88 protein-coding genes (2 of these 88 running past the window's edge) are annotated in these 115,343 nt (G+C 71.6%); 35 read left to right on the forward strand and 53 right to left on the reverse strand.

All coding sequences use genetic code 11. From position 1 onward, the window contains the following. The 3 genes from selB to OV207_RS33030 form a co-directional block, all read right to left on the reverse strand. Positions 1-663, reverse strand: partial view of a selenocysteine-specific translation elongation factor gene (selB, locus tag OV207_RS33020; protein ID WP_267559071.1) — the beginning only. Its footprint begins 1,266 nt before the window's first position; 663 of the gene's 1,929 nt are visible here — the first part of the coding sequence; it begins with the start codon at positions 661-663; its stop codon lies beyond the left edge, outside the window. 65 nt (positions 664-728) lie between these two features. Then, complete coding sequence (locus OV207_RS33025; RefSeq protein WP_267559073.1) at positions 729-1,430, reverse strand: phosphoribosyltransferase; 702 nt, start codon at positions 1,428-1,430, stop codon at positions 729-731. Positions 1,431-1,614: 184 nt separating this feature from the next. After that, complete coding sequence (locus OV207_RS33030; protein WP_193346806.1) at positions 1,615-2,508, reverse strand: Hsp33 family molecular chaperone HslO; 894 nt, start codon at positions 2,506-2,508, stop codon at positions 1,615-1,617. Between the two features lie 285 nt (positions 2,509-2,793). Between OV207_RS33030 and OV207_RS33035 the strand changes: the two genes are divergently transcribed. Beyond that, positions 2,794-3,480 carry a succinate dehydrogenase gene (locus OV207_RS33035; protein ID WP_193346805.1) on the forward strand — a complete coding sequence of 229 codons (687 nt, stop codon included), beginning with the start codon at positions 2,794-2,796 and terminating at the stop codon, positions 3,478-3,480. A 94-nt stretch (positions 3,481-3,574) separates the two neighbouring features. On the opposite strand, the gene OV207_RS33040 is transcribed toward OV207_RS33035, so the two are convergent. Together OV207_RS33040 and dacB are read right to left on the reverse strand one after the other, a co-directional pair. After that, entirely contained in the window at positions 3,575-4,093 is a 519-nt protein-coding gene (locus OV207_RS33040; RefSeq protein ID WP_193346804.1) for a single-stranded DNA-binding protein, read from the reverse strand. 221 nt (positions 4,094-4,314) lie between these two features. Beyond that, entirely contained in the window at positions 4,315-6,549 is a 2,235-nt protein-coding gene (gene dacB / locus OV207_RS33045; RefSeq protein ID WP_267559078.1) for a D-alanyl-D-alanine carboxypeptidase/D-alanyl-D-alanine-endopeptidase, read from the reverse strand. A 156-nt stretch (positions 6,550-6,705) separates the two neighbouring features. Here dacB and OV207_RS33050 point away from each other — a divergent pair, with 156 nt between their 5' ends. From OV207_RS33050 to dtd, 4 genes are all read left to right on the forward strand, one after another. Beyond that, positions 6,706-8,328 (forward strand): ABC transporter substrate-binding protein, encoded by a 1,623-nt coding sequence (locus tag OV207_RS33050; RefSeq protein ID WP_267559080.1) that lies wholly within the window; start codon positions 6,706-6,708, stop codon positions 8,326-8,328. Next, positions 8,325-9,239 carry an ABC transporter permease gene (locus tag OV207_RS33055; protein ID WP_193346801.1) on the forward strand — a complete coding sequence of 305 codons (915 nt, stop codon included), beginning with the start codon at positions 8,325-8,327 and terminating at the stop codon, positions 9,237-9,239. The genes OV207_RS33050 and OV207_RS33055 overlap by 4 nt, the downstream gene beginning before the upstream one ends. Next, positions 9,236-10,069, forward strand: coding sequence for an ABC transporter permease (locus OV207_RS33060; RefSeq protein ID WP_267559083.1), 834 nt, complete (start codon positions 9,236-9,238; stop codon positions 10,067-10,069). Before OV207_RS33055 ends, OV207_RS33060 begins: the two co-directional genes overlap by 4 nt. A 67-nt stretch (positions 10,070-10,136) precedes the next feature. Next, positions 10,137-10,598: a D-aminoacyl-tRNA deacylase gene (dtd, locus tag OV207_RS33065; RefSeq protein ID WP_267559085.1), complete on the forward strand. Its 462-nt coding sequence runs from the start codon at positions 10,137-10,139 to the stop codon at positions 10,596-10,598. Here the strand turns inward: dtd and OV207_RS33070 are convergent. The 13 genes from OV207_RS33070 to OV207_RS33130 all read right to left on the reverse strand — a co-directional run bounded on the left by OV207_RS33070 (position 10,595) and on the right by OV207_RS33130 (position 22,814). Then, positions 10,595-11,743 carry an alpha/beta hydrolase family protein gene (locus OV207_RS33070; RefSeq protein WP_267559088.1) on the reverse strand — a complete coding sequence of 383 codons (1,149 nt, stop codon included), beginning with the start codon at positions 11,741-11,743 and terminating at the stop codon, positions 10,595-10,597. The genes dtd and OV207_RS33070 overlap by 4 nt on opposite strands. Positions 11,744-11,918: 175 nt before the next feature. Then, positions 11,919-13,052, reverse strand: a complete 1,134-nt coding sequence (locus tag OV207_RS33075; protein ID WP_267559091.1) for an alpha/beta hydrolase family protein — start codon at positions 13,050-13,052, stop codon at positions 11,919-11,921. Between the two features lie 121 nt (positions 13,053-13,173). Continuing rightward, a complete protein-coding gene (locus OV207_RS33080) occupies positions 13,174-14,019 on the reverse strand; it encodes a hypothetical protein (protein WP_267559092.1) in 846 nt (281 codons plus the stop codon). A 24-nt stretch (positions 14,020-14,043) separates the two neighbouring features. Further along, positions 14,044-14,520, reverse strand: coding sequence for a PTS sugar transporter subunit IIA (locus OV207_RS33085; protein WP_193346797.1), 477 nt, complete (start codon positions 14,518-14,520; stop codon positions 14,044-14,046). A gap of 241 nt (positions 14,521-14,761) precedes the next feature. After that, a complete protein-coding gene (hpf, locus tag OV207_RS33090; RefSeq protein WP_193346796.1) occupies positions 14,762-15,427 on the reverse strand; it encodes a ribosome hibernation-promoting factor, HPF/YfiA family in 666 nt (221 codons plus the stop codon). Positions 15,428-15,645: 218 nt separating this feature from the next. Further along, on the reverse strand, positions 15,646-16,527 hold the full coding sequence (locus OV207_RS33095) for an SDR family oxidoreductase (protein WP_267559108.1): 882 nt from the start codon (positions 16,525-16,527) through the stop codon (positions 15,646-15,648). Between the two features lie 90 nt (positions 16,528-16,617). After that, positions 16,618-17,415, reverse strand: coding sequence for a hypothetical protein (locus tag OV207_RS33100; protein ID WP_267559109.1), 798 nt, complete (start codon positions 17,413-17,415; stop codon positions 16,618-16,620). Positions 17,416-17,431: 16 nt separating this feature from the next. Then, on the reverse strand, positions 17,432-18,082 hold the full coding sequence (locus OV207_RS33105; RefSeq protein WP_267559110.1) for a GNAT family N-acetyltransferase: 651 nt from the start codon (positions 18,080-18,082) through the stop codon (positions 17,432-17,434). A gap of 48 nt (positions 18,083-18,130) precedes the next feature. Then, positions 18,131-19,651 carry an RNA polymerase factor sigma-54 gene (rpoN, locus tag OV207_RS33110; protein WP_193346792.1) on the reverse strand — a complete coding sequence of 507 codons (1,521 nt, stop codon included), beginning with the start codon at positions 19,649-19,651 and terminating at the stop codon, positions 18,131-18,133. 252 nt (positions 19,652-19,903) lie between these two features. Beyond that, positions 19,904-20,650, reverse strand: a complete 747-nt coding sequence (gene lptB, locus OV207_RS33115) for an LPS export ABC transporter ATP-binding protein (protein WP_267559111.1) — start codon at positions 20,648-20,650, stop codon at positions 19,904-19,906. Next, positions 20,647-21,288, reverse strand: coding sequence for an LptA/OstA family protein (locus tag OV207_RS33120; RefSeq protein ID WP_267559112.1), 642 nt, complete (start codon positions 21,286-21,288; stop codon positions 20,647-20,649). The genes lptB and OV207_RS33120 overlap by 4 nt, the downstream gene beginning before the upstream one ends. After that, positions 21,285-21,836 carry a hypothetical protein gene (locus tag OV207_RS33125; RefSeq protein ID WP_267559113.1) on the reverse strand — a complete coding sequence of 184 codons (552 nt, stop codon included), beginning with the start codon at positions 21,834-21,836 and terminating at the stop codon, positions 21,285-21,287. The genes OV207_RS33120 and OV207_RS33125 overlap by 4 nt, the downstream gene beginning before the upstream one ends. Positions 21,837-21,848: 12 nt before the next feature. After that, complete coding sequence (locus OV207_RS33130; RefSeq protein ID WP_267559114.1) at positions 21,849-22,814, reverse strand: lysophospholipid acyltransferase family protein; 966 nt, start codon at positions 22,812-22,814, stop codon at positions 21,849-21,851. 18 nt (positions 22,815-22,832) lie between these two features. Here OV207_RS33130 and astB point away from each other — a divergent pair, with 18 nt between their 5' ends. After that, positions 22,833-24,155 carry an N-succinylarginine dihydrolase gene (gene astB, locus OV207_RS33135; RefSeq protein ID WP_267559115.1) on the forward strand — a complete coding sequence of 441 codons (1,323 nt, stop codon included), beginning with the start codon at positions 22,833-22,835 and terminating at the stop codon, positions 24,153-24,155. Between the two features lie 134 nt (positions 24,156-24,289). Next, a complete protein-coding gene (locus tag OV207_RS33140) occupies positions 24,290-24,820 on the forward strand; it encodes an aminoacyl-tRNA deacylase (RefSeq protein WP_267559116.1) in 531 nt (176 codons plus the stop codon). Positions 24,821-24,836: 16 nt separating this feature from the next. Here OV207_RS33140 and OV207_RS33145 read toward each other — a convergent pair whose 3' ends face one another. Beyond that, the gene (locus OV207_RS33145; RefSeq protein WP_267559117.1) at positions 24,837-27,467 is read right to left on the reverse strand and encodes an O-antigen ligase family protein; all 2,631 of its coding nucleotides are present in this window, start codon (positions 27,465-27,467) and stop codon (positions 24,837-24,839) included. Positions 27,468-27,651: 184 nt separating this feature from the next. Between OV207_RS33145 and OV207_RS33150 the strand changes: the two genes are divergently transcribed. Continuing rightward, positions 27,652-27,927 carry a hypothetical protein gene (locus OV207_RS33150; protein ID WP_193346784.1) on the forward strand — a complete coding sequence of 92 codons (276 nt, stop codon included), beginning with the start codon at positions 27,652-27,654 and terminating at the stop codon, positions 27,925-27,927. 56 nt (positions 27,928-27,983) lie between these two features. Here the strand turns inward: OV207_RS33150 and OV207_RS33155 are convergent, their stop codons facing one another. The 7 genes from OV207_RS33155 to OV207_RS33185 all read right to left on the reverse strand — a co-directional run bounded on the left by OV207_RS33155 (position 27,984) and on the right by OV207_RS33185 (position 36,548). After that, positions 27,984-29,171 (reverse strand): acyltransferase family protein, encoded by a 1,188-nt coding sequence (locus OV207_RS33155; RefSeq protein WP_267559118.1) that lies wholly within the window; start codon positions 29,169-29,171, stop codon positions 27,984-27,986. A gap of 2 nt (positions 29,172-29,173) precedes the next feature. Beyond that, entirely contained in the window at positions 29,174-30,472 is a 1,299-nt protein-coding gene (locus tag OV207_RS33160; protein WP_193346782.1) for a UDP-glucose dehydrogenase family protein, read from the reverse strand. Positions 30,473-30,578: 106 nt separating this feature from the next. Further along, complete coding sequence (locus OV207_RS33165) at positions 30,579-31,550, reverse strand: nucleotidyltransferase family protein (protein ID WP_267559119.1); 972 nt, start codon at positions 31,548-31,550, stop codon at positions 30,579-30,581. 71 nt (positions 31,551-31,621) lie between these two features. Continuing rightward, positions 31,622-32,653, reverse strand: coding sequence for a nucleotidyltransferase family protein (locus OV207_RS33170; RefSeq protein ID WP_267559121.1), 1,032 nt, complete (start codon positions 32,651-32,653; stop codon positions 31,622-31,624). After that, a complete protein-coding gene (locus OV207_RS33175; RefSeq protein ID WP_267559122.1) occupies positions 32,650-34,137 on the reverse strand; it encodes an MraY family glycosyltransferase in 1,488 nt (495 codons plus the stop codon). The genes OV207_RS33170 and OV207_RS33175 overlap by 4 nt, the downstream gene beginning before the upstream one ends. Positions 34,138-34,221: 84 nt before the next feature. After that, positions 34,222-35,370 carry a glycosyltransferase family 4 protein gene (locus OV207_RS33180; RefSeq protein WP_267559123.1) on the reverse strand — a complete coding sequence of 383 codons (1,149 nt, stop codon included), beginning with the start codon at positions 35,368-35,370 and terminating at the stop codon, positions 34,222-34,224. An 8-nt stretch (positions 35,371-35,378) separates the two neighbouring features. After that, complete coding sequence (locus OV207_RS33185) at positions 35,379-36,548, reverse strand: acyltransferase family protein (RefSeq protein ID WP_267559124.1); 1,170 nt, start codon at positions 36,546-36,548, stop codon at positions 35,379-35,381. Between the two features lie 153 nt (positions 36,549-36,701). Here OV207_RS33185 and OV207_RS33190 point away from each other — a divergent pair, with 153 nt between their 5' ends. Further along, on the forward strand, positions 36,702-37,853 hold the full coding sequence (locus tag OV207_RS33190) for an acyltransferase family protein (protein ID WP_267559125.1): 1,152 nt from the start codon (positions 36,702-36,704) through the stop codon (positions 37,851-37,853). Between the two features lie 26 nt (positions 37,854-37,879). Here OV207_RS33190 and OV207_RS33195 read toward each other — a convergent pair whose 3' ends face one another. Further along, positions 37,880-38,905: an ROK family protein gene (locus OV207_RS33195; protein WP_267559126.1), complete on the reverse strand. Its 1,026-nt coding sequence runs from the start codon at positions 38,903-38,905 to the stop codon at positions 37,880-37,882. A gap of 216 nt (positions 38,906-39,121) precedes the next feature. On the opposite strand from OV207_RS33195, the gene OV207_RS33200 reads away from it, so the two are divergent. Both OV207_RS33200 and OV207_RS33205 read left to right on the forward strand, forming a co-directional pair. Then, the gene (locus tag OV207_RS33200; protein ID WP_267559127.1) at positions 39,122-40,624 is read left to right on the forward strand and encodes an oligosaccharide flippase family protein; all 1,503 of its coding nucleotides are present in this window, start codon (positions 39,122-39,124) and stop codon (positions 40,622-40,624) included. Further along, positions 40,621-41,805 (forward strand): acyltransferase family protein, encoded by a 1,185-nt coding sequence (locus OV207_RS33205; RefSeq protein ID WP_267559128.1) that lies wholly within the window; start codon positions 40,621-40,623, stop codon positions 41,803-41,805. Before OV207_RS33200 ends, OV207_RS33205 begins: the two co-directional genes overlap by 4 nt. Before the next feature lie 17 nt (positions 41,806-41,822). Here the strand turns inward: OV207_RS33205 and OV207_RS33210 are convergent, their stop codons facing one another. Further along, the gene (locus tag OV207_RS33210; RefSeq protein WP_267559129.1) at positions 41,823-42,731 is read right to left on the reverse strand and encodes a glycosyltransferase family 2 protein; all 909 of its coding nucleotides are present in this window, start codon (positions 42,729-42,731) and stop codon (positions 41,823-41,825) included. Positions 42,732-42,879: 148 nt separating this feature from the next. Between OV207_RS33210 and OV207_RS33215 the strand changes: the two genes are divergently transcribed. Genes OV207_RS33215 through OV207_RS33230 form a run of 4 tightly spaced genes read left to right on the forward strand, consistent with a single transcriptional unit; the run spans position 42,880 to position 47,586 of the window. Continuing rightward, the gene (locus tag OV207_RS33215) at positions 42,880-44,031 is read left to right on the forward strand and encodes a glycosyltransferase family 4 protein (RefSeq protein ID WP_324291586.1); all 1,152 of its coding nucleotides are present in this window, start codon (positions 42,880-42,882) and stop codon (positions 44,029-44,031) included. A gap of 35 nt (positions 44,032-44,066) precedes the next feature. Further along, on the forward strand, positions 44,067-45,191 hold the full coding sequence (locus OV207_RS33220) for a glycosyltransferase (RefSeq protein ID WP_267559384.1): 1,125 nt from the start codon (positions 44,067-44,069) through the stop codon (positions 45,189-45,191). A gap of 14 nt (positions 45,192-45,205) precedes the next feature. Then, positions 45,206-46,438, forward strand: a complete 1,233-nt coding sequence (locus OV207_RS33225; RefSeq protein ID WP_267559130.1) for a glycosyltransferase family 4 protein — start codon at positions 45,206-45,208, stop codon at positions 46,436-46,438. Further along, positions 46,435-47,586 carry a glycosyltransferase family 4 protein gene (locus OV207_RS33230; RefSeq protein ID WP_267559131.1) on the forward strand — a complete coding sequence of 384 codons (1,152 nt, stop codon included), beginning with the start codon at positions 46,435-46,437 and terminating at the stop codon, positions 47,584-47,586. Before OV207_RS33225 ends, OV207_RS33230 begins: the two co-directional genes overlap by 4 nt. Before the next feature lie 10 nt (positions 47,587-47,596). On the opposite strand, the gene OV207_RS33235 is transcribed toward OV207_RS33230, so the two are convergent. The 5 genes from OV207_RS33235 to OV207_RS33255 are packed head-to-tail and all read right to left on the reverse strand — an operon-like array spanning position 47,597 to position 54,722. After that, positions 47,597-48,730, reverse strand: a complete 1,134-nt coding sequence (locus tag OV207_RS33235) for a glycosyltransferase family 4 protein (RefSeq protein ID WP_267559132.1) — start codon at positions 48,728-48,730, stop codon at positions 47,597-47,599. Then, a complete protein-coding gene (locus tag OV207_RS33240; RefSeq protein ID WP_267559133.1) occupies positions 48,702-50,156 on the reverse strand; it encodes an O-antigen ligase family protein in 1,455 nt (484 codons plus the stop codon). The genes OV207_RS33235 and OV207_RS33240 overlap by 29 nt, the downstream gene beginning before the upstream one ends. Next, positions 50,153-51,271, reverse strand: coding sequence for a glycosyltransferase family 4 protein (locus OV207_RS33245; protein WP_267559134.1), 1,119 nt, complete (start codon positions 51,269-51,271; stop codon positions 50,153-50,155). Before OV207_RS33245 ends, OV207_RS33240 begins: the two co-directional genes overlap by 4 nt. An 11-nt stretch (positions 51,272-51,282) precedes the next feature. Continuing rightward, entirely contained in the window at positions 51,283-52,461 is a 1,179-nt protein-coding gene (locus OV207_RS33250) for a glycosyltransferase (RefSeq protein ID WP_324291591.1), read from the reverse strand. Positions 52,462-52,520: 59 nt separating this feature from the next. Beyond that, positions 52,521-54,722 carry a GumC family protein gene (locus OV207_RS33255; protein ID WP_267559136.1) on the reverse strand — a complete coding sequence of 734 codons (2,202 nt, stop codon included), beginning with the start codon at positions 54,720-54,722 and terminating at the stop codon, positions 52,521-52,523. A gap of 218 nt (positions 54,723-54,940) precedes the next feature. On the opposite strand from OV207_RS33255, the gene OV207_RS33260 reads away from it, so the two are divergent. The 11 genes from OV207_RS33260 (at position 54,941) to mfd (ending at position 70,628) form a co-directional block, all read left to right on the forward strand. Beyond that, positions 54,941-56,272 (forward strand): bifunctional glycosyltransferase/class I SAM-dependent methyltransferase, encoded by a 1,332-nt coding sequence (locus OV207_RS33260; RefSeq protein ID WP_267559137.1) that lies wholly within the window; start codon positions 54,941-54,943, stop codon positions 56,270-56,272. A 7-nt stretch (positions 56,273-56,279) separates the two neighbouring features. Further along, entirely contained in the window at positions 56,280-57,977 is a 1,698-nt protein-coding gene (locus OV207_RS33265; protein ID WP_420715280.1) for a hypothetical protein, read from the forward strand. Positions 57,978-58,020: 43 nt separating this feature from the next. Then, positions 58,021-58,347 (forward strand): c-type cytochrome, encoded by a 327-nt coding sequence (locus OV207_RS33270; protein WP_267559138.1) that lies wholly within the window; start codon positions 58,021-58,023, stop codon positions 58,345-58,347. A gap of 62 nt (positions 58,348-58,409) precedes the next feature. Beyond that, positions 58,410-58,724 (forward strand): hypothetical protein, encoded by a 315-nt coding sequence (locus tag OV207_RS33275; RefSeq protein ID WP_267559139.1) that lies wholly within the window; start codon positions 58,410-58,412, stop codon positions 58,722-58,724. 207 nt (positions 58,725-58,931) lie between these two features. Beyond that, on the forward strand, positions 58,932-59,630 hold the full coding sequence (locus OV207_RS33280) for a hypothetical protein (RefSeq protein ID WP_267559140.1): 699 nt from the start codon (positions 58,932-58,934) through the stop codon (positions 59,628-59,630). Positions 59,631-59,653: 23 nt separating this feature from the next. Then, positions 59,654-60,106 carry a c-type cytochrome gene (locus OV207_RS33285; RefSeq protein WP_267559141.1) on the forward strand — a complete coding sequence of 151 codons (453 nt, stop codon included), beginning with the start codon at positions 59,654-59,656 and terminating at the stop codon, positions 60,104-60,106. Next, entirely contained in the window at positions 60,106-64,401 is a 4,296-nt protein-coding gene (locus OV207_RS33290) for a DUF4114 domain-containing protein (protein WP_267559142.1), read from the forward strand. The genes OV207_RS33285 and OV207_RS33290 overlap by 1 nt, the downstream gene beginning before the upstream one ends. Next, on the forward strand, positions 64,401-64,907 hold the full coding sequence (locus OV207_RS33295) for a type IV pilus modification PilV family protein (protein ID WP_267559386.1): 507 nt from the start codon (positions 64,401-64,403) through the stop codon (positions 64,905-64,907). Before OV207_RS33290 ends, OV207_RS33295 begins: the two co-directional genes overlap by 1 nt. Further along, on the forward strand, positions 64,904-66,166 hold the full coding sequence (locus OV207_RS33300; protein ID WP_267559143.1) for a PilW family protein: 1,263 nt from the start codon (positions 64,904-64,906) through the stop codon (positions 66,164-66,166). Before OV207_RS33295 ends, OV207_RS33300 begins: the two co-directional genes overlap by 4 nt. Beyond that, complete coding sequence (locus OV207_RS33305; protein WP_267559144.1) at positions 66,163-66,870, forward strand: pilus assembly FimT family protein; 708 nt, start codon at positions 66,163-66,165, stop codon at positions 66,868-66,870. Before OV207_RS33300 ends, OV207_RS33305 begins: the two co-directional genes overlap by 4 nt. A gap of 176 nt (positions 66,871-67,046) precedes the next feature. Then, a complete protein-coding gene (gene mfd, locus OV207_RS33310) occupies positions 67,047-70,628 on the forward strand; it encodes a transcription-repair coupling factor (protein WP_267559145.1) in 3,582 nt (1,193 codons plus the stop codon). 4 nt (positions 70,629-70,632) lie between these two features. On the opposite strand, the gene argE is transcribed toward mfd, so the two are convergent. The 4 genes from argE to OV207_RS33330 form a co-directional block, all read right to left on the reverse strand. Further along, positions 70,633-71,775, reverse strand: coding sequence for an acetylornithine deacetylase (gene argE, locus OV207_RS33315; RefSeq protein ID WP_267559146.1), 1,143 nt, complete (start codon positions 71,773-71,775; stop codon positions 70,633-70,635). A 67-nt stretch (positions 71,776-71,842) separates the two neighbouring features. After that, positions 71,843-73,318, reverse strand: a complete 1,476-nt coding sequence (locus OV207_RS33320; protein WP_267559148.1) for a hypothetical protein — start codon at positions 73,316-73,318, stop codon at positions 71,843-71,845. 77 nt (positions 73,319-73,395) lie between these two features. Beyond that, a complete protein-coding gene (gene hutF / locus OV207_RS33325) occupies positions 73,396-74,778 on the reverse strand; it encodes a formimidoylglutamate deiminase (protein ID WP_267559149.1) in 1,383 nt (460 codons plus the stop codon). A 46-nt stretch (positions 74,779-74,824) separates the two neighbouring features. Further along, positions 74,825-75,310, reverse strand: coding sequence for a ferritin-like domain-containing protein (locus tag OV207_RS33330; protein WP_267559150.1), 486 nt, complete (start codon positions 75,308-75,310; stop codon positions 74,825-74,827). 223 nt (positions 75,311-75,533) lie between these two features. On the opposite strand from OV207_RS33330, the gene ligD reads away from it, so the two are divergent. Together ligD and OV207_RS33340 are read left to right on the forward strand one after the other, a co-directional pair. Further along, positions 75,534-78,119, forward strand: a complete 2,586-nt coding sequence (gene ligD / locus OV207_RS33335; RefSeq protein ID WP_267559151.1) for a DNA ligase D — start codon at positions 75,534-75,536, stop codon at positions 78,117-78,119. 76 nt (positions 78,120-78,195) lie between these two features. Beyond that, the gene (locus OV207_RS33340; RefSeq protein WP_193346752.1) at positions 78,196-79,143 is read left to right on the forward strand and encodes a DMT family transporter; all 948 of its coding nucleotides are present in this window, start codon (positions 78,196-78,198) and stop codon (positions 79,141-79,143) included. A 10-nt stretch (positions 79,144-79,153) separates the two neighbouring features. Here the strand turns inward: OV207_RS33340 and OV207_RS33345 are convergent, their stop codons facing one another. The 5 genes from OV207_RS33345 to OV207_RS33365 form a co-directional block, all read right to left on the reverse strand. Beyond that, positions 79,154-82,858 carry a VCBS repeat-containing protein gene (locus OV207_RS33345; RefSeq protein WP_267559152.1) on the reverse strand — a complete coding sequence of 1,235 codons (3,705 nt, stop codon included), beginning with the start codon at positions 82,856-82,858 and terminating at the stop codon, positions 79,154-79,156. Between the two features lie 89 nt (positions 82,859-82,947). Beyond that, entirely contained in the window at positions 82,948-84,465 is a 1,518-nt protein-coding gene (locus tag OV207_RS33350; RefSeq protein ID WP_267559153.1) for a hypothetical protein, read from the reverse strand. 54 nt (positions 84,466-84,519) lie between these two features. Then, positions 84,520-85,941 carry a DUF1501 domain-containing protein gene (locus tag OV207_RS33355; RefSeq protein WP_193346749.1) on the reverse strand — a complete coding sequence of 474 codons (1,422 nt, stop codon included), beginning with the start codon at positions 85,939-85,941 and terminating at the stop codon, positions 84,520-84,522. A gap of 16 nt (positions 85,942-85,957) precedes the next feature. Further along, complete coding sequence (locus OV207_RS33360; protein ID WP_267559154.1) at positions 85,958-86,629, reverse strand: hypothetical protein; 672 nt, start codon at positions 86,627-86,629, stop codon at positions 85,958-85,960. Then, complete coding sequence (locus tag OV207_RS33365) at positions 86,629-88,599, reverse strand: DUF1585 domain-containing protein (protein ID WP_267559156.1); 1,971 nt, start codon at positions 88,597-88,599, stop codon at positions 86,629-86,631. Before OV207_RS33365 ends, OV207_RS33360 begins: the two co-directional genes overlap by 1 nt. Before the next feature lie 169 nt (positions 88,600-88,768). On the opposite strand from OV207_RS33365, the gene OV207_RS33370 reads away from it, so the two are divergent. After that, the gene (locus OV207_RS33370) at positions 88,769-89,338 is read left to right on the forward strand and encodes a DUF420 domain-containing protein (protein ID WP_267559157.1); all 570 of its coding nucleotides are present in this window, start codon (positions 88,769-88,771) and stop codon (positions 89,336-89,338) included. A 15-nt stretch (positions 89,339-89,353) separates the two neighbouring features. On the opposite strand, the gene OV207_RS33375 is transcribed toward OV207_RS33370, so the two are convergent. Genes OV207_RS33375 through OV207_RS33390 form a run of 4 tightly spaced genes read right to left on the reverse strand, consistent with a single transcriptional unit; the run spans position 89,354 to position 93,870 of the window. Next, positions 89,354-90,571 (reverse strand): hybrid sensor histidine kinase/response regulator, encoded by a 1,218-nt coding sequence (locus tag OV207_RS33375; RefSeq protein WP_267559158.1) that lies wholly within the window; start codon positions 90,569-90,571, stop codon positions 89,354-89,356. Further along, on the reverse strand, positions 90,568-91,005 hold the full coding sequence (locus OV207_RS33380) for a response regulator (protein ID WP_267559159.1): 438 nt from the start codon (positions 91,003-91,005) through the stop codon (positions 90,568-90,570). Before OV207_RS33380 ends, OV207_RS33375 begins: the two co-directional genes overlap by 4 nt. Then, complete coding sequence (locus tag OV207_RS33385) at positions 91,002-93,281, reverse strand: ATP-binding protein (protein ID WP_267559160.1); 2,280 nt, start codon at positions 93,279-93,281, stop codon at positions 91,002-91,004. The genes OV207_RS33380 and OV207_RS33385 overlap by 4 nt, the downstream gene beginning before the upstream one ends. Then, the gene (locus OV207_RS33390; RefSeq protein ID WP_267559161.1) at positions 93,262-93,870 is read right to left on the reverse strand and encodes a biliverdin-producing heme oxygenase; all 609 of its coding nucleotides are present in this window, start codon (positions 93,868-93,870) and stop codon (positions 93,262-93,264) included. The genes OV207_RS33385 and OV207_RS33390 overlap by 20 nt, the downstream gene beginning before the upstream one ends. Before the next feature lie 260 nt (positions 93,871-94,130). Between OV207_RS33390 and gltB the strand changes: the two genes are divergently transcribed. Beyond that, positions 94,131-98,702 (forward strand): glutamate synthase large subunit, encoded by a 4,572-nt coding sequence (gltB, locus tag OV207_RS33395; RefSeq protein WP_267559162.1) that lies wholly within the window; start codon positions 94,131-94,133, stop codon positions 98,700-98,702. A gap of 3 nt (positions 98,703-98,705) precedes the next feature. Continuing rightward, positions 98,706-100,166, forward strand: a complete 1,461-nt coding sequence (locus OV207_RS33400) for a glutamate synthase subunit beta (protein ID WP_267559163.1) — start codon at positions 98,706-98,708, stop codon at positions 100,164-100,166. Positions 100,167-100,229: 63 nt separating this feature from the next. Here OV207_RS33400 and OV207_RS33405 read toward each other — a convergent pair whose 3' ends face one another. From OV207_RS33405 to OV207_RS33425, 5 genes are all read right to left on the reverse strand, one after another. Continuing rightward, positions 100,230-102,431, reverse strand: a complete 2,202-nt coding sequence (locus OV207_RS33405) for a hypothetical protein (RefSeq protein WP_267559164.1) — start codon at positions 102,429-102,431, stop codon at positions 100,230-100,232. A gap of 281 nt (positions 102,432-102,712) precedes the next feature. Next, entirely contained in the window at positions 102,713-104,080 is a 1,368-nt protein-coding gene (locus OV207_RS33410) for an ammonium transporter (RefSeq protein WP_193346739.1), read from the reverse strand. A gap of 161 nt (positions 104,081-104,241) precedes the next feature. Beyond that, on the reverse strand, positions 104,242-104,634 hold the full coding sequence (locus OV207_RS33415; protein WP_267559165.1) for a hypothetical protein: 393 nt from the start codon (positions 104,632-104,634) through the stop codon (positions 104,242-104,244). A 10-nt stretch (positions 104,635-104,644) separates the two neighbouring features. Beyond that, the gene (locus tag OV207_RS33420; protein WP_267559166.1) at positions 104,645-105,151 is read right to left on the reverse strand and encodes a hypothetical protein; all 507 of its coding nucleotides are present in this window, start codon (positions 105,149-105,151) and stop codon (positions 104,645-104,647) included. A gap of 65 nt (positions 105,152-105,216) precedes the next feature. Beyond that, positions 105,217-109,563: a DEAD/DEAH box helicase gene (locus OV207_RS33425; protein WP_267559167.1), complete on the reverse strand. Its 4,347-nt coding sequence runs from the start codon at positions 109,561-109,563 to the stop codon at positions 105,217-105,219. Positions 109,564-109,685: 122 nt separating this feature from the next. Between OV207_RS33425 and OV207_RS33430 the strand changes: the two genes are divergently transcribed. The 3 genes from OV207_RS33430 to OV207_RS33440 all read left to right on the forward strand — a co-directional run bounded on the left by OV207_RS33430 (position 109,686) and on the right by OV207_RS33440 (position 112,236). Continuing rightward, on the forward strand, positions 109,686-110,435 hold the full coding sequence (locus tag OV207_RS33430) for a TIGR02269 family lipoprotein (protein WP_267559168.1): 750 nt from the start codon (positions 109,686-109,688) through the stop codon (positions 110,433-110,435). Then, positions 110,435-111,178: a double-CXXCG motif protein gene (locus OV207_RS33435; protein WP_193346736.1), complete on the forward strand. Its 744-nt coding sequence runs from the start codon at positions 110,435-110,437 to the stop codon at positions 111,176-111,178. The genes OV207_RS33430 and OV207_RS33435 overlap by 1 nt, the downstream gene beginning before the upstream one ends. A gap of 122 nt (positions 111,179-111,300) precedes the next feature. Beyond that, a complete protein-coding gene (locus OV207_RS33440) occupies positions 111,301-112,236 on the forward strand; it encodes a pirin family protein (protein ID WP_193346735.1) in 936 nt (311 codons plus the stop codon). Positions 112,237-112,240: 4 nt separating this feature from the next. Here OV207_RS33440 and OV207_RS33445 read toward each other — a convergent pair whose 3' ends face one another. Continuing rightward, on the reverse strand, positions 112,241-112,849 hold the full coding sequence (locus OV207_RS33445; RefSeq protein WP_193346734.1) for a DUF2378 family protein: 609 nt from the start codon (positions 112,847-112,849) through the stop codon (positions 112,241-112,243). 104 nt (positions 112,850-112,953) lie between these two features. Further along, positions 112,954-114,417 carry a sensor histidine kinase gene (locus tag OV207_RS33450; RefSeq protein ID WP_267559169.1) on the reverse strand — a complete coding sequence of 488 codons (1,464 nt, stop codon included), beginning with the start codon at positions 114,415-114,417 and terminating at the stop codon, positions 112,954-112,956. 171 nt (positions 114,418-114,588) lie between these two features. Between OV207_RS33450 and OV207_RS33455 the strand changes: the two genes are divergently transcribed. After that, a protein-coding gene (locus OV207_RS33455; RefSeq protein WP_267559170.1) for a PLP-dependent cysteine synthase family protein crosses the window boundary here: on the forward strand, positions 114,589-115,343 show its 5' portion. It continues 202 nt past the right edge of the window; the window shows 755 of its 957 coding nt (coding positions 1-755); its start codon is at positions 114,589-114,591; the stop codon falls past the right edge of the window.

Raw genomic sequence — 115,343 nt, forward strand, 5'->3', positions numbered from 1 at the left:
GGCTCCGGGACCGGCGGGCAGCAGCGACACCGCGTCGTCCACCGTGAGAGCACCGGACAGGAGCGTGCCCGTCACCACCGTGCCGAAGCCCTTGATGCTGAAGGCCCGGTCCACCGGCAGGAACGCGGGGCCCTCCGAAGGACGCGCCGGCAGCGAGCCTCCCGCGCGGCCGAGCGCCGCCTTCAAGTCCGCGAGGCCCGCGCCCGTCCTGGAGGACACCGGCACCACGGAGGCGGACTCCAGGAAGGTGCCCGCGGTGAGCGCGGCGAGGTCCGCCTCCACCAGGGCGCGCCAGTCGTCCCCCAGCCCCTCCAGCAGGTCCGCCTTGGTGAGCGCGACGACGCCCGCCTTCACGCCGAGCAGCCGGCAGATGTCCAGGTGTTCGCGCGTCTGGGGCATGACGCCCTCGTCGGCGGCCACCACCAGCACCGCCAGGTCCACGCCGCCAGCGCCGGCGGCCATGGCCTTCACGAAGCGCTCGTGGCCGGGCACGTCCACCACGCCCGCCACCTGCCCGTCCGGCAGGGGCAGGTGCGCGAAGCCCAGCTCCAGGGTGATGCCCCGCCGCTTCTCCTCCGGGAGCCGGTCGGTGTCGATGCCGGTCAGCGCCTTCACCAGGGACGTCTTGCCGTGGTCGATGTGCCCCGCCGTCCCGATGATCATCGCCGCGTCAGCGCCCTTCCGTCATCGCCGGGGCCCCTGGCCGACCAGGGCCCCCGGCCGGCCGACTAGGCCCCGGCCTTGTCGGGGTCGTCGTCGAAGTGCGCCTCGGCCATCACGGGCTCGTAGTCCCAGGGGAAGACGAAGAGCGAGTCGGTGGACATGCCCACGTGGTCCGGCGTGAAGCCCTCCGGCCGCGCCACGAGGCACGCCGTCTTCACTTCCTTCGCGCCCACCTTGCGCGCGAGCGCCGTCGCCAGCTCCAGCGTGTCCCCGCTGGACGCGATGTCGTCCACGATGAGCACGCGGCAGCCCTTGAGCTCCAGGGGCATCTCGTCGCTCACCTGGGGCTGCTGGGCGCGGTTCTTCGCGCGGTCCGCCTTGTCACGGCTGCGGCGGCTGATGCGCACGGGGAAGAACTTGACGCCGAGCGCCCCCGCGAGCGCTCCGCCCACGAACACGCCGCCGTGGGCCACGCCCACCACCAGCTGCGGCTCCCAGGCCTGGCGGATGGTGCGCGCCAGCTTCTGCACGGAGCGGTCGAACTCCGCCCACGTCAGCTCCACCACGCCGTTGGACTTCTGGCGGGACTGGTCGCGGCCGGTGGGCTGGCGCGGGGCTTCGACCTGGGGCGCGAGCACCATGTCATTGGGAATGGATACAATCCGCTCCGCCCCCTGCTTCTGGGAGTCGGACGGCGTCGGGGACTTCAGGGAAGGGTTGCGCTGGTCCTGGGACTTCGGCCCAGGCGCTGCCCGCTTGGTGGCCACGGCGAAAGCTCCGGGTGAGGTGCGGCGACCTCTGTCATATCCCGGGCACCGCGCACCCGCCACAACCGCCGCGCCTGCTCCCCCAACGGGGGTGGGGCGCTGAAACATCCTCCGGTGCCGGAGGATGTTTGTCTTCAAGACACCGGGCTTCCCCGGCGCCCGGGGAGCGCCGGGGCGCGCGGGCTCAGACGCTGCCTTCGGCCAGCATCTGCGAAATCTCCGCGCCCGGGATGACATAGCGCGTCGTGCAGAACTGGCAGGTGGCCTCCGCCTGGCCTTCCTTCTCCAGCAGGTCCTGCAGCTCCTCCTTGCCCATGGCGAGCAGGGCGAGCTTCACGCGGTCGCGGCTGCACGAACAGGTGAAGCGCAGGGGGTAGCGCGACATCACCTCCAGGTCCGCCTCCGGCACCAGCGAGCGCAGGAGCGTCGTCGCGCTGTCCTCCGCGTGGGCCTGGACCGCCGTCTGGAATTGCGCCCGCAGGCGGGTGCCCAGCGCCTGGAAGGCGTCCCTGTCCCCATTGGGCAGGGGCTGCACGAGCAGGCCCACCACCGTCCCCAGGGGGTCCTCCTTGCCGTCCACCACCCCCGGCAGCTGCGCCATGAGCAGGTGCGAGGGCACCTGATCCGACTGGTGGAAGTAGCGCTCCAGGTCCGCCACCAGGTCGAAGTGCTCCAGCTCCACGGACGAGCGGTAGTACTCGCCGCCCCCCTGGTCGCGCAGCACGGACAGGAAGCCGTGGTTCCCCAGCACGGGGCGCCAGTGGTACTTCCCTTCAGTCCCCACGTACTCCACCAGCGTGTTCTTCACGTAGCCGCGCACGACGCCGTTCGCGTCGCCGTCCACGAAGAGGCCGCGCAGGGGGCCGTCGCACTCCAGTTGCAGGTTGATCCGGGAGTCCGTGCCCTTGCGGAGGGCGCCCATCAGGGCGGCGGCGGTGAGGCCCTGGGACAGCAGGGCGGCGGAGGCCGGCATGCTCTGGTGCGCGGCGCGGGCCTCGCGGGACAGGACGCTGGTGGTGGCCAGCATCAGCCGCAGGTCCGAAGCCTTCAACAATCCACTGACGAGCTCATCGGGCATGAGGAGGCTTGTTAGCGCGCCCCACCCGTCCGTGCCCACCTGTGAAAGTGGGGCGGGGGCGGGCCGCCCGCGCGCCTGCCAGCAGCCGGGCCAGGGGGATGGCATCGGCGGGGCTTATGAGTCGGTGTGCCCCGGCTGGCACGCCCGGGCATGCCCGGATGCGGAAGAAATCCAGCCAGCGCTACGGAACAGCTATAAACCGCCTCCTGGCCGTCGCACTGGCCCTGACTTGGGCGCGCGGGGGTTCCTCCACCCCACCATCCGCGCGCCCGCGCTGGAGACTCGATGAGCACCCAAGCCACCGCCGAAGCCATCACCGACCGGACGCCCCTGTTGAAGTCGCGGCTGGGCTCGTTCCTCGCCGTGGTGCCCCTGAGCATCTGGGTCATCAACCATCTGTGGGACAACCTGGCCGCCTTCCGCGGCGCGGCGGCCTGGCAGGAGTCGGTGACGGAGTACGCGAACCCGTTCGCCCAGGCGTTCACGTTCATCATCGTCATGCTGCCCCTGCTCATCCACACGGCGTGGGGCCTGGTGCGCATGTTCAGCTTCAAGCCCAACAACCTGCAGTACAACTACTACGGCAACCTGAAGTACCTGGTGCAGCGCGTGGCCGGCCTGGGCGTGCTCGCGTTCCTGGGCGCCCACATCTGGCTGGCCTTCCTGCAGCCGCGGTTGATGGAGGGGCACGCGGAGCCGTTCTCCGACATCGCGCGGGAGATGCACCACCACGGCCCCACGCTGATGGTCTACCTGCTGGGCACGCTGGGCACCGCGTACCACCTGGCCAACGGCCTGCAGACCTTCGCCATGAGCTGGGGCATCGTCGCCAGCGACCGCTCCATGCGCCGCCTGGAGCCCGTCACCATCATCCTCTTCCTCGTCCTGCTGGCCATGGCCTGGGGCAGCATCTACGCCCTCTACACCGCTGGCGCGGCCTACAGCCCCGCGGGCCTGGACGTCGGCGGCTGAGCAGGACGCCGCCGTCGGACCCCGGAAACACGACCGGCCGCCCCTGACTTCCAGGAGCGGCCGGTTCGCTTTTCAGGGGGTGTCGCCCAGGGCGTCAGAACGGGATGTCTTCGTCCGCGCCGCCGCCGTGGCTGCCACCGCCCATGCCGCCGTCGTCCATGCCCATGGGGGGCTGGCCGTAGTCGTCCCCGCCGCGAGCGGGGGCGCCGTTGCCCTGCGAGCGGCGCCCGCCACCGGAGCCGCCGGAGCTGGCCCCGCCGCTGTAGCCCTCGCCGGCGTCACGTCCGCCGAGGAAGGTCACGGAGGTGGCGACGACCTCGGTGGTGTAGTTCTTCTTGTTCTCCTTATCCATCCACTCCCGCGTCTGCAGCCGGCCCTCGACGAAGCACTGCCGTCCCTTCTTGAGGTACTCGCCGCACAGCTCCGCGAGCTTTCCCCAGACGACGATGCGGTGCCACTCGGTGCGCTCCTGCTTCTGGCCGTTCTTGTCGTTCCAGCTCTCGCTCGTGGCGATGCGGAAGTTCGCCACGGCCTGACCGCCCGGGGTGAAGCGCACCTCGGGGTCCGCGCCGAGATTGCCGATGAGAATGACCTTGTTCACGCCTCCAGCCATGGTTCCTCCCTACCGAGACCTGGCCCACCAAGGGCCAGGTACAACCCGCGAGGACACACGCCCCGACAGGTCCTTCAGGCCATAGCATCCACCACTGACATTCCCCCGGCCAGAAACCGGCCACGGAACGCGCGGACGCACGCCCGCCCGTCCCCCAGGCGGGAAGCCCCGGGATTCCGGGGGGTTGGACGGGCGGTGGGCGGCGGGAGGAGAAGGTGCTGCTACCCGCCGGGGCGGGACTCCGCGGTGGTGGGCGCGCCGGGGGTGGCGGACGCGGGGGCGATGACCTCCACGGGCTGGGCCTTCATCGCGCGGGCTTCCGCGGACTTGGTGGTGAGGGTGGTGTCCAGGCCCTTGGCGAAGCTGGCGACCTGGGGGTCCGTGCCCGTCGCGCCCAGCTTGCGCAGCGACTTCCAGAACGGGTGCTCCGTGTCGCCGTTGCGCACCAGGCCCCGGGCCAGCAGCGTGGTGGCGGCGTCGCGCTCCGCGGGGCTGGAGGCGCGCAGGGTGGCCACCAGCTCCTGGGGCGCCGTGCGGGCGACCTCGCCCATGCCGCTGGCCATCTCCCCCTGGGCCTCCACGTCGCCGGAGAGGGCGGAGGCGCGGCACAGCTCCATCACCCGGGCCAGGGCCTCCGTGTTGCCGCCCGCGGCCAGCTCCACCATGGAGCTGACGCCGGGCACGCCGACCTCCAGCGTGTGCGCCACCTGCCGCAGCCGGCCGTAGACGTCGTCGCCCGCGGAGTAGCTGTCCAGCAGCGTGCGCGTGCCCAGGTAGTCGTGCGGGTTGGACTGGTAGAGGCTCTCCGCCAGCACCGCGCGCACGGCGGGGTCGCGCTCGCTGCGCCACGCGGTGCGCAGGAAGCCGATGTTGCGTTGGTCGCGCTGCTTGCCCAGCTCCAGGTACGTCTTGATGCGGTTGGCGACGTCCGCCGTGGCGCCCGCGACGACCTTGGGCCCTTCACCGAGCGCGGCCACCGCGGTGCCCGGCCCCAGCGAGGAGCCGGTGGCGGCCACCGCCGCGCCCAGCGCGTCCATGCCCGCGACGACGGGGCCCGCGCGGCCCGCGTAGTCGTTGACCATGATGGAGAAGGAGAACTTCTCCCCGCCCGCGGACTGCACGTAGCCGCTGAGCGCGGACACGCCTTCCAGGGTGCCCGTCTTGGCGCGCAGCCGGCCCACGGCGTCCGTGCCGTCGAAGCGGTACTTGAGCGTGCCGTCCTTGCCGGCGATGCCCAGCGAGGACAGGTACTCCGGGGCCAGCGGGAAGCGCTCGTACATGTGGCGCAGGAGCCGGTTCATCTGCGCGGCGGAGAAGCGGTTGGCGTCGTTGAGGCCGCTGCCGTTCTTCATCACGTAGGTGCCGCGCGGCAGGCCCACGTCGCGCTCCAGGAACTCCTCCACCACGTCGACGCCCTTGGCGAACGAGCCCGGCGCGCCGCGCAGCTCCGCGCCCATCGTCTTGAGGAGCATCTCCGCGACGAAGTTGCTGGACAGCTTGTTGAGGCGCTTGAGGACGATGTCGAACGTGTCCGACTGGGCCACGTACACCACGCGGGCGCGCGAGGGCGTCAGGCCCTGCTTCACCTTGCCCTTCACCTTCACGCCGCGCGAGATGAGCAGCTGCTTGAGCGTGCCGCCGAAGTACAGGGGCGGGCTGTCGATCTTCTTCCAGACGCTCACGGCGCCGCGCTCGTCGGGCACCTGTCCCTTCACGATGATCTTCTGCCGGTCCCCGAGCGCGTCGGACTTCACGGACACGCGCCGCGCGCGGCCGGGGCCGCTGGTGACGGAGCTGTCCACGACGAAGAAGTCGCTGGGCGGCTCCATGTCCACCACGGCCTTGCCGCCAGTCCCGGCGCGCACGTAGACGGCCACCGCGTTCCAGTTGAGGCTCACCGCGCCGGTGGGCGCCATGTACGCGCGGTCGGAGTCCTCCTGGTCATAGCCGGGCGGGGTGCGCTCGGGGTCGAACCAGGAGTCGTCCACGACGATCTCCTGCACCTCGCGCAGGCCGGCGTGGAGCAGCTCGGAGGTGATGCCGTAGAGGCGCTCGGTGGTGATGGTGGGGTCGCCCTTGCCACGCACGTAGAGCGTCTTGACCTTGCCGTCCGCGGGCAGCTCCGGCTCGACGAGGAACTCCGTCTCGTAGCGGAACTCAGGCCCCAGGGCCACGAGCGCGGCGGAGGACGTGACGAGCTTCACGTTGGAGGCGGGGTTGAGCAGCTCGTCCGCGTTGTGGCTGAACACCACGGAGCCGTCGTCCAGGCTCTGCATGTGCACGCCGACGCGGCTGCTCTTGAGCGCGGTGCGCTGCATCACCTGGACGAGGGCGTTCTTCAGCGCCTCGCGCTCCGCCTTTTTGGGGGTGGACGGCGACGCCGCGAGGGTGGCGGACGGCAGCCACAAGGCAATGGCGGTCGCTGCCCAGAAGGGTCTGGCTCGAAAAACCTGCACGCACGCTCCGGGGAAGTCGCGTTCCATTATGAAGAAGGGATGAAAGGGGCGGCAAGGGTGGGGACCCGGCGATCTGCACGCCTGGGCGCTCGCTCCTCCAAAAGAAGGCATGCCCGCCTGCCTGCTTCCTGGAAACCAAGAGGATGCTGTCGCAGCATGGGCGCCTCCCCTGACATCCGCTGCGTGACAGAAGCCATGCCTCCCCTGCCCTTCCGCGCCGCCCGGTGGCCCATCGCCCTGCTGGCCCTGATGCTTTACGCCGGCTGCCGCGAAAAAGCGCCCCCGGCTGGAATCACGGTGCTGCTGGAGGCGCCACCGGACAGTCTGGATGACCGCTTCGCCCTCACGGCCCATGGACAACGGCTGGCGCAGCTCATCAGCCCGGGGCTGCTCACCTTCGACGACGCCAGCGCTCCGGTGCCCCAACTGGCGGAGTCCTTCCGCGACGTGTCCCCCACGGTGGTGGAGTTCGTCCTGCGGCCCGGCCTCACCTTCCACGACGGCACCGCGCTCACCGCCGAGGACGTGAAGGCCACCTATGACCGCCTGCGCGACCCGACCCTGGGCAGCCCCAAGCGCGAGCGGTACGAGCCGCTGGACCGGGTGGAGGTGGTGGACGCGCGCACGGTGCGCTTCCACCTGAAGCGCCCCTATGCGCCCCTGCTGGCGGAGCTCTCCGCGGCCATCCTCCCGGCGGAGCGGGCCGGCCCTGGCGGCATCGAGGCCCAGGCCGAGCACCCGGTGGGCGCGGGCCCGTTCCGCTTCGAGTCCTGGCCGGACGAGGAGCACCTGACGCTCACGCCCTTCGCCGGCTGGCACGGGGGGACGCCCGCCGTGTCGCGGCTGACGTTCCGGGTGGTGCGGGATGAGACGACGCGGGTGCTGGAGCTGCTCAAGGGCCGGGCGGACCTGGTGGTCAACGCGGTGTCCCCGGCGGTGCTGCCCACGCTGCGCAAGGCGCCCCACCTGCGCGTGGTGACGAAGCCGGGCACGGGCCTCACCTACGTGGGCCTCAACCTGCGCGAGGGGCCGCTCGCGGACGAGCGCGTGCGCCAGGCGCTGTGCCACCTCATCGACGTGCGCCCGCTGGTGGAGCACAAGCTGCACGGGCTGGCGGAGCCCGCCTCCAGCATGCTGCCCCGCGCGCACTGGGCGTTCACGGCCACGCCCGCGTGCGGGTACTCGCCGGAGGAGGCCGCGCGGCTGCTGGACGCGGCGGGGTATCCGGATCCGGACGGGCCCGGGGGCAAGCCCCGGCTGACGTTCACGTTCAAGACGAGCACGGACCGGTTCCGGCGCGCGGTGGCGCTGGTGCTCAAGGAGCAGCTCGCGCGGGGCGGCGTGGCCATCGAGGTGCGGGCGCTGGAGTTCGGCACCTTCTTCGAGGACGTGCGCAAGGGCCGCTTCGAGCTGTTCACGTTGAAGTGGGCCGCGGTGATGGAGCCGGACCTGCTGCGGGGTGCGTTCCATTCCGGGAACATCCCCGGGCCGGAGAACCACTGGGGCGGGTTCAACCGGGGGGCGCTGAGGGCTCCAGCGCTGGACCGCTTGCTGGACGCGGCGACGCAGGCCTCGCGTGAGGAGCGGCGGGCGCTGTACGCGCAGGCGCAGCAGGAGCTGGACGGGCTCCTGCCCATCATCCCCCTGTGGCACGAGGCCAGCGTGGCGGTGGTGTCCTCGCGGCTCGCGGACTTCGTGCCCAGCGCGCACGGCCTGCTCACGCCGCTGGCGAGGGCTCGGGAAGTGATGCCCACGGCCGACATGGGGAGCGCTCCGTGAGGAACCGCCTGGTGTCGGCGGCCATCGCGCTCGTGGGCGCGCTGCTGCTGGTGTCGCTGTTCCTGTACCTCGTGCCCGGCGACCCGGTGGACGTGATGCTGGGCGAACAGGCGACGCAGGTGGACCGCGCGGCGCTGCGGCGGGCGGTGGGGCTGGACCTGCCGTGGTACGCGCAGCTCTGGACGTTCACGCGCGACCTGATCACAGGGGAGCTGCGCACGTCGCTGCCTCCGTTCCAGCGCAAGGTGCTGCCGGCCCTGGGCGCGGCGCTGCCGTACACCCTGCTGCTCACGGTGGCGGCGATGGCGGTGTCGCTGGTCATCGCGCTGCCGCTGGGCGTGATGGCGGCGGCGCGCCGGGGCACCCCGGTGGACGCGGCGGCGATGGGCGTGTCGGTGGCGGGGGTCGCCCTGCCCCGCTTCTGGCTGGGCCCGGTGCTCATCATCCTCTTCGCGCTGAAGCTGGACTGGCTGCCCGTGTCGGGCGCGGAGTCGTGGCGGCACCTCATCCTGCCGGCGTTCACCCTGGGCACCGCGCTGGCCGCGTTCCTCGCGCGGATGACCCGCGCGACGATGCTGGAGGCGCTGCGGGAGGACTACGTCACCGTGGCGCGGGCGAAGGGACTGTCGCCTCGCGCGGTGCTGTGGAGGCACGCGTTCCGCAACGCGCTGCTGCCGCTCGTCACGGTGCTGGGCCTGGAGTTCGGCGCGCTGCTGGGCGGGGCCATCGTGACGGAGAAGGTGTTCGCGTGGCCGGGCATGGGCACGCTGCTGCTCACCGCCATCGAGAAGCGCGACTACAACACCGTGCGCGCCACGGTGCTGCTCTTCACCTTCTGCTACGTGCTGGTGAACACGCTCACCGACGCGGCCTATGCGTGGGTGGACCCTCGCGTGCGGAGGCGCTCATGAGCGGGCATCGACGTTTCCGCCTGCGGTCGTGGGGCGCCCGGTTCGGGCTCGCCGTGGCGTGCGTCTGGGTGTTCACCGCGCTGTTCGCCCCGTGGCTCAGTCCCCACCCGCCGGACGCCATCGACCTCACGAACGAGCTGGCGCGGCCGGGGCCAGGGCACCTGCTGGGCACGGGAGAGAACGGCATCGACGTGCTCACCCACGTGCTGCACGGGGCTCGCGTGTCGCTGGAGGTGTCCTTCTTCGCGGTCCTGCTGTCGGGCGTGCTGGGCATCACGCTGGGCGGCATCGCGGGGTACGCGGGCGGGCTCGTGGACGAGGGGCTGATGCGGCTGGTGGACGTGCTGCTCGCCTTCCCCGGCATCCTGCTGGCGCTGTTCATCACGTCCGTGCTGGGCCCCAGCCTCACCAACGTCGTCTTCGCCCTCTCGTTCACCGGGTGGACGGGCTACGCGCGGCTCACGCGCGGTCAGGTGCTCACCCTGCGCGAACGCGACTACGTGCAGGCCGCTCGCGCCCTGGGCAGTGGCCCGGGCCGCATCCTCGTGCGGCACGTCTTGCCGAACGCGGCGGGGCCGCTGCTCGTGCAGGCGACGTTCGCGCTGCCGGGGGCCATCGTCGCGGAGGCGTCCCTGAGCTTCCTGGGCCTGGGCGTCCCACCGGGCACGCCGTCGTGGGGTGCGCTGGTGGACCAGGGGACGCAGTACCTGCTGGTGGCGCCACACGTGGCCCTCTTCCCCGGCATCGCGCTGGCCGTCACCGTGCTGGGCTTCAACCTGCTGGGGGACGCGCTGCGCGACGCGATGGATCCGCGCCACCAGGGGTCGTGAGTCGCGCTTGAAGCCCCGGGTCCGCCCTGGCAGGAAGCACGGGCGGGACCTCCGGAGGTGATGCGCGATGAAGGCCGTGGTGCAGCGGGTGCTGGAAGCGTCGGTGACGGTGGACGGCCAGCGCGTGAGCGAGATGGGCCCCGGGCTGCTCGTGCTCCTGGGCGTGGGCAAGGGCGACACCGACGCGGACCTCGCGTGGATGGTGGAGAAGCTGGCCCTGCTGCGCATCTTCGAGGACGCCGACGGGAAGATGAACCTGTCGCTGGAGGACACCTCCAAGCAGCTCATCGTCGTGAGCCAGTTCACCCTCTACGGGGATGCGCGCAAGGGCCGCCGGCCCAGCTTCATCGACGCGATGGAGCCGGTCGCGGCCAAGGCCCTCTACGAGCGCGCGTGTGAAGCCCTGCGCAAGCGCGGCCTCACCGTGGGCACCGGCATCTTCGGCGCGGACATGAAGGTCGCGCTGGTGAACGACGGGCCCGTCACCATCCTGCTGGAGAGCCCGCCGAAGGCAGCGCCCCCGATCTAACGCACGTCCAGCGTGCGCCGGAAGAACGCCAGGCCCTCCGCCTTCGTGCGCGCCTGTGACGCCGCGCGCGTCCCCGCCACCGGGTCCTTGCACAGCATGGCGATGACCTCGAAGCCCTTCGGGTAGCACTCGGGCAGGAAGGTGAAGTGGCCCGCGTCGTCCAGCACCACCGTCGTGGTGGTCGCCGGGGGCAGCCGCCTGGACAGCTGCATGCCGTGCGCCTCGTGCGGCATCAGCTCGTCGCCCTTCGCGAGGATGAGCGCCACGGGCCGCTGGATGTCCGCCGTGTCCTGCGCCTCGAAGGAGGCCGCCATGCCCGGAGCCATCGCGAAGGCGGACTTCACGCGCGGGTCCAGGTACGACGCGCGCGACTCCTTCATGTCGATGCGGCGGTAGTCCACGTCGCGCAGGGCTTCGCAGCCAATCTCCTCGCGGGTGCCGGGCGTCGTGCAGCGCTCTTCAATCCACTCCAGGTTCAGCCGCAGCCCCACCAGCGCCATCGCGGTGTAGCCGCCCATGGAGTGCCCCGACGCGCCGATGCGCTCCGCATCCACGCGCGGGCCCCACTTCGGATCCTTCAGCAGATTGTCCAGGATGACCGTGAAGTCCTTCGGCCGCTCCCAGCCGCGCGCGAAGCCCTCCGGGCTCGTGTCCTTGTAGGAGTTGCCCGGGTGGTTCAGCGACAGGACGATGAAGCCGTGTGCCGCCAGGTGCGCGCCGAACCAGGACAGGTCGATGCCGGAGCCTCCGCTGCCGTGCGACAGCAACACCAGCGGCCAGCGCGCCTTCGCGTCCGACAGCGGCGCGTCCTTCGCGCCATAGAAGGGCTTGAACACGTCCGAGGGCGCGCGGTCATCCACCGGCGTGCCGGGCGCCACCGGGTACCAGATGAGCGGCTTCAGCGTGCGGCGCCGCGCCGCGTCCTCGAAGGAGAGTGACTGGGTGACGCCCACCGCGTAGGCCGCGTCCTGGCCGTAGAGCGACGCGACGTCCGTGCGCGGAGTCTCGGTCGCCTTCTTCGAGCAGGCACAACCTCCCGTGAGCAGCGCCGCGGCGACGAGGACTCCGCCCGTCATCCGGCGGAGCAGGAACCCCGGGTGGGTGATGGATCCGACCTGGGAGGGACGTCGCGAGCGGCGGTGCATGAACAGCTCCGGACAAGGGGGCGGGCGGCCGGAGCATGACCGGGAATGGCGAAGCAAGGGAACCCGGAACCCGACGCAGGCCACGCGACCGGCCCGGACGAGCCACGCGCCGGGGCCAGCGCGACCACACACCGTGCCCGGAGGCAGGAGGCACTCCGAACCACGGGCTCCGTGCTCAGCGGACGTCCAGCGCGCTCCGGAAGAACGCCACCGCTTCCGCCTTCGTGCGCGCCTGCGAGGCCGCGCGCGTGCCGGCCACCGCGTCCCGGCACAGCTCCGGCGTCACCTTCAGCCCCAGCGGGCTGCACTCCGGCAGGAAGGTGAAGTGCGCGGCGTCGTCCAGCACCACCGCCTTCGCCCGGGGCAGCAGCCCCGCCAGTCGCAGGCCGTGCTCTTGATGCGGCATCAGCTCGTCGCCCTTCGCGAGCAGCAACGTCACCGGCGCGCGGACGTCCTCCAGGTCCCGGACCTCGTAGGTGCCCGCCATGCCCGGCGCCATCGCGAAGGCCGCGTGCACGCGCGGGTCCTGATACGAGGCACGCGCCACCGCCAGGTCGATGCGGCGGTAGTCCACCTCGCGCAGCCCTTCGCAGCCGGGCTGCTCCCGGGTTTCAGGCGCCGTGCAGGCCTTCGCGATGCTGCCCAGGTTCAGCCGCGCGCCCACCAGCGCCAGCGCCGTGTAGCCGCCCATGGAGTGCCCCGATGCGCCGATGCGCTCCGCGTCCACGCGCGGCCCCCACGTCGGATCCTTCAGCAGCTGGTCGAGGATGACCGTGAAGTCCTTCGGCCGCTCCCAGCCGCGCACGTAGCCCTCCGGGCTCGTGTCCCCGTAGGTGTTGCCCGGGTGGTCCACCGACACGACGATGAAGCCATGCGCCGCCAGGTGCGCGCCGAACCACGCCATGTTCAGGGCCGAGCCCCCATTGCCATGGGACAAGAGCACCAGCGGCCAGCGCGCCTTCGCGTCCGACACCGGGGCGTCCTTCGCCGCGAGGAAGGGCACGAAGATGGCCGACGTCTCCTGCTCCACCATGCGCGTGCCGGGCGCCGCCGGGTACCAGAGCACGGGCTTCAGCGTGCGGTGTCGCGCCGCGTCCTCGAAGGACAGCGCCTGCGTGACACCCACCGCGTAGGCCGCGTCGCCGCCGTAGGGGGAGACGGGCGCCCCGGAGGACGTGGGCGCCGGAGCAGCCTCGCGGGCTTTCGAGGTGGCACAGCCGCCCATCACCAGGGCCGAGACGACGAGGAACGCGCCGGGGATGCGCTGCGCTTGTGAACGCGAGGAATCTCTCAGGGAGCGACGGAACATGGGCGGAATCCTCCAGGCCGTGGAGCCGACCGGGATGTGGGGGGAGCGAGGCCAGGACGGGGACCGGGCCCCTGCCCCACCTACGCTTCGACCGGAGGCCCATTGCCACGGGCCCGGGCCCTCACAGCCGGACGGTGGTCCCTCGCGTCACCAGCGCCGCCAGCCCCTGCTTCGTCTGCGCCGCCGTGCGCAGGTGCAGCGTGAGCGCGCCCAGCTCGCGGATCCACGTGGCCGCGTTCGGGCCCAGGCCGGAGAACAGCACGGAGAGCGGCGGCGGCTGGGCCACGCGGCCCGACCAGTACCCCAGCACCTCGTCGCGCTCCGGCAGCGTCGGCAGCTTCATGCGCTCCTGTTCGCGCGTCAGCAGCCGCTCCAGCTTGCGCGGCAGGTTCACCTGCCAGTGCGCCACCGTGCGCGCCGGCCTCCAGGCCCAGTCCGCGAAGGCGAACCGCTCACGGACCGCGTACTCGCCCCGGCCCTGCGTGATGAAGACGCGGTCCGGCGGGAACTCCGGGAACGGATCCCACTGCCCGGCCAGGAGCGACGCCAGGCCCTGCTCTCCCGGCGGCCTCAGACGGAAGGAGTCCCGCACCGCCCGCGCCGCCCGCGTGTCCCAGTACGGATAGGCCGGGTCTTCCACCATCAGCGCCAGGTTCAGCGCCTCATCCCATTCGTCCGCGTAGCCCCCGTGCGCGCCCGCCACCTCCCAGCCACCGGGCGCCTCCTGCCAGGGCTGGAAGACGAGCCGGTCCACCAGGTCCATCCACCCGTCCGAGTCCAGCGACCCCACGCCCCCCGGCAGCGCCGACATGGCCAGCCGCTGGCACAGCGTGAAGGCCTGGGCGTCCCCCAGCTGGCTGGCCAGGGCCTCCAGCGCGCCGGAGGCATCCCCCATGGCGCGCGCGAAGAACGGCAGCACCTGCTCGTGGAAGAAGCGGTCGTTGATGGGGCGCAGGACGACGTCCATGCGGGGCGCCTTCCTGCGGGGCCGTCAGGGCCGCGCGTCTTCCTGGACGATGAGGGCGTGGATGTCCAACGCCGTGGGCGCTTCCAGGATGGCCGCCCGGAAGCGCGGGTTCTTGAACAGGCGCGAGATGCGGGCGAGCGCCTTCAGGTGCACCCCCGCGCTGTTCTCCGGCGCCAGCAGCGCGAAGAACAGGTGCGTGGGCTTGCCGTCGATGGCCTCGAAGTCCACCCCCGCGCGGGACACGCAGAAGGCCGCCTGGAGACTGCCCATGCCCGCCAGCTTGCCGTGGGGGATGGCCACGCCCTCGCCAATGCCCGTGCTGCCCAGCTTCTCCCGCTCCTGAAGCACCGCGACCAGCCGGTCCTCGCTCAAGCCCTGTTGCATCAAGCCCGGATGCGCACGCGCCAGCGTGGCACTCAGCTCGCGCAGCACTTCCGGTTTCGTGCGGGCCTGCATGTCCGCGACGACTGCTTGGGGGCTGAGGAATTCGGTGATTCTCAATGGCGCTCCCGCACTGGCGCTCCGGGCCGGCAATGATTCCTCGGCCGGCAATTACTCCTCACACTGGATTCGCGCAAGGGTCGCCTGGGTGGTGGAAAGCGCTTCGCTCACTGCGCATCAGCGCCCCGGGGCTCCGCGGCCTGCCAGAACCCCCGGGGCGTCCCCCTTTGCCCACGGCTTCCCTTCCCGCCCCCCGCGCGTGAGCGGCGTGGGGGGCGGACCGGACTCAAGACCTGGAAGGTCAGGTGCCGGTGGCGGCCACCGGCTCGGAGGGCAGGTGCGGTTCGATGAGCCCGAACCCGCCTTCCTTGCGGCGGTAGACGATGGACAGCGCCTGCGACTGCTGGTTCTGGAACACGTAGAAGTCGTTGTTCATCAGGTTCATCTGCATCACCGCGTCGTCCACCGACAGCGACTGGATGGCCAGGTGCGTGGTGCGCACCAGGCGCGCGATCCCCGACTCGGCCGCCTGCGCGGTGTCATTGCTGGTCCCGGCGGCGGACGGCGGCGAGGCCTCGGCGGGCTCGGTGGACTCCAGCGACTCGGAGACCTCGAAGACGTCGTGGCGGACCTTGAGGCTGTTCACCAGGTCCAGGCGGTGGTGCACCTTCTCCTTGCCGTGGTGCGACTTGAGCTTGTCGCGGTAGCGGCGCAGCTGGCGTTCGATCTTGTCCATCGCCAGGTCGATGGAGGCGTACATGTCATCGCTCTTCTCGCGTCCCCGGAGGATCCAGGCGCCCGAGTGGATGGTGATGTCCGCGTGGTGCAGGTGCCGCTCCAGCGAGAGCACCACGTGGGCCTCTCCAGCCCGGTCCAACAGTCGGTTCACCCGATCGACCTTTTCACGGGCGTATTCCTTCAGGGAATCCGACGCTCCGAACTGACGGAAGGTGATGTTGAGCTGCATGCGTGGCCGCCTCCTAGGGAGAGAGGTAAGCTCCGTCACAGATCAGAGACGGAGCCCACGCCGAAAGCAACCCGTCCCTCCACGTAGGAACTTCCCGTCCACGACACGCGGCCGCGCAAGCGACCGCCAGAGGACACGTCTTGTGTCCGCTGGCTGGCACCTGGAGGGGATTCCGACCCGGGTCCCATTTTCCGGCCCGGGACGCCAGACTCACCCTCTCACGCGAGCAGCATTCCGCCGGTGACGCCCAGCACTTCGCCATTGACGAACCGGGATTCGTCGCAAGCGAGGAAGACGTAGGAGGGTGCCAGCTCCGCGGGCTGCGCGGGCCGCCCGGTGGGGGACTGCTTGCCGAACTCCTTCACCTTCTCCGCGTCGAAGGACTGCGGGATGAGCGGCGTCCACACGGGGCCGGGCGCCACGGAGTTCACGCGGATGCCCCGGCCGATGAGCTCCTGGGACAGGCCCTTGGTGAAGGTGACGATGGCGCCCTTCGTGGTGGCGTAGTCGAGGATGGACGGCGTGGGGTTGTAGGCCTGGATGGACGCGGTGTTGATGATGGTCGCGCCCTCCTTCATGTGCGGCAGCGCGTGGCGGACCAGGTGGAACATCGCGAGGATGTTGACGCGGAAGGCGCGCTCCACGCGCTCGGCGTCCAGCTCCTCGAACTTCTCCACCGCCTTGCCCTGGAAGGCCGCGTTGTTGACGAGCACGTCGATGCGCCCGAAGCGCTTCACCGTGTCCTCCACCAGCTTCTTGCAGGTGGCCTCCAGCGCCATGTCGCCCGCGAGCGCCAGCGCCTGCCGTCCGGAGGCCTCCACCACGCGCCGGGTGTGGTTCGCGTCGTCGCCTTCGTTGAGGTAGGCGAACGCCACGTCCGCGCCCTCGCGCGCGAAGGCCAGGCACACCGCGCGGCCAATGCCGCTGTCGCCGCCCGTCACGAGCGCGACGCGGTCCTTCAGCCGCCCCAGGCCCTTGTACGACTGCTCGCCGTAGTCGGGCTCCGGAGACATGGCGCCCTCGTGCCCTGGCGCGGGCTGCGTCTGCTCGGGGAACGGCGGCTGGGGACCGGCGGTGCGGGGATCGGGATTGCGAGCCATGGCATCACTCCGTGAGGAAGGAGACGTTTCCACACGGTGGAGGCGGTGGCCCGGAGCGGCAATCCAGCCGGGGCCGCCTGCCCGCCCGCTTCAGGGCACGACGGCGATGACGAAGTCCTCCGAGTGGAAGATGGTGCCGTCGCACGACGCGACGCCCGAGCACTCGCGCACGATGCCCGCGAGGCTCGCCTCCAGGCTGAGCAGGTGGTTCGCCTGGGGCGTGGTGGTCGGAATCGTGATGCCCACCTTGCCGCCCTCCTGCGTGGCGGTGAGGGTGCCGGGCGCCCTGCCCCCCTCGCGCATCAGCACGACGCTCACGGGCCCGGGCACCTCCGAGGCCGGCTCCCAGAGGAACGTGTACGTCTGTCCCACGCGCAGCTTGTCCGGGGTGCCCTCGCCCTGGAACGCGAAGCGGCGCTTGGCCTTGGCTCCCTGGAGCACCAGGCGCACGGTCTGGGTGGCGTCCTGGAGCTGCACGGTGATGTCGCCCACAGGCTCGCGGCTCCAGGCGCCCGGGTCGTAGTTGAAGTAGGCGCGGCTGTTCTCGCACGCGTCCGCCCTGCCCCCCACGTCCGACGCGCCGCCCGGCACCAGCGTCATGGGCTGGCCGTTGAGGGTGGCCGTCACGTCGTCCGCGAAGCGGGAGCACGGGCCGTCCACCACGGAGTAGCTGACGGTGAAGCGGTGCGCGCCCTGCGCGTCCGGCGTCTCCTCGTCGTCCACGTCCGTCAGCGCGTACGTGAGCGTGCGGCCCGACAGCTCCGCGAGCGACATCACCTTCGTCTCACCGCCGGAGCACCCCACCAGCGACAGCGACACGAGCGCGCCCAGGGCGCGGATTCCACCAACGTTCCAGCGGGACAACAGGAGGGACACGGGAAGGGACATAGGGCCCGTGACCCTATCACCCCCGCGTCAGCAGTCCGCGAAGCCGCTCCCTCACCAGGGGCCACTCCGTGTCGAGCACGCTGTAGTACGCGCTGTCGCGCACGGTGCCGCCGCGCACCAGCATGTGGTTGCGCAGGATGCCCTCGAACGTGGCCCCCAGCCGCTCGATGGCGGCACGCGAGCGCACGTTGCGCCGGTCGGTCTTCAACTGCACGCGCATCACCGCCAGCGTCTCGAACGCGTGGCGGAGCAGCAGGAACTTGCACTCGGTGTTCACCGGCGAGCGCCACACCCGCCGCCCCAGCCACGTGGAGCCGATTTCGAGCGTGCGGTGCCCGCGCTGTATCTCCATGAAGCGCGTGGTGCCCACGACGGCGCCGCTCGCGCGCTCGCAGATGGCGAAGGGCTGTTCGGAGCCGTCCACCGCGGCCCGGAGCGCGGTGGCCACGTAGTCCGCCACGTCGTCCTGCGTGCGCAGCACGCGCGAGAAGTGCGCGAACAGCTCCGGCTCGCAGAGCGCCGCGAGCGCGGGCACGTGGGCAGTGGACAGGGGAACGAGCCGCACCGCCGTCCCCTCCAGGGTGACGGGCGGGACGACCAGCGGCAGCGGCTCCCGGAAGGGAGCCTGGGCATCGCCGGCAGGGGCGGAAGGGGTCACGGGATCCATGGCCCCCTTCATGCCCCAAACCGGCCCTGGCGTGCAGGGCCGGCGGCGCTAGTAGTAGCGCTTGCGCTTGCTGCTGGGGAGGATGCCCAGCACCTCGCGGTACTTGGCCACCGTGCGCCGGGCGATTTCGGTGCCCTGCGAGCGCAGCAGCTCGACAATCTTCTGGTCCGAGTACGGGTTGCGCGAGTCTTCCTGCGACACGAGCTGCTTGATGTGGTGCTTCACGGCCTCGCTGGCCGTGTCCTCGCCGGACACGCGCGCGATGGACGAGTTGAAGAAGTACTTCAGCTCGAAGATGCCCTGCGGCGTGTGGACGTACTTGCTCGTGGTGACGCGGCTCACGGTGGACTCGTGCATGCCGATGTCCTCCGCCACGTCGCGCAGGATGAGGGGCTTCAAGTGCGCGATGCCCTTGTCCAGGAAGTCCTTCTGGAACTTCACGATGCTCTCGGTGACCTTGTAGATGGTCCGCTGCCGCTGGTGGATGGAGCGGATGAGCCACATCGCGCTGCGCAGCTTGTCCTGGATGAAGTCCTTCGTCTGGCCGGGGCTCACCGCGCCGTTCTTCAGCGCGTTCCGGTACATGCCGGAGATGCGCAGCTTGGACAGGCCGTCGTCGTTGAGGACGACGGTGTAGTCCTCCTCCCCCAGCTTGTAGACGAAGACGTCGGGGGTGATGTACTGCGCGTCGTCCCCGCTGAAGTTGCGGCCCGGCCGCGGGTCCAGCTTGGGCAGGAGCTTCGCCGCCGCCACGACCTCTTCCAGGGTGACCTTGAGGTCCTTGGCGATGGCCGGCAGGTTCTTGGATTCCAGGTACTTCATGTGCCGCTTGATGATGAGCCCCATCAGCGCGGCGTTGGGGTCCTTCATCGCCTGGAGCTGGATGAGCAGGCACTCCTGGAGGTCGCGCGCGCCACAGCCGCGGGGCTCCAGGTTCTGGATGCGGCGCAGGGTGCGCTCGGCGACGTGCATGGGCACGTCCGCCTCGTTGGACAGGCGGATGAGCGGGTCGCCCTCCACGTCCGGGAGCTTGAGGTAGCCGTCGTCGTCCAGGTTGCCCAGGATGAGCACCGCCACGCGGCGCTCGGCCTCGTTGAGCCGCAGCGTGCCCAGTTGCTCCTGGAGGTGGTCGACCAGGTCCTCCTTCTTCACCATGTTGGCTTCGAACGACGGCAGGTCGTCCGTGGCCACGTTGCCCTTGTTGGAGGCGGTGGTGGGCTCGTTGAACTGGTAGCTGTTGAGGTAGGCCTCCCAGTCGATTTCCGGCGGGCCTTCCCCGTCTGCCTTGAATTCCTGGGCAGTTTCAGGATTGGCGGACGGCATGTCGCCGTCGCGGACGGCCTCGGCGTTGTCGGCCTCCAGGGAGGCCTCGCCCGGCTCCTTCTCGCTCACCTCGCCCGGCATGCCCTCCTCGGGCTGCTCCAGGAGCGGGTTCTGCTCCATCTCCTCCCGGACCTGGTCCAGGAGTTCCATCCGAGAGAGCTGGAGGAGCTTGATGGCCTGCTGCAGCTGGGGCGTCATCACCAGTTGCTGCGCGAGCTTCAGGCTCTGTTTGAGTTCCATCGCCATGTGGGGGCGTCTCCAGAAGACGTGCGTGCCGACTCGATGGGGGTTCCCATCAAGGACCGTGCCAACCTAACAAGGCGATCCGGCCACGTCCAGTGCCCCTGCGCATGGTTCTTGATTTGCAGTGTGAAAAATCCGCAAGAAATCCAGAAGGTTGCCGCAAGCCCCGCCTGCTCGCCCTGTGTTCAAACGTCGACGCAAAAGCGGGGCCAACTTCACCCGGAGCATCTGGAGACGCACGGAGCGTCCGGACGCTCAGGGGGACTGGAGACGGAACCGGTCTCCCAGGTAGACGGCGCGCGCCCGTGCGGACCCGGCGATCTGCGCAGGGGTCCCCTCTTCGAGAATCTGACCCTGTGCGATGATGTAGGCCCGGTCACAGATGCCCAGGGTGTCCTGGACGTTGTGGTCGGTGATGAGGATGCCCAGGCCCCGCTCGCGCAGCAGGTGGATCTGCCGCTGGAGGTCGCCCACGTTGATGGGGTCCACGCCGGCGAAGGGCTCATCGAAGAGGATGAAGCGGGGGGCGGGGATGAGGCTGCGGGCGATTTCGGCCCTCCGGCGCTCGCCGCCGGAGAGCGTCTCCCCCCAGGACTCGGCGACGTGGGTGAGGCCGAACTCCCCCAGGAGGGCGTCGGCGCGCTTCTTGCGGTCGGCGCTGCCCAGGCCCTTCTGGAGCTCCAGCACGGCCAGGAAGTTCTCGCGCACCGTGAGCTTGCGGAAGACGGAGGCCTCCTGGGGCAGGTAGCCCACGCCCCGGCGCGCGCGGCGGTGCATGGGCAGGTGGGTGAGGTCCTCGTCGCCCACGCGCACCCGGCCGGCGTCCGGCGTCACCAGCCCCACCACCATGTTGAAGCTCGTCGTCTTGCCGGCGCCGTTGGGGCCGAGCAGGCCCACGACCTCACCGGGGGCGACGTTGAAGGAGACGTCCCGCACCACCTGGCGGCGGCGGAAGGCCTTCTGGAGCCCCTCCGCGTACAACCGGGCCGCAGGTGCGCTCATGGGGTGGTGCCTCCCGGCGCGGGGGCGGCCCCCGGCTTCGGCGCGGCGGGCGCCTTCCTGCGGGCGCCGGGGGTGGCGGTGGAGGTCGGGGACTCCACGAGGATGCGGGCGTTCTCCACCTCCACGCGCTCGTTGCCCAGGATGAGGCGCACCTTGGTGCCGGAGACGTAGGTGTTGCCCTGGCGGGCCTCGGGCGAGCCCGTCACCACCAGGACGCCGGAGGGGACGTCGTAGTCGGCGCGCTCGCCCCGGGCCTGCCGGTCGCCGTCCACGGCGCGCACGTTGCCGGAGCACACCACGCGCGTCACCTGGCGCGGCTGGTTGTAGTAGGCGGTCATCTTGTCGCAGCGGATGTCCATGGTCTGGTGCTTCACCCGCACGTTGCCGGTGAGCACCGCCTGGGCCCGGTCACCGGTGACGTGGTCCGCGGACAGGTCCACCGGGTTCTGCAGGTTGCTGGGGGCCAGCGACACGCCCGGCGCGGGGAGCGGCGCGGGGGGCGCGGCGGGGGTGGCGGGCTTGGGAGCCTGGGCCGCCCTGGCGGGCGCTCCCGCGGCCGGGGCCGGGCCCGCGGGCTTCGCGGCCTGGGCGGGCGTGGGCTGGGCCAGGAACAGCGCCATCACGAGGAACTCAATCACTGCGTGGCTCCACCCAGCACGGTTTCGACCGCGCCCTCGAAGGTGAACGTCTCATCCGGCGCGGACAGCACGAAGCGGTCCGCGCGCATCTGGTAGTCGGGGCCCTGCACCGTCACGCCCTCCTCGCCATGGGCCCGCTGCGTCGTGGCGTCGTAGGTGAGCCTGGGTGTGCGCGCCACCATGCCGTCCCCGGTGCGCACGACGACGCCTCCGCGACCCACCCACTGTCTGGACGCGAGGCTGCCGTCCATATTCGGCGCGGTGATGACGGTGTCGCCCGCCATGGGCAGGGGCGAGCCCTCCGCTCCCTCGCCGGGGGGCAGGCGCATCACCACCTCCTGGGCCTGCACCTCGCCGCCCGCGCGCCGGTAGTTCACGGTCCGGGCGGAGCCGGACACCACCAGCTTCTCGCCCTCGAACGTGCGCAGGCGCGCGCCCTCCAGCACCACGTCCGGGCGCGGTTCGGTGGGGGCGCCCTCGGCGGGACGGCGCGGCGCGCAGGCGGTGGCGAGGAGTCCCAGGCAGCTCAGGGCAAGCAGACGCGACACGGGTCTTCCTTATCACCGCCCCGGCGCGGACGCTGCGTCGGGAAGGGCCGGGGAACTGTCCTCTGGGGGCGCCATGACGGGCCGCGTCTTCCAGCGCTGGTGCATCCACACCCACTGTTCGGGGGCCCGGCGGATGGCGGCCTCGATGCGCTGGGACAGGGCGGCGGTGAGCGCCTGGACGGCCGCCTCGCGCTCCGCGGCCTCCGGCGCGGGGACCTCCTCCATGGTGAGCCGGTAGCCCGCGCCCTCGCGCTGGCAGAAGCCCACCACCACGGCCGCGCCGGTGCGCAGCGCCAGGTCCGCCGCCGCGCGCGGGGTGGCGGCCAGCTCCCCGAAGAAGGGCACGAAGACGGACTGCACCCTGGTGTCCTGGTCGATGAGGATGCCCAAAATCTCCCCGCCGCGCAGGGCCCGGAGCATGGCCCGGGCCGCGCCCTCCTGGCCGCGCCAGATGCTGCGCACCCCGCCCCGGGCCCGGAAGTCCTCCACGAGCGCGGTGAGGCGCGGGTCGCTGGTCTCCTTCGCGATGCTCTGGCTGGGGTAGCCCGCCTTCGCCACGCGCCGGGCGAGCAGCTCCCAGTTGCCCACGTGGCCGGAGACGAAGACGACGCCCCGGCCCTTCGCGAGCGCGGACTCCAGCACCTGACGGTCCCCGTCCGGCCAGGACACCAGGGTCTCCAGCCCGGCCTCCAGCGCGCGCGTGGAGGCCACCTCCAGGGCGGCGGCGGCCAGGTGGCGGAAGGCGCCCCGGGCGAGCGCTTCACGCTCCGCGTCGCTCCGTTCAGGAAACGCGCGGGCGAGCGACTTGAGGGCCTTGCGCCGCTCGCCGCCAGCGATGGCGTAGGCCCAGCCGCCCAGCGTCATGCCCAGGGCGCGCGCGGTTCCCAGCGACAGGAACTGGAGCAGGCGCAACATCCCGGCGATGAGCAGGTAGCGCAGATGCCGCTTCAGGCGCTTTGTTAAGGGGGGACGCTCCACGACGCGTCTCCATATCCCATGCGCGAATACAACTTCGACGGCCTCATTGGTCCCACCCACAATTACGCCGGCCTCTCGCCCGGCAACCTGGCGTCACAGACCCACGGGGGCCAGCCGAGCCAACCCCGGGCGGCGGCGCTCCAGGGGCTGGAGAAGATGCGCTTCGTGTCGGAGCTGGGCGTGGGGCAGGCGGTGCTGCCGCCCCAGCCGCGCCCGTCCCTGCGCACGCTGCGCGCCCTGGGCTTCACCGGCTCCGACGAGGAGGTCATCACCCGCGCCGCGCGCGACGGCGAACACCTGCTGCGCCTCACCTCCAGCGCCTCCGCCATGTGGACGGCCAACGCGGCCACCGTCGCGCCGTCGGTGGACACGGCGGACGGACGGCTGCACCTGACGCCCGCGAACCTCACGCAGATGTTCCACCGCGCCATCGAGGCGGACACCACGCACGCGGTGCTGCGCGCCATCTTCGCGGACGCGAAGCACTTCCAGGTCCACGCCCCGCTGCCGGGCGCGGCGCACTTCGCGGACGAGGGCGCGGCGAACCACACGCGCCTCTTCACGCCCGGGCACAAGGCCGTGCACCTGCTCGCCTGGGGCCGCAGCGCGTGGCAGGACGTGAAGGGGCCCCAGCGCTTCCCCGCGCGCCAGACGCTGGAGTCCAGCCAGGCCCTGGCGCGGCTGCACCAGTTGGATCCGGCGCGGGTGCTGATGCCCCAGCAGCATCCGGACGGCATCGACGCGGGCGCGTTCCACACGGACGTGCTCGCGGTGGGCAACGAGCGCTTCCTCATGCTGCACGCGCTGGCGTTCGTGGAGCACCCGGCGCTCCTGGCGTCGCTGCGCGAGAAGCTGGGCGAGGCCTTCCGCTTCATGGTGGCGACGGACGACGAGCTGCCGGTGAAGGACGCGGTGAAGGCCTACCCGTTCAACTCGCAGGTGCTGTCGCTGCCGGATGGCACCATGGCCATCATCGCCCCCATCGAGAGCCGCGAGACGCCCACCGCGCGCGCCTTCCTGGAGCGCGTCGTCGCCGGGGACAACCCGGTGAAGGCGGTGCACTACCTGGACGTTCGACAATCCATGAACAACGGCGGAGGCCCGGCGTGCCTGCGCCAGCGCATCTCCCTGACGGACGCGGAGCGGGCCGCCATCACCGCGGACGTCTTCTACTCGCCCGCCCTCCACGAGGCCCTTGCCGCCTGGGTGCGCCGGCACTACCGCGAGGCGCTGCGCCCGGAGGACGTGAGGGATCCGCTGCTCGCGCGCGAGACGATGACCGCGCTCGATGAGCTGACGCGCCTCTTGAAGCTGGGCAGCGTGTACGACTTCCAGCAGTAGGCGGAAGGCACCGCGCCTGCCTGCCCTCCGTCCCACCGGGCGGGGGCAGGCCCCCACGGCCTCCCTGGCCCATGTCGAGAATGGCCGCCTGCGTCGTCCGGACACACCTTGAACGGTAAGGAGGTGAGGTCCTCATGATCCCCATTGCCATCCAGCAATACCTCCGGCGCCATCGCGTCCCCTTCGAGCGGTATGCCCACGCCCGGGCCGTGACCGCGCCGGAGCTGGTGGAAGTGCTGAACGTGCCCGGCTGGCGCGTGGCGAAGTCCGTCATCGTGAAGGCGAACCGACAGCCATGGATCGTCGTCGTGCCCGCGCTCGCGTCCGTGGACCTGCACAGGGTCCGTGACACGTTGGGCGTGCACACCGTCCGGCTCGCCACCGAGCCCGAGTTCGTCGACCACTTCCCTGGCTGTGAGCCCGGCGCGGAGCCGCCCTTCGGGGAGCTGTATGGCCTGCCCGTGGCCGTGGACGAAACGCTGAGCCTCAACGAGCGGGTGTTGTTCCGCGCGGGCTCGCACGAGGAGGCCCTGGAGCTGCGCTTCCAGGACTTCGCGCGCCTGGAGTGGCCGCTGGTCGCGTCGTTCATCCAGCCCATCGCGCAGGAGCGCGGCAAGCAGGACCCCTACACCTCCTCGCTGGAGGACTCGGGCGCCTCCGCCTGACTGCCCGGGGACGCCGTCAGGGGACGGGGGAGTCGCTGACCGCCTCCGAGCGGCGCAGGTACTGTTCGCGCTCCTGCGCCTTCGGATCCTCCACCCGCTCCTGACGACGTGCGTCCACCCGTGCACGCTCGTGGGCCTCCAGCCGCACCGCCCATGCCTCCGCCTCCGCGCGCCGTGAGCCTCCAGGGGGCATGAGCCGCAGGCCTTCGTGCACCGAGCGCGCCGCCGCGTCATAGCGCGCCAGCTGCTCCTGGAGACGGGCCACCGCGAAGTGGCTCTCCGGAGCGGGCAGCAGTCCCGCCACCGAGCGCCGCTGCTCCAGCGCCCGGGCCAGCAGCCCCTCGCGCTCGAAGCAATCCGCCTCCAGGGAGAGCAGGCGCGCGCGCTGCTGGAGGTTCGTCAGGAACGGGGCCACCGCGGCCAGCGTGTCCCGCGAGCGCCGCGTCAGCCCCGCCTCCTGCTGCCGCGAGGCGAGGGTGAAGGCCAACTCCACGTCATGCGGGAAGCGCTTCGAGAGGGCCTCCAGGGCCTGGAGCGCTTCGGCCGCCCGGCCCTGCGCGCGCCACACGTCCGCGCGCAGCAGGTGCGTGCCCAGGGCATCCGGGGCCCGCCGCTCCACCTCCGCGCACGCCGCCGCCGCGGCCTCCAGCTCTCCCTGCGCCAGCCGGCCGCGCACCTCCTGCATCCACAGCGCCGTGGCCTCGGGGCGGCCCTCGAAGTGCTCGCGCGCCCAGACAAGCCACGCCAGCCCCAGCGCGCGGCGCTCGGGCACGCCGAGCAGGGCCATGGCCAGCTCCGTGGCCTGTCCGGGAGCGTCGGCCGTGAGGGTGGCGACCTCCTCCGGCGTGCGCGCCAGGGGCAGCGCTTCACCCAGCAGCACGCGCGTGTCACCGGCTTCGTACGCCAGGCGGTACTCCAGGAAGCCCTGCGCGCGCCGGCCCAGGTGCACCAGGGCCCGCGCCGCCACGCGGTGCGCCGGTCCATCCAACGGCCGCAGGTACAGCACGTGGTTGACGAAGCCCAGGGCGTCCTTCGCCCCCGCCGCCCCGTCCCCCAACGCGGCCACCGCCACCAGCCGGTACAGCAGGTAGTCCGCCGGGTGCACGTCGATGAGCGACAGCCCCAGCGCGCGGACCTCCGCGCCGGGCGCACGGGCCGACACGCGCTCGGCGAGCCGGGCCTCCGCGTCCGCCATCCTCCGCCCTCCCGGCACGAGCGCGACGAGCATCACCGCCGTGAGCCCCGACGCCAGCGCCAGCGCCGGCACGGTGGGCAGGGGATGGGTGCGGGTGCTCCGCGCGAACAGGCGCTCCGACTCACGCGGACGCGCCACCGCGCCCAGGACCACCGCCACCGCCACCGCGCACGCGGGCAGCTCCAGGCTGAAGTCGAAGAGGTTGTGCAGCGCCAGCGCCGCCACGCCCGACAGCACCGCCAGCTCCACGGGCCCGTGGCCCTCGCGCCGCACCAGCCCCACGAAGCACCAGACGCCCAGCAGCCCCAGCAGCAGCCCCGGCGCGCCCCACTCCGCCGCCACCTGGAGCACCGCGTTCTCCGGGTGCGTGAAGGTGTTGGGGTTGGGTTCGGTCTGGTAGCGCGGGAACGCGGCCTCGAACGCGCCCCGCCCCATGCCCAGCACCGGGAAGGCCCGGGCCGCGCGGGCCATCATCGGCCAGGGCTCCACCTTGCCGCGGCGCAGGGACTCCACGCTGTCCGCCGTGCGCGCCTCCGCCCACAGTTGATCCGCCGCCAGGTACGCGCCCACCGACAGCGTCGTCAGCAGCCCCAGCAGCACCGCCGCGCCCCGGCTCCAGGAGGGCCTCGCGGGCGTGCGCGCCTCGCGCCGCTGCTTCGCCAGCCACGCGGCGAGCAGCACCTGCCCGAAGACGAAGAACACGATGCCCGCGCGCGACAGCGACAGCAGCACGCCCGCGCCGGACAGGAGCGCCGCCACCGCGAAGGGCGTCGCGCGGGAGCGCGGCTGCTTCGACAGCGCCAGCCCCACCGCCACCGTCGCCGCCAGCCCCAGGAAGCCCGCCAGGTGGTTGGGGTTGCCGAACGGCGTCACCAGCGGCGGCCGCGCATGCACGTACGCCCGCAGGCCGAACAGCGTCTCCACGTTGAAGAGCGCATGCCCCAGGCCCACCGCCGCCACCGCCGCGCCCGTGAAGGCCAGCACCGACAGCAGCCGCTGGCGCGACGTCCGGGAGCGACACACCTGCGCCGCCGCGAGGAACGTCAGCAGGTACGCGCCGTGCTTCGCCAGCTCCCGCCACGTCGCGGAGGGCTCCAGCGACACCGGCCGCCAGCCCGTGAGCCCCAGCGGCACGAGCACGTCCTCGCGCAGCGCCGCGGCCTCCGGACTCACCCACCCGAGCAGCGTCGGCGGCAGCGGCACCAGCTGCGATGCGCACAGCAGCACGCCGCCCACCAGCGGCACGGCCAGGAAGGGAATCCTGGGAGTCTGGCCCTGCCGCCGCGCGCCCACCACCGCCAGCACCGCCGCCAGCCCCGCCAGGAGGCTCAAGGGCCAGGACACCCATGGCGCCGCGCCGCCCAGCGCCACCGGGCCCAGCACCAGCAGCGCCGCGAGCGCTGCCTCGGCGGACAGGGTGTACCGGGAGACGCGGCGGGACTCGGGAGCCATGCGGGAGGCACGAGTATGTCATGCCCTCCCCGGAAGCCGCCGAAGCCCGCCTTTCAATCAGGGGAGATGTCGCCCGGTCGCCTCCTTCCCGGACGCGGCCCGGGGCCGTCATGGACCGTCGAATGAGCCGGCGCGCCGGGACATCGCTTGCATCCGGAGACCCATCTGGCATCGTCCCCAGCCCATGCGTCGCCTCCTGCTCACCGCCGCCGTTCTCTGCGCCTCCCTCTCCGGACTCACCGCGTGCAAGACGAGTTGCCGCGAACTGTCGGAGAAGCTCTGCGAGTGCGCCTTGAACTCGGTGGAGAAGCAGCTCTGCCAGCAGCGCGCCGCGGACGAGGAAGCCCGCGTGGAGCCCACCGCGGAGAATGAAATCGTGTGCGAGGCGAGGCTCGAGGGCTGCGACTGCCGCACCATCGAGACCGAGGAAGGCAAGAAGGCCTGCGGCCTCGCCCGCTGAGCGCCGTCCGCTGAGCGCTGGAAACCTCCGGGGGCCCTTGGAGCCCCCGAAGCGCGTCAGGCCCCTGGCGCCACGCGGGCCGGCACCGGCGCCCCGCCATCCACCCACGGCTGGAGCCCGCGCTTCACCCGCGAGCGCCACGGCGTCTCCACCCAGCGGTGCACCGCCAGCGACGCGGGCACCAGCAGCGCCAGCAGCACCGCCAGGAAGCGCCAGGGCGACGACAGGTCCACGCGCGTCTCCAGCCAGTGCACCAGCTCACTGATGGGGTACTGGAGCAGGTACAGCGCGTAGCTGGCCCCACCCAGGTGCACCAGCCACGGCCGCGCGAGCACGGCCCCCAGCGGACCGCCGCCGCGCGCCAGCCCGTACACCAGCAGCGCGGACGCGGGCGCCAGCAGCGCGTTGTGCATCAGCGGGTAGGGGATCCGCCCGCCCAGCGCGAAGCACACGAGCAGCAGCGCCGCGCCCGCCCCCGCCATCACCGCGCCGGAGCGGGGAGTCGCGGCGTCAGCGCCCTTGCGCTCGCGCACGAAGACGAGCCCCAGCAGCACGCCCAGCAGGAACTCCGGCAGGCGCAGCAGCGGGTTGAACTTCAACACGGCCAACCAGAAGCCCTCGGACGCCGCATCCAGCGGGCCCGGGCCATCCGGCCGGAAGAGGACATAGAGCACCGGCGGCGCGAGCCCCAGGGCCCACACGCCCGCGAGCGCCACCTTCATCCGCGCGCCCCTGAAGCCCTCCAGCCTGCGCCCCAGCGAAGGGAACACCCCGTAGAAGAACGCCTCCACCGACACGGACCAGGCCGGCGGGTTCCAGTACAGCGCCAGCTTGGGCACCCACGCCTGGAGCAGCGCCAGCGTGGTGAAGGCCGCGGTGCCCAGCTTCGCGGTGGCCACGGGCAGCGAGTTCACCGCCAGCGAGCGCCCCATGGTGGGCGCCGCGGACAGAAGGAACGTCAGCAGGAACACCGGGTAGACGCGCGCCAGGCGGGCGCTCCAGAAGGAGCGGGATGGCGCCTGCATCCGGCCCTCGGCGTCCACGTAGTTGTACGCGAGCACGAAGCCGGACAGCAGGAAGAACACGCCGACGGACGCGTAACCGGAGGCCACCGTGTGGACCATCCACTCCGGCGCCCACCCCGTGAGGCAGGGGGTGCCGAAGTGGAAGAGCACCACGTGGAGGGCCGCCAGGAAGCGCAGCCCCGTGAGGGCATCCAGCGAAGCGCCCGTCTTCTGCGACATCGCTAGCGACGCCCGATGCCGAAGTAGGTGAAGCCCTGCTCGCGCATGCGCGCGGGCTGGAAGATGTTGCGGCCGTCGAAGACGACGGGCGACTTCATCAGCGACTTCATGCGCGCGAAGTCCGGGTGGCGGAACTCGTTCCACTCGGTGACGACGAACAGGCCGTCCACGCCCTCCAGCGCGTCGTAGGGCAGCTCCGCGTAGCGGATGCGGTCGCCGAAGACGCGCTTGGCCGCGTGCGACGCCACCGGGTCATGGGCAATCACCTGCGCGCCCTTGCCGATGAGGCCCTCGATGACCTCGATGGACGGCGCCTCGCGCATGTCGTCCGTCTTGGGCTTGAACGCCAGGCCCCACACGCCGAACTTCTTGCCCTCCAGCGTGCCGTAGTGCTTCACGGCCTTGTTCACGAGCAGCTTCTTCTGCCGCTCGTTGGTGCGCTCCACCGCGCGCAGCAGGTCCAGCTCCAGGCCGTACTCGCGCGCCGTCGTGACGAGCGCCTTCACGTCCTTGGGGAAGCAGGAGCCGCCGTAGCCCACGCCAGGGAAGAGGAACGGGTAGCCGATGCGCTTGTCCGCGCCCAGGCCCTTGCGCACGAAGTCCACGTCCGCGCCGACCTTCTCGCAGAGCGCGGACACGTCGTTCATGAAGGAGATGCGCGTGGCGAGCATCGCGTTGGCCGCGTACTTCGTCAGCTCCGCGGAGCGCGTGTCCATGAAGAGGATGGGGTTTTCGGTGCGCACGAAGGGCGCGTACAGCTCGCCCATGATGTTCCGGGCGCGCTCCGTGTCCGCGCCGATGACGACGCGGTCCGGCTTGAAGAAGTCGTCCAGCGCGGCGCCCTCCTTGAGGAACTCCGGGTTGGAGACGACGTCGAACTCCACGCTCGTCACCTTCGCGATGGCCTCGCGCACCTTGTCCGCGGTGCCCACCGGCACGGTGCTCTTGTCCACCACCACCGTGTACTGCTTGATGGCGCGGCCCACCGCCTGCGCCGCCGCGATGACGTACTGGAGGTCCGCTTCGCCGCTCTCACCCTCGGGCGTGCCCACCGCGATGAACACGGCCTGGGCGTTCGCCACGCCCTCCGCCAGGTTCGTCGTGAACGTGAGGCGCTTCTCCTTCACGTTCTTGCGGATCAGCTCCTCCAGACCCGGCTCGTAGATGGGAACCTGCCCATCCTGGAGCATGCGGATCTTCCGCTCGTCGATGTCCACGCACGCGACGTCGTTACCGGAGTCCGCGAAGCAGGTGCCCGCGACGAGTCCGACGTAGCCCGATCCGATGATGGCAATACGCATTCTTGAAAGGTCCTGGGTTTTCGACAGGTGGCGTCACGAACTTCTACGCCGACCCGCGCACCGAAGGAAAGCCCAGGGGCGCTGAACGCCGAGCGACCGGACAGGCTTATCGCCCTGTGAGGAGGCGTCGCAACCGGTCCACGCCCCGCAGGGCAGACGCACGTCCGGGGGTGCTCACTGGACCCACCACCCCCCGGTCCAGAAGCTCCCGGGTCGCCCGCCGCAGCGGGGGCATGGCGGCGGTGGCCTGCGCCGCCGCGTCCGGGAACAGCCGCGCGACGATGGACAGCGACGTGTACAGCGCGCGCTCCAGGCCGAACGCCTCCGCGCGCTCCAGCAGGGCGGGCACGTCCATGGGTCGCGAATACACGCCGCCCATCCAGGTGGCGCCGGTGATGAGCTCGCGCAGGTCCACGTAGGACAGCCACGGCACGTCGTAGCCGTGGTGGGCCTGGTCCAGCGCGGTGAGCAGCAGCACGTCCTCCAGCTCCGGGCGGAACACGGACGCGCCGTAGACCTTCATGGGTCGGGCGCGGTCGAAGATGCCGGCCAACTGCTCACGTCGGCTCGCGCCCAGCACGTCCGAGTACAGGTAGATGGGGGTGCGCCCGTCGGACACCACGCGCGCCGCGCCGCTGTTCGTCGTGTCCGTCTCCGGGACGAACTCGTGGTTGGACAGGTAGCCGGCGAAGCCGTCCACGTCCAGGCGGCGCACCAGCACCTGGATGTCCAGCACGGGGCGGAAGCCCACGTGGGGGTAGAGCGCCTCCGCGAAGGCGGCGCCGCCCAGCAGCAGGATTTTGCGGCCCTCCAGCTGGTCCACGATGCGCTTGAAGTGGACCAGCTTCATCACGTTGTCGTTCACGGAGCCGGTGTAGATGGACATCATCCGGTCGCGGGCCCACTCGGGCGCCTCGCCCCCACCCAGCCGGTACTCCAGGTTGTACGCGGCGAGCGGCGCCAGCCCCTGGGAGATGGCCCAATCGACGTAGGCCTCCCAGGGCGCACCCCGAAGCTTTCCGCGCGGGGGCTCGAAGGAGGACAGGACCCGGAAGGTATCGAGGAGGCTGGGCGCCATGGTGCGGCACCTTTAATGGTCAGGACCCATCCGCCGCAATGACCGTCTTGCTCATGGTCCTGCCGTGCACGCTACCCGCCGCGTGCCCAGCGCCCGCGCAGCCGGCGCAGCGCGTAGCGCGCCATGGGCCGGGCCCGGGGCGCCAGCGCGAGCTTCGCGGCCACCCAGGCGGGCTTGTTGCGGGCCAGCGCCGCGTCCAGCAGCCGGGGCCCGGAGAACAGCCGGGCCGCCAGCGCGCGCTGCCACACGGGCGGAGCCAGGGCCTGGAGCACGCGCTCCGGCACGGGCGCCCCCAGCAGCCGGTGCGCCGCGTCCCACGCGTACCACGCCAGGTGGGGCAGGCCCGTCTCCCGCGCGCACGCCACCACCCCGTCCCAGTCAAGGTGGGGCTTCGCCCGCGCCAGCAGCTTCAAATCGAACAGCCACGCCAGCCGCTGGAGCAGGTGGTTGGAGGCGTGGAGGGCCAGGTACACGGCTTCATCCTCCGCGCGCAGGTAGCGCACGCGCAGGCCGTCCAGCTCCGCGTCCTGCGCGCGGGCCACCAGCGCGTCGCCCTCCAGCGCCTGGCCGTAGCCGGCGAGCGCCCGGTAGTGCAACTCCACCAGCCCCGCGGGGCCGGTGAGCTCCAGGTGGTGCGTGTCGTCGCGGTCCCCGCCGCTGGCCCGCACCGTCAGGCCCAGCCCTTCGAGCGCGTGCACCGCGCACGGCACCTGCGCGCGCGCCACGAGCAGGTCCACGTCCGTCGTCGCCCGCTGGAGCGGCTCCGGGTACAGCCTGCGCGCAAGGCCATAGCCCTTGAGCAGCACCGGCACCACGTCCACCGCCGCCAGGGCCTCCACGCCGCGCACGAGCAGCGTCCGCACCCCCATGCCCCGGGCCGCGCCCGCGCGCGCTTCACGGCGCAGCAGGGCGTGGGCCTCCTGCGGCAGGGCCGTGCCCGCGCGGGACAGCGCGTGTTCGACGAAGCCCGCGAGGCCGTGGCGCACGGCGGCCTTCACCAGCGCGTCCGCTTCCTCCGGCGGCACGGGCGTGGCGGGGGCTTCCGGCCAGGCCTCCAGCAGCGTCAGCAGGGCCAGGGGCGCGAGCGGACGCACGGGGCTCACCGCCGCAACGCGATGACGCGCTTGGGCTCGGCGGCCTCCAGGGCCGCGAGCTGCGCGGTGCGCTCGGCCACCGCGTCCGCGACCACCTCCAGCGCCAGCTCCTCGTCGCGGTCGATGGCGTCCCGCCCGTCGCGCCAGCACAAGAGCAGCGTGCCGAGCAGGGCCTCTCCGTCCTTCACCTCGACGCGCACCTCCAGCGGGGAGGAGGCGCCGGCCTCCGGGCGCTGCGACTCGAAGACGACGCCCTCCGTGTCCTGCTCATGCGGGCGGCGCAGGCGCAGCTCCTGCCGTGCCGCGTCCAGGCCCTGCGCCAGGGGGCGCAGCGCGTTCCACACGTCCTGGAGCGAGCCCGCCGAGCGCACCGCGCCGGTGACGGACTTCACCAGCGTGCGCAGCTGCTGGTTGCGCTGGCGCGTCTGCTGGACGGCGCCCGCGTGGCGCATGTCCAGGTAGCCCAGCTTGCGCATCAGCACCACGATGACGACGCCCATGCCGCTGAGCAGCAGCGCGCTCTGGACGCTGTTGGCGAAGTGCAGCCCCAGCGCGGTGAGCATGAAGAGCATGCACAGCGCGTAGAGCACCAGCACGGTGGAGCGGTGGGTGAGCAGCAGGCGGCTCATCAGCCGGTGGTGGATGTGCTCCTTGTCCGCGCTGAACATGGGTCTGCCCAGCAGCGAGCGGCGCACCATGGCCAGCAGCGTGTCGATGATGGGCAGGCCCAGCGCCATCACCGGCACGAGCAGCGCCACGGCGGTGCCGCTCTTCGACGACGTCTTGATGGACACCGCCGCGAGCACGAAGCCCAGGAACATGCTGCCCGTGTCCCCCATGAAGATGGAGGCCGGGTTGAAGTTGAACACCAGGAACCCGAGGATGGCGCCCGCGAGCGCCGCCATCAGCAGGCACAGCAGCACGTCCCCGCGCATCAGCGCGAGCAGGAAGTGGGTGCCCACGCCGAAGAACGCGACGCCGCCCGCCAGCCCGTCCAACCCGTCGATGAGGTTGAGCGCGTTGATGACGCCCACCACCCACACCACCGTCAGGGGCAGGCTCAGGAGCCCCAGCGACAGCTCCGCGCCAAAGGGGTTGGCCAGCACCTCGATGCGGAAGCCCAGCGCGTACAGCCCCAGCGCCACCGCGAGCTGCACGGAGAACTTCAGCTTCGCGCCCGCGCCCTTGCGGTCATCGTAGAATCCCAGCACCGCGATCACCGCGCCGCCCAGGAAGAGCCCCAGGATGAGGTCCGTCTGCGCGCGGAACTGGAGGCCCACGCCCGAGTCCACGAGGAACAGCGCGCACAGCGGCGCGAAGAAGCCGCCCACGATGCCAATGCCCCCCAGCCTGGGGACGGGCCGCACGTGCACCTTGCGGCTGGAGTTCGTCGGATCCAACCACCCCCACGCCAGCGCGCGCTCGCGGACGATCCACGTGAGCGCCAGCGCCACGAGGAGCGAAACCAGGAAGGCGGCGAAGAAGGTGGTCATGCGGGCGGCGTCTACCCCATCGTGGCTGCCAGCGGTGCAACGCGTCAACGGCCTGACATTCCCAGGCTGGAACGACGCGCCTGCCTACTTGCTGCCAGCAGCCCGGACACGCAGGGCTTCTTCGTAGAGCGCGCAGGTCCGCGAGGCGATGTCGGACCAGGTAAGTCCCTGGACCTCCGCCTGGGCCGCGCGGCGCAGGGCGTACCGCCTGTGTGGATCCGCCGCGAGTTCGCGCACCGCCGCCACCAGCGCGTCCACGTCCCCGATGGGCACCCGCAGGCCCGTGCGGCCGGGGTGCACGATGGAAGGGGCCACGCCCACCGGGGTGGCGATGGGCACGAGGCCCGAGGCCATGGCCTCCACCAGCGCCATGCCATGGCCCTCCGTGTGGCTGGGGAAGAGGATCACCTCTTCCTGCGCGAGCAGGCCGGGCAGCGTCGCGTGGGCGTAGTGCGGCACCACGCGCAGCAGGGACTGGAGGTGCGGAGGGAAGGCGGCGCGGACCTGGGGCTCGGGGGTGCCGGTGCCGTACAGGGTCAGCGTGAAGGGCAGGCCCAGCGCGTGAAGGCGGATCGCCGCGGCGATGACGTCCTCGCGGCCCTTGAGCTGGATGAAGGTGGCCACGGTCGCGAGGCGCAGGGGGCCCTCCGCGAGCGGCGGCGGCAGGGGGAGCCCGTGGAAGGCCTCCCCGAGCCCATGCGGGATGACGCTCAGCTTCGACGCGGGGATGCGCAGCCGCTCACGCGCGTAGGTGGCGTCCTCCGCGTTGAGGAGCACCGCGTGGTCCGACAGGCGCAGCGACCACGCCACCTCCTGGAGACGGAAGCCGCCGTGGTACAGCGGGTACTTCCAGCTCAGGTGCAGCTTGCCCTCGCGGGCGTCGCCCCGGAGTCGTTCGGAGAGGGTGTGCTCCAGGCCGTGGCTGCGCGTGATGAGCGCATGACGGCTGGACGCGCCGGGACGTCCGGCGCGCGCCCAGGGCCACGAGTCCCCGGTGGTGACGTCCAGCACGTCGTAGTCACGCGCCACGCGGGTGAGGTGCGCGGCGAGCTTCCAGGGGAAGCGGACGCCATGCAGCGCGGTGTAGTGCTCCTCACCGGGCCAGGCCTCGCTGTAGCTGTAGTAGTCCACCGTGCAGCCCTGGGCCTGGAGCGCGCGGCCCAGCGCGAGCGTCACGCCGGGGGCGCCCATGTCCTGGGTCAGCGGATGGTGGATGGCCAGGAGCACGCGCATGGAGGGCTTCATAGCAGGCCGCTGGAGGCGGACAGGGGAATGCGACGAGGCCGCGACCACCGGGCCCGGATCCAGCGCCGCGCGGGCTCTTCCAGCCACGAGAAGACGGCCAGCGACAAGAGCACGAACGACGTGATGGCCAGCAGGCTGTAGCCCCACGGCGCATGGCGCTCCAGGCCGACCCCGGACAGGCGCTCCGCCGTGCGGGCATAGAACGCCAGCGGGATGTGGAGGATGTAGAGCGCGTAGCTGGCCTCGCCCAGGCGCACCACGGGGGCTCGCGAGAGGAAGGCCGCGAGCGGACCGTGCCCGCGCGCCAGCGTCCAGATGAGCCAGGCGAACACCGGGGTCAGCGCCAGATCCCGGAAGGCCCAGGCCGGGCCCGACCACGACACCGTGAGCAGCCCCAGCGCGAGCCCCGCCGCCATCAGGCTCCCCGCGGATGAGCCCGCCGCCTGCTCGCGGCGACGCAGCACGAAGGCGCGGCCCAGCACCACGCCCAGCAGGAACTGCGGCAGCTTGAGCAGCGGTGAGTATTCGCCCACGCGGAGCCAGGTCTCCCGGTGCACGGCGTCGCCCGAAAGCCACCCGTCCCCCACAAGCCACAGTCCGTACAGCAGCGCCGAGACCGCGACCAGCGCAACGCCGAACCCGCGCAGGCCCTTCGGGCCGAGCCGGGCCACGGGCACGGCCAGCACGGGGAAGAGCAGGTAGAAGAAGGCCTCGACGGACAACGACCAGCCCGGGCAGTTCCACGCGCAGGCCGCGGACGGCACCCATGCTTGCGTGAGGCTCACCACCGCGGCGCCCACGCCGAGGATGTGCTGGAGCGACGCCAGGGTGGTTCCCCCGTCCTGTCGCAACACGGCCAGGAAGAAGGCCGGCGCCTCCAGCATCAGGCCCAGCAGGTAGACGGGATAGACGCGGGCGAAGCGCGCCACCCAGAACGCGCGCCGGGGCACCGGACCGGGCGACGGCTGCCCCAGATACGCCTGGGCCAGCACGAAGCCTGACAGGATGAAGAACAGGGTGACGCTCGCCGGACCGTTGTCGAGGAGAACGCCCAGCCACGCGGGCCGCCCCTCACGCGGCGTCACGTGGAAGGCCACGACGTGGAGTGCGGCGAAGAAGCGGAGTCCGGTCAGTGCCGGGAGCGAGGGGCGCGGCGCGACAACCATGGCGGAAGGGCGCGAGTATGCGCTCCCGCTCACGAGCCCGGCAACCGCGACGCAGCGCGGAGCCACCCCGCGGTGGGTCGGCACACGGGCGGACGAGCACCTCGTGGGCATTGCCGCGTGCGAACGCGTATGGGACACAATGCGCTGGCCCCCATGGCGCTCTCCCCTTCCCTCCCCGCGCCCGCATCGATGGATCCGTTCGCATCCCCGGAGCCCGCGCGGACGGTGCGCAGGGATGGACTGGACGTGCTGCGGGCCGTCGCCATCCTCTCGGTGCTCGCCTTCCACGCGCCCGCGAACGCGCGCGAAGCGCTGCCCGCCTGGGTGCGCGCGGGCTTCGGCCAGGGGTGGATTGGCGTGGACCTGTTCTTCGTCCTGTCGGGCTACCTCATCGGCCGGCAGGTCTTCGGCCCGGAGGAGCCCGGCGGCCTGGGCGCGAACCTGCGCACCTTCTGGACGAAGCGGTGGATGCGCACGCTGCCGCTGTACTTCATCGTCCTCGCCGCGTACGCGCTGAAGCCGTGGGTGTTCGGCACGCCGTTCGTCGGCGGAGGCTGGCACTACGCGCTCTTCCTCCAGAACTTCACCGACCTGCGCGACTTCGAGCAGAGCTGGTCGCTGTGCGTGGAGGAGCACTTCTACCTGCTGCTGCCGCTCGCGGCGTTCGGGCTGGGCGGTCGCAGGTGGCCGGCCCCGACCTGGCTCGTGCCCATCGCCGTGAGCCTGCTCCTGCGCTTCTTCGCGCGGTCCACGCTTCCGGAAGGACTGGACGCGTCGGAGGTCTGGGTGCGGTTGCAGTGGCCCACGTTCCAGCACCTGGACGGGCTCTGCGCGGGCGTCTTCCTGGCCCGGACGGCTCCGACGTGGCAGCGCTGGCCCGCGCGGGCACGGGCCCTGTGCGGGGTGCTGGGGCTCGCGACGGTGGTGGCGATGCTGGGCGTGTGCGTCCCCCGGCTCCAGCAGCTGGGCGGCGTCTGGCTCATCACCGGGCTGGCGGTGGGCTTCAGCGGCCTGCTGGTCGCGATGGAGTCCCTGCGCCTGCCGACGGCGGTGCGGTGGCCGGTGTACCAGGTGTCGGCGCTCTCCTACGGGGCCTATCTGTGGTTCGGTCCCATCGTGCGCGTCTTCGAGCGGCGGGGCATCGCGGGGCCTCCGGCGCTGACGCTGCTGGCCTTCCTGGCGGCGACCCTCGCGGTCTCCTGGGTGACGTACCAGGCGGTGGAGCAGCCGTGCTTGCGGCTGCGGGACCGACTGCTGGCGCGGTTCAAGGAAGCACGCCGGAGCGTCACCGCCCTGGGCGGCTGAGTCCACGGCACCAGCAGGGACGCCCCCTACATCTGCGGGCCCGCGAGCAGCGCCGCGCCGATGGCGCCGGACAGGTCGCCCAGCTCCGCCACGTGCATCGCGGGCTTGCGCTCCGTGATGAACAGGTGCGGGTGCATGGCGTCGGCGATGCGGTCCACGAAGGGTGCCCCCAGCCGCGACCCCAGCCCCCCGCCGAAGATGACCGCCTCCACGTCCAGCAGGTTGATGACGGACGCGATGGTCATGCCCAGCATTGCCACCGCGCGGTCGATGAGCTCCGTCGCCAGCGGATCCTTCTCCTTCAGCGCCCGCGCCCAAACGCCGCTCGACAGGCGCGTGCGCCCCTTGTCGCGCATGATGTCGAAGAGGATCGTCTTCCTGCCCTTCTTCACCGCGGCGTGCGCCTTGCGTTCCATGGACGCCCGGCCCGCGTAGGCCTCCAGGCAGCCTCGCCGGCCGCAGCCGCACCGCGCGCCGCCGGGCTTCACCACCATGTGGCCAATCTCTCCGGCGGAGCCCTGACCGCGCCACGGCACGCCGTTGAGCACCAGCCCTCCGCCCACGCCCGTACCCCACCACACGCCCAGGATGGAGCGGTAGTTGCGGCCCGCGCCCAGCTTGTACTCGGCCGCGACCGCGACCTGCACGTCGTTGCCCATCACCACCCTGCCGCCCACGAGGTCGCCCAGGTCCGAGGCGATGGGATACGGCGCGTCCCAGCCACCCGCCACGTTGCCCGTGCGCGCGAGCGTGCCGCTGTTCGCGTCCACCGACCCGGGCGCTCCCACCCCCACGCCCGCGAGCTTCGAGGGTTCGGTGCCCGCCGTCTGCGCCGCCTCGCCCAGCGTGCCATACAGCTCCTTCACCACCTGGCCCGGCCCCCCGCTGACGGGTGTCACGTGGCGGGCGCGGCCCAGCACCTCGCCGCGCGCATCCACGACGACCGCCTCAATCTTGGTGCCCCCCAGGTCGATGCCTCCCCAGATGCGAGCCCGGTCGTGCGACGACCCCTTCTCCGCCCCGTGTCCGTTCTTCGCTGAAGTGTCGGCCATGCCCCGCGCCCCCGTGGCTTCGCGGCACCGCTGGCCGCACCCAGGCAATCTGCACAGCCCGGGCTTCCTCCGGTGCCACCACGCCCAGCACCCCCGCGGCTGCCCGCCCGCCCCCCGGGACGGCGAACAGGCCCCGGGTTCCGGAGCGCGAAGGCGCCTCCTTCCACCGGCCCCTGTTCGCCGGACGCGGGGCCGCATATACGCTCACGCCCTTCCATGAGCAGTCCCTCCACCTCCGCACCGGAGCTGGGCACCTCGGACGTGAAGGTCCGGGCCCAACGCTCCATCGTCGCCCTGGGCCTCCGGACGCTCGGCTCCCTGGGCCTGCGCGTGGTGAGCTCGCTCGCCCTGTCGCGCCTGCTCTTCCCGGGGGACTACGGCGCCTTCGCCATCGTGGCCTTCACCGCCGCGATGGGCGCGTACCTGGGCGACCTGGGCCTCAGCGCTTCGCTGGTGCGCCAGCAGCACGAACCCACCGAGGACGAGATCAGCACCGCGTTCTGGAGCCACCAGGCCTTCACCGTCGCCATCGTGGCGGTGCTGCTGGGGCTCGCGCCGATGCTCGCGGGCGCCTATGAGCTGGGGCCCACCGGCCCGCTCATGGTGAGCGCCGTCGCGCTGGGGCTGTTCTTCCACTCGCTGCGCGTCATCCCCATCATGATGCTGGAGCGCAACCTCCACTTCCCCGCCATCGCGCGCGCGGAGCTGGTGGAGAGCGTGGCGCAGACGGCGGCCACCATCGGGCTCGCCGCGCTGCACCTGGGCCCGTGGGCGCTCATCGGCGGCGGCCTGGTGCGCGGCGCGGTGGGGCTGGGGATGCTGTGGGCCGCGGCGTCGTGGCGTCCGCGCGGCAGCGTGCGGTGGGCCATCGTCAAGCGGCTGCTCGGCTTCGGCATCTGGTTCCAGCTCACCGGCATCGTGCCCGCCATCCTCAATGGCTGGGTGCCGCTCGTCGTGGGCCGCATGGAGGGCAAGGACGCGGTGGGCCTGGTGAACTGGGCGTGGGCGCTGGCCTCCGTGCCGCTCGCGCTCAGCGGCGTGCTCAACCGCGTGGCGTACCCCGCGTACAGCCGCATGCAGCAGGACGCGGAGGGGCTCGCGGAGTACCTGCGCACCTCCATCCGCCGCATCAGCGCGGTGCTCTGCATCATCGTGCCCTTCGGCGTCATCGCGCTGCCGTTCCTCATCCCCACGCTCTTCGGCGAGCGCTGGAGCCCGGCGTCCGCGCTGGTGCAGTGGTTCATGTTGGAAGGCGCGATGCAGGCGGTGCACGGCCTGCTGAACTCCCAGCAGTACGCCAGCGGCCATGCGCGGGAGCGGGTGTACGTGCTCATCGGCTCCAGCCTGCTGCGCTGCGGCCTGGGCGCGCTGGCGGTGCTGCACTGGGGCATCGTGGGCATTGGCGTCACGGCCACGGCCATCACGCTCACGGAGCTGTGCCTGAGCGCGTGGCTGGTGGCCCGGCGCAACCCGCACCTGTCGGGCCTGGAGTTCCAGGTGATGGAGCCATTCCTCACGGTGGGCGCGCTGCTCGCGTTCGCGGTGGGGCTGTCGCGCTTCGCCATGGGCCAGCACGGGCTGCTCGTGCAGGCGCTGGTGGGGACCGGGATGCTGGCGGTGCTGGTCCTCGCGCGCGAGCGTTCGCGGCGGGGACTGTCCCTCGTGGGTGAGGTGCGCGCCGTCGTGGCCCACGTCCGGGGACGGAAGGCCGCGCCGTGAGCAAGGTGGCCGAGCGTCCCGCGCTGCCCGCCCTCACCGGCCTGCGCTTCCTCGCGGCGATGGGGGTGCTGGCCTATCACTGCTACTGCGCGCCCTGCTCCCCCGTGCTGCCCCAGGGCCTGGGCCGGCTCATCGGCGCGGGCTTCTCCACCGTCAGCCTGTTCTTCATCCTGTCCGGCTTCATCCTCGCGTACACCTACCTGGAGGACGGCGACGGGATGCGCGGCACCTGGACCGCCTTCTACCGCGCGCGCTTCGCGAGGCTGTATCCGGTGTACCTCGTCTCCCTGCTGGTGGACGTGCCGCTGTTCGTGCGCGCCATCCACCAGGCATCCCCGCCAGCGGACGTGGGCGAGGTGCTGCGCATCAGCGGCGCGACGCTCACGCTCACGCAAGGGTGGCTGACGCTGCACCGGCCCACCTGGAACATCGTCGCGTGGACGCTGTCGGTGGAGGCGTTCTTCTACCTGCTCTTCCCGCTGGTGGGCCCGTGGCTGGCACGGCGGCGCTCCCGGGTGCTCGCGGGCCTCGCGGTCGGCGCGTGGCTGCTGGGCACCACGCCGATGCTCGCCGCCGACGCGGCGGCGCGGCTGCCGGAGACAGGCGGAGCGCTCGCGACGTTCCTCCGGGGCTGGGGGTTGATCTCCACGGAGGCCATCCCGCTCGCGCGGCTGCCGGAGTTCGTCATCGGGTTGTGCCTGGGGCTGGTGTTCTGCCGGCGCGAGCACCTGGCGGCTCGTGCGTGGGCCCGGACGGCGGCCTTCCTGCTCATCGGCGGTGGGCTCGCGGTGGGCCTGATGCGACTGCCGGGACCGCCATCGCCGCTGGTGCAGTCCGCGGTGATGGTGCCGCTGTTCACCGCGAGCATCTACCTGCTCGCGAGCGGGCTGGTGGGGCGCGGCCTGGGCCTGGGTACGCGGGGGATGGTGCTGCTGGGCGGCGCCAGCTACGCGCTCTACATGACCCACGGCTCGCTGATGAACTACGCGCTGGCATTGAACACGCGCACGCTGGGGATGCCCCACAACGTGCTCGCGCTGCTCGTGGCGCCCGTGGCCGTGGGCGTGTCCGTGCTCCTGTTCCAGCGCGTCGAGGAGCCCATGCGTCACCGGCTCCGGGCCCTGCGTCGTCCCCGCGCGGCCCCTCCGCCCGAGGCAGGACCGGGCGTCGCGGGGAGCTGAAGTTCCCGGCGCGTCCTTCAGCGCCGGGACCGGAGCGACGCCGCGAGCACCCACGGCGGGAACCCCAGCAGGTAGCGCCACCGGGGCACCACGCGGTGGAAGCGGAGCCCGCGTGCATAGAGGGCCAGGGCCTGACGGCTCCGGCCGTGCTCCAGCATCCAGTGCGTCACGTGTCGCAGCCCGAAGAGGAGCATCGCCAGTCGCGCACGGCGACGCGAGGCGCCTCCGGGATAGCTCCCGCGTCGCTCCTGCTCCAGGAGGAACAGCGTGCCTTCGTAGCCCCGGTCGAAGTCCCGCGAGGACGACTCCGCGTGCTGGCGATAGCCCAGCGTCACCGGCGACTCCACGTAGACGAAGCCGGGCTCGATGCCCAGGCGGTACAGCAGGTCATAGTCCTCGGCGCTGATCCGCTTCGCGCTGAAGCCCCCCACCCGGCGCAGCGCTTCGGTGCGCACGGCCACCGCGCACGCGGTGCGGACGAACGTCGCATCCGCGCTGGCCAGATAGTCCGCGAAGGAGCGCGCGATGAAGGGCACGGGCTCCAGGTCCGACAGCTCCCCGGGCGACTGGAAGGCGCGGGCCCGGCCCATCACCACCGTGGGGGCACCCTGCTCCCGGATGACCTGCTGGAACGTGGCCAGCGTCCAGGGCGGCCACAGGTCGTCGCTGTCGAGGAAGGCCACGTAGTCGCCCCGGGCCTCGCGGATGCCCAGGTTGCGGGCCACGCCCTGGCCCGCGTTGTCCTGACGGAACACGCGGATCCGGTGCCCGTAGCGGGCGAGCAGCGCGGACGTGCCGTCCGTGGAGCCATCGTCCACGACGAGGACCTCATGGTCCGTCAGCGTCTGGGCGAAGACCGAGGCCAGCGTCTGTTCCAGGAGCGAGGCCCGGTTGTAGGTCGGAATGACGACGGAGAAGAGGGGCATGCCGCGCGGGAGCAGGAGGAGCCGGATGATAACCCGTGCCCCCGTGGGCGACATGGCTTCCCGCCCGCCACGCGAAGCGGTTAAAAGTCAGCACACCCCACCGGGACGGACCCGGTGTCCTGAACCGCTTCTCCCGGGTGACACCCGCGTGCCTGCCCCCCTCCCCACCTGGCATCTGCTCACGGGCGAGTACCCCCCCATGGCGGGCGGCGTCGCGGACCACTCGCTGCTCATCGCGGAGGCGCTGGTGCGCATGGGCGAGCAGGTCCACGTCTGGGCGCCGGGCCCACCAGGGGTCGTGACGGAGGCCGGGGTGACGGTCCACCGCGCGCCGGGGCGATTCCTACCGGGCGACCTGCGAACTTTGTCGCGCGAACTGGATGCGTGCCCTGGCCCGCGCAGGCTGCTGCTCCAGTACGTGCCGCACGCGCTGGGGCTGAAGGCGATGAACGTCCCGTTCTGCGCGTGGTTCGCCGCGCGAGCGAAGGACGAGCGCCAGGTATTCTTCCATGAGGTCGTCTACCCGTGGAGCCTCCACGCGCCGTGGCGACACCACGTCCTGTCCGCGACCACGCGGGTGATGCTGCGGCTGGTGGCGGAGGCCGCGGACCGTAGCTTCGTCTCCATCCCGAAGTGGGCGGATCACCTGTCGGCCCAGGCCCGGCGGCGCACCGAATGGCGTCCCGTGTACAGCAACCTCCCGACGGAGGCGTCCACCGTGGAGGTGCGCCGGGCGCGGGCCTCCCTGCCCGAGGGGCCGGTGGTGGGCCACTTCGGGACGTACGGCGCGGCCATCGTGGGGCCACTGGAGCCGGTGCTCATCTCCGTGCTGCGCGCGGATCCCCGGCGGCAGGGCTTGCTGCTGGGCCGGGGCAGCCGCGCGTTCATGGAGGCCGTGGCCCACCGGCGTCCGGACGTGGCGGCCCGCCTCCATGCCCGCGACACGCTCTCACCGGAAGAGGCAGCGGCCTTCCTGCGGGCCTGTGACGTGCTGGTGCAACTGTATCCGGATGGCGTCAGCACCCGACGGGGCAGCGCGATGGCGGGGCTCGGGCTGGGAGTCCCCGTGGTCACGAACGCGGGCCACCTCACGGAGCCTCTGTGGCGGGACCTGCTGCCGGTGGCGCTGGTGGAGGGCACGGCACCGTCCGCGCTCGTGGAGGCCACGGAGCACCTGCTCTCGCAGGACGAAGCCCGCCGTGCACTGGGGGACCACGCCGCGCGCATCTACCGCGAGCACTTCGCGCTGGAGCGCACGGTGGAGGCGCTCTTGCGGAAGCCTCCGGGGGGAACGCCGTGAGCGCGCACGCCTCCCCGCCACGGCTGGCCCTCCTGATGGATCCGCGCGAGGAGGGCTGGCCCAGCATGGACCTCGTGGGCGAGGCGTTGCTGGAGCAGTGGTCCGCCCTGCCCCATGAAGTCACCGTCACGGGCCTGCGGCCTCCCATGCCCCACGCCGTGCGCCGCCTGCCTCGCGTGGGCGCGCGCAATGCCGCCTTCAACGCGGACCGCCTGCTCACCCGCTTCGGCCTCTACCCGGCGCGACTGCTGCGGGAGCGCCGCGCGCACGACGCCTTCCACGTCGTGGACCACACGTACGCGCAGCTCGTGCACGCCCTGCCCGCGGAGCGCACCGGCGTCTTCTGCCACGACCTGGACGCCTTCCGCTCCGTGCTGGAGCCGGGACGCGAGCCCCGGCCGGCGTGGTTCCGCCTGATGGCCCGCACCACGCTGAAGGGCCTGGAGCGCGCGGCGGTCGTGTTCCACAGCACGCAGGCGGTGCGCGCGGAGCTGCTCGCGCACGGCGTGGTGCCCGAGGACCGGCTGGTCTGGGCCCCCTACGGCGTGTCCCCCGAGTACCGGGCCGAGCCCGTCCCCGGCGACGCAAGCGACGCCGTGCTCGCGCCGCTCCACGGTCGGCCGTACCTGCTGCACGTGGGCAGCGCCATCCGTCGCAAGCGCCTGGACGTCCTCTTCGAAGTCTTCGCGGCGCTGCGCGCGAAGCATCCGGACCTCCTGTTGCTCCAGCAAGGCGGCGCACTGGATGCGACGCAGCGGGCGCAGGTGCGGCGGCTTGGCCTGAAGGACGCGCTGGTGCAACCGCCGCGACAGGAGCGGCCGACCCTCGCGGGGCTCTATCGACGCGCGAGCGCCGTGCTGGTGCCCAGCGAAGCGGAGGGCTTCGGCCTGCCCGTCATCGAAGCCCTGGCGTGCGGCGCTCCCGTGGTGGCCAGCGACCTGCCGGTGCTGCGCGAGGTAGGCGCCGACGCCTGCACCTACGCTCCGGTGGGCGACGTGGCCGCCTGGACGGACACGGTGGATGCGCTGCTCACCGGCCGCCGCCCCGCCCCCGCGCGCCAGGCACGACACGCTCGCGCGGCCCGCTTCACCTGGAGCGCCCACGCGCGCACCGTGCTGGACGCCTACCTGCGTCAGCTTGACCGCCCCGGACGGGTCTGATTCGGTCGCCCCGCGTGCGCATCCTGTTCCTCAACCCCGTGGGAATCCTGGGCGGTGCCGAACGCGCGCTGCTGGATCTGCTCGCGTGCCTGCGCACGCTGGAGCCGTCCCTGTCGCCGCACCTGCTCGTGGGCACCGAAGGCCCCCTCGTGGAGGCGGCCCGGGCGCTGGGCGTGGAGACCCGCGCGCTGCCCCTTCCACCCGCGCTGTCGGCGCTGGGCGACAGCGGTCTGCGCGGTCAGGGACTCGCGGGAGGCCTGCGCTTCGTCCGCGACTCCGCGCCCGCGGCGCTGCTGCTCGCACGCTACGGCGTCGCCCTGCGGCGGGCGGTGCGCGAAGCGGCCCCGGACCTGCTTCACTCCAATGGCATCAAGACGCACCTGCTGACCGCCGCCACCGCGGGTCTGCCCATGCCGCGCGTCTGGCACGTCCATGACTTCCTGGGCGAGCGTCCCCTCGTGCGGCGCGCGCTGACGGGGCTGCGCCCGCTGGCCTCGGCCGCCATCGCGAACTCGCGGGCCGTGGGTGACGATGCGCGGACGGTGCTCGGCGGCGTGCCGGTGCACGTGGTGCACAACGGCGTGGACACGGAGCACTTCTCCCCGGGCCCCGGTGACGGTGCGCACCTGGACGCGCAGGCCGGGCTGCCCCCGGCGCCCGAAGGCACGCTGCGCGTGGGCCTGGTGGCCACCTACGCGCGCTGGAAGGGACATGACGTCTTCCTGGAGGCCGCCGCACGGCTGACGCGGCAGGCCCCCTCGCTGCCCGTGCGCTTCTACCTGGTGGGCGCGCCCCTCTACCGCACGCCCGACTCACAGTTCACCGACGCGGAGCTGCGCGAACACATCGAACGCCACGGCCTCACCGGACGCGTGGGGCTGGTGCCCTTCCAGTCCGAGCCCGCGCGCGTGTACCGGACCCTGGACGTCTTCGTGCACGCGAGCACCCGCCGCGAACCCTTCGGCCTCACCATCGCGGAGGCGCTCGCCTGCGGGCGGGCCGTCGTCGTGTCCAAGGAGAGTGGCGCGGCGGAGGCGCTGCATGACGGCGAGGACGTGCTGACCATCGCCCCGGGCGACGCACGGGCACTGTCGGACGCGCTGCTGCGCCTGCTCCAGGACGCCCCCTTGCGCGAACGCCTGGCGACAGCGGCCCGGCACACCGCCGTGCGCTGCTTCTCCCGCGAGCGCTACGCCCGGGAGATCCTCGCCGTGTACCGGCGGCTCGTGCCAGGGAGCAACGGGTGATGCGCGTCCGGAAGCTCGTCACCGTCTCGCACTCCTACGTCGTTACGCTCAACCGCCGGCTGGCCAACGAGATGGCACGCGCGGGCGCGGGCCGCTGGGACATCACCGCCGTGGCGCCACGCGCCTTCCACGGAGACCTGAGCCCGCTGGTGCTCCAGCGCGAGCCCGACGAGCCCGTGCGCATCGAAGCCGTGCGCGCCTTCTTCAGCCGCTCCCTGCACGGCTTCGTCTACGGACCGGAGCTGCGCGCGCGGCTGTCGCGAGGGGTGGACCTGGTGCACGCGTGGGAGGAGCCCTATGTGCTGGCGGGCCTGGAGGTGGCCCTGCTGACGCCGCGCCGGGTGCCGCTCGTGTTCTGCACGGCGCAGAACCTGACCAAGCGCTACCCCCCGCCCTTCGCGCAGGCCGAACGCCTCGTCGTGCACCGCGCGGCGGGCTGGGTCGCCTGGGGACAGACGGTGCGGGACACGCTCCAGGCACGGCGCGACTACGCGTCGCGGCCCTCGCGCTTCATCCCCATGGGCGTGGACGTGGAGCAGTTCCAACCGGACGCGGCGGCGGGCGCGGACTTCCGACGGAAGCTCGGGTGGGAGACGCAGGGCCCCCCCGTGGTGGGCTACCTGGGGCGCTTCGTCCCGGAGAAGGGCGTGCGACTCCTGATGGATGCGCTCGATGCCCTGCGCACCCCGTGGAGGGCCCTCTTCGTCGGCGGAGGCCCCATGGAAGCGACGCTGCGCGCATGGGCCTCACACCATGGGGAGCGCGTGCGCATCGTCACCGGCGTGCCGCACGCGGGCGTGCCCCAGGCCCTCAACGCCATGGACGTCCTGTGCGCGCCCAGCCAGACGACGCCCCGGTGGAAGGAGCAGTTCGGCCGCATGCTCGCGGAGGCCTTCGCGTGCGGCGTCCCCGTGCTCGGCAGCGACTCCGGCGAAGTGCCCTTCACCGTGGGCGATGCCGGACAGGTCCTCCCCGAAGCGGACCTCCACGCATGGACCCACGCGCTCGCGACCCTGCTGGAGAACCCGTCCGAGCGTCGGGAGCTGGCCCACCGGGGCCGTGAGCGCGCCCTGTCCCGCTTCGCCTGGCCGGTGGTGGCGCGGGCGCACCTCGACTTCTTCGAGGAAGTGCTCCAGCGCCGGAGCTGAAGCGGAAAGCTCACGCCTCCAGCCGGGCCACCAGCGCTTCCGCCATCGCGTCCCACGTCCAGGCGCGCAGCGTGGAGGACACCGAGGCCACGGCGGGCGCCAGCAGCTCACCCCGGCCTCGCCAGTCCTCCAGGCGCCGCATCAGCTCCCCCGAGTCCTCCGGCGAGTCGAGCAGCAGCCCCTGGAGTTCGGCGGGGTAGCGCTCGGCCACGCCCGCCGAGCGACTCACCAGCGCGGGGATGCCCACGCACAGCGCCTCATGCACGCCCAGGCCGTAGGGCTCGTAGCGGGTGGGCGCCACCAACAGGTCCGCGGCGGCCAGCAGGTGGGGCACGTCCTCGCGGAAGCCCAGGAAGCGCACGCGGTCGCCCAGCCCGCGCAGCCGGGCCTCGCGCTCCCAGGACTCCCGCTGCGCGCCCGCTCCCACCACGCACAGGTCCACGTCCCACGTCTTCAGCGCGCACAGTCGGATCCACGCGTGGAAGAGCGTGTCGAAGCCCTTGCGCTGGTCGCCCAGCGCGCCCACGAACAGCGCCACGCGCCGCTCCTCGGGCCAGCCCAGCCCGGCGCGGGCCTGACGCCGCAGCGCGGGGGACGTGGGCGTGAAGCGCGTGGGGTCGCCGCCCAGGTAGACGACGTGGACGCGCGAGGGCTCCACCCCGGTCGCGGCCAGCAGGTCCTGCCGCGTGCGCTCCGAGTTCGCGATGATGATGCGCGCGGCGCGCAGCGCTCGTTGCTCGCGACGCAGGAACACGCGATGGCTCACGCGGCCCTTGAGCCGACGCAGCGGATGTCCCACGGCCCGCGGCGCATGGGCGCCGTGGACGTAGTGGACCCAGTTGGCCGCGGGCACCACGCAATTGCCCCCGTTGGCCACCACCTGCCCGCCCTCCGCCAGCGTGCGCGAGGCCCAGAAGCGCCCCACCGCGTCGAGCAGCGGCTCGCCCAGCAGGTACGCGTTGGCGGGCTTGGGCACGCGCACGAAGTGCACGTTGGGGTAGCGCAGGAGCGAGTCCTCCACCCGGTGCGCCACCAGCCGCACGGGCCCGCCCCGACGCGCGAGCCAGTCCGCCAGCGCCAGGTTCGCGCGGTCCATGCCCCCGGTGGAGACGAAGTCACCCGCGATGAGCGTGTACGGTCGCATGCCGGTTCCTGTACGCGCTGAAGAACGCCGCGTTGAGCAGCCAGAACTCCATGCCCATCTGGCTCATGAAGAAGGGATAGCTGAAGGTGAAGGCCACCGCGCCCAGGTCATAGGCGAACAACAGGCTGCCCCACAGCCAGAACTCCCCCGCCCGCTCCTCGCGGCGGATGGCCACCCGGAAGCCCCACGCCATCGTCACCAGCAGCGCCAGCGGGTAGCAGAGGATGGCCAGGATGCCGCCGTCGTAGACCCACGCCGTCCACTGGATCTCCGCCCACAGCGGTGGGTGCTCCCGGTTGCTGTTGTCGCCGAAGTAGGCGTTGGCCATGCCGTAGCGGCCCAGCCCCGCGCCCAGCGGATGTTCCGGCAGCCACTCACCGAAGGTGTCGTCGAGGAAGTAGCCCCGGTTGCTCTGGTACACCTGACTGGGGTCGGACGCGGTGAGGGTGCTCCAGCGCGCCAGCACCGCGTCGCCGCCCACCGCGACCGCCCATCCGAAGGCGACCACCGCCAGTCCGCCCACGACACCGCCCAGCACCGCCAGCCGCATCAGCCGGCCGCTCACCATCAGCACCAGTCCCATGGTCACCATGCACACCAGCAGCGTCACCGCCGCCGCGCGCACCTGGCTCAGGTACAGGCTCACCAGCCCCACGCCAATGCCGCTCACGCCCAGCACGCGCTTCCACGAAGCCTGACGGCTCAGGAGCAACGCGCCGCCCAGCAACACCGCGTAGAAGGCGCCGATGGCCGCGCCGCCTGGAATGTCCGTCAGCCCCATGGGCCGGAACACCCGCGCCCCGCTCGCCGTCTCGAACTGGAGGCTGCGCACGTAGCCCTCGCCCTGGCCCTCCACGACCGAGGACAGCGCCGGCTGGAAGCGGCCGGGGAAGTACACCTGCAACACGCCCAGCGTCGCGCTCCCCATGTTGAACAAGAAGAGCAGCAGGACGATGCGCCGGAACATCTTCTCGTCGATGCGCAGCCGGCTCGCCCAGAACAGCGGCGCGAACACGGAGGCCTGGAGGCCCACCTGCGCGACAGCGGCCAGCGGGCTGGAGGTGCCCGGCTGGAAGAAGTTGAGCGCCGTCACGGCCACGTAGGCGAGCAGGAAGGGCATCGCCGGGTGCTTGACGTGACGACCCTTCACCAGCACCAGCAGCGCGAGGCTCGTCCCGAACGCCAGGATGCGGAACACCACGCGCAGCGGCGACAGCGCCTCCATCAGCAGCGCGAGCTGACAGACGAACAGCAGCCCGATGAAGGCCACCACCACGCGGCCGGAGCCCAGGAACCCCGTGGGCGCGGCGGGAGCGGGAACGCCACGCACGGCGGTTTCCGGCGCACGCCGGGAGTACCGCTGGTGCAGCACACCCGGCCCCCGGAGCTGGGGCCGCCCGGACTTCACGGGACGGGCTGGCTTCATGCCCCGGGCTCTCGGGCCACGGAGCGCACCGCCTCCTCCAGCGCGCCCAGGAACACGGACGGCGCGCTCAGGGCCTCCGCCCGCGAAGGGCCTCCGCGTCCCAGCGCCCGCCGCCGCTCCCCGTCCTCGATGAGCCCGCGCAGCGCCAGGGCCTCCATCTTCGGAGGCACCAGCACGCCGCACGACGCGTCGATGATCTCCAGCGGTCCGCCCAGCGAGGTGGTGACCACGGGGAGCCCCGCGTACAGCGCCTCCCCGAACGCGAGGCCGAAGGGCTCCGGCCCGACGTTGGGCTGGCAGTGCACGTCCGCCGCGCGCAGCAGCCGGGGCACGTCCGAGCGCTGCCCCAGGAAGCGCACCCGCGCAGCAAGCCCCAGTTGCGCGGCCTGCGCCTTCAGGCCGCCCTCGTACGCGACCTCCTCCGGACGCTGCGCGCCGCCCGCGAACCACGCCTTCCAGCCCGGCACCCGCCGCAGCCGGCCCAGCGACTCCAGCAGCAGCCGCTGGCCCTTCCACTCCTGCATGCGGCTGGCGTGGACGATGACGACGTCCTCGGAACTCGCGCCCAGCTCGCCCCGGATCGACGCGCGCTCGGAAGCGCTGAGCGCTCCGCCACCTTCCGGCACGGGAGGGTGGAGCACGCGCCACGGCGTGCGCGGATACACCCGGCCCAGCGTGGCCGCGGTGTAGCGGCTGTTGCAGAGCGCCAGCGCCAGCTCGGTGACCCGCGCCCAGCGCTCCACCCAGTGCTCGCCCGTGAGCGCGTCATGCTGGAAGAAGAGCAGCGGCACCCCGGCCGTGCGCACCACCGGCCCGAAGAGCGCCTGCGGCCACGCCGCGTGACACACCACCGCGGAGAACGCCTCGCGCTTCAGCAGCGCCATCAGCGCGCGGCGCGCCTCCCACACCAACCAGGGACGGCTCACCTTCGCGGGCCCCAGCAGGTGCAACGCGGCGCCCGCCTCACGCAGCTCCTGCGCGATGCGGCCCTCGAAGCACAGCGCGAACGCGTGCTCCGCGCCCCTGCCCCGCCGTGCGCCCGCGAGCGCCAGCGTGCGCAGGAACGTCTCGATGCCGCCGTACAGGTTGCCGCTGGACACGTGCAGCACGCGCATGGAGTCGGACCTCAGCCTCCGCCCGCGACGTGCCGGACCGACGCCGGAGGCCGGGCCTCCACCAGGGGCGGGCGTCCCAGCGCTTCCGCGTACAGGTCCAGGCTGCGCGACGCCATCACGTCATGGGCGAACTCCGCCCGCGCGCGCTCCTGCGCGCCCCTGCCCAGCCGCTCGCGCAGCCCGGGCTCCTCCACCAGACGGCGCGCCGCCGCCGCCAGCGCCCGCGCATCCCCCACCGGCACCGTCAGCCCGGTGCGCTCGTGCACGCTCACCCACGCCACGCCCGAGTCCGGGATGGCGGTGTTGAGGACGGGCAGGCCGCTGGCCAGGGCCTCCACCTGCGACAGGCCATACGCCTCGCTGCGCGCGTTGCTCGGGAACCACAGCGCGGTGGCCGCCCGGAACGCGCCCGTGAGCGCCTCCGGCGACAGGTAGCCCGCCCACGTCACGCGGTCCTCGATGCCCAGCGCCCGCGCCCGCTCGCGCCCTTCGGCGGCCAGCGGCCCCTCGCCCACGACGACCAGGCGCCCCGGCGCGTGCACCAGCGCCTCCAGCGCCGTGAACAGGCCCTTGTAGTAGACGAGCCGCCCGACCATCAGCCACAGCGGGCCCCCCGCCGCCTCCGCCGTCCACCGCGCCTGGGCCTCGCGCGCTTCGGCCGAAGGGTGCAGGTACGCGTCCAGCTCGATGCCCAGCGGCAGCACCCGCACCTTGTCCCGGAAGGTGGAGAGCAGCGACGAGCCACGCACGTACGCCTCGCTCGTGGCCAGCAGCCGCGCCGCGCGGGCGTACAGCATCCACTCGAAGGGACGGAAGAGCGCGCCCGCGACCTTCTGGCGGATGATGTCGCTCTGGTGCGTCACCACCACCGCGGGCAGGCGCGGTACGGCGTCCAGCGCCAGCACCATGGAAGGGTTGGGCACGTGCAGGTGCACCACATCCACGCCCCGCGCCAGCGCGCGACGCAGCGCCAGCGGCAGCGCCGGCATCACGTCCATGCGCGCCACGGAGGCCAGCCGCCCCAGCCGCACCACGCGCACCGGGCCGTCCCAGTCCTCGCGCGTGGGGCTGCGGCCGTGGAACTCGTGGCTGGTGCCGGTGCCGTCCACGGAGTGGTTCGCGCACAACACCTCCACCTGCGCGCCCAGCGCGGCCTGCGCGCGCGCCAGCGTCCGCACGTGCGCCTCCATGCCGCCGGAGGCCGGAGGGTAGAACTTCCCCAGGTGCAGCACCCGCAGGCCCGCGGCCCTCACGACGGCGCCACCCCGCCCTTCGCGCCCTTCGGCCCGTCCTGGGTCGGGCCGTAGCCCTGGTAGCCCAGGTACGTGTCGCCGTAGCGCGGCTGACGCAGGTCCACGTCGTTGAGGATGGCGCCGAACATGCGCGCCTGCACGTCCGCCAGCGAGCGCAGGGCGCGCTTCGCGGCCCCCCGGTCCGTCTTGTTCGCCTTGAACACCATCACCACGCCGTCCGCCTGCGTGGCCAGCACCGCCGCGTCCACCACGGCGTTGAGCGGCGGGCTGTCCAGGATGACGCGGTCGAACTTCTCCGACGCCGCGCGCAGCAGGTCCTTGAAGGCGCGCGTGTGCAGCAGCTCCGCCGGGTTCGGCGGCAGCGGACCACACGGCAGCACGAAGAGGTTGGGCACCTCCGTGCTCTTCACCGCCTTGTCCAGCGTGCCCTCGCCCACCACCAGCGAGCTGATGCCCACGTCGTTGGGCACGCCGAACGCGCGGTGCAGCCGGGGCCGGCGCATGTCCGTGTCCAGCAGCAGCACGCGGTTGCCGCTCTGGGCCATGGCCACGCCCAGGTTGATGCAGGTGGTGGACTTGCCCTCCTGGGGACCGCTGGACGTCACCACCAGCGTCTTGAAGGGCTCATCCGGCGACATGAACAGCAGGTTCGTGCGCACCGCGCGGCAGCACTCCGCAACCGCGGAGCGCGGCGCGCGGTGCACGTACAGGTCGCGCTCGCCCTGCTCCCTTCCGCCCTCCATGCGCGGCACCACGCCCAGGAACGCCAGCCCCAGCCCCTCCTCCACGTCCGCCTGCGACGTGACGGTGTTCTCCAGGAACTCCAGCAGCACCGCCGCGCCCAGGCCCAGGAGCAGGCCCATCACCCAGCCCACCATCAGGTTGCGCCGCGTGTGCGGGCGCACCGGCACCAGCGCCGGCCGCGCCGCGTCCAGCACGCGCACGTTGCTCGTGCGCAGCAGGCTGGACAGCTCCACGTCCTTGAGGCGCTTGAGCACGTCCTCGTACCGCCGCTGGTTGTCGTCCGACTCGCGCTGGAGCTGCCCGTACTCGATGGCCTTCTTGTTCACGAGGAAGGCCTCGGCCTTCGTCTCGTCCAGGAGCTTGTTGAGGTTGCGCTCCTCGCCCTTCACCTCCAGCAACTGCAGCTCCGCCGCGCGCACCACGTTGCCCAGGCTCTTGAGCAGGTCCTCGCGCACCACGGCCAGCTTGCGGTTGCACTCCAAGAGCTTCGGGTGCTCCGGCAGGTAGCGCTCGGACAGCTCCGCGCACGCGACCTTCTGCTCGCCGTAGCGCATCCTCATGTCCTGGATGGGCCCATCCTTGGCGCCCGGCACGGCCTCCGCCCACGTCTCGTCGGTGCCGGCGGCCTTGCGCAGCTGGTGGATGGCGTCCACGCGCGCCTGCTGCGCCGCGATGCGCGTGCGCACGTCGGTGAGCTTCAGGTTGTAGGAGTTGATCCGCTCGCTGACGATGGAGAGCCGCGACTCCAGCGACGTGGACAGCATGTCCGCGTCCTTCTTCAAGTCGTAGACGGCCAGCTCGCCGGCCTTCGCCGCGCGGCCCAGTTCGTCCCGGCGGATCTCCAGCCACGTCCGGGCCTCCTCCGTGACGCGCATCTTGAGCGCCTGGTTCTCCGCCATGTACGCGGCGGCCACCTCGTTGGCGAGCAGCGCCGCCCTGGCGGGGTCCACGTCCTCCACCCCGATGTTCATCACCCGCGAGTCCTTGCCGGGCATCACCTGGATGCGCGAGCGCAGCACCCCCACCGCGTCCGCGCCCTGGAGCGCCTGCACGCGCGTCTTCTCATCCTGGTTCTTGGGCAGGCCCAGGAAGTCCGGATCATTGGCCAGCCCCAGCCGGTCCACCACGCGGCTCGACACCGCGCGCGACAGGATGACCTCGCTCTGCGTGCCGGTGTATTCCTTGTTGAACCAGTAGTTGCTGCGCTCCTCCCCCATCACCTCCTTCACCTCGCCGTCCAGGATGCGGGGCGCGGTGACGTCGATGATGAGCGACGTGCTGGCCGCGTAGATGCGCGGCTGCCGCAACGTCCAGGCCGCGGTGAGCGCGGTGACCGCCAGCGCCACCCCCAGCATCACCCAGCGCCTGCGCCACAGCCCCCGCGCCCGGTGCAGCATGCTCGCGGACGTCGCGCCGGGAGCACCCTCGGCCGGGTCCAACACCGTTCCTTCCACGTCGCATCTCTCCAGAGGGGGGCTGCCGCGGGCGGCTTCAGCGGCCCGGCATCCGGACCCCGACCTGCACCCACATCGCACAGGGTGGACAACGAAAGCGAGCGTGCATCGCCCCGGGCGGGTTGTCCATCGCACCGACGCCGCCTGGATGCTCCTCGTCCATCCGGTCCGGGTCGGGAACGCGCGCCCCGCAGGCGCCTGTGGTAGTGAGCCGCACCATGGTTGCAGCCTTCTCCGTGGTCCTCCCCTACACGCCGGCGACCGCCTCCGCGGCGGCCCGGTTCGCCCACGCCCTCGCGGGCCAGGCGCAGGTCGTCCTCGCCGGGGAAGGTCCGGTGGAGGTCTCCCCCGGCCCCAACGTCCACGTCCTCGCGTCGCAGGGAGGCAAGGGAGCGGCCATCCGCGCCGCGCTCCCCCACGTCACCGGCAGCATGACGGTGCTCCAGGATCCGGACGCCGCCTACTCGCCGGACAGCTACGCCGCGCTGGTGCAGCCCCTGCGCGACGACACGGCCGACGCCGTCTTCGGCCGGCGCCCCGGCAACTCCGCGGAGCTGATGGCCGAGCGCGCCCTGGGCGGCATCACCCGCTTCGTCACCGACGTGGCCCTGGCGGATCCGCTCACGGGCCTGCGCGCCTTCCGCACGGACGCGCTGCGCTCCATCCAGCTCACCAGCGACGACGACGCGGTGGACGCGGAGCTGGTGGTGAAGATGGCCGCGCAGCTCTTCCGCCTCACGGAGGTGTCGCTGCCCCCGCTGCAGGCCGTGCCGCGCCGGCCGGCCTCCGCGCACCTGGCCCGCCTGCGCACCCTGGTGCGCTACGCCACCGTGCGCGACGACGCGGACAACCAGCACGAGGGCTACTCCACTCTGGAGCGCATGGACGGCGCCACCCACTACAACCAGTGGCTGGGCCGCCGCTTCCGCGAACACCTGGGCCGCCGCGTGCTGGAGATTGGCGCCGGCATCGGCACCATCACCCGCGAGCTGGAGGCCGGCTGCGACCTGCTCGTCGCGCTGGAGGTGGAGCGCTTCTACGTGGACCGCCTGAAGAACCTCTTCCGCGGCAAGCCCCACGTGCGCCCCTACCTGTCCGACGTGGCGCTCGCGGACTGGGAGTCGCTCCAGGCGGAGGAGCTGGACACCATCGTGCTGTCCAACGTGCTGGAGCACATCCCGGATGACGCGTCCGCGGTGCGCCGCTTCCGCCAAATCCTCCAGCCGGACGGCCGCGTGCTCATCCTCGTGCCGGCGCTGCCGCAGCTCTTCGGCGCCATCGACGAGGCGGTGGGCCACCACCGCCGCTACACGCCCGCGTCGCTGCGCGCGGTGCTGGAGCAGAACGGCTTCCGCGTGGACACGCTGGAGTGGATGAACCTCGTCGGCCTGCCGGGCTGGTTCGTCAACAGCCGCCTGCTGCGCCGCCGCGCGGTGCCCAAGCTCCAGCTGAAGCTCTACGACACGTTCGCGCCCCTGTTCGCCCAGGCTGAACAGCGCGTGAAGCTGCCCGTGGGCATGAGCCTGTTCGCCGTCGGCCGCGCCGTCTGACGCCCCCTTGAGCGCCGCGCCCCACCCCACCCCGCCGTCCTCAGGCCCGGCCCCGGCGGCGCCCACCGCCGCGCCCGCGCCCCTCCGGGCCCCGGGACTGCCCCGCGCGGTGTGGGCCACGGTGGCGGCGCTCTACGTGCTGCTCTTCCCGTACCACCCGGGCCTGCGCTCGCCCAACGAGCTGTGCCGGCTGTGGCAGACGCGCGCGCTGGTGGAGGACGGCACGCTGGAGATCAACCGCGCCCTGCGCGACTACGGCCCCGTGGGCGACCTGTCGGTGATGAACGGGAAGTACTACCCGTCCAAGGCGCCGCTGCTGTCCTTCGCCGCGGTGCCCGTGTACGCGGCCCTGCGCGCCGTGGGCGGAGGCCACCGCTACGCCGTGCCGGAGGTGCCGCTCGTCTTCTTCAGTCGGCTGGTCCTCACGGTGCTGCCCACGCTGCTGCTGCTGTGGCTCGTGCGCCGCTTCCTGCGCGCGTGGCTGTCGCCCACCGTCGCGGACGCGGTGACGGTGACGTACGCGCTGGGCTCGCTGGCGTTCAGCTATTCGCTGCTCTTCATGAGCCACCAGACGACGGCGGTGCTGCTCTTCGCCGGCTTCTACGCGCTGTGGCGGCTGTCGCGCGGCGAGTGGCGCGAGCGGGGCTACGTCGTCGCGGGCGCGTGCGCGGGCGCCACCGTCGCCGCCGAGTACACCGGCGCCCTGGGCGTCCTGGGCCTCATCCTCTACGCCGCCCTCACCCTGCTGGGGACGCAGGCGCCGTGGAGCGCGCGGCTCCAGCGACTGGGCCGGGCCACGGGGCTCGCCTTCCTGGGCGCGCTGCCCTTCGTCGCGGCGCTGATGCTCTACCACCAAGCCACCTTCGGCCACCCGCTGGAGACCGGCTACAAGCACCTCAACGACGCGGCCTACCAGCCGTGGCACCTGGGCGGCTTCCTGGGCATCCGCACGCCGGATCCGCGCGCCTTCTTCCTGTCGTTCTTCTCCCCGCTGCGGGGGCTGTTCACGCTGTCGCCCTTCCTGCTGCTCGCGCTGCCCGGCCTGGGCCTCTTGAAGCGCCAGGGCCGCACGTCCCCGGAGGCGCGCGCCCTCTTCTGGCTGACCGCGGTGACGCTCGCCGGCTACACGTACTTCACGTCGTCGTTCACCTACGACTCCTGGGGCTGGACGACGGGGCCGCGCCACCTCACCGGCCTCGTGCCCTTCCTGCTGCTGCCCGCGGGGCTGGTGCTGGAGCGGCTGCGCGAAGCCGGGCGTCCGTGGCTGTCGGGCATCGCGGCCATGCTGTGCGCGGCGTCGGTGCTCGTCACGGGCCTCGCCACCTTCGTCAACTACATCCCCGACGACGTCTCCACCCCGGTGCTCGCGCTGGCGCGGCCGCTGCTCCAGGCCGGCTACCACCCGCCCAACGTCCTCGCCTTCCTGGGCCTCCCCACGGCGCTCGCGGGCGCCCTGCTGCTGGCGGCGCTCGTCGGCGTGGCGGCCTGCGTGTTCCTCGCCCTGGGGCGCGACGCGGCCGGCCGCGCCGCCCCGCCCCTGGCATGGGCGGCGGGACTCGTGACGCTGGCGCTGCTCGGCGGCGCCCAGGCGGCGTTCACGCGCGATGACACCGCGGACCAGAACGCGGTGCGCTTCCTCCAGTCCGTCTGGTTGCAGCCCCCCGGGCGGGCCGCGACGCCCTTCTGGCCCCGCGCGGGGTCCTGACACCGTCGCTATACTGCCGCCGCCTTCGCTCGGGAGACGGTGCATGACGACGCGGCTGTACCTGCTGGTTTCCACCCTGCTGCTGTGCGCCCCCCACGCCCGGGCCGAGGACGCCGCGGACCTCTGGGGGAAGAGCTGCAAGTCCTGCCACGGCCCGGACGGCCGCGCGCGGACGCGCCTGGGCCAGAAGGAGGCCATCGCCGACATGAGCCAGGCCGCCTGGCAGAAGGCCCAGACGGACGCGGCCCTGCGCGACGTCATCGCCAACGGCTCCTCCCGCAACACGAAGATGAAGGGCTACAAGGACCGGCTCACCCCGGAGCAGATGGACGCGCTGGTGCGATACATCCGCACCCTCAAGGCGAAGTAGCGGACGTCGTGAATAACCCCTCGCCCCCAGGCGTCGAGGAAGTGGGAGAATCGGAGACACCCATGAAGACCTTCACTGTCGCCATCGTGTTCTGCCTGTCCATGGTCAGCCTCTTCGCCTCGGTGCGCGCCGACGCCAACGCCTTCCCCCGCGTGGAGGCGGGCATCTCCCAGCCCGTGTCGTTGATGCCCAAGGGCGGCGACGGCAAGGGCGGCGGCGACGACAAGGGCGGCAAGGGTGGCGGCGAGGAGGAGGAGGAGGAGTACCGCCAGACGCCGCGCGGACTCTCCCAGAAGGCCGCCCTGGAGCTGGTGGACCCGGGCGCGCTGGACGACATGCTCCGCCTGCACGCGGCCCTGCGCGGCGGCCCGCGCTAGCCGCACCGCCCCGCCCGGACAAGGGCGGCGGCATCGCAAGGATTGTCGGGCTCGCAAACTTTGCGCAGCCCGCTGACGTCAAACGGCACCCCCCGGCTTGCGCACACCCCACATTCCGGCCGGTTGGGTGTCAGGCTTCACGGCACGCGAATTGCTCTCTGTTGGACCCACGCTGCGCCTCCCCCAGGGCGCGCGAAGGAGTCCCTGATGGTTTCGCGCACCCGCCCCCACCTCCGCCAGCCACGAGGCTTCACGCTCCTGCTCGCGCTGGGCGTGGTCGCCGTCGTGACGATGGCGGTGATGCTCAGCTACAGCACGGTAGGCCGCGAAGCGGACAGCCAGGCCGACACCCGGCGCCAGAAGCAGGCGTTCTTCGCCGCCGAGGCGGGCCTCGCGGAGGGACGCGAGGCGGTGCGCATCATCATGGACAACGCCCTCAACAGCCAGATCCCGCTCAGGGACACCCTGGGCAGGGATCGCGTGGAGCTGCCCGGCATGGGCACCCCCGAATACCCCTGGTTCGAATTGCTGCCGGGTGACGGGCCGGAAGGCTGGAACCAGTACAGCATCACCCTGGACAGCCTGGACCCCTCCGAGTACGCCGGCGTCGAGGACTATCCGGAGCAGACGAACGTGCGCTACCGGGTCTTCGTGCGGGACGACGTGGAGACCGACGACGCGTTCGGCATCGACACCAACCGCCAGCTCTGGGTCATCTCCGTGGGCGAGGTCACCAACGCCAACGGCCGGCCCACCCGCGCCGTCGTGCAGGCGCTCGTGACCAACTCCAACACCGAATCCATCTTCACGCCGGGGTGCATCTCCAAGGGATGCGGCCCGGACATGAACTACGACAACCCCACGGACACCGCCGCGCCCGTAGGCGTGGTCGTCACCATTCCGTAACCCCGCCTTCCCGCGAGCCCCCCATGAAACGCCTGATCCCCTTGCTGCTCCTGCTCCCCGCGCTCGCCAGCGCCCAGGACCGGGGCGAGCTGGCCTTCAACAAGGCCTGTACGCAGTGCCACCAGGCCCAAGCCCCCACCCGGCCCCCGAAGCCCGTCAAGGGCATCCGCGCTCCGGTGGCACCCGCCATGGACCAGGTGGTCCGCAAGAAGAGCCTGACGCAGATTCACGCGTGGGTGCAGTCCCCGCACCGGTTCAACGCCAAGACGGCGTGCGACACCCGGCTGCTGGCCCCGGATGACCTGGAGTCGCTGATGAGCTTCCTGGCCACCGTGACGGTGCCGGCGGAGCCGCCGCGCCGGGTGGTCCTGAAGCAGCAGCGGGAGCAGCAGGTGGTGGAGCGGACGCGGCGCAAGAAGGCGGAAGCCGAAGCGAAGGCGAAGCAGTCCCAGTCGACGAACCAGGGGAAGAAGTGATGCGGACGCTTTTCAAGAACGCCCTCGCGGCCCTGCTCGTGACGGGCGCCACGCCCGTCACCGCCCAGGTCGCCGGCCCCCAGCTGCTCTGCCAGGACGACCTGGCCAACGACAAGCAGGGCACCTTCAAGTTGGGCCCGGATGGCCTGACCGTCAGCAACAACACCATCGTGTTGCGCGACGACAACCGCCTCCAGCTCAACACCAACCTCAAGAAGCTGGACTCGGAGAACATCACCTTCCCGTTCGACCAGAACGTCACCATCGACTACGTGTACGAGTCCGCCGGTGCTTCGCACTCGCTCGGCTACATGTACATGGATGACGTGAAGCTCAAGGGCTACGCGGATGCCAATGGCAACCTCGTCGACCTGAACGACAACGGCATCCTCGACCTGCACGAGGCCCTCTACAACCTGACGCCGGACAACGACACCGTCCTGCCCGTCAAGTACGTCGGCAAGCTGCCCAGGCGCTGCAACCAGACCTTCACGTCCGGCGGCAAGACGTACATGGAGCCCGAGCTGGCGATGGGGGGCGCGTGCGCCAGGACCTTCGTCCGCAAGAACGACGTCACGGACGCACGCCCGGGCCGCGGGCACTCCAGCGCCTTCAACATCGCGAACGACTGGGTGGGGAGCAGCAACGACACCTCGTCCGACAACGGCCTGTTCCCGCACATCCCCAACCTGCTGGAGCCCGCTGCGCCCGAGAACGGCTACAACGGCATCGGAAGAATGGTGTTCCTGCTCGTGGATGACGACAGCGACAGGACCGTCACCCGCAACCTGGGCCCCGTCGCGGACGTCGAAGACACCTACGACGGCATCCCGGACTACAACGTCTCCCAGTACGACTTCCGCGGCCTCAAGCTGCCCGTCCCCGCGACCTCGGATCCCGAGTACAACAACTACACGCGGATCAACTCCGGGGACCGCCGGGTCAACCTGGGCCTGGTCGAGGGTGGCAAGGAGATCGTCTTCTTCGCCGTCGTCTACTACGACGTCCGCCACAACACGGACAACGACACGGTCGCCCCCTGCCTCAAGCGCAAGCCCTACTCGAACGACCCCAACGAGGACGGCAAGTGCCTGCTGCACCTGCAGACGTCCGTCTCCGTGTTCTTCTCCAAGGCCACCTGGAACCTGGACCAGAACTTCAAGGCGCCCGCGGACAACAAGGTGACGGAGCGCAACATCGGCTGCAGCTACGAAGAGAGCTGCAATGCCCCGACGGACGCTACGGCCTGTACCATTGAGAACAGCGGCGGCAAGCGCGCCTGTGGCTGGCTGGAGCAGGACACGCTCGACCGCCTGGCCTCGCCTGCGTACAACACCCTGCTCATGCCCCGGGAGGGCGTGACCATCATGCGTCCTGGCACGGAGCCGGGAAACCTGAGCCAGGCCGTGGACCGCATGAACTACATGCCCCACGTCATCGTGGGCGCGCCCACCACGGACCCCTTCCGGTGGATCCTCGGCTTCGAGGACCTCAACGGCGGCGGTGACCGCGACTTCAACGACATCGTGTTCATGATCAACAAGGAGAACGGCGGTGGCGCCAAGTCCACCACCGTGACCTCCGACGTCATGGGTGACACGGGGGACAGGCTCGGTCCGGACTTCACCATCACCAAGGTCCGCTTCCGCCGGCAGGACGACGTCGCGCCGTACTCATCGACGGCCACCCCGCCCCCGGCCTCCAGCCTGCGCGTCCAGAAGCCGGGCGAATCCGTGACCGCGTGCCCGGGGAACGGGCAGCCCTGCTGGACCGAGGAAGCCGCGGGAGCCTGCACGCCGCCGAGCGGCGTCAGGCCCACCATCACCTATTCCATCGCGGTGGACTGCCGCGTCCTGGACGAGAACGGCAAGTACAAGACCAACCCCTCGCCGGGCTGGGTCCCGGTGGTCTTCCCCACGGGCGGGACGTACCCCTCCCAGGAAGTGGAGATCGACATCCTGGCGCTGGGCCTGACGGGTTCGCAGCTGTGCTGGAAGGTGGACATCAGCAGCCCCAACGAGCAGTGCCGCCCCATCATCGACGACGTGGACATCGGCTATCAGGCCGTGCGCTCCGGCGCCTACGCGCGCTCCAGCCCCAGCACCCTGGGCAACGTGGCCGTGTGGGGTGTGAACGAGACGCCGGGCCAGAAGTGGGGCGAGGGTTGGAGCGGTGCCACGGGCAGCCTTCCGCTCCCCGGCATCCGCACCTACGACGGCGCCAAGGACTACACCATCCGCGGTCGCCTGTACCTCCAGTCGCTCTATGACCCGGAGAAGCCGACGCTGACCAATCCGACCCTGCGCTGGGAGGCGGGCCGCGTGATGGCCCTGTCCATGCAGATTGGAGATCCGCTCAACCGCAAGCTGTTCACCATGTCGGACAGCAACGGCGGCAACAAGCAGGTCAAGGACAAGGGCAATGAGCTGTTCGCGGGCAGCCTCTGCAACACGTACAGCGAGATCGACCGGCGCTATCCCTACGACCTGAACAACGATGGCAATTGCAGCGCCGGGACCGAACGCCAGTTCCTGGTGGACTGGCTGTACGGCTACGAGAAGAAGGCCTCCGACGCGCGGCGGCCGTGGCCCATGGGTGGCATCAACCTGTCCACCGTGGCGCTGGCGGTCCCTCCCTACAAGGACAACTGGTACCAGTACGCGAAGCCGACCGAGCGGGACCTCTACCGCAAGAACTTCATGACGGGCCTGGAGCAGCGCAAGACCGTGGCCTACGTGGGCACGATGAGCGGCGTGCTCCACGCCTTCGACACGGGTGACTTCCGCAACTCACTGGATGACGGCTGCATCGAAGCGGACCAGCAGCGCGGGTTCTTCAAGCCGACGGGCTGTGGCTCCCCGAACTCTCCCGCTCCCCGCGCTTACGGCTCCGGCGAGGAGAAGTTCGCCTACATGCCCGAGCTGCTGCTGAGCCAGTACCGCAACCAGTACGTGCGCTTCCGCAACTCGGGCACCCTGACGCGGCCCCAGATGGACGCCTCGCCCAGCATCGCCAACGTGGACCTGGGTGACCGCAACGACTGGAACGCCAGCATCAAGTACGACTGGAAGCCCGCGACGACGGCCCAGAAGCAGCGGGGCGCCAAGACGGTGCTCGTCTCCGCGACGGGCAAGACCACGCCGGTGGTCTACGCGCTGGACATCACCAACCCCACGGACAGCTGGTATCCGCTGCCCCTGTGGGAGTTCAGCTTCAAGGACCTGACCATGGCGAGCGACTTCACCGCCGCGGTGAACGCGGACAACACCGTGCTGTTGCCGGACAACATCGGCTCGCGCCACGCGCCCTCCGTGGTCCGGGCGGCCTGGGGTTCGGCGAACGCCCAGGACCGACGCTGGGTGGCGGCGGTGGGCACCGACTACGAGCCGGGCGACAAGCGCGCGGGCGCGGTGTTCCTGCTCGACATGAAGACGGGAAAGCCGCTCGACTACGGCACCACCGCGGGTGGCAAGTACGCGGGCGTCATCACCTTCGAGAAGGGCTCGGGCATCGCGGCGGAGTCCGCGATGCTGGACCTGGACCAGGACGGGACGTACGACGTCATGTACGTGCCCACCACCTCCGGCAGCGTCTGGCGCGTCAACCTCAAGAACGTGAGCACGACCCGGAAGCTGGGCGACAAGGTGCAGAAGTGCATGGTGGCGCGCGCGTCCTCCGCGCTGCAGAACCACCCGGGCGCCAACCAGACGGAGCTGGACCTGCAGCAGCTCTACTCCAACCTGGCGGTGAAGCTCGTGCGGACGGAGAGCGGCTCGGTGGTGCGCTTCTACTTCGGCACCGGCGACAACCCGGACCAGTACACGGACGGCTACGACGAACCGAACCCCCAGTCGCCCACGTACCAGTACCACCTGATGGCGTTCGAGGATCCGAACCCCGAGGGTGACAAGCCGTGCCAGCAGCTGGAGCCCCTGTGGGTCCAGAAGATGAATCCGGGCGAGAAGCTCTGGGGCGGTGTCGCGCTCAGCGCCGACAGCGTCTTCGCGGCGACCGCCGCGGGCAAGGCCGCGGACATCTGCAACCTGAGCACCACGCAGAACGGCGCCTCGTACATCGCCACCCAGCTCACGGGCGTGATGAGCCGCTCCGAACTGGAAGGCCACGCCATCTCCGCGCCGGTGGTCCACGACGAGCACCTCTTCGTGCTCACGGCGACGGGGAAGCTGCAGATCAAGGGCAAGCAGGAATGGAACAACAGGGCAGGGGCCAGCGGAGTGCCCAAGTCGCAGATCATGCTGTGGGAACCGCTGCCCGACGGGAGGCTGCCGCGATGATGCAGCGTGCCTCACGGGGTGTGACCCTGCTGGAAGTCATGGCCACCATGGCCGTCATGCTGCTGGGCGTGGCGGCGGCGATGACCGTGGTGAGCCAGACCAGCTTCGCCAACCGACGGACGCTGACCGCCAACCAGGCGCAGATCATCGCGGAGCGGACCCTGGAGAGCATCCTGACGGTGGGATGCCAGGGGCAGGTGAACTGCGCCAACATGCTCAACAGCACCTCCCGGGTCTACCAGACGTCCGAGGGGCTCCTGCGGGACACGCCGCCCGTGGACCCCAAGGTCCTGGCCAGGGAGTACAGGGTGGACGTGGACGTGGACAACGTCATGTCTCCCATCTCCGCGGAGGGCGGCAAGTGGGGCAATCCCCCCGTGAACCGCCCGCTGGTGGGAGCAACGGCGGGCAACCTGCTGAACGTGCGGGTGTCCGTGAGCTGGGAAGAGCCGGGCGTCCGCTCAGGCCGGCAGGTCGTCGTCCTCCAGACGAGGATGGCGCAATGAGCCCCGCATCCATGCACCAGCGGGGCTTCACGCTCATGGAAGTGATGATCGCCAGCGCCCTGGGGGTCATCGTGTTGACCACGGGGCTGATGGTGGGCACGCAGATGCAGAAGCGCGCCCTCTTCGAAGAGCAGACGATGATGGCGCAGGTCACGGGCCGGGCGGTGAAGGAGCTGCTCACCACCGACCTGTCGCGGGCGGGCACGGGCATGGGCAACACGCCCATCTCCTTCGGCGTCACTCCCGAGGATGACCGCTCGGCCATCACCGTCTGGCCCAATCCCGACCTGACGGGCAATGAAACGCCCCTGGGCCCGGACGCGAGCTTCACCCCGGCGCCCACGGCGGCGCTGGCGTCGGACGTGCTCCAGCTCTACTGGGGGGAGACGAGCGGGATGATCACCCTGGCCCCGTGCGCGGACGCTCCGGACGTGGGCAGGTACCGCACCAGCGATCTGAGCACGTTCTGCACGACCACGAATCCCTCCAATGAAATGGTGAACCCCACGCAGCCGACCATCGCCGTGCTGGTCAGCGGTGGAAACAAGGTGGCCTGCCCCGTGAAGGTCAGCGGCGTGATGGCCGGGACCCCGGGGAGGCTCACGGTCCTCGGGCCGGACCTCGAGGTCCCGTACTCCCCCGCATGCAGCGGAGCCTTGGACGCCGAGTTCTGGAAGCCCACCGGCGTGAAGACGGACGTGGAGAACTGGTTGGCCCTGCGCCTGGGTGGCGCGGCCTACCGGGTGAACTGGAGGGACAACATCCCCACCCTGGAGTCACGCGCCCCCGGTCAGGCGACCTGGTCCGTGGTGAGCCGCGACGTGGAGCGGATGACCGTGCGCGAGGGGATCATCGACCTTTCGTTCCCGCAGAACGCCCTGACCTGGTACCCCAACCTGCCTGACGATACCGTCGCCCGCCCGTACATCTCCCAGTGCACGCTGGCGGATTTCAACTCGGGGCCCTGTCGCATCGACATCAAGGGGCCGGACGGTCTGGACCTTCTGCTTCCGACCACCGACGAGGAGCTGCGCAAGCGCATGCGGCAGCGGGTCCGTGAGCTGGAGATCACGCTGGTCGTCCGCACCCGCCGCATCAACCAGGATGCCGACCTGGGCGGACAGGATGAAGAGGGGAACGAGCGGGATGGCTACAAGCGCCGCCGGCTGACGTTCCGCGTCCTCTCGCGCAACTTCGCGGCGGTGGGAATGCTGCGGCCGCCCCCCAAGAATGATGACGAAGTGGTGGTGACGCCATGAAGCACACGAAGGGCATGACGTTGCTGGAGTTGATGACGGCCGTCGCGGTGGTGGCGGTGCTCATCACCCTGGCGGTGGCGGGAACGCAGGGCGGCATCGACCGGCAGCGGGAGACCTCGGCCACGCGCGAGCTGTGGTCCTCGGCCCTGCGGGCGCGCCAGCTGTCCATCAGCACCAACCAGCCCGTGCGCATCGTGGTGGAGCCGGACGTCGAACAGCCGGACGGCCGGCGCTACACCGTGGCCCGCTGGGAGCGGTTGAAGTGCGGGGCTGACCTCAACAACCCGGACGAGTGGACCGTGGACAGCTGTCCCAGCCCGACCTGCGTGAACCGGACGTGCCGCGACTTCCCCGGCTGCTGCGATGAGACGGGGCCGGACATCGTCATCCCGGCCTCCATGATCGCCACGGACATCAACAACCTGTGCTTCCTGCCCGGCTCTGGCCGGCCGGCGTTCAACCGGATGGACTGCCTGCAGGGGGCGCTTGGCTCGGCCCAGGCAGTCGCCGACGCGGCGCCCAAGGACCAATCCATCCGCTTCCGCTTCACCTCCGACCGCCCCACCAGCGTGCTGATGGTGGAGCCGCTGACGGGGCTGTCCAGCGTGATGGATTGCGACTCGCAGTCCGCGACCACCAACGTCGAGGCCAAGAAGGACGTGCGGCTGGCGGCGGCCTGCACGGCGCCGGCGCCGGCGCCGTGACCCCGCGGTGACGGGCTGCTCCATGTCCGGGACCCTCCAGGTTCCGGACGTGGGGTGCGCCTCCCCGGTCAGCGGCCGTCCTGTTTCATGGCCACATGACAGGCGTTCAGCATCCGGCGTTGATTTGGGGCAGGCAGCACCCTAATTAGCCACGAGGGCCCTCCCCGGGCCCACGCATGGACACCTCCCCTCCTCCCAAGTCCGATGGCTCGCCGTGGCCCGGTGGCGCCGCTCCGTCCGGTGACGCCTTCGCCCGGCTGCTGTCCTCCCTCCACGTCGGGCGCCGCACGCGCACGCAGGGGGTGAAGGGCGCGGCGCGCGGGCACCTGCTCGCCCGGCTGCACCGTTCACTCAAGGCGCCGTTGGTGTGCGTGGCCGTGGACGAGGAGGCGGCGGACGCGCTGGCGCACGACCTGGCCTTCTTCCTGGGCGGCACCGGCAGCCTGCTGGAGCCGCGCGTGCTGCGGCTGCCCGCGGACGAAGTCCTGCCGTACGACGAGCTGTCGCCGGAGGCGGGCCCCATCACGGAGCGGCTGGGCGCGCTGTTCCACCTGGCGCGCGGCACACCCTTCCCCGCGCTGGTGCTGTCCGTGCGCGCGCTGCACCGCCGCGTGCTGCCCCTGGCGGTGATGGCGCAGCTGGCCCAGCGCGTGGAGGTGGGCCAGGACTTCGACCGCGACACGCTGGCGCGCAAGCTGTCGCTGATGGGCTACCAGAACAGCCCGCTGGTGGAGGACAAGGGCACCTTCAGCGTGCGTGGCGGCCTGCTGGACGTCTTCAGTCCCCTGTACGAGCGGCCGGTGCGCCTGGAGTTCTTCGGGGACACCATCGAGTCCATCCGCGTCTTCGACCCGGAGTCGCAGCGCACGGTGGACGCGCTCAAGTCGGTGGACCTGGTCCCCGCGCGCGAGCTGCTCCTCACCGACGACACGCGCCCGCGCGCCGAGGCCGCCGCCCGCGCCGTCGCCGACCGCATCAACCTGCCCACCATCAAGCTGCGCGAGCGACTGGAGGCGCTGCGCGAGGGCCTGCCCGGCTTCGGCCTGGAGGGCCTGCTGCCGGGCTTCTTCGAGGGCGGGCTCGTCACGGTGTTCGACTACCTGCGCGCCTGGGCCCCGGAGCCCGTCGTCTACCTGGATGACCCGGTGAGCCTGGACCGCGCCCTGGAGGAGCTCTGGGGCGAGCTGGCGCGCGGCGTGGAAGAGGCCGACGCGCGGCAGGACCTCACCTACCCGCCGGAGCACCACTTCCTGTCGCGCGACGACGTGGCCGCGAAGCTCCAGGCCCTGCGCGTGGTGGAGGGCGGAGGGCTGTCGCTCACGCAGACGGACGTCCCGGTGGCCTTCAGCTTCGGCACGACGCAGGACCTGCGCGAGGCCATCCTCGCGCACCACGGCGAGGAGGGCGCGCTCACCCCGCTGGTGGAGCGGCTGCAACGCTGGCGCGACACCGGCGTGGCGTGCGCGGTGGCGTGCGGCACGCTGAGCCAGGCGGACCGGCTCAAGCGGCTCCTGTTGGACCGGTCGGTGATGGTGAAGGTGCACACCGAACCGATGGGGGACCCCGCGAAGCTCTATGAGCCCGCGGTGTGGGCGCACCTGTTCACCGGCGAGGTGAGCCACGGCTTCGTGGACGCCGAGGGCCGGCTGGTGGTGCTGGCGGACGAGGAGATCTTCGGCGTCCGCTCCCGCCGCCGCGTGAAGCGCAGCAAGAAGCTGGACGCGTTCGCCGCGGGCTTCAAGGACCTGAAGGAAGGCGACCTCATCGTCCACACCGACTTCGGCATTGGCCGCTACGCGGGCCTGACGAAGATGGAGGTGCAGGGCGTCCCGGGGGACTTCCTCGTCCTGGAGTACGCGGGGCGCGACAAGATCTACCTGCCGGTGGGCCGCATGCGGCTCATCCAGAAGTTCACCGGCGGCGACCCGGCCACGGTCCAGCTGGACAAGCTGGGCACGACGAGCTGGGAGAAGACGAAGAAGCGCGTCAAGGAGCAGCTGCTCAAGATGGCGGCGGAGCTGCTCCAGATGGCTGCCGCGCGCAAGGCGCACCCCGGCTACGCGTTCCAGCCCCCGGACCGGTACTACGCCCAGTTCGAGGCGGACTTCGAGTTCGAGGAGACGCCCGACCAGGCGAAGGCCATCGAGGACGTGCTCGCGGACATGCAGAAGGCGCAGCCCATGGACCGGCTCGTCTGTGGCGACGTGGGCTACGGCAAGACGGAGGTGGCGATGCGCGCCGCCTTCAAGGCGACCCTGGATCGCAAGCAGGTGGCGGTGCTGGTGCCCACCACGGTGCTGGCGCAGCAGCACTTCCACTCGTTCAAGAAGCGCTTCAAGGACTACCCCGTCACGGTGGAAGTCATCTCCGGCATCCGCAAGCCGCCGGAGGTGCGCGACATCCTCAAGCGCGCCAAGGAGGGCCGGGTCGACATCGTCATCGGCACGCACAAGCTGCTGGCGGGCGAGGTGGCCTTCAAGGACCTGGGGCTGCTCGTCGTGGACGAGGAGCAGCGCTTCGGCGTGAAGCAGAAGGAGGCCCTCAAGCGGCTGCGCACGCAGGTGGACGTGCTGACGCTGACGGCCACGCCCATCCCCCGCACGCTGCACATGAGCATGTCCGGCGTGCGCGACATGAGCATCATCGCCACGCCGCCGCAGGACCGGCGGGCCATCCGCACCTTCGTGATGAAGTACGACGAAGGCCTCATCAAGGAGGCCGTGGAGCGCGAAATCGCCCGCGGCGGACAGGTCTTCTTCGTGCACAACCGCGTGGAGTCGCTGGCCTCCATGGAGAGGGATCTGCGCAAGCTGCTGCCCCACGTCACCCTCGGCGTGGCGCACGGACAGATGCCCGAAGGGCAGCTGGAGAAGGTGATGCTGGCCTTCACCGAGCACAAGTACCAGGTGCTGCTGTGCACCAGCATCATCGAGAGCGGCATCGACATCTCCAGCGCCAACACGATGATCGTCGACCGCGCGGATCAGTTCGGGCTCGCGCAGCTCTACCAGCTGCGCGGGCGCGTGGGCCGCAGCAAGGAGCGCGCGTACGCGTACCTGCTGGTGCCCACCCGCCGTCCGGTGACGAAGGACGCGCAGCGCCGCCTGGAGGTGCTCCAGAACTTCACCGAGCTGGGCGCGGGCTTCTCCATCGCCAGCCATGACCTGGAGATCCGCGGCGCGGGCAACCTGCTGGGCGAGAAGCAGTCGGGCGCCATCGCCGAAATCGGCTTCGACCTGTACGCGCAGCTGATGGAGGAGGCGGTGGCGGAGCTGCAGGGCCAGCCGCCCAGGGTGCACGTGGAGCCGGACATCAACCTGCCCATGCCGGCGCTCATCCCCGACGACTACGTGGCGGACGTGCACCAGCGGCTGGTGTTCTACAAGCGCTTCAGCCAGGCGGGCCACCCGGACGAAGTCACGGACCTGCGCGCGGAGCTGGTGGACCGCTACGGCGAGGCCCCCGACGAGGTGGACGCCCTCTCCGAGGTGACGCTCCTGAAGATCGACATGCGCGAGCTGCGGCTGCGCGCGCTGGAGGGCGGCCCCAACCGCCTGTCGATGGCGCTGGGCTCGGACGCGCTGCTGGACGGCGCGAAGGTGGCCGCCCTGGTGCAGCGCTCCAAGGGCTACTACCGGCTCACGCCGGACATGAAGCTCATCGCCCGGCTGCCCCCGGAGGCGAAGGGGCACGCGATGCTGGCGGAGGCGCACAAGATGCTGCGCGACCTGGGCACCTGCGCGCTGCCCCGGCACTGACGCTTCAGCGCGGCGAGCAGAAGCGGGCCACCGCGCGCGTCAGGGCGTCCTCGCAGCGCACCAGGTCCTCCATGGGGACGAACTCCCCCGTCTGGTGCGCGACGCGGATGTCGCCAGGGCCGAACACCACGGCCTCCGCGCCCAGCTCCGTGAGCTGCGGGGCCTCCGTGCCGAAGGACACCGTTTCGGACGCGTTGCCGCTGACCTCCTCCAGGAAGCGCACCACGTCCGCGTCCCCGCGCGTGTGGACACCCCGGTCCATGCGCAGCACCTGGATGCGCGCTTCGTAGGCAGGCTCGTCGCGCGTGAGCTCCTGGCGGATGTGCTCCAGCAGCTCCGGGACGCGCTCGGTGGACTGGCCGGGGATGGGGCGCCACTCCACGGTGAAGCGGCAGGCGCCGGGCAGGACGTTCTTCGCCTTGCCGCCCTGGATGAGGCCCACGTTCACCGTGGTGAAGGGCGGCTGGAAGCCCTCGTCGCGGTCCTCGCGCAGCACGGTGTTCGCCAGCGTCTCCAGCCGTTGCAGGAAGCGGCCGGCGCGGAAGATGGCGGACGCGCCCAGCTCCGGGTACGCGCTGTGGCCTTCCTTGCCCAGCACCTCCACCTCCGCCAGGCAGTAGCCCTTGTTGGCGCGCACCGGGATGAGGCGCGTGGGCTCGCCCACGATGGCGTGCCGCGCGCGGCCCAGGCCCGCCGCCACCAGCTTCTTCGCGCCCACGAGGCCGACCTCTTCGTCGGCGGTGAGGATGACGAGCAGCGGGGACTCCAGCGCCGGTAGATCCCGGCGCGTGGCCGCGTGCAGCGCGCAGGCGATGAAGCCCTTGGTGTCACACGCGCCACGACCGTACAGCCTGCCGTCGCGCTCGGTGAGGCGCAGCGCGTCCGTCCAGGCCGCGTCGTAGGGCACGCAGTCGGAGTGGCCCACCAGCGCCAGCGCCGCCCGGTCCGCGTCCCCCTTGCGCGCGACCAGGTTCACCTTCGCCACGCCCGCGTCGTCGGTGTAGTGCTGGCGCTCGGCGGTGAAGCCCGCGGCCTCCAGCCGCGCCTGGGCGTAGTCGATGAGGGGCGCGTTGGGGCGCGAGGACGTGGTGTCCAGCGCCACCAGTTCCGCCAGGGTGGCCCGCAGCGCGGGCAGCGTGTCGCTCATGGGATGGCCTCCAGTCAGGCCACCTGCATGCCACCGCCCGCGCCGCGATGCCAGCCTGGCCGTGACGTCAGCGTCCCGTGGAGACCACCGGGTCCACGTCCACCGCCGCCGGGGCCGCCGAATTGTCATTCGCGCCCGGCCGGCCCAGCCCCTTCTCGATGGCCGGCTCCGACGCGCTCACCCGCCCCACGTAGAACACCCCGTGGTAGCCGTCCTTGTTGGGCGAGTCCCAGACGTGCACGAAGAAGCGGTCCCCGTTGTCCTTCCCCTTCGTCTCCTTCACGCCGCAGTCCAGCTTGCCGGCCCGCTGATCCGCCGCGCAGATCCACGCCGACCCGCTGTTGTACGCCATGTCCAGGGCCATGACGCTCTTGAGCTGCGCCTTCAGCAACCGGCCCATCGGTTGGTACTCCTTGTCCCAGGGCAGCCCCTGCGCCGTGCGCGGGTGGATGTTGCCGCTCACCACCAGGTGGAAGCGCGTGGGCCCCGTCTTCACGTGCGAGAGCACCGTCGCCGTGAGCGCGTCCTCGCGCTTCTGGCCCGACAGCTTCGGGTGGTCATAGACGAAGGCCTCCACGTCCAGCCCGCGCGCGCGCAACTGCCGCAGCTGCTCCAGCATGTTCGCCACCGCCTCGCTGCCGCGCCCGTCCGGGTACGGGCTGCGCCAGAAGGGGGCCTCCATCAGCTTGAGCCAGTCCTCCTCCGTGCCCGCGCTCTTCACGAAGGCGGTGATGCGCGCCTCGTTCTCCACCGGCAGCTCCAGCCCCAGCGACACCGGCGTGCCCGACGTGGTGAGCTGGCAGACCGCCTGCGCGATGAAGCGCGGCACCTCTTGCGTGCCGTGCAGTTCGCCCAGCAGCATCACCCCACCCGCCTTCGCGCGGGGCTTCAGGCCGATGATCTCCTGGCCGCACTCGGTGAAGCCGGCCGCGGCCGACTTCGCGTCGGAGGCCCGGGCCACCTTCTGCGCGGCGGAGACGGGCGCCTTCTTCTCCAGGTGGGGCGCGATGCCACGGAACACCCGCCACTCCATGTGCATGTCCCGGTGGCCCTGGGCGGAGTCCACATAGAAGCCGTTCTCCCCTTGCGGCATGCTGAACCGGTCCTCGTCATCCTCGATGCTGACGCGGTCGTTCGCCTCCCCGGTGCCGGGCCCGCCGGTGAACATGCCGCGGTTGATACCCCAGTCGAGCTGCCGGCCCGGCTGCATGAGCGTCTTGTTCACGCTCTTCGTGACGCGGATGATCCACAGCTTGCTCTTCGTGGGCGTCTCCCGCTTGCCCATGACGAGGTAGCGGTGCCAGTAGCCCGAAATCTTCGAGCCGCCGAACTCCTGCTTCCAGTCCGTCTCCAGCACCCGGCTGCCCGGGTCCTCGCGGAACGGCAGGTTCGCGTCCTTGAAGTACTCGCGCACCGACGGCCACATCTCCTCCAGGGGCGCGTCGTAGACCGCCTCATAGTCCGGGGTCTCCAGCTCCTGACGCCCCGCGCATCCCACGGCCAACCCCAGCAGCACCAGCGACAGCACGATTCCCGAACGCATCCGCGACCTCCTGCTCGAACCGCTTCCGGGGCCATTCAACGCCCCGGGTGCCGGCCCATATCGCTCCCCGCGCTCCCTCAGGGGTACAGCCGGTGCGCGAGCTGCTGGAAGGCCCTGCCGCTCTCCTCCGCCAGGGCGTGCTGGCCGTCCCGCACGACCCACCTGCCCGCCACCGCGACCTCCTTCACGGCGCCCGCCGTCGCCCCGAAGACGATGCCCGGCAGCAGCGACGCGAGCCCCGCGCCCACCAGCGAGCGGTGCCCCACGTCCACCGTGAAGAAGTCCGCGGGCGACCCCGGCGTCAGCGCGCCCGTCTCCAGGCCCAGGCTGTGCGCGCCCTGCAACGTGGCCATGTCCAAGAGCCGCGCCGCCAGCCCGTCCAGCGTGCCCGTCCCCGGGTCCAGCACCGCCCGGCGCAGCCGCACCAGCCGCAGGTGCTGCTCCAGCTGCCGCGCCTCCTCCAGCAGGTCCACCACCGTCTGACTGTCCGAGCCCAGGCTCACCCGCGCCCCGGCCCGGACCAGCGCGTCCGCCGGCACGATGCCGTCCCCCAGGTTGCGCTCCGTGGACGGACACGCGCACACCGTGGACTCCGACCGGCCCAGCAGCTGCACTTCCTGCTCCGTCAGGTGCACGCCGTGGACGGCCGTGAAGCGGCCCCCCAGCAGGCCCAGGTCCGCCAGCAGCTCCACCGGACGGCGGCCGTGCTCCGCCAGGCACGCTTCAATCTCCTTCGGCTGCTCCGCCACGTGCATGTGGATGGGCATGCCCGCGGGCGCGTCGCGCTCCACGCGGGCCAACCAGTCCTTCGACACCGCGCGCACGCTGTGCGGCGCCAGCCCCACGCTCACCCGCGCGTCGCCGCGCACCGCGTGCGCCAGGGCCTCCGTGGTGGACAGGAAGGCGTCCACGTCCCGGTCGATGAAGCGGCGCTGGCGCGGGTTCGCCGCCACGTTGAAGCCCGCCCGCGTGTAGCCCACCCGCAGCAGGCAGATGCGCAGGCCCACGTCGGTGGCCGCGCGGATGACCGCGTGCGCCAGCTCGTTGCGGTCCGCGTACGGCGTCCCATCCGACTGGTGGTGCAGGTAGTGGAACTCGCCCACGGCGGTGATGCCCGCGAGCACCATCTCCACGAACACCTGCCGGGAGGCGATGTAGACGCCCTCCGGCGTCAGGGCCTCCGCGGCGCGGTACATCGCCTCGCGCCAGGACCAGAAGTCGTCCTGTCCCTTGCCGGAGGCCACGTACTCGGTGCGCCCCCGGATGAGCCGCTGGAACGCATGCGAGTGGCCGTTGATGAGCCCCGGCAGCAGCGCGCGTCCCGGCAGCCGCTCCACGCGCGCGCCTTCGGGCACCGCGTCCAGCACGCGTCCGTCCGCGCCCACCGCCAGCGCGCGGCCTTCCTGGAACCGATCCTCCACGTAGAGGAAGTCGGGTTGATAGACAGTGATGTCGCTCACGCGGGGCAGCGTATGTCAGGCCCTGGAGGACCGCACGCGGCAGCCCTCAGGCCCCCAGCTCGGCGCCTTCCATCAGGGGCACGCGGCCTTCCACCCAGGGCCGGGTGCGCACCGCGTCGCGGATCCACGTCCCGTGGCGCCGCTCGTCCTCGCGGTGCTGCCGGATGAGGACCTTCACCGCCGGCGTCCACTCGAACTGGAGCGCCAGCTCATAGGCCCGGTCGAAGAGCTCCTCGTTGCCGAGCATGGCCCACAGCGTGGCCTCCGTGCCCATCAGGCCCGTCATCGCCGTCAGGCCCTTCATCGCGGAGCCCTTGAGGTCCGAGCGCAGCGCCACCGGTTCCCCCCCCAGGTCGCGGATGAGCGCGTTGAGGTCCTGGACGTGGCGCAGGTGGTCCGCGCGGAAGCTGTTGAGGCGCTCGCGCACCAGGGCCGGCCCGATGCGTGAGATGGCCACGTCGTAGGCACCCACGGCGTCGGCGTCGAGCTGGGCCAGGCTGTGCAGACGGGCCACTTCGGACTTGTCGGCCATGGGCGCATCCTCCAGGCGGGTGCGGACAGGTGAGTGCAAAGGCTTGGACAATGTGGGGACGCCTCCCTCCGGAACCAACCACCCTCCGGCGCGCCCATCGCCTCATCGCACCCAGGGCAGGCGGACGGACCTGGGGCGCGGGGGTTGAGCGGTTGCCTTCCTGGTCGCCCCCCAACCACCGTGAGGAATTGCACCTCCCAGGTCCGGTGACGAGCGTTGGAGGGTGAAGACCTCCGAGACAGAGAAGCGCTTGCAGCGCTATCGCACGAAGCGCGACTTCCTCCGCACGCCCGAACCGGCGCCGGAGGCGATGGCATCCACGCCCGCGGACGCGCCCGTCTTCGTGGTGCACAAGCACGACGCCACCCGGCTGCACTATGACCTGCGCCTGGAGATTGGCGGCGTGCTGGTGAGCTGGGCCATCCCGAAGGGGCCCAGCCTGGACCCCGCGCAGAAGCGGCTCGCGGTCCAGACCGAGGACCACCCACGCTCCTACGCGGACTTCGAGGGCCACATCCCGGATGACCAGTACGGCGGTGGTGATTCGCTCCTCTGGGAGTCCGGCACCTTCGACACGGTGCCCCCGGGCCAGGCCGAGGCGCAGCTGGCGAACGGACACCTGGAGGTCGTGCTGAACGGCCAGAAGCTCCAGGGGCGCTGGCACCTCATCCGCACCCGCCCGCGCGGCGGCAAGGCGCAGTGGCTCTTCTTCAAGGCGAAGGACGCGGAGGCCCGGCCCGACTACGACGTCACCGTCGAGCGCCCCGAGTCCGTCAAGAGCGGTCAGGTCAAGACGCGGGGACCGCGCAAGCCCGGGGTGCTGCGCAAGAAGCCCCGGACGGGTCGCGCGCCGGCGAAGGCGCGGCGGCCCCCCGTGAAGCCACAGGAGCTGCTCGACCGGGTGTGGCCGCCCATGCTGGCGCGGCTGGCGGTGCCCGACGAGGCGCACGACGACACGCACGCCTACGAGGTGAAGTACGACGGCTTCCGCGCGGTGTTCGCGCTCACGCACGACAAGGGCGTCTTCCAGAGCCGCCGGGGCAATGACCTGTCCAGCCGCTTCGGCCGGCTCGCCGCGTCGCTGCGCGCCCTGCCCGTGTCCGACGTGGTGGTGGACGGGGAGATCATCGCGCTCGACGACAAGGGACGCTCGAACTTCCAGCGCCTCCAGCACACGGAGGAAGGCGCGGAGCAGCGCTTCGTGGTGTTCGACCTGCTGTGGCTGAACGGCGAGGACCTGCGGGAGCTGCCCTACGAGGAGCGCCGCGCGCGGCTGGAGAAGCTGATGGCGCCCGTGGACCTGCCGCTCCAATGTTCGGAGCGGCTGCGGCTGCCGCTGTCGCGCGCGCTGGTCGAGGCGCGGCGCCGGGGCTGGGAGGGCATCATCGCCAAGCGCAAGGATTCGCCCTACACGGGCGCGCGCTCCGGGGACTGGCTGAAGCTGAAGGTGGTCGCGGGCCAGGAGGTCGTCATCCTGGGATACCTGCCCATCAAGAACGCGCGGGCGAAGTCAGAGATTGGCGCGCTGCGCGTGGGCGTCCGGGGCCAGGACGGCTTCCACGACGTGGGCAAGGTGGGCACCGGCTACAGCACCCAGGACCGCCGCGAGCTGCGCTGGCTGCTGGACGCCACGCGCACGAAGAAGCCGGCCGCCATGGATGCGCCCACGAACACGGACACCGTCTGGGTGAAGCCGAAGTACGTGGCCCAGGTGCGCTTCACGGAGTGGACCCGGGACGGGCGGCTGCGCCACCCCGTGTTCCAGGGCCTCCGGAGCGACAAGCGCCCCCGGGACGTCGTGCGCGAACAGCCCGCCCCCACCGAGGGCGCCCGGGCAGCCAGGGGCGTCCGGCGCGCGCCGGCCCAGGCCTCCGCGCGCACCGCGACCCGGCGCGGAGCTTCGTCCAGGACTTCAAGCAAGGCTCCGGGCAAGGCTCCGGCGACGCGCGCGAAGCCCGACGCCGAAGCGCTCCTCACGCACGGCGACCGCGTGCTGTTCCCCGACAGCGGGCTTACGAAGGCGGACGTGTTCGCGTACTACCGGGACGTGGCCCCGCTGCTGACGCCCGTGCTCGCGGACCGCCCCCTGGCCCACCAGCAGTGGCCCGCGGGCATCGCGGCCCCGGGCTTCTTCCGGCACGAGCTGTCCGGCATCCCGCCCTGGCTGCCCACGCTGTGCGTGCGCCACGAAGGCAAGTCCCTGCGCCACGTCAACGTGAAGGACACGGAGGCGCTCCTGTGGCTCGCCAACCAGTCCGCGCTCACGCTGCACATGTGGCTGAGCCACGCGCCCCGGCTGGCGCAGCCGGACTTCGTGGTGTTCGACCTGGACCCTGGCGACAACGGCTGGAAGGACCTGGTGAAGGTGGCCAGGCGCCTGCACGCCCGCCTGGATGAGCTGGGCCTCCAGTCCTTCCCGAAGACGTCCGGCAAGCGGGGCCTGCACGTGCTGGTGCCGCTGGCCCCGGGCTACACCTACGCGCGCGCCCTGGCGTTCGCGACCGCGCGGGCGGCCGAGCTGGAAGAGGCCCTGGGCGACATCGCCACCACGGAGCGCTCCATCCACAAGCGGGGCGGCCGGCTCTACCTGGACGTGGGCCAGAACGTGCGTGGCAAGACGGTGGTGGCGCCCTACTCCCTGCGCGCCGTGGAGGGCGCGCCCTTCTCCGCGCCGCTCGACTGGAGCGAGGTGACCGCCCGGTTGGATCCCCACCGCTTCCGCCTGAAGACGCTGCGCAAGCGCCTGGACGCCGTGGGGGACCTGTTCGCGCCCATGCTCCGCGTGAAGCAGACGCTGCCTGCCGGGTGAGCCGCCAGCTGACGCGGCGCGCCCTGAAGGGATGTTTCGCCAACGCCCGGCGGCGCGTGCTACTGCCCGCGCCGCCATGTCGTCCGTCTCCGCAGTGCGCATCGCCGCGCCGCCCGCGCCGCGTTGGAAGATTGCCTTCGCCTACGCCGTCTGCTTCCTCACCTGGGGCTCCACCTGGGCCGTGGTGAAGGTGGGGTTGGAGGACCTGCCACCGCTGCGGTTCGTGGGCACGCGCATGCTCATCGCCGGGGTGGCGCTGCTGCCCTTCGCCCGCTCGCGCGGCGCGGCGCTGGGGGGCGGCACCGGGTGGCGCATCGCGGGCATCGGCATCCTCCAACTGGCGGTGCCCTTCGGGCTGCTCTTCGTGGCGCAGCAGTGGATTCCGTCCAGCTGGTCCGCGCTCCTCTTCTCCACCTTCCCCGTGTGGCTGCTGCTGGTGGGCCGCGTGCTCCTGCCGGACCAGCCGCTCACCGCGACCAAGCTCTTCGCGGCGGTCCTGGGACTGACGGGGGTGGTGGCGCTCCAGCACCAGGAGCTGGTGTCGCTGAGCCTGTCCACCCAGGTGCTGCTGGGCTGCGGGATGACGCTGTTCGCGGCGTCGGTGGTGGCGGTGGCCAACGTGCTGGTGCGCCAGCACATGACGCACGTGCCGCCCCACCTGCTCACGCTGGTGCAGACGCTGAGCAGCGCGGTGCTGCTGCTGGGCGCCTCCGCGCTGCTGGAGTGGAACCAGCCCGCGAACTGGACGCTCCGGTCCATCGGGGCGCTGGTGTACCTGGCGCTGGGCGGGACGGTCATCACCTACCAGTGCCTGTACTGGCTGCTGCCGCGCATCTCGCTGGCGGCCCTGGGCGCGATGGCGCTGCTGGACACGCTGGTCGCGGTGACGCTGGGCGTGGCGCTGCTGGGAGAGCCGCTCACGCCCGCGCTCCTGACGGGCGGCGTGCTCATCCTCACGGCGGCGGCCATCGCCAACCGCAACGAGCCCCCGGAGGCGAAGGTGCCTCCGGAAGCGTCGGCGTGACGGCCCGGCCTCAGAAGGGCAGCGGCAGGGAGAACGCGGTGCCGTTCTGCGTGCCGGTGCGGTAGCTCCTCGGCGCGCCGATGACGACGGTGGGCGGAGAGCTTCCGCTGCCGGGGACGACCGCGAGCGACTGTCCCAACGAGCTGCGCTCCGTGCCGTCGCCCACCACCAGCACGAACGGGGACAGCGCGCCCTGTGACTTCGGGCCTCCGGCGAAGAGGAACGCCGCGCCGCCGCCATCCGAGGCCACCGACGCGCCCGGCGCGCCCACCCACAGGTCCGGCACGCCGTCGCCGGTCAGGTCCTTGCCGCCCGCCAGCGACGTGCCGAAGCCCACCGCGCGCGCGCGGTACGTCACCGGCAGCGGCGTCAGGCCCTCGGCGCCGAAGGCGGCCACCAGCCGCTCACCGGAGGCGGGCCGGAGCGCGTTGATCTCCGCCACGTTGAAGAGCAGCACCGCCGGCTGGCTCACGCCGTCCACCAGGTAGTTGTTGGCCGTCACCGCGATGAAGTCCCGCGTGTCGCCCAGGAAGCGGCCCGCGCGCGTGCTGGCCATGCCCAGGTTGATGTTGTTGAGCGACACCTCGTTGTCCCCCGCGATGCGCACCATCGACGCGGTGGTCCGCCCACCGCACCGCGTGCCCCCGGCGTCGTAGCCGTAGAGCACGACGATGCCGGAGCGCGTGCCGTCCGAGTAGCGCCACGACACCTCGTCGCAGCCGTCCCCGTTCAGGTCGCCCAGCGACGCGGTCGCGGTGGTCTGCTGCGCGGAGGTGGGCCAGGAGTAGACGGGGTCGCACGCCAGGGTGAGCTTCGCCAGCGAGGCGTCCTCCGGAGCGCGGCCCAGGAACAGGTCGAAGCCCCTGTCGCGCAGCACCGCCAGGTCCTCCTTGTTGTCGCCGTTGAAGTCGAAGCCGCCCGCCACGCCCCGGCCCATCAAGGAGCGCTTGCAGCTGGCGGCCGCGGGGTCCGCGCAGCCGGCGATGGTCGCCGGTCCGAACACGCGGTAGCCCGGCTTGAAGGTGCCGTCCGCCTGCCCCAGCGACACCAGGAGCCCGCCAAACGACTGCGTGCCCGCCGTCATGCAGGTGGTCGATGCGTAGACGTCCCGGTCCCCCGCGGGCGAGCCCGTGCCGGGGATGACCAGGGCCGTGGCGCCCGCCACCATGTCCGGCCGGCCGTCGCCGTTGAAGTCCGTGAACGCCACGTCCACGCCCACGTTGCGTCCGCCCACCCACGGCGCGCTCGCGCCCTCGCCCGCCACCGTCGCCTTCGCGGGCTCCGCCGTGTCGAACGTGTACGCGCGGCCCACGTTGAGGTCGTTGCCGTCGCCGTTGGGACCCGGGCCGGAGAAGCCCTGCGCGCCCACCACCGCCATCACGCGGTTGGACAGCCGGGCCACCGCCACCGACTCACCGAAGCGCTCCACGCTGGCCTTCGTCGTCACCTCCAGGCCGCTGCGCGTCCACTCGGCCAGCGTCCCGCCCGCCTTCTGGAAGACGTCCACGCGGCCGGTGAAGGCGCCCTGCGGGGACGACGCGCGGCCGGAGAAGCCCGCCAGCACCGGGCCCGACGGCAGCGGCCACGCCGCGAGCCCCGCGCCCAGCACCTCCGCCTTCGCCGCGCCGCCCAGCGCCACCAGCGGCTTGTTCAGCACGCTGCCCTTGGAGAGCGTGGCCAGCGGGAACACCAGCACCTTGCCCGCGTTGCCCAGCTGCGTCGTGCCCGCCGTCGCCGTCGCGTACGGCGCGCCCAGCAGCAGCTCCGGCCCCGCCACGCCGTCCACGTCCATCACCGTCCAGCTGCGGCTCGCGGTGATGCCGCGCGCGTCGCCGTAGAGCCGCCCGAAGGCGTCCGCCAGCGGCACCTTCACGGGCTTCTCCGCCGGTTCGCCCGAAGCCGGGTTGCCGCGCAGGTCGAACAGGTACGCGCCGCCCGCGTCCTGCGCCGCCGCCACGCCACCGGACGTCCTGAGGTCCGGCGCGTCCGCCTTGTCCGCCATCACCAGCAGCAGCGGAGGCCGGCTGGCCTCGCCGGGAATCGCGCCCAGCCGCCACGCGCCCTCGTTGTTCAGGGGCTCCACGGCGGTGTTGGACGGCAGCACGTACAGGTCCGCGGTGGGGCGGAAGCGCGGCGCCGTGTCGCGCGCGAAGTACACCGCCACGCCCATCTGCTGACCGTCGGTGGAGCCGTCCGCCTTGTAGCGGGTCAGCTTGCTGAGCGCCGCCAGGTCCGGGCGGCCGTCGTCGTTGAGGTCCGCCACCACGAGGGCGCGCCCCAGCTCCGTGTTGCTGCGCGGGACGGGCTTGCCGTCCACCGCCAGATCCTGTCCGCCCAGGCGCACCGCCGGGAGGTCCGGGACGGGCTGCCCCCTGGTCAGGATGAAGATGTCCACCACGCCGCGCCGGCTCACGCCAGGGAGGCTGGACAGGTCGCCCGCGGGCGAGCCCACGAACAGGTCCAGGTCCCCGTCGCCATCCGCGTCCGCGATGGCCATGCCCGTGCCAAAGCCGCCGCGGCCCAGGCCGGTGAGCGCCGGCCGCAAGAGCGCGGGCTGCTGGCCCGCCTTGAAGGTGTAGAGGTACACGGCGCCCGAGTCGCCGATGGTGACGTCCGCGCCCGGCGACGACACCGCCAGGTCCGCGCGTCCGTCGCCGTCCAGGTCGCCCGCGGCCAGCATGTCCCCGAAGAGCGCACCCTCCGTCTCACCCGCCAACACCCAGGTGGGCTTCGTGGGCAGGCCGGACGCGCTGCCCTTGTAGACGAACACCGCGCCGCCGGTGGGCCGCGCCAGCTCGCTCTCGCGCTGGCCCACCGCCAGGTCCTGGATGCCGTCGCCGTCGAAGTCCGCGGTCACCATGGTGGCCACGTCCGTCAGCCGGCCGTGCGCCAGCAGGGGCCGCGACAGCTCGTCCAGCACGCGCACCGCCACCGGGGCCACCTCGCCGGTGAAGCGGTCCTTCGCCTCCAGGGTGATGAGCCCGGCCGCGCCCGCCTCCACCACGATGCGGCCGTTCGTCACCGTGCCGGGGCCGGCCTTCTTCGTCCACACCACGCTGTCCGTGCCGCCCGCCGTGCCCAGCGGCGCGGACGCGCCCGACGGCACGCCCAGGTACGGCGGGTCGCCCACCAGCTTCGCCGCCTTGCTCACGGTGTACTGGAGCAGCTCCGTGTCGCCCGTCTTCTGGTCGCGCACGGTGAGGACGTCCTGCGCCTCCGTGTTGCCCGCCGTGTAGACGCCCCCTTCGGTGAGCGTGCCGCCGGAGCCGTTCTGGGTGAGCGTGAAGGTGGGCGTGCCCACCAGCCCGTCGACGACGATCTGGAAGGTGGTGCCCGGCTTCAGCATCGCCCTGGCCGGCGCGACGCCGAAGCGCGAGAGCACCCGCACGCTCACCGTGGCGGAGCCGCCGCACTGCACGTCCTCCACCACCAGCGTGTCCTCCGCCGGCGTGGCCCCCGCGACGAAGCGGTTGCCGCGAACGTCGCCGGAGGAGCCGCCGGCCTGCGCCTTGAAGGAATAGTGGCCGCTGCCGCCCGTGGCCGTCAGCGTGGCCACGCTGCCCGAGCGCACCGTCGCCGGCTCCGCGGACAGCGTCAGGGGCGCAAGTCCTTCACACGGGCCCACGTAGGGCAGCACCACGGCGGGCTCCTGCCCGCCCTGGCAGGCCAGGGTCAGGAGCGCGAAGAGGGGGGTCGCGCGGGTGAAACACTTCATGGGGGTGGCCTCGGGGGGCGCCCTCCCGGGGAGGAGGGTCGCCGTCGAAGGAAACGTCAGGAGACTTCAGGGCAGGGCGCGCGCCAGCGTCAAGGCCGCATGCCGGACGCGACCCAGCGGTTGATGAGGGCGATGCCCTGCGGATCCAACGGCCCGTCCGCCGGCATGCGCAGGTCGCGCACCGCCGCGTTGATGAGCTGGGCGTTGGACTTCCACAGTTCATACGTGTTCAGCGGATTGCCGGGGCCCGTGGTGTGGCACTTGGCGCACCGGGCCTCGTGGACGGGCCGGATGTCGCGCGCGTAGCCGGGCGTGCTGGTGAGCGGCTGGTAGGTGAAGGGCACCGCGCGGCGCGCCTCCGTGCCGTCCTCGAAGCGGGCCACCACGGACAGCGTGTGGCCGCCCGGCGTCACGTTGACGAAGGAGAAGGGCTTGAGCGTGCTCCCGTCCGCCTCCAGGCCGCCCATGCTGTAGTCGGGGCCAGCGCTGGAGACCTCCTCCGCCTGGTCCAACTGGAACGCGACGCTCTTCGGCGCGGGGCCCGGCGGCAGCGCGGCCCGGAGCACCAGGCCGTCCTCCACCACCAGCATGCCCTGGTGCAGGCCCGTCAGGCGCGGCGCGGGGGCCTTGCTGACCGAAAGCGCCTGGCCTCCCAGCTCCACCCACGCGCAGCCGCTCTCGTCCACCGCCAGCAGCGTCGGCGTCCCGGGCGGCAGGCCTTCGGCGACGCCCCAGGTGCCCGCGTCCGCGTCGAAGACGAAGAGCTTCGCGTCCGCGCGGGCCCAGAGGAAGCGCCCCGCGCCCATGAGCTGCTGGGGCAGCGACGGCAGCTCCACCGTCTTCCAGCCCTCCGTGTTCCGGCGCAGCACGCGGGTGCTGGTGAGCACCCACACCTCGCCGGCGGTGCCGGTGCCGCGCTCCAGGCCGGCGAGCGCCACCACCGTCTCACCGGCGGTGAGCGGCGCGTCCGTGCCGCGCACCTGGTAGACGCCCGGCGCGGAGGCCACCACCACGTTCAGCTTGCCCTGGCGCGCGAACCACAGGCCGGGCAGGCCGTCCTCCGCGGGCGCCGCCGTCATCGCGGTGATGCCGGACAGGGGCTGCCCGGACAGCTTCAGCGACGCGAGCGTGCCGCCCTGCATCTGGAACAGGCCGGTGGGGTGCGCGAGCCACGCCGCGCCGTCCGCCGTCTGCGCGGTGGCGACGATGCCCGTGCCCAGCACCTCCTGCCACAAGGGTTCGATGAGCCAGCCCTGGTTCGCCAGGAACAGGCCGGTGTCGGTCTCCACCAGGGCGCTGTGCGGCCCCAGGCGGAAGGTCGCGCGCACGTTGCCTGGCGTGGCGACGTTCTTCGGGTGCGGCGCCAGGGCCGCCTTGCTGCCGTCCAGCCGCAGCCGCACGACGCCGCCCGAGGAGGTGGCGAAGATGCCGCCGCCGGCCTGGTGCGCGAAGCCCTGGGCCGGGGCCAGCCCCTGCGAGCTTGCGACCTGGGTGGCCGTGAACGGCGCGGGCTTCGCCGGGTTGCTTCCCGGCGGTGCGTCCTCGCCACACGCGGCGACCAGCAGCGCCGCGCAGAGCAGGAGCGAGGAGGGGATGAAACGCGCCACGGTGGGGGAACCGGGGCGCGGCCAGGGACGCGAGGAGGGAGTGCTCATCAAGGCTCAGGCAAGGATGAACCGCAGCGGGTCCACCCGCGTGATGCTGTAGTCCAGCTTCGCCGAGGCCAGCACCGTCGCGATGATGTGCTCGGGGAAGATGTTGGAACCATTCGGATCATCGGCGCCGGTGCGCATGTCCACCTTGCCGGGCGACATGCCGATGTCGCCGCTGCGCCCCACCACCTGGTTGTGCTTGATGCCCGCGCCCATCAGCAGGCAGCTGTTGGACAGGTGGTGGTCACGGCCGCCCGTGGCGTTGATGGTGGGCGTGCGAGCGAACTCGCTGAACACCAGGATGGTCGTGTGGTCCATGAAGTCGCCGCCACCCGGATGCGGCGTGTTGCGCAGGTCCGTGACCAGCAGGTTGAGCGCGTCGAAGCCGGCGCGCTGGTTGCCTGCCTGGGTGAGCTGCGTGCCGAAGTGGGTGTCCAGGCCCCCCGCCAGGTTGATGGACACGCACTGGCTGATGCCCTTCTTCAGGGCGGTGGCCACCATGGCCGCGCGGCCGTTGGCGCTGTTGTACGGGTAGGACTGCCCGTTGAGGCCGTAGGTGGCGCGCACCTGCTCGTTGGCGGCCAGCTGGAAGCGGAACGAGTCCGACAGCTTGTTGGCCATCACCGACTGCATCTGTTCGCGGCTGTTCTCGTACGTGGTGCCCACGCCCCGGGCGCCGAACGCCTGCTCCTCGCAGGTGATGGGCATGCCGTTGAGGTCGATGAGGCTCTTCTCGATCTCGCTGTCCAGCTGGCGGGCCGCCGAGGGCGGATCCAACGTGAGCACCAGGTCCGTGAGCCCGCTGACGCGCAGCGCGTTGGCGTAGCCGCCGTAGCGGTCGTTGTACGACTCCACGTTCTGCGCGATGGACGGGATGGGCACCGCGGGCTTCATCTGCCCCACGATCTCCGTCGCCGTGGAGGAGCCGCGCGCCGCGCTGCCGATGGGCATCTTCCCGGTGAGGAAGTAGCGGTAGCCCACCTCGTGGGTGAGCGTGCTCATGTTGATGCCGCGCACCACCGTCATCAGGTCGTAGTGGTCGGAGAGGTTCGCGTTGCGGACATCGCCGATGGCCGGACCGAACGTCATCGTCGGAGCGCCCGCGCCCGCACGCGTCTTGGGGACGATGGGCTGCGTGGAGAAGCGCGCGTCCGTGGACAGCTGGTTGTAGCCCGGCACGATGCGCGTCTCGCTGACGCGGTCGTCGGTGAACACGGTCGGGTCGCGGGGGTCCAACGCGAGCAGCTGGTCCCACCCCCCGGAGAAGTAGACGAAGACGAAGCAGCGGTCGGCGGGGGCCAGGTTCGTCGCCTGGGCCACGGCCTTGAAGGGGATGCCTCCCAGCAGCAGGGAGCCCATGAAGCCGGCTCCGGCCTTGAGGAAGGTACGGCGCTCGGGGGCGACGGGGTTGTCTTGGCGCGTCTTCTTCATCGCGGGCACCAGAGGGTCAGTAGGTGATGAAGCGCGAGTCCGTCAGCATGGCGATGCACACGACCGCCAGCGCCTGGTCCCGCTTCTTGAGGGTTTCGGCACGGGCGGCGGCCTTGCGGAAGAAGGTCGCGTAGCGGGCCAGCTCGTCCCCGGCCAGGGGCGCGCCCCAGAAGCGGGTGGACAGGTAGACCAGGGTCTCGTTCACCTGCGCGTCCGTGAGCTTGTTCAGGTCGCTCATGGGCGTGGGCAGCGTGCGGCCCAGCGTGCGCAGCGACAGGTCCGGCTGCGCGATGTCCTTCTGCGCCTGCGCGATGCACACCTTGCGCGCGCCGTCGTCCAGGAAGCGGGCGAAGACGAGGTTGGGCTCGGTGTTCTCCGTGGTGATGAGCGCGTAGTCCGCGCGGCCCAGCGACTGGGCGCGGGCCTCCAGCTCATCCCACTCCATGCCCACGGCGATCCGGATGGACTCCTTGAGCTGCGCGACGGTGAGCCGGCGCGCGGCGCGGCCCACGCTGCCGCCCTGGGCCTCCGGGTCCGGCAGCGGATCAATCTGCGTGCCGTTGCCGTGCGGGTTCGGGATGGGGTCCAGCTGGGCATCCAGCGGGACCGGCTTGCCGGGAGCATCCACGGAGCCGCTGGTGCAGCCCGCTGCGAGCGCGAGGAGCGCGGTCAACACGAGGCGGCGCATCAGTCGATCCTCCGGTACGCGTCGGACATCACCACCTGCTCGATGAGGCCCTTCATGCTGTGGTTGTTCTTCGCGAAGTCCTGCGACAGCGTCTGGAGGTACATCCGCTGCTCCTCGGTCGTCATCGCGCGGCCCAGGAACTCGTTCCACACGCGCTTGACGGTGCAGCGCTCCAGCTCGCCCGTCTCCATCATCCGCGCCACCAGCGTCTGGGGACCGCCCTCGATGTTCTTCTCCTCGTCCGCGGTGCGGTAGAGGTAGGTCTTCAGGAGGCCCAGCGAATTGGCGCCGTCGCCGTCGAAGGCCTGCATGACGTACTCGCGGCACTCGCCGCCGCAGTTGGTGTCACCGGCGATGGCGCAGTCGCGGCACTTCGGGTCCAGGCGGGGGAACTGCTCCGGCGACAGGAACAGCGCGGAGCGCTCCGCGTACCGGCCCCAGTGCGCGCCCGTGGGCTCGATGGTGGCGTGGCAGTAGTCGCAGCCGCAGCGCTTGGCCAGGTTGTTCTCCCGGTTGCAGGCGTCGTCCGGGGACGGGAGCGTGGCGTCCGCGGCCGGGGAGAAGTGCTTGCAGAGGAACGCCTCGTAGAAGTGGTTCACGCGGGCGCGCTGCGTGGGGAAGCGGTAGAGGAACGCCGGGGTGGTGAGCACGCCGGAGTGGGTGTTGTCGCGCGTGTAGGACGCCCAGGTGGTCCGGTCCTCGAAGGGCACGGCGGGCAGCGTGGCCACGTCCGCGGGCGCCTTCACGCTGAAGACGGCCACACCCTGCTTCTGCCGGTAGAACTCCGACAGCGGGCCGTTCACGAAGGAGTCGCGGGCGGTGAGGATGTTGAAGTAGGGCTCGTCGTTGCGCACCACCGCGTCGGTGATGCGCAGCGGCTCCTCGTTGAAGGCGGCAATGCGCGCGGTGTGCACGTCGCCGATTTCGCAGCGGCGCATCTTGTCGCCGCAGCCGCAGCTGCGGTCGCCGTTGAAGCGGCCCGTCTCGCAGGACTCGCCCGTGTACGGGTTGGTGGCGCGGTTCTGCGCCTCCACGGCGCACACCTTCACCGGCTCCGTGGCGGTGGACCAGTACGGCTGCACGGTGGTCGTCACGTAGCCGTCGCGCTGCACGCAGCCGCGCTGGGGCACCCAGGTGCCGGTGATGTTGTTGCGCTTCGCCAGGTCGAACGTGCAGCGCTCCAGCCGCTCCAGGTTCGGCTTCGTCTCCGGGTTGGGGTGCACGAAGGCCGTGATGACGCCCGTGGCCGGGAACGGCTTCAGGACGTTGGTGCTCGTCTTGTCCGGGTCCGGCACGCACAGGTGGGGCACGGACCTGCCCGCGGTGCTGCTGTAGCGGTTGTCGCAGAAGTTCGCGTAGATGCCGTGCGCCGCGCTGGCCTTCAGCGCGTCGCAGTCGGCGTACTTCAGCCGCGCGTCCGTGGAGGCCGGGTCCAGCGGGAGGCACTCGTAGAAGTTCGTGTCGTAGTCGTAGCTGACCGGCAGCGGCACGCCCTGCGGGTCGCGGCAGGTGGTGGGCGTCAGCGAGTGCCCGTCCTGCGGGTTCACCTTGCAGTTGTCCTGGGCGATCTCCCCGTCACAGCGCTGGCTCTGGCCACCGCGCAGCGCGTTGGCGTTGTTGCCCGCGAAGCTCAGCGGCGTGCCGGAGACCCGGTAGTCGCCGTTGCCGTTCACGCTGGAGTTGATGTTGGAGCGCAGCAGGGCGCGGTGGAACTCGCGCATCCGGGCATAGAAGGGCTCCTGGCCCATCATCTGGCGGACGTCCTCCGTGGTCACGGAGCCCTTGGCCTGGAAGGTCTTGTACTCCTCGATGGTGGGCGGCCGCCCCAACAGGTCGAGAGAAAGCTGGCGGAGGTGCCGCTCCAAGGGAACTTTCGCCACGGGCGCGCACACCGCTTCCTCAGCGGCTGCGGGCAGGGCGAGCAGGAGGGCGGCGCTCGCCAGTGGGGCAAGGCAACGCACGCTGAACACGGGAACCTCCGAGAGGGGGGGTCGGGGGCGACGCGCAAGAGTATGAAGGAATTTCCGGTTTGAGATCCAGTTGACCTAACCGATTCCATTCAACCGACATATGCGCTCCTGTGTGTACCTCCTCTGGGGAAGGGTTGCGTCAGGGGCAGGACGCGGGCCACAAGGGGACATGTCCAACGCCGCGTTCGGGATGCCCCCCCCCTCGTCGCCGTCGCGCGACCGGTCCTTCTTCATCGCCATTGGCGTGGTGTCCGCCGCAGCGCTGACGCTGTTGGCGTGGCTCTTGCTGATCCGGCGCGGAGGGGCGGGGGTGGGCGTGAACCTGCGCTTCATGCCGGCGGTGAACGCGGTGCTCAACGCGACGGCGGCGTCGCTGCTGCTGGGCGGGTGGATCGCCATCAAGCGCGGCGCGCGGCGGGTGCACCAGAACCTGATGGTGAGCGCGTTCGCGGCGTCCGCGCTGTTCCTGGTGGGCTACCTCGCCTACCACTACGTGCACGGGGACACGCGCTACGTGGGCGACTTCCGGGGCATGTACCTGACGCTGCTGGCCAGCCACGTGCTCTTGTCCATGCCGGTGTTGCCGCTGGCGCTCGTCGCCTTCTACTTCTCCTGGCGGCAGCAGTTCGAGCGCCACCGCAAGGTGACGCGGTGGCTGGCGCCCATCTGGCTCTACGTGTCGGTGACGGGCGTGGTGGTGTTCTTCATGCTGCGCGGCGGCATCCCCGCCGTGTCCTGAGCTTCCCTCCGCGCGTCACGGCGCGGAGTGCGAGGGGCCTCCCCGCGGCGGGGGCGCGGCCTGCGGGGGCGTCGTCGGGAGCGCGCCCAGCGACAGGCCCCGGGGCAGGCGCATGATGAAGGTGGAGCCCCGCGCCTCCTGGCTCTCCACGGCCAGCGTGCCGCCGTGCAGCTCCACCATGCGCCGCGCGCTGGCCAGCCCCACGCCGCTGCCGGACACGTCCTGGGACACGTTGCTGCCGCGGTGGAAGCGCTCGAAGACGAAGGGCAGGTCCGCCGCGGGGATGCCGATGCCCTGGTCCACCACGTAGAGCAGCACGGCCTGCTGCGGATCCTGCTCCTCCACCGCCAGGCGCACGGTGACGGTGGAGCCCGCGGCGCTGTACTTCACCGCGTTGCCCAGCAGGTTCTCCAGCACGCGCTCCAGGGCGTGCGCGTCCCAGTCGCCCGCGAAGTCACGGCCCTCCGGCGCCTCCAGGACGAAGACGTGGCGCGACGCCGTGGCCTCCAGCTCGCGCACCTTGCCGCGCACCATGGCGAGCAGATCCATGCGTTCGCGCTTGAGCGGACGCTCCTGGCCGCGCGTCACCTCCAGGAAGTGGTCGATGAGCTCCCCCATGCGGTGCGCGGCGCGCACGATGTGGCCCAGGCGCGTCTCCAGCGCGGGCGTCATCGCGGCGGCGGGGATCTGCCGGCGCAGCACCTGGGCGTTGAGCGTCATGATCTGCAGCGGGCCCTTGAGGTCGTGCGTCGCCAGGGCGAAGAGCTCGTCGCGCACGGCCAGGGCGTCCCGGGCCACGGCCTCCGCGCGCTCGGCGCGCAGGCGGCGCTCCTCCAGCTCGCGCGTCATGCGCACGGAGTCCACGGCGGCGCGCAGGCTGCGGCGCAGGCGCTCCGGGCTGAAGGCATCCTTGACCAGGTAGTCCTGGGCGCCGGACTTCATGGCGTCCACGGCGACGCGCTCGTTGCCGCTGCCGGTGAGCACCACGACGGCGGGCACGGTGGGCAGGCCCAGCGCCGCGAGCTTCTGGAGCAGGGCCACGCCGTTCATGCCGGGCAGGTGGTAGTCGAGCAGCATCGCGTCCACGGCGTTGCCGGTCAGGTGCGCCAGCGCCTCCTCGGCGGAGGCCACCTGCGCCACCTCCCACTGGATGTCGGGGTCCTTCGCCAGCGCGCGGCTGACCGCGATGCGGTCCGACATCCCGTCGTCGACCAGCAGGACGCGCAGCCTCATGCGCCCTGCTGTTCTGCCGTGGGCAGCCGCGCGGCCTTGAACCAGAAGGCGTGCAGCGCTTCCGCGGTGGCCTGGAGCTGGGGACCGACCTCCGGCTTGAAGAGGTAGCTGTTGGCGCCCTCCGCGTAGGCGCCGTCCACGTCCTCCGCCGTCAGGGAGCTGGAGAAGATGATGACCGGGATGGAGCGCAGGTGGGGGTCCGCCTTCAGCCGCGCCAGCACGTCGCGCCCGCTGATGCCGGGCATGTGCATGTCCAGCAGGATGAGCACGGGCCGCACCGCGTCCGCGTAGGCGCCCCGCTGGTAGAGGTAGTCCAGGGCGCTCTCCCCGTCGCGCACGCGCACCAACGGCACGGGCAGCGGCAGCCGACGCGCGATGCGCTCCAGGGCCTCCGCGTCTGGATCACTGTCTTCCACCAGCAGCAGCGGGCTCATCCTCGGGGTCCCTCGCCAAGCGTGAAGTAGAAGGTCGACCCGCGCCCTGGCACGGAGTCCACCCACAACGTCCCCCCGTGCAATGCCACCAGTCGCCGGGCGATGGCGAGCCCCGCGCCGCTGCCGCCCCCAAACGCCTGCGCGGGGTGCAGGCGACGGAACAGCTCGAAGATGGCCTCGTGGAATTGGGGCGCGATCCCGATGCCCGGGTCCTTGACGAAGAAGAGATAGGGCGCCGTGACGTGCCGCGCCGCCTCCGGCCGGGCTTCGTCCGGTCCGAAGTAGCCCACCTCCACCCAGCGGGGCTCGGCTGTCTGGTACTTGGCCGCGTTGGAGATGAGGTTGGCCCACACCTGGCGGATGCGGACGGGGTCGCAGGCCACGGTGGGCAGGCGGCGGGGCAGGCGCAGCTCCACCCTCCCCTCCTCCAGCCGAGCGCCCAGCGTGCGCACCACGTCCCCCACCAGGGCTTGATGGTCCGTCTCCTCCCACGCCAGCTCCAGGCGGCCCAGGCGGCTGTACTCGAAGAGGCTGTCGAGCAGGTCGTGCGTGCGCTTCGCCAGCCACATGAGGGCGTCCAGCTGCGAGCGCCCGGCGTCGCCCAGCGTGGGGCCGAAGTCCTCCTGGAGGAAGGAGCTGTACTGGAGGATGCCGCGCAGCGGCTCCTTGAGGTCGTGCGCCACGGTGCCGCCAAAGGCGTCCAGCTCCGCGTTGGAGCGGGCCAGCTCGCGCGACAGGCGGGCCACCTCCTCCGCGTGCCGCAGCATCACGCCCACGAGCGCGCCCTTGAGCGCGCGCGCCGCCTCCAGGTCCTGCGCGGACCACGGCAGCGACGCGTCCCGCACCTGCTCGCGCCACACGTCGAAGGACGCGCGGGGCCGCAGCCGCGCGTGCCCCGGCTCCGGGCGCACGGGCTTGTTGGGGTTGCCGGCCCACGTCACGCTGCGCGCCACCTCCGGGCGGAACCACAGCGCGAAGTGGGGCACGGCGGGGTCCAGGCGCACGGCCAGCAGGCCTGCGGCCACCTCCGCGCGGGCGGCCAGCGGCGCGTAGACGTCCCCCAGGCGGTCCACGTGGAACAGGTCGTTCGGGAGCGCCTGCTCCGACAGCCACGACACCAGGCGGAGCACCTCCGCTTCGGTGGGCGTCTCCCCCAGGAGCAGCGGGGCGCCGCCCGGGAGCCCCGCGCTCGCGCCCAGCACCAGCGCCACGCCCGTGGCGCCGGTGAGGTCCATCAGCAGCGGGGCCTGCGCCTCCAGGACCCGGACGGGGCTGCGCTCGCCCAGGCCCGGCACCACGAGGACGTTGAGCAGCGACGCGCGACGCGCCTGGGCCGCGGCCTCCATGCCCCGCTCCTCGGCGTCGAGCTGGAGCGACAACAGCCGCGCCAGCACCTCGCACGCCTGCCGCCGCGCGGCCGACACGTTCCGGGGCGACAGGTGGTGGCAGGCCATCAGGCCCCAGAGCCGTCCATCCTTCAGGAGCGACACGCTGAAGGACGCGCCCACCCCCATGTTGCGCAGGTACTCCAGGTGGACCTCCGACACGCTGCGGAGCGCGGCGCCGGACAGGTCCAGCGGGCGGCCGGTGCCGGGCAGCGTGGCGGGGACCAGCCCCACGACCTCCGCGTCCACGTCCGCGATGAGGCGCAGCGTGTTGCGCGTGTAGAGGGCGCGCGCCTGCACCGGGATGTCGCTCGCGGGGAAGTGCAGGCCCATGAAGCGGTCCACGCCCTCGCGCACGCTTTCGGCCACCACCTCGCCGTGGAAGTCCGCGTGGAAGCGGTACACCAGCACCCGGTCGTAGCCGATGAGCGAGCGCACCGCGTTGGCGGCCTCCTGGAGCAGCGCGGGCGCGCCCTTCACCCGCGCCAGCGGCGATACCAGCCGGTGCACCGCGCCCAGCGCGCTCTCGTCCACGGCCCGGTCCTCGTCCGCGTCCGACAGCGGCTCCAGCTCCAGCACCCGCAGGCCGTCGCTCTCGTGCAGGAGCGCGGAGCACCGGCGGCCGCCCACCTCCACGTTGACGGGCCCCAGGGCCACGCCCGCCTCCACGCGCGCCAGCGCGTCACGGGGGAGGAGCCGGGTGAGCGGCTGGCCCACGAGCGCGTCCGGCCCGGCGCCGAGCAGCCCGGCCGCGTTGGCGCTCACCACGGCGATGGTGCCGCCCGCCGGCTCGAAGGCGACGAGCACGCCCCGGGGCTGGATGCCGCCCAGCAGGTGGATGGGCTCACGGTCGCAGACCGTGAGGTCGGCGTCAGAGACGGACGGGGACATCGTTCTCCCGCATCAACCAGGCGGCGAAGGCGTCGAAGGTGTCGCGGGCACCCTGGACGACGGCCGCGTCGAAGGTTTCGGAGGCGGCCCGTTCGGACGCCTGGGTGAGCACGTCACCAAAGGCCCGCCACATGGGGCCCACCTGCTCACCGTAGGCCCGGAAGAAGGCGAAGGTGCCCACGCGGGCGTCGCTTCCAAAGTGGCGCGTCAGGTGGCGCAGGATGAGCTGGCCCCCCAGCGTGGAGCCCTCCAGCACGTACGCGCAGCCCAGCGCCTCCGCGAGCCCCGGGATGGACGGCAGCAAGGAGGCGCGCGGCAGCCGGGCGAGCGAGGCCGCGTCATGGCCCAGCGCGCGCAGGTCCTCCTCCAGGAGCGGCGCCTTCCAGCGCGACGCGAGCGCCAGCGCGGGCCCCAGCGCCGACAGGGGGCCGGCGAGCCGGGCCTCCAGGGGCACGTAGAGGCCGTAGAAGTCCTCCAGGTGACGCTGGTAGTCGCCAGGGGTCAGGTGCGCGTCCATCAGGCGCACCACCCCTTCCGTGCGCTCGTGGTGGGAGCGCGTCTCCGTCTTCAGTCGCTGCAGCAGTCCCAAGGTCTCCCGAGGATGTGAAGCGCCGCGACACGGGGGAACAACCATCTGACGCAAATGTTGGCAGGTCATCCGTTCCTTCCGGCAGCCGGACCTGACTCAACATGCCGTGCGGGCGTGTTTCACGGCCCGGTCCCCCGGTCCCACTCCGCTTGAGGCGCCAACCCCCCGTATCACCCTGTCTTTACGGGGTCCGACACGGCGCGTTAGCCTGCAAGCTCCACAGCTTGGCTTCCCGTGTCATGCGGGAAAGGGGTCCCCCCATGTCGTTCACCCTTCCCCGGCGCTACGGGTTGTACGAGCCGGAGACCGAGCATGACGCGTGCGGCGTGGGGTTCGTGGCCCACCTGCGGGGTCAGCGCTCGCGCGGCATCGTGGAGGACGCGCTGGAGCTGCTCAACCGGCTGAGCCACCGCGCCGCGGCGGGACGCGACCCGGAGACGGGCGACGGCGCCGGCATCCTGGTGCAGCTGCCCCACCGCTTCTTCAACCACGAGGCGCCGAAGCTGGGGTTCGAGCTGCCCCCCCGCCGCCAGTATGGCGTGGCGCAGGTGTTCCTGCCGCCGGAGCCGGAGGCGCGCCGGGCGTGCGAGGCCCTCTTCGAGGACGTGGTGGAGGAGGAGGGGCAGCGGCTGCTCGGCTGGCGTGACGTGCCGGTGGCGCCGGAGGAGCTGGGGTCGCTCGCGCGGCAGGTGGCGCCGGTCATCCGGCAGCTCTTCATCGCGCGGCGGCGCGTGGTGCCCAGCGCCTTCGAGCGCAAGCTCTACCGCATCCGCAAGCTGGTGGAGAACCGCGTGCTGGCGCGCGGCGTGGATCCGCAGGGGCGCTTCCACGTGGCCAGCTGCTCGTCGGAGACGCTCATCTACAAGGGGCTCCTGCTGCCCCGGCAGCTGCCGCGCTTCTACGCGGACCTGCGGCACCCGGAGTTCGTCAGCGCGCTGGCGCTGGTGCACTCGCGCTTCTCCACCAACACGTTCCCCACGTGGGAGCTGGCGCAGCCGTTCCGCTTCATCGCGCACAACGGCGAAATCAATACATTGCGTGGCAACCGCAACTGGATGACGGCCCGTCGCGGCCTGCTCCAGACGGCGAAGCTGGGCGGCAGCCTGGAGCCGCTGTGGCCCATCATCGTGCCGGGCAAGAGCGACTCCGCGCAGTTCGACAACATGGTGGAGCTGCTCTACCTGGGCGGCCGCACCCTGCCCCACGCCATGATGATGATGATCCCGGAGGCGTGGGAGGCCCACAAGCAGATGCCCGACGAGCGCCGGGCCTTCTACGAATACTCCGCGTCGCTGCTGGAGCCGTGGGACGGGCCTGCGGCCATCGCGTTCACGGACGGGCAGCTCATCGGCGCGACGCTGGACAGGAACGGCCTGCGCCCCGCGCGCTACCTGGTGACGGAGGATGACCGCATCATCCTGGCGTCGGAGACGGGCGTCATCGACGTGCCCCCTTCACAGGTGCGGCGCAAGGGGCGGCTGACGCCGGGCCGCATGCTGCTGGTGGACACCGCCGAGGGGCGCATCATCGAGGACGAGGAGGCCAAGCGCGAAATCACCACGCGCTGGCCGTACCGGCGCTGGCTGCAGCGCAACGTCTTCACCTTCGAGGACCTGCCCGCGGTGCCCGCGCCGGAGCGGCTGAAGGGCGAGTCGCTGTGGCGGCTCCAGCGCGCGTTCGGCTACACGGACGAGGACGTGCGCACCACGCTCGTCCCCATGGCGGAGACGGGCAAGGAGCCCACGGGCTCCATGGGCACCGACACGCCGCTCGCGGTGCTGAGCGACCAGTCCCCCACCCTCTTCAACTACTTCCACCAGCTCTTCGCGCAGGTGACGAACCCGCCCATCGACCCGCTGCGCGAGGCGCTGGTGATGACGCTGGCCACCGCGCTGGGCCCGGAGGGCAACACCTTCGAGGAGACGCCGGAGCAGTGCCACCGGCTGTCCCTGCCGGGCCCCATCCTGACCAACGGGCAGCTGGCGCGGCTGGCGAACCTGCGCGGCGACACCGGCCTGTTCGAGCCGCGCACGCTGAGCCTCCTGTACCCGCACGCGGGCGGCGCCGCCGCGGCGCTGGAGGTCGCGGTGGAGCGGCTGTGCATGGCGGCGGTGGACGCGGTGGACGCGGGCGCCAGCGTGCTCGTGCTGAGCGACCGGGGCGTGGACTCCGCGCACGCGGCCATCCCCGCGCTGCTGGCCGTGTCCGCGGTGCACCAGCGCCTGGTGCGCGACGGCACCCGCATGTACACCGGCATCGTCCTGGAGACGGCGGAGCCGCGCGAGGTGCACCACTTCGCGTGCCTGTTCGCCTACGGCGTGTCCGCGGTGAACCCGTACCTCGCGCTGGACACGCTGCGCGCGCTGGCGGACGCCGGGGAGCTGAAGGCGGACGAGGACAAGGCCCAGGCGCACTACCTCCACGCGCTGGAGGAGGGCCTGCTCAAGGTGATGTCCAAGATGGGCATCTCCACGCTCCAGTCGTACCGGGGCTCGCAGCTCTTCGAAGCGGTGGGCCTCCAGCGCGCCCTGATTGAGAAGCACTTCACCGGCACGCCGTCCCGCATTGAAGGCGTGGGCCTGCCGGAGCTGGGGCGGGAGGTCTCCGAGCGGCACGCGCGCGGCTTCGGGCAGGCGGCGGACGGCGAGGAGGGCCTGCTGCCGGTGGGCGGGCAGTTCCGCTGGCGCCGGCAGGGCGAGCGGCACAAGTGGAACCCGGCCACGGTGGCGAAGCTCCAGGCGGCGGTGCGCGCGGACGACGCGGCGCAGTTCCAGGAGTACTCGCGGCTGGCGGACGACGAGACGCGCGAGCACAGCAACCTGCGCGGCCTCCTGGACGTGGTGACGGACGGGTGCACGCCCGTGCCGCTGGAGGAGGTGGAGCCGGCGCTGGAGCTGGCGCGCCGCTTCGTCACCGGGGCCATGTCCTTCGGCTCCATCAGCGCGGAGGCGCACGAGACGCTGGCCATCGCGATGAACCGGCTGGGCGGCAAATCCAACAGCGGCGAGGGCGGCGAGGAGGCGCGGCGCTACACGAAGGAGCCCAACGGCGACTCGCGCCGCAGCGCCATCAAGCAGGTGGCGAGCGCGCGCTTCGGCGTCACCGCCGAGTACCTGGTCAACGCGGACGAGCTTCAAATCAAGATGGCCCAGGGCGCCAAGCCCGGCGAGGGCGGGCAGCTGCCGGGCCACAAGGTGGATGAGAGAATTGCCCGCGTGCGCTGGTCCACGCCGGGCGTGACGCTCATCTCCCCGCCGCCGCACCACGACATCTACTCCATCGAGGACCTGGCGCAGCTCATCTACGACCTCCGGTCCGTCAACGCGAAGGCGCGCGTGAGCGTGAAGCTGGTGAGCGAGGTGGGCGTGGGCACCATCGCCGCGGGCGTCGCCAAGGCGGGCGCCAGCTGCGTGGTGGTGGCCGGCTACGAGGGCGGCACGGGCGCCTCCCCCCTGTCCAGCCTCCAGCACGCGGGCCTGCCGTGGGAGCTGGGGCTGGCGGAGACGCAGCAGGTGCTGGTGCAGAACGGCCTGCGCTCGCGCGTGCGCGTGCAGGTGGACGGCGGCCTGCGCACCGCGCGCGACGTGCTGGTGGCGGCGCTGCTGGGCGCGGAGGAGTTCGGCCTCGCCACCGCGAGCCTCGTCTCCGTGGGCTGCATCATGCTGCGCAAGTGCCACCTCAACACCTGCTCGGCGGGCATCGCCACGCAGGACCCGGCGCTGCGCGAGCGCTACCAGGGCACGCCGGAGAACGTGGTGAGCTTCTTCATGATGCTCGCCGAGGACCTGCGCCGGAGGATGGCCCAGCTGGGCGTCCGCCGGCTGGACGACCTGGTGGGCCGCGTGGACCTGCTGCGCCAGCGCGCGGCGGTGGACCACTGGAAGGCGCGCAAGGTGGACCTGTCCGCGCTGCTCGCCGCGCCGGCCGCGCCGGCCACCGAGCCCCGGCACTGCGTGGCGCCGCACCACAAGGACGTGTCGGACCACCTGGACCACGAGCTGCTCTCGAAGGCGCAGTCGGTGCTCACGGGCGGGCCGCCGCTCCTGCTCACCCTGCCGGTGGCGAACACGCACCGCGCGGTGGGCGCCATGCTGTCCGGGGAGATTGCCCGCCGCCACGGCGCGCAGGGGCTGCCGGACGGCAAGCTGCGGGTGAAGCTGAAGGGCTCCGCGGGCCAGAGCTTCGGCGCGTTCCTGGCCGCGGGCGTGACGCTGGAGCTGGAGGGCGACACCAACGACTACCTGGGCAAGGGCCTGTCCGGCGGGCGCATCATCGTCTATCCGCCCGAGGGCAGCCGCTTCGTGTCGGAGGACAACGTGCTCGTGGGCAACACGGTGCTCTACGGGGCGACGGCCGGTGAAGTGTACCTGCGGGGGCTCGCGGGCGAGCGCTTCGGGGTGCGCAACAGCGGCGCGCAGGCGGTGGTGGAGGGCGTGGGCGACCACGGGTGCGAATACATGACGGGCGGCGTGGTGGTGGTGCTGGGCCAGACGGGCCGCAACTTCGCGGCCGGCATGAGCGGCGGCACCGCGTACGTGCTGGACCGCGACCGCTCCTTCCGCGAGCGCTGCAACCTGGAGATGGTGGAGCTGGAGTCGCTGGTGGACGAGTCCGAAATCTGGCTCGTGCACGGGATGATCGAACGCCACCTGCACCACACCGGCAGCACGCTGGCGCGGCGGGTGCTCGACAACTGGGAGCTGATGGTGCCGCAGTTCATGAAGGTGATGCCCACCGACTACAAGCGCGTGCTCCAGGCGCGGCGCGCGGCGCGGCGTCCGCCACCGGCCGCGGGCGTGCAGCAGCTCCACGTCGTCGGCGGGGGGGTGTAGGCCATGGGCAAGCCCACGGGTTTCGTCGAGTGGCCGCGCGTCCCCGCCCCCAAGCGGGACACGGCGGAGCGGCTGGAGGACTGGCGCGAGCTGCACCTGGCACTGGCGCCCGAGGAGTCGAAGCGGCAGGCCGGGCGCTGCATGGACTGTGGCGTGCCCTTCTGCCACCAGGGCTGTCCGCTGGGGAACCTCATCCCGGACTTCAACGACGCGGTGTACCGGGGCCAGTGGAAGGAGGCGTACCAGGTGCTCAGCCGCACCAACACCTTCCCGGAGTTCACCGGGCGCCTGTGCCCCGCGCCGTGCGAGGCCGCGTGCGTGCTGGCCATCGACCAGGACGCGGTGACCATCGAGCAGCTTGAGAAGGAGATCTCCGAGCGCGCCTTCGCGGAGGGCTGGGTGAAGCCCCGGCCTCCGGCGCGCAGGACGGGCCGGCGCGTGGCGGTGGTGGGCTCCGGCCCCGCCGGGCTCGCGGCGGCCTCCCAGCTCAACGCGGCCGGGCACACCGTGACGGTGTACGAGAAGGACGCGCGCGCCGGAGGGCTGCTGCGCTACGGCATCCCGGACTTCAAGCTGGAGAAGTCGGTGTTGGACCGGCGCCTCGCGCTGATGGAGGCGGAGGGCATCGTCTTCCGCACCGGCGAGGACGTGGGCGCGACGACGGGCTACCGCGTGCTGCGCGAGCAGTACGACGGCGTGGTGCTGGCCCTGGGCGCGCGGCGGGCCCGCGAGCTGGACGTCCCCGGCCGAGAGCTGTCCGGCGTGCTCCAGGCCATGGACTACCTGGAGCACCAGAACCGGGTGGTGACGGCGGGCGCGGCGCCGGACGCGCGGCTGGAGGCGCGGGGCAAGCGGGTCATCATCCTGGGCGGCGGCGACACGGGCTCGGACTGCCTGGGCACGGCGCTGCGCCAGGGCGCGGCGAGCGTGACGCAGGTGGAGCTGCTGCCCGCGCCGCCGTCGGTGCGCGCGAAGGAGAACCCGTGGCCGCGCTGGCCGCTGGTGTTCCGCACATCCTCCAGCCAGGAGGAGGGCGGCGAGCGCGCCTTCGCGCTCCTGACGAAGCGGCTGGAGGGCGAGGACGGCCAGCTCAAGCGCCTGCACGCGGTGCGCGTGGAGGTGCAGCGCGAGCCGGGCGGCGCGATGAAGCTGCTGGAGGTGCCGGGGTCCGAGCAGGTGTTCGACGTGGACCTGCTGGTGCTCGCCATGGGCTTCACCGGCCCGGAGACGGGCCCGCTGGCGGAGGAGCTGGGCGTGAAGCTGTCGCCGCGCGGCACGGTGCAGGTGGACGCGAAGTTCGCCACGTCCGCGCCGGGCGTGTACTGCGCGGGCGACGCCAGCCGGGGCGCGAGTCTCATCGTCTGGGCGCTCGCGGACGGACGCGAGGCGGCGCGCGCGCTGGACGCGTGGCTGTCCGGCTCCGCGTCCGTCCTGCCCACGCGCGGACAGGACTGCGCGTTCTGAAGGCACGGCCCCGAAGGCCCCCTCCCCGTGAGAGGGAGAGGGCCTCTGGGTCCCGACGGCGTGTCAGTGGACGAAGACCTCCGCCGGCCGCAGGAAGCCGAGCGGCGCTTCCCAGAAGTCCTGCGTGAATCCGGCGCGCAGCTCCAGCAGCCGCGTCACCATCGCGGCGTCATGGATGGGCCCCACCTTGAACGGCGGCGGGAGCGAGCCGGGCGACACGTCCAGGGGCACCACCCCGGCGAGCGACTCCAGCTGGGACAGGAAGTCCGCGTCCAGCGCCTGGAAGCGTCCGCAGGTGGAGCAGGTGGCGAGTTCATACAGCTGCTGGTGGCGGCGCTGGAGCTCCGCGAAGGACCACGACGCCACCGAGGCGCCGAACTGCGCGTCCGGGACCTTGTACATGGAGCCCGCGCCACCGCCGGTCAGGAACTTCGACAGCTTCGCCGGGATGCCGGAGGTCGGGCTGATGTGCGTGAAGGCCATGTTTTCGGTCCCTGAGAAGTCGTGGGTGCCGGTGTCCTTGAAGTGGCAGCCATTGCAGGTGTTGAGGGAGAACTCCTTGCGCGCGCAGACCTCCGCGGCGTCGGTGGGAGAGGCATTGCGGGCAGCCCAGTGGGTGGGCGGAGCCACCAGCACGTTGCCGCCCAGGAAGGGCCTGCCATTGAACCGGTAGGGCGCGGAGAACGTCGCGGAGCACTGGTTGGGCACCCGCGCCGGCTGCTCGACGCCACTCTTCACCTGCGTCCGCACGAAGAGGTCGATGTCGGCATCCATCAGGGAGTCATGGGTGGCGTCATCGGGCGTCAGCCCCATCGTATGGGGGCGCAGGAAGCCGTGGGAGGGCTTGTCGGTGCCGTTGACGGTGTTCTCGTCCGTCAGCCGGAACTCGCGCAGCTCCCACGGCCGCCCCTGCGTCGCGCCCAGGACGGCCTCATTGGTGCGGAGCTGGTTGAGCGCGTTCCGGTTGCCCTTGTTGGGGGCTTTTCCGTGCAGGACGACGCTCTCGGTCATCGTCGCGAGGCGCGCGCGGTAGATCAAATCGAAGGAGGAAAAGAGGCCCAGCTGCGTCAGCTGCCGGGCCCAGCCGATGACGCCCCCGCAGCCCGTGACCGGCACGCCGTATTCGAAGATGGCGGTGAAGGGCTTGAGGTTGCAGGTCGCTTCCGTCCCACCGCCCCAGGGCGAGGGCCGGGTGAGGCCGAACACGAAGCGCAGCTCGCCCGCGTTGGCCAGGCGGCCGTAGCCCCCGGAGGTGTTGCCCAGGTCCATGCGGTTGACGATGGCCAGCAGGCGGAAGGGCGCGATGCCCAGGTCCAGGGGCTTGTTGAACTGCACCTCCCAGCGGCCCGTGCTGGCGTTGAGCACGAGCAAGGACCGCGCCCCGCTGGCGGTGGCCCAGGGGGCAATCACTTCGTCATACATGGCCCGGCGCGCCGGCACGGTGTCTCCGTTGAGGGTGATGTCATTGAGCCAGCCTGACAGCCAATGCGTCACGAAGGCCTCCGGGCTCGCGCCCGAGCCCTGGGCCATCTGCCGCATGAGGTGCGCGAACGTCCACACCCCGCCCTTCGTGCCGGCGCCGGTGCAGGGGTCCCACGTGCGCGCCCGGTCCAGCACCACGGCTGGATCCCGGATGATCAGCGTCCGCTCCCAGGCGGCCGGAGTGGAGGCAGGAACCGTCGGACAGTAGGACAGGGGCACGAGGCCGCCCGTCTGGAATCCCAGGGCATCCACCGGCTGGCCCTCGACGCGCGCCACCGGGTGGCGGCCGTTGAACAGGAAGGTCTCCCGGGTGACCTCTCCGAACTCGCCCCGGGCCACCCGCTTCTCGCCGTCCAGCCGGCGCAGCAGCTCCGAGTCCGGCACCTGCGAGAAGAGGGTGAAGAAGCCCGGGCCCGGGCTCTGGGGAATGACCCCGAGCCTGGCCAGGGTGTCGGAGCGGAACAGGGCCACGGGGGCGCTCGCATCCCCCACCACGCGCACGAGGCTCTGCTCGAGTTCCCGGTTGACGGGAGGCGGCAGCTTCACGTGCACGGCCGTCGTCTCTCCCAGGGACGTGGGCTGCTCCAGCTTCTGGACGAAGACGCTGACGACCGATGGGCCCTCCACGAGGGGCAGGCCCCGGAGGCTGGACGTGCCGATCTCCGCGCCAGCCGGGGTGGGTCCCGCCCCCGGCGGTGGCGCGGGGTCCAGCTCCTTCGAGCATCCCCCGACCACCAGCAGGAGTCCCAGCAGCCCCCCCAATCCCTTGCATCCATGCGTCATGAGTGCCCCCGTCGAAGCCATCCTCCCTTCGGAGGACTGGCCCCCAGACGACGCACGCCGCCCCAGCCCAATGGCAGACGCCTTGGCCCACCCTCAGGAGGAAGTCAGGCGCAGGACAGGTTTCACTCCCGCTGCCATTTACTGAATTACCTGGAATCCCATTCCCAACAGGGACTGGCCTCGGGGTGCCGGAGCGCCGTACTTCCTGGATGCCACGGGGCCCACCCACGTGAAGTGAGGGGCCCCGAGTCATCCGGAATCAGCGTGGGCGGAGGTGAGACCTACGCGGGCACGGGCGCCGGCGAGGCGGCCGCGGCGGGACCCGGCGGGGTCTCCACGCGGGCGGCGGTGGGGACCTCGCCCACGGTCTCGCCGTGCTGGCTCAGGTCCAGCCCCTCTTCCTCCTGCTCCCGGGTGACGCGCAGGGGAACGATGCGGTCGACGAGCTTGTAGAGGAGCCACGAGCCCACGAAGGAGAAGACGGAAACGACGCCGAGGGCCAGCAGGTGCATGAGGAAGGTGCGGGTGGTGCCGTGGATGAGGCCCACGTCCTTGGCGAGCACGCCGGTGAGGACCATGCCCACCACGCCGCCCAGGCCATGGCAGGGGAAGACGTCCAGCGTGTCGTCCAGGGCGGTGCGGCTCTTGAAGTGGACGGCGGCGTTGCTGACGAAGCTGGCGACGAGGCCCACGACGAGGCTCTGGCCCACGGTGATGAAGCCCGCCGCGGGCGTGACGGCGACGAGCCCCACCACGGCGCCCACGCAGGCGCCCATGGCGCTGGGCTTGCGGCCGCGAAGCCAGTCGAAGGCAATCCAGCCGAGCATGGCGGCGGCGGAGGCGGTGTTGGTGGTGGCGAAGGCCAGCGTGGCCAGCGACGAGGCCGACAGCGCGGAGCCCGCGTTGAAGCCAAACCAGCCGAACCACAGCATGCCCGTGCCCAGCATCACGAAGGGCACGTTGGCCGGAGCGTGCGTGGCGTGCGTCAGGTGCACCTGACGGCGGCCCAGCACGATGGCGCCGGCGAGCGCGGCGAAGCCCGCGGACATGTGCACGACGGTGCCGCCCGCGAAGTCGAGCACGCCCCACTGGCGCAGGAAGCCCTCCGGGTGCCAGGTCCAGTGGGCGAGCGGCGCGTAGATGAAGATGCTGAAGAGCACCATGAAGAGCAGGTACGCCTTGAAGCGCACGCGCTCCGCGAACGCGCCGGTGATGAGCGCCGGGGTGATGATGGCGAACTTGAGCTGGAAGAGCGCGAACAGCAGCAGCGGCACGGTGGGCGCGAGGTCCGGGTGCGTCTCACCGCCCACGCCGCTGAACATGAAGAAGGTGCGCGGGTCCCCGATGAGGCCGTGGAAGCTGTCGCCGAAGCACAGGCTGAAGCCCACGACGACCCACAGCACGCTGATGACCGCCATGGCGATGAAGCTCTGCATCAGGGTGGAGATGACGTTCTTCAGCCGCACCATGCCGCCGTAGAAGAACGACAGGCCGGGCGTCATCAGCAGCACCAGCGCCGTGGCGGTGAGCAGCCAGGCGGTGTCCGCGGCGTTGATGGGACCGCCCTGCTTCACCTGTGCCGCCGGAGTCACCAGCAGCCCCGCCACCGCCACGCCCACCAGCAGGACCATCGCCATCCACTTCTGCATCGACGCACCTCTCGCAAGAGCTGACGCAATGCAGTGTAGATACGACTTTGGCTAATTTCAATCCGGAGAGGACTATTTCCCCGGAGATTTAACCTAAAATCTCAACACCGAGCCCCAGAAGCCGACCCAGAAGGTTTGGGGAGCAATGGACTGGAGCCTGCTCACGCCTCCGGCTCATCCTCCGCGTTCAGTTCCTCGGGCAGGGGGGCGACCATGAGCGTGAGTCGTCCAGGCAGTCGGACGACCAGGAAGCCCTTGCCGTCAATCCGGATGTGCATGCGGTCCTCGGCCTTGCCACCCTGGACCCAGGCATCCGCTTCGGCTCGCGTCGCGAAGTCCCGCTCGACCTTGACCTTGAAGTTGGGGTCGAGCATCTCCTGGTAATAGGCCGCGAAGTCCTTGAGCTTGTCGATGTGGCGAACGTAGAGCAGGCAGAACGCAGCAGCCTCGAAGGCGTTCGACTCCCGCGTTCCCAGCGCGTAGTGCTTGCTTGCATCATTCAGGACCTGCAGCACGTCCTCCACATCGATGTCCTTGTCCCTGCTCACGGCCACGCCCTTTCCCTCAAATGGGGCTCAGCACCAATAAGCCCGCCGGTGCCACGACGAGCGAGAACGCCACGCCCGCGACAACAACAACGGTTCCCAGCGCCACCTCGGACCTGTGCTCCCGGAGCCAGTCCAGCGCGACCGCCATGTCGGAGAATCGAAGTTCCCGCTTCGTGTCCAGCTTCTCCAGTGCCGCCTGTTCCTTGATGCATTTCATGAACACACCGAGGCACTGCTCGGTGCACTGCTCATGATGCTTCCCAGAATGCTTCGGAATGCTGTCGTAGGCGGGTTTGCGCCTCCAGCACTTCTGGAAGCACTGTTTCTCCAGCTCATTGCAATAGGCCTCCGCGCCAGAGCCTCCCGTGCCAGGCCCTTCGGCGGTGCCTACCCCTCGCGCATCCTCGGAGACGACATAGGTCTTCCGCTCGGGCCGCTGGGCATGCCCGCAGGCGGATACCGCCACGACCAGGGCGATGAGTAAGGCCCCGAAACCGGGTCCATGCCGAGCGCCAGGGTCCATGAGAGGCATTCCACCAGGACACCTCTCGCATCGCCAAGCCACGACCCGCGTCTGTCCTGCGAAGGTCAGTTCACCTGCGCGAGCGGCCCCTCGACTTCCGTGTCCTCGTTCTCCGGAGCGTCTTCCACCGCGTCCACGCCTTGCGGAATCCCGTCCACGTAGGTGACGACGTTGTTCGGCATCGCGGGCACGCGCGGGCCCGGCGTCACCACGCCCGTGAGGTTCAGCGGATCCACGCCGGACAACTGGATGCGCACGCCTGACGGGGCCGTCCTGCGCACCGCGCGCGCCGTGTCCACCGCCTCCGGCAGGGCGAACTGCTCCCCCACGAAGCCCGACACAAAGCGCCCGCCGCGCAGCTCGCCTCGCGCCTCCATGCGCCGGTAGACGAACAGCAGCTCCCGCCACGTCGGCGCCAGGGACTCGCGCATCACCAGGTCACGCCAGACGATGCCGTAGCGCTGAAGGAACAGCTTCGCCAGCGACTCCATCACCTCGTCCTGCGTCTTCGGCTCCGCGGGCGCCAGCAGACTCCAGCGACCGGGGCCTCCGCGCTGCAACAGCTTCTGACGCTTGCGGTGCGCCGGGCTCTGCAGGATGCGCAGGTTCTGCACCGCGTCCGCCGTGACGAGCCCCTTCGCCACCAGCTCCCACAGCGCGTCCTCCACCTCCGCCGGCAGCCGCCGCGCCCGCGTCACCAGGTCCTGGAAGAAGCACGCGCCCCGCCGGTCCAGCACGCCCACCACGTCCTTCGCCGCAGCGCTCAGGTCCGGCGGCGTCCACACGCCCCCATCCGCCAGCACCGCGTGCGGACGCGCCGCCGCCAGCATCCACTCCAGGTCCTCGCGCAGCGTGAACGTCAGCGGCGCGTTGCGCGTGGGCGACGCCCGCTTGTGCACCACGGGCTCCGGCGCTTCCGTCACCGGCGCTCCACGGCGCGGCCCCGCCGGCTTCGGCGGATCCTTCAGCGTCACCCGCCCCCACGCCACCTCGCCCGCGTAGCACGCGCGCTCCAGCTGATCCGGCGTGTAGCCGCGCATGCGCGCCGGCAGCAGGAAGCGCTCCCACGCGGAGGCCGGCGCTTCATACCCCTGGAGCAGCCGCACCGCCTTGAGCAGGCCCGTGGAGCCGCGCAGCGCGTCCACGTCCTCCAGGTGGTGCCACCGGAAGAGGAAGCGCATGAAGTCCTGCGGACTCAGCGGTTCAATCTCCCGGCGCAGCCGCCCCACCGTCATCCGGTGGATGCGCTGGAGCAGCCGCCGGTCGCACCACTCCAGCACCGGCCCGCCGTCCTCGCCGGGCGATACCGGCACGTCCCCGGTCGCCCGGAACTGGCCGCGCAGCACGCTGCCCTGGCTCTCCAGGGAGTGCAGCGCCAGGTTGATGTCGTCCGCGTCCAGCAGCGTCAGCCGCGCCAGCTCCGTGACCGTGGTGGGGCCCACCATCTCCATCCGCCCGCGCACCACCTGGAGCACCGCCGCGTCGCGCTCCACCGGCCGGTCGTACTCCAGCACCGGCAACACCGGCTGCGTCTGGACGTCCGGGAAGAGGGCGCGCACCGCGTTGCCCCGCTCCGCGGACACGAGGAACCGCGCGCCCGACCGCTCCAGCCACGCCACGCGGCCTTGCGCGAACAGGCCCGCCTCCAGGCCTCGCGGCACCTCCGACGCCCGCACCAGCACCAGTTGCAGGAGCGCGTCGTGCAGCTCATCCTCGTCGCGCATGGGCGGCGCGGCGTCCTCCACCACCTGCGCGATGGCGGCGGCATCCAGCGCGCCGAACGCCGCGGCGTCCTCCGCGGGCAGCGCGCGGCGCAAGGCCACGTTGCGCACGCGGCGCTCCTCGGCCGGCGCGTCGTCCAGGAAGGTGTAGGGCTGGCTGTTGATGAGCGCGTGCGCGAAGACGCTCGGCTCCGGCACGTCCCGGGCGACGAGCTGGATGCTCCCATCCCGCATGCGCCGGAGCACGTCGCGCAGCCCGTCCACGTCCATGGCCTCGCGCAGACAGTCGTCCATCGTCTGCTTCACCAGCGGATGGTCCGGCAGCTCCACGTCGCCGCCGCCGTGGTTGTCCTGGCAGCCCACCTGCGCGGGGAACACCGCCGCCAGCAGGTCCTCGCTGCGCGCACGCTGGAGGTTCGGCGCCACGCGCTTGCCCCCCATCATCCGGTGCAGCGTCAGCGCCCGCGTGGCCACCCAGCGGAAGCGCGTGCCGAAGATGGGCGCCTGCAACACCGCCTGCACCAGCACCTCCTCCACGTTGTCCGGGTGCAGGAATTCGAAGATGTCCGCCAGCGGGAACGAGTGCTGCTCGCCCAGGCTCAGCAGGATGCCGTCCTCCGTGGCCGCCGCCTGCAGCTCGAAGTCGAACGAGCGGCAGAAGCGCTTGCGCAGCGCCAGGCCCCACGCGCGGTTGATGCGGCTGCCGAACGGCGCGTGGATGATGAGCTGCATGCCGCCCGCTTCGTCGAAGAAGCGCTCGGCGACGATTTGCGTGTGGCTGGGCACCACGTCGCCCAGCATCTTCTTGCCCAGGCGCAGGTAGCCCATCAGCGCGTCCACCGCTGGCGGCGGCACGCGCAACAGCTTCTCCAGGAAGCCCGTGGGGTCGTCGTGGCGCAGCAGCTCCTCGCGCAGCCTGCCCACCTGGAGGCTCAGCTCGTCCGTGCGGCCCGGCGCCTCGCCGCGCCAGAAGGGCACGTTGGGCGGGGCCCCCCGCGCGTCCTCCACCATCACCGTGCTGCCCATGACGCGCTGGATGCGCCACGCGGTGCTGCCCAACAGGAAGATGTCTCCCGGGGAGGACTCCACCGCGAAGTCCTCGTCCAGCGTGCCCACCACCTTGCCCTCCGGTTGCGCGGTGACGCTGAAGTTGAAGGTGTCTGGGATGGCGCCGCCGTTGGTGAGCGCGGTGATGCGCACGCCCCGGCGCCCCTTGAGCCGCTGGTTCACCCGGTCGCGGTGCAGGTGGATGCTGGCCCGACCCCGGCGCTCGGCCACGCCCTCCGACAGCATCTCCAGCACCTGCTGGTACTCCTCCCAGGTGAGGTCCTGGTAGGGGTACGCGCGCTGGAAGACGCTGTAGAGGGCGCGCTCGTCCCACTCCTCGCACGCGCACGCGGCGACGATCTGCTGCGCGAGCACGTCCAGCGGCTTCTTGGGGATGCGGACCGCGTCCAGGTCGCCCTCGCGCACGGCGTTGAGGAGCGCGACGCACTCCACCAGCTCGTCGCGCGTCATCGCGAAGAGGATGCCCTTGGAGATGCCCGCCTTGTGGTGGCCCGCGCGGCCCACGCGCTGGAGCAGCACGGAGATGGCCTTCGTGGTGCCCAGTTGCACCACCAGGTCCACGTTGCCCACGTCGATGCCCAGCTCCAGCGACGCGGTGGCGACCATCACGCGCAGCTGGCCCGCTTTCAGGCGCTCCTCGGCGGACAGGCGCATCTCGCGCGACATGCTGCCGTGGTGCGCGGCCACCCACTCCTGGCCCAGGCGTTCGCCCAGGTCGTGCGCCACGCGCTCGGACATCTTGCGCGTGTTGACGAAGATGAGCGTGGTGCGGTGCTCGCCCGCCAGTTGCACCAGCCGGTCATAGACCTGGCCCCACATCTCATGGCTCGCGATGGAGGACAGCTCCGCGTCGGGGATCTCCACCTTGAGGTCCCACGGGCGCTGGTGGCCCACCTCCACGCGACGGCACTCGGCGAGGGAGGCGCCGGTGAGGAAGCCCGCGATGGCGTCCAGCGGCTTCTGCGTCGCGGACAGGCCCAGCATCTGGGGGCGCACGTCGGTGAGGGCCTTGAGGCGCTCCAGCGACAGGGTGAAGTGGCTGCCGCGCTTGTCGCGGGCGAGCGCGTGGATTTCGTCCACGATGACCGTGCGCACGGCGCGCAGGGTGGCGCGGGCGCGCTCGGCCGTGAGGTAGAGGTAGAGCGACTCCGGCGTGGTGATGAGGATGTGCGGCGGGCGGCGCACCATCTGCGCGCGTTCGCTGGCGGGCGTGTCGCCGGTGCGCACCTGCACGCGCAGGTGCTGGGGGGAATGGCCCTCCGCGCGGGCCAGGGACATCAGCTCCTCCAGGGGCTGGAGGAGGTTCTTCTGCACGTCGTTGCCCAGGGCCTTCAAGGGCGACACGTAGAGGACCTGGGTGTGGTCGGGCAGCGTGCCCGCGAGCGCCAGGCGGAACAGCGAGTCCAGCGCGGCGAGGAACGCCGTGAGCGTCTTGCCACTGCCGGTGGGCGCGGCGATGAGCACGTCGTGGCCGGCATGGATGAGCGGCCAGCCCTCCACCTGTGGACGGGTGGGCTCGCCCAGGCGGGACGCGAACCAGCGCCGCACCACCGGATGGAAGGCGGCGAGGGCCGGATGCGCCGCGAACTCCGACGCGAAATCGAGATGGATTTGAGGGGACATGGCGGGCTCCCAGCAGGCCAGCCTGAACACAGGTACAGCGCGCCGTCAACGTGCCCCGGGTGTCACCAGGGTGGTGCCTTCCGCTCGGCTTCCTGCCGGGCGGGACCGAAAGGTGGAATGCCATGGCAGGCTCCATCGGGCTCGCAGGAGCGAATCACCCGAAGGGGAATGCCGTGCGCGTGTGGCCGCTGATGATGCTGGCCCTCTGGGTAGGAGGCTGTGCGACCACACCCTCTTCCCGATGGGCATCCGGAACCGAGCTTCCCGGGAAGACACCTGTGGACGAGGGGCACGACGAGGACGCGTGCCTCGCGCTTCACTGCGCCAGGGACACTTGTGGCCTCTACGCGGATCAAGACCCGGCATCACCTCAAGGCCGCGTGGTCCACACCTTCAGCGGTGCTCCCGCCCCCATCACGCCAAGAGGTTCGGCACAGCGTCACTGGGGAAGTGCGCAAGAGCTTCCGGGCAACTCCCTTCCCGTCTTCGTCTTCCGCTGGCATCCACGCGAGCCGCTTCCCAGCGAGGTGAAGCGCCGACAGGCCATGGAGGAGTGGGCATCACGCCCCAAGGAGCGGCATCACATCTTCCCGCAGGCCATGAAGGCCTACTTTCAGTCGAAGGGCATCAACGTCCATGACTACGTCATCGCCATCGACGCGGAGGTCCATCGGCGCATCCATCGTGAAGCGGACAGCGGCCCCTGGAACACCGAATGGATGGCGTTCCGTGAACGCACCCGGGGACGGGCCACCAAGCTCATGCACTTCGACCAGGCCTCGTGGATGATCCAGCGGTTCGACATCTTCGGCTTGACGATGACCTACTGGCAGGGCATCGACCTGACACCCCAACAGCGTCCTGAACCGTGATGCCGATGCGCTTCTATCAACTCCAACGTCCGCCTCCAGAAGTCGCGAGACACTGGAGCGGCAGCCTTTCCGCCGAGCATGTCTGGAGGCTGCCCGGGGTGGAGTGCCCGACCTGCCACGAAACCTGGAGCGGACAACTGTCCCTGCCGGGTGTCGACCTGTCCTCGCTGCCCGAGCAGAGCTCCCTGGTGGAGCCCCGTGTCGAACCGCATGCTGAATTCGCACGTCTCGCGGCCCTCGTTCAGCCATTGCTGCCTCCAGGGCTGAGCACCGAACCGGGCATGCAATTCGGCCCCTTGCGAGGCATGGCCCACGGTACCTGGGGGCCCTTGAGTGCACGGTTCGGATGGGAAGTGCTGGTGACCCAGGAGGCGCTACAAGGCCTTCAAGATGCAGGCATCCGAGGCCTCGTCCCGGTGCGCACGGAACTTCAGGGCCTGGAAGCAGGCGTCGCCCTGCATGAACTGGAGCTGCCCATCCGAGGCCTCCTGCACCGGGACTCCGTGCTGACGGGACCCAAGTGCCAAACCTGTGGTTGGTACGAGACACGGATCGCTCCCGAGCCCTGCCTGGACGGTGATGCCCTTCCTCACGAGGTGGACCTCTTCCGCCCTGAGAACGGGACCACCTATACCCTCGTCAACGAGCGCTTCGTTGAAGCCGTCCACGCCCTGGGACCCAGCGACGTGGTCTTCCGCGAAGTCGGTGTGATGCCGCAGTCCCGCTCCGGATTGATTCACTGAAGCGAACGTCCCTCCAACACGCCCCCCGAAGCGTTCAGGCGAGCAACATCCCCACCAAAGAGGCCTGACGGCGTTGGAACTGGGGCAGACTCACCGCCCCCACCCGAAAGAGGAGCCACACCATGAGCTGGGAAGAGGACCTGCAGGGGCGCGAGCCCCCACCGTCGCTGGAGACGCTCATCGTCCCCCGGGTGCGCGACCTGGGTGACGGCTTCACCGTGCGCCGGGCCCTGCCCTCCGCGCGCCGCCGCATGGTGGGCCCGTTCATCTTCCTGGATCAGATGGGCCCCGCGGACTTCGACCCCGGCCGGGGCCTGGACGTGCGCCCGCACCCGCACATCGGCCTGTCCACCGTCACCTACCTCTTCGAGGGCGAAATCCTCCACCGGGACTCGCTGGGCGTCGTGCAGTCCATCCGCCCCGGCGCCGTGAACTGGATGACCGCCGGCCAGGGCATCGTCCACTCCGAACGCACCGGCCCCGACACCCGCGCCGCCGGAGGCCGCCTCCTGGGCATCCAGGCCTGGCTCGCCCTCCCCCACCAGCACGAGGAGACCGCCCCCTCCTTCGTCCACCACCCCCACGACACCCTCGCCATCGTCGAAGGCGAAGGCGTCCACCTGACCGTCATCGCCGGCGCCATGCACGGCGGGAAGTCCCCGGTGCGCACGCACTCCGACCTCTTCTACGCGGACGCGCGCCTGGAGGCCGGAGCCCGCTTCAAGCTCCCCGCCGAACACGAGGAGCGCGGCCTGTACCTGGTCGAAGGCACCGTGGACGTGGAGGGCACCCGCTTCCAGCCCGGCGAGCTGCTGGTGTTCAAGCCGGGCAGTGAAATCATCCTGGGCAGCGAAGGGCCCGCGCGGATGATGCTGCTGGGCGGCGAGCCCATGGACGGCCCGCGCTACCTGTTCTGGAACTTCGTGTCGTCCTCCAAGGAGCGCCTGGAGGTCGCCAAGGCGGACTGGAAGGAGGGCCGCTTCGCCCAGGTGCCGCAGGAGACGGAGTTCATCCCCCTGCCCCCGGACGACCCGCCGGCCCCCGTGCGCTACCCGTAGGCGACTACCCGAACAGCCGGCGGACCGGCGCCACCGTGCCCGCCGGCCGCTGCCCCTTGGCCTCCACCCAGGTGAGGCGGAAGGTGGCCGCCGTCCCGTCGAAGGCGATGGGCTTCACCTCCAGCGTGCCCGCCCCCGACGCCCGCAGCGTCTCCGCCAGGAAGCCGCAGGCGAAGAAGGGGTTGTCCGCCAGCACGTCCTTCACCCACAGGGTGGCGGCGTTCCGCGACAGCTCCTCCACGCGCACTTCATTGAAGTTGTTGCCCGCGCGCAGGTTGTACGGCACGCGCTCCAGCGTCTTCTCCGGGCCCAGGTGCGTCACCAGCTGCATGCTCGCGCGCCCCACGGACGTCTGCCGGAAGCCCTGCAGGTAGCGCGCGCCCAGCTCCAGGTAGGCCGCCTCCGAGGGCTGCCCCGGGAACACGTCCCGCGCCGCCACCTCCAGGAAGGCCCGCCACTGCTCCAGCGCGTAGTTGTGACGCAGCGGTTCGGACAGGTCCAGGCCCGCGGCCTTCAGCTTCTGGCGCCCGTCCCGCGACAGGTGCGGCCCCAGGGCACGCACGAAGAGGGCTTCCACGCTCTGGGCGAAGATTCGCTTTTCGGATGGGACCATGCCCCCAGGGTGGGGTTGGCCCTGCGCATCCGGAAGGGACGACGCAACGCATCCGTCCAGGAATCATCACATCCCGCGGCCACTTCCTTGGGACGCACCCGGCGTCAGCCGCGCGGCAGCCTCACCGTGAAGGTCGTCCCGCGCGCCTGGGTGGAGGTCACCTGCACCGTGCCGCCGTGCGCCCGGACAATCTGTTCGGTGATGTAGAGCCCCAGCCCCAGCCCCGCGGACACGCCCTGCTCCCGTTCGCTGCGGCCCGCGCGGCGCCAGGCGGCGAAGAGGTGGGGGAGCTGATCCTCCGGGATGGGGGTGCCCAGGTTGTGCACCCGCAGGACGGCCTCCGTCGGCGTGCCCTCGGCGCTCACCCGCACGGAGGTCTCCGGCGGACTGAACTTGAGCGCGTTGGACAGGAGGTTGCCCACCACCTGCTCCAGCCGGTCCACGTCCCACGCGCCCCGTCCGTCCCCCATCAGCTCCAGCAGCACCTCGCGGTGGGGGTGGCTCGCGCGCGATTCGTCCACCGCGCCGCGCACCACGTCGAACAGGTCGCACCGCGAGCGCATCACCGGCAGCCCGGAGCCCAGCCGGGCGCGGGCGAAGTCCAGCAGCTGGCGGATCATCCGGTCCATCCGCTCCGCGCTGATGAGGATGCGCCCGGTGAAGACCTTCTGCCGCTCCGTCATCTCCCCCTGCCGTTGCAGTTGCTGCGCGGACATGGACAGCGCGTTGAGGGGGTTGCGCAGGTCGTGGCCCAGGATGCCGATGAACTGCTCGCGGAAGTCCTCCGCGTTGCGCACCTCCGTGATGTCGCGGCCGGTGGCGATGACGGCCTCCACCGCGCCCGTGGGCCCGGGCGCGGGGGACATCGTGTACTCGAAGTGCCGGGGGCCCTGGTCCGAGGACAGCGTCACCCGGCCCCGCTGCACCTGCCCCGTGCGCCGGGCCTCCTCCAGCGACCGGGCGTAGGGCTCCAGCTGCGGATCCAGCGTGCGCAGCGCGTCCATGCTCCGGCCAGGCACGTGCACGTGGTGCGACCCGCGCGACGCGGCCACCGCCTGGTTGGCGAAGATGAGCGTGCCGTCCCCGTCGTAGAGCGCGATGGGGTCCGCCGCCGCGGACATGGCCAGGTCCAGGAGCCGGCGCTGCTGCTGCACCTGGTCGGAGAGCACGCGCACCTCGCGCTCGGCGCGGCGCAGGCGCAGCAGCGCATGCACCTGGGCCACCAGCTCCTCCGGATCCACCGGCGCGACGAGGTACGCGTCCGCGCCGTGCTCCAGCCCCTGCGCCCGGTCTGCGGCCCCCACCGCCTGCGCGGACAGGTGCAGCACCAGCGCGCTGCGCGTGCGCGGCGAAGCCTTCAGGCGCCGGCACACCTCCAGGCCGCTCATGTCCGGCAGCCGGACGTCCAGGATGACCAGGTCGGTGTTCTCGTCCGTGAGCGCCAGCGTCTCACCGCCCGTACCCGCCTCCAGGACCTGGAAGCCCGCCAGGGACAGCACGCGGGTGGTGACGTAGCGACTGGCCAGGTCGTCGTTGACGTTGAGGATGGTGGGGGCGGAGGGAGGCATGCGTGAGAAGGACGGACCCCATTCGTAATGGCTGGGGCACAGCCCGCCAAGTGTCGTGCATATGGGAATGTCGGTTTCAAGGGGAGTGGACACGGGGACAAGGGCGCATGCACGCCCGCCGGGCCTCAGGGGTGGCTCCCCCCGTGGCGCGTTTCGCGGTAGGGATGGACCATGCGCGCTCCCTGTCGCCCGCTCCCCGCCGATGGTCGCTTCCTCCAGGCCGTGGGCCCCACGCCGCTCGTCCCCCTGCGGCTGGACCCGGAAGGCCCGACAATCTGGTGTAAGCTGGAATTCCTCAACCCCAGTGGGTCCACCAAGGACCGCATCGCCCGGTACATGCTGGAGAAGGCGTGGCGGCTGGGGGACCTGAGCCCAGGGGGGGACGTGGTGGAGGCGTCCAGCGGCTCCACGAGCATCGCCATGGCGCTGGCCAGCGCGCAGATGGGGTGCCGCTTCACGGCGGTGATGCCGGAGGGCGTCACGGAGGAGCGCCTCATCGCCATCCGCGCGTACGGCGGCGAGGTGGAGCTGGTGCCGCGCTCGGAGGGCATCCGTGGCGCCATCGCGCGCGCGGCGGCGCTGGCCGCGGAGCGCGGGGGCTACGCGCCCCGCCAGTTCGAGAACCCCGACAACGCGGAGGCGCACCGGGTGTGGACGGGGCAGGAGATCCTCTCGCAGGTGCCGGGCGGGCTGGTGCACGGCGTGGTGAGCGGCGTGGGCACGGGCGGCACCATCGTGGGGCTGTACCAGGCGTTCGCGGAAGCGGGCTGTCCGGTGACGCCCTTCGTCGCGCGGCCCATCTCCGGGCTGGGCTGCGACATCGAGTGTTGCAGCTTCAGCGCGCGCGTGCCGGGCGTGGTGGACGGCCTGTCCAAGCTGTACCGCGAGGCGGACATGCCGGGCCGCGTGGAGCTGGACGTGTCGGA

This window comes from Corallococcus sp. BB11-1 (genome assembly GCF_026626625.1).
In the GTDB taxonomy this organism is placed as follows: domain Bacteria; phylum Myxococcota; class Myxococcia; order Myxococcales; family Myxococcaceae; genus Corallococcus; species Corallococcus soli.

Coding starts and splice junctions, on each gene's coding strand:
- dtd (WP_267559085.1), top strand. CDS start 10,137: ATGAAGGCCGTGGTGCAGCGGGTGCTGGAAGCGTCGGTGACGGTGGAC.
- OV207_RS33195 (WP_267559126.1), bottom strand. CDS start 38,905: ATGGCCGACACTTCAGCGAAGAACGGACACGGGGCGGAGAAGGGGTCG.
- lptB (WP_267559111.1), bottom strand. CDS start 20,650: ATGAGCGCACCTGCGGCCCGGTTGTACGCGGAGGGGCTCCAGAAGGCC.
- OV207_RS33360 (WP_267559154.1), bottom strand. CDS start 86,629: ATGCGCCGCCTCGTGTTGACCGCGCTCCTCGCGCTCGCAGCGGGCTGC.
- OV207_RS33450 (WP_267559169.1), bottom strand. CDS start 114,417: ATGCCTCCCTCCGCCCCCACCATCCTCAACGTCAACGACGACCTGGCC.
- OV207_RS33035 (WP_193346805.1), top strand. CDS start 2,794: ATGAGCACCCAAGCCACCGCCGAAGCCATCACCGACCGGACGCCCCTG.
- OV207_RS33355 (WP_193346749.1), bottom strand. CDS start 85,941: ATGAAGAAGACGCGCCAAGACAACCCCGTCGCCCCCGAGCGCCGTACC.
- OV207_RS33435 (WP_193346736.1), top strand. CDS start 110,435: ATGCCGATGCGCTTCTATCAACTCCAACGTCCGCCTCCAGAAGTCGCG.
- OV207_RS33185 (WP_267559124.1), bottom strand. CDS start 36,548: ATGGTTGTCGCGCCGCGCCCCTCGCTCCCGGCACTGACCGGACTCCGC.
- OV207_RS33245 (WP_267559134.1), bottom strand. CDS start 51,271: ATGCGCGTGCTGCACGTGTCCAGCGGCAACCTGTACGGCGGCATCGAG.
- OV207_RS33180 (WP_267559123.1), bottom strand. CDS start 35,370: ATGCGCGTGCTCCTGGCCATCCACCATCCGCTGACCCAGGACATGGGC.
- OV207_RS33040 (WP_193346804.1), bottom strand. CDS start 4,093: ATGGCTGGAGGCGTGAACAAGGTCATTCTCATCGGCAATCTCGGCGCG.
- OV207_RS33320 (WP_267559148.1), bottom strand. CDS start 73,318: ATGCGTTCGGGAATCGTGCTGTCGCTGGTGCTGCTGGGGTTGGCCGTG.
- OV207_RS33305 (WP_267559144.1), top strand. CDS start 66,163: ATGAAGCACACGAAGGGCATGACGTTGCTGGAGTTGATGACGGCCGTC.
- OV207_RS33190 (WP_267559125.1), top strand. CDS start 36,702: ATGGCGCTCTCCCCTTCCCTCCCCGCGCCCGCATCGATGGATCCGTTC.
- OV207_RS33300 (WP_267559143.1), top strand. CDS start 64,904: ATGAGCCCCGCATCCATGCACCAGCGGGGCTTCACGCTCATGGAAGTG.
- OV207_RS33370 (WP_267559157.1), top strand. CDS start 88,769: ATGTCCAACGCCGCGTTCGGGATGCCCCCCCCCTCGTCGCCGTCGCGC.
- OV207_RS33345 (WP_267559152.1), bottom strand. CDS start 82,858: ATGAAGTGTTTCACCCGCGCGACCCCCCTCTTCGCGCTCCTGACCCTG.
- OV207_RS33295 (WP_267559386.1), top strand. CDS start 64,401: ATGCAGCGTGCCTCACGGGGTGTGACCCTGCTGGAAGTCATGGCCACC.
- OV207_RS33200 (WP_267559127.1), top strand. CDS start 39,122: ATGAGCAGTCCCTCCACCTCCGCACCGGAGCTGGGCACCTCGGACGTG.
- OV207_RS33060 (WP_267559083.1), top strand. CDS start 9,236: ATGAGCGGGCATCGACGTTTCCGCCTGCGGTCGTGGGGCGCCCGGTTC.
- OV207_RS33445 (WP_193346734.1), bottom strand. CDS start 112,849: ATGGTCCCATCCGAAAAGCGAATCTTCGCCCAGAGCGTGGAAGCCCTC.
- OV207_RS33220 (WP_267559384.1), top strand. CDS start 44,067: ATGGATCCGCGCGAGGAGGGCTGGCCCAGCATGGACCTCGTGGGCGAG.
- OV207_RS33425 (WP_267559167.1), bottom strand. CDS start 109,563: ATGTCCCCTCAAATCCATCTCGATTTCGCGTCGGAGTTCGCGGCGCAT.
- rpoN (WP_193346792.1), bottom strand. CDS start 19,651: ATGGCGATGGAACTCAAACAGAGCCTGAAGCTCGCGCAGCAACTGGTG.
- OV207_RS33105 (WP_267559110.1), bottom strand. CDS start 18,082: ATGGATCCCGTGACCCCTTCCGCCCCTGCCGGCGATGCCCAGGCTCCC.
- OV207_RS33235 (WP_267559132.1), bottom strand. CDS start 48,730: ATGCGACCGTACACGCTCATCGCGGGTGACTTCGTCTCCACCGGGGGC.
- OV207_RS33430 (WP_267559168.1), top strand. CDS start 109,686: ATGGCAGGCTCCATCGGGCTCGCAGGAGCGAATCACCCGAAGGGGAAT.
- OV207_RS33260 (WP_267559137.1), top strand. CDS start 54,941: ATGGTTGCAGCCTTCTCCGTGGTCCTCCCCTACACGCCGGCGACCGCC.
- OV207_RS33095 (WP_267559108.1), bottom strand. CDS start 16,527: ATGGCTCGCAATCCCGATCCCCGCACCGCCGGTCCCCAGCCGCCGTTC.
- OV207_RS33285 (WP_267559141.1), top strand. CDS start 59,654: ATGAAACGCCTGATCCCCTTGCTGCTCCTGCTCCCCGCGCTCGCCAGC.
- OV207_RS33070 (WP_267559088.1), bottom strand. CDS start 11,743: ATGCACCGCCGCTCGCGACGTCCCTCCCAGGTCGGATCCATCACCCAC.
- OV207_RS33240 (WP_267559133.1), bottom strand. CDS start 50,156: ATGAAGCCAGCCCGTCCCGTGAAGTCCGGGCGGCCCCAGCTCCGGGGG.
- astB (WP_267559115.1), top strand. CDS start 22,833: ATGCGCGAATACAACTTCGACGGCCTCATTGGTCCCACCCACAATTAC.
- OV207_RS33270 (WP_267559138.1), top strand. CDS start 58,021: ATGACGACGCGGCTGTACCTGCTGGTTTCCACCCTGCTGCTGTGCGCC.
- OV207_RS33290 (WP_267559142.1), top strand. CDS start 60,106: ATGCGGACGCTTTTCAAGAACGCCCTCGCGGCCCTGCTCGTGACGGGC.
- OV207_RS33075 (WP_267559091.1), bottom strand. CDS start 13,052: ATGTTCCGTCGCTCCCTGAGAGATTCCTCGCGTTCACAAGCGCAGCGC.
- OV207_RS33375 (WP_267559158.1), bottom strand. CDS start 90,571: ATGAGGCTGCGCGTCCTGCTGGTCGACGACGGGATGTCGGACCGCATC.
- OV207_RS33100 (WP_267559109.1), bottom strand. CDS start 17,415: ATGTCCCTTCCCGTGTCCCTCCTGTTGTCCCGCTGGAACGTTGGTGGA.
- OV207_RS33340 (WP_193346752.1), top strand. CDS start 78,196: ATGTCGTCCGTCTCCGCAGTGCGCATCGCCGCGCCGCCCGCGCCGCGT.
- OV207_RS33380 (WP_267559159.1), bottom strand. CDS start 91,005: ATGAGCCCGCTGCTGCTGGTGGAAGACAGTGATCCAGACGCGGAGGCC.
- OV207_RS33160 (WP_193346782.1), bottom strand. CDS start 30,472: ATGCGTATTGCCATCATCGGATCGGGCTACGTCGGACTCGTCGCGGGC.
- mfd (WP_267559145.1), top strand. CDS start 67,047: ATGGACACCTCCCCTCCTCCCAAGTCCGATGGCTCGCCGTGGCCCGGT.
- hpf (WP_193346796.1), bottom strand. CDS start 15,427: ATGCAGCTCAACATCACCTTCCGTCAGTTCGGAGCGTCGGATTCCCTG.
- OV207_RS33275 (WP_267559139.1), top strand. CDS start 58,410: ATGAAGACCTTCACTGTCGCCATCGTGTTCTGCCTGTCCATGGTCAGC.
- OV207_RS33405 (WP_267559164.1), bottom strand. CDS start 102,431: ATGACGCATGGATGCAAGGGATTGGGGGGGCTGCTGGGACTCCTGCTG.
- OV207_RS33145 (WP_267559117.1), bottom strand. CDS start 27,467: ATGGCTCCCGAGTCCCGCCGCGTCTCCCGGTACACCCTGTCCGCCGAG.
- OV207_RS33250 (WP_324291591.1), bottom strand. CDS start 52,461: ATGGAGGCGCACGTGCGGACGCTGGCGCGCGCGCAGGCCGCGCTGGGC.
- OV207_RS33420 (WP_267559166.1), bottom strand. CDS start 105,151: ATGGACCCTGGCGCTCGGCATGGACCCGGTTTCGGGGCCTTACTCATC.
- OV207_RS33155 (WP_267559118.1), bottom strand. CDS start 29,171: ATGTCGCAGAAGACGGGCGCTTCGCTGGATGCCCTCACGGGGCTGCGC.
- OV207_RS33410 (WP_193346739.1), bottom strand. CDS start 104,080: ATGCAGAAGTGGATGGCGATGGTCCTGCTGGTGGGCGTGGCGGTGGCG.
- OV207_RS33140 (WP_267559116.1), top strand. CDS start 24,290: ATGATCCCCATTGCCATCCAGCAATACCTCCGGCGCCATCGCGTCCCC.
- argE (WP_267559146.1), bottom strand. CDS start 71,775: ATGAGCGACACGCTGCCCGCGCTGCGGGCCACCCTGGCGGAACTGGTG.
- OV207_RS33175 (WP_267559122.1), bottom strand. CDS start 34,137: ATGACCACCTTCTTCGCCGCCTTCCTGGTTTCGCTCCTCGTGGCGCTG.
- OV207_RS33165 (WP_267559119.1), bottom strand. CDS start 31,550: ATGGCGCCCAGCCTCCTCGATACCTTCCGGGTCCTGTCCTCCTTCGAG.
- OV207_RS33210 (WP_267559129.1), bottom strand. CDS start 42,731: ATGCCCCTCTTCTCCGTCGTCATTCCGACCTACAACCGGGCCTCGCTC.
- OV207_RS33330 (WP_267559150.1), bottom strand. CDS start 75,310: ATGGCCGACAAGTCCGAAGTGGCCCGTCTGCACAGCCTGGCCCAGCTC.
- OV207_RS33400 (WP_267559163.1), top strand. CDS start 98,706: ATGGGCAAGCCCACGGGTTTCGTCGAGTGGCCGCGCGTCCCCGCCCCC.
- OV207_RS33280 (WP_267559140.1), top strand. CDS start 58,932: ATGGTTTCGCGCACCCGCCCCCACCTCCGCCAGCCACGAGGCTTCACG.
- OV207_RS33050 (WP_267559080.1), top strand. CDS start 6,706: ATGGGCGCCTCCCCTGACATCCGCTGCGTGACAGAAGCCATGCCTCCC.
- OV207_RS33385 (WP_267559160.1), bottom strand. CDS start 93,281: ATGTCCCCGTCCGTCTCTGACGCCGACCTCACGGTCTGCGACCGTGAG.
- gltB (WP_267559162.1), top strand. CDS start 94,131: ATGTCGTTCACCCTTCCCCGGCGCTACGGGTTGTACGAGCCGGAGACC.
- OV207_RS33440 (WP_193346735.1), top strand. CDS start 111,301: ATGAGCTGGGAAGAGGACCTGCAGGGGCGCGAGCCCCCACCGTCGCTG.
- OV207_RS33030 (WP_193346806.1), bottom strand. CDS start 2,508: ATGCCCGATGAGCTCGTCAGTGGATTGTTGAAGGCTTCGGACCTGCGG.
- OV207_RS33150 (WP_193346784.1), top strand. CDS start 27,652: ATGCGTCGCCTCCTGCTCACCGCCGCCGTTCTCTGCGCCTCCCTCTCC.
- OV207_RS33080 (WP_267559092.1), bottom strand. CDS start 14,019: ATGGACGTCGTCCTGCGCCCCATCAACGACCGCTTCTTCCACGAGCAG.